Annotated in this window: 95 protein-coding genes and 6 pseudogenes (2 of these 101 running past the window's edge); 45 read left to right on the plus strand and 56 right to left on the minus strand. The window is 70.0% G+C overall.

All coding sequences use genetic code 11. The annotated features are described in order from the left end of the window. The 10 genes from OG520_RS04365 to OG520_RS04410 all read right to left on the minus strand — a co-directional run. Positions 1–717, minus strand: the 5' portion of a protein-coding gene (locus OG520_RS04365) for a sensor histidine kinase (RefSeq protein ID WP_406012235.1). 513 nt of this gene lie to the left of the window's left edge; 717 of the gene's 1230 nt are visible here — the first part of the coding sequence; it begins with the start codon at positions 715–717; its stop codon lies beyond the left edge, outside the window. Between the two features lie 40 nt (positions 718–757). Then, positions 758–2221: a cation acetate symporter gene (locus tag OG520_RS04370; protein WP_399335024.1), complete on the minus strand. Its 1464-nt coding sequence runs from the start codon at positions 2219–2221 to the stop codon at positions 758–760. Then, positions 2218–2580: a hypothetical protein gene (locus OG520_RS04375; RefSeq protein ID WP_399335026.1), complete on the minus strand. Its 363-nt coding sequence runs from the start codon at positions 2578–2580 to the stop codon at positions 2218–2220. Before OG520_RS04375 ends, OG520_RS04370 begins: the two co-directional genes overlap by 4 nt. A gap of 61 nt (positions 2581–2641) precedes the next feature. Beyond that, on the minus strand, positions 2642–3394 hold the full coding sequence (locus OG520_RS04380) for a LytTR family DNA-binding domain-containing protein (protein WP_266430171.1): 753 nt from the start codon (positions 3392–3394) through the stop codon (positions 2642–2644). An 88-nt stretch (positions 3395–3482) separates the two neighbouring features. Then, positions 3483–4343, minus strand: coding sequence for an Fpg/Nei family DNA glycosylase (locus tag OG520_RS04385; RefSeq protein ID WP_399335028.1), 861 nt, complete (start codon positions 4341–4343; stop codon positions 3483–3485). Positions 4344–4379: 36 nt separating this feature from the next. Beyond that, positions 4380–5234, minus strand: coding sequence for an amidohydrolase family protein (locus tag OG520_RS04390; protein ID WP_406012236.1), 855 nt, complete (start codon positions 5232–5234; stop codon positions 4380–4382). A gap of 1 nt (position 5235) precedes the next feature. After that, on the minus strand, positions 5236–5547 hold the full coding sequence (locus OG520_RS04395) for an L-rhamnose mutarotase (protein ID WP_093546627.1): 312 nt from the start codon (positions 5545–5547) through the stop codon (positions 5236–5238). A 1-nt stretch (position 5548) separates the two neighbouring features. Next, positions 5549–6532 carry an aldo/keto reductase gene (locus OG520_RS04400; RefSeq protein WP_406012237.1) on the minus strand — a complete coding sequence of 328 codons (984 nt, stop codon included), beginning with the start codon at positions 6530–6532 and terminating at the stop codon, positions 5549–5551. Positions 6533–6678: 146 nt separating this feature from the next. Next, positions 6679–8067, minus strand: a complete 1389-nt coding sequence (locus tag OG520_RS04405) for a wax ester/triacylglycerol synthase family O-acyltransferase (protein ID WP_399335032.1) — start codon at positions 8065–8067, stop codon at positions 6679–6681. A gap of 121 nt (positions 8068–8188) precedes the next feature. After that, a complete protein-coding gene (locus OG520_RS04410) occupies positions 8189–10255 on the minus strand; it encodes a SpoIIE family protein phosphatase (protein WP_399335034.1) in 2067 nt (688 codons plus the stop codon). 257 nt (positions 10256–10512) lie between these two features. On the opposite strand from OG520_RS04410, the gene OG520_RS04415 reads away from it, so the two are divergent. Further along, positions 10513–11880, plus strand: a complete 1368-nt coding sequence (locus tag OG520_RS04415; protein WP_399335036.1) for an FAD-dependent oxidoreductase — start codon at positions 10513–10515, stop codon at positions 11878–11880. A 100-nt stretch (positions 11881–11980) separates the two neighbouring features. On the opposite strand, the gene OG520_RS04420 is transcribed toward OG520_RS04415, so the two are convergent. Next, positions 11981–13033, minus strand: coding sequence for a chitinase (locus OG520_RS04420; RefSeq protein ID WP_406012238.1), 1053 nt, complete (start codon positions 13031–13033; stop codon positions 11981–11983). Between the two features lie 416 nt (positions 13034–13449). Between OG520_RS04420 and OG520_RS04425 the strand changes: the two genes are divergently transcribed. From OG520_RS04425 to OG520_RS04450, 6 genes are all read left to right on the plus strand, one after another. Further along, on the plus strand, positions 13450–14499 hold the full coding sequence (locus OG520_RS04425; protein ID WP_406012239.1) for an iron-siderophore ABC transporter substrate-binding protein: 1050 nt from the start codon (positions 13450–13452) through the stop codon (positions 14497–14499). 17 nt (positions 14500–14516) lie between these two features. Next, complete coding sequence (locus tag OG520_RS04430) at positions 14517–15554, plus strand: FecCD family ABC transporter permease (protein ID WP_399335040.1); 1038 nt, start codon at positions 14517–14519, stop codon at positions 15552–15554. Continuing rightward, positions 15551–16615: a FecCD family ABC transporter permease gene (locus OG520_RS04435; protein ID WP_406012240.1), complete on the plus strand. Its 1065-nt coding sequence runs from the start codon at positions 15551–15553 to the stop codon at positions 16613–16615. The genes OG520_RS04430 and OG520_RS04435 overlap by 4 nt, the downstream gene beginning before the upstream one ends. A 227-nt stretch (positions 16616–16842) precedes the next feature. Beyond that, entirely contained in the window at positions 16843–17697 is an 855-nt protein-coding gene (locus tag OG520_RS04440) for a YndJ family protein (protein WP_406012241.1), read from the plus strand. Continuing rightward, the gene (locus OG520_RS04445; protein WP_385330331.1) at positions 17694–18218 is read left to right on the plus strand and encodes a DUF1990 family protein; all 525 of its coding nucleotides are present in this window, start codon (positions 17694–17696) and stop codon (positions 18216–18218) included. Before OG520_RS04440 ends, OG520_RS04445 begins: the two co-directional genes overlap by 4 nt. Before the next feature lie 37 nt (positions 18219–18255). Further along, entirely contained in the window at positions 18256–19692 is a 1437-nt protein-coding gene (locus OG520_RS04450; RefSeq protein WP_399335046.1) for a lipase maturation factor family protein, read from the plus strand. Here OG520_RS04450 and OG520_RS04455 read toward each other — a convergent pair. The 10 genes from OG520_RS04455 to OG520_RS04500 form a co-directional block, all read right to left on the minus strand. Further along, entirely contained in the window at positions 19670–22033 is a 2364-nt protein-coding gene (locus OG520_RS04455; RefSeq protein ID WP_406012242.1) for an alpha-L-fucosidase, read from the minus strand. The genes OG520_RS04450 and OG520_RS04455 overlap by 23 nt on opposite strands. Before the next feature lie 142 nt (positions 22034–22175). Further along, a complete protein-coding gene (locus OG520_RS04460) occupies positions 22176–23525 on the minus strand; it encodes an ammonium transporter (protein ID WP_406012243.1) in 1350 nt (449 codons plus the stop codon). Positions 23526–23581: 56 nt separating this feature from the next. Continuing rightward, a complete protein-coding gene (locus OG520_RS04465) occupies positions 23582–24547 on the minus strand; it encodes an urease accessory protein UreD (protein ID WP_406012244.1) in 966 nt (321 codons plus the stop codon). 1 nt (position 24548) lies between these two features. Next, positions 24549–25169, minus strand: a complete 621-nt coding sequence (gene ureG / locus OG520_RS04470) for an urease accessory protein UreG (protein ID WP_406012245.1) — start codon at positions 25167–25169, stop codon at positions 24549–24551. A 29-nt stretch (positions 25170–25198) separates the two neighbouring features. Next, on the minus strand, positions 25199–25966 hold the full coding sequence (locus OG520_RS04475; protein ID WP_406012246.1) for an urease accessory protein UreF: 768 nt from the start codon (positions 25964–25966) through the stop codon (positions 25199–25201). A gap of 4 nt (positions 25967–25970) precedes the next feature. Beyond that, complete coding sequence (gene ureC / locus OG520_RS04480; protein WP_406012247.1) at positions 25971–27695, minus strand: urease subunit alpha; 1725 nt, start codon at positions 27693–27695, stop codon at positions 25971–25973. Then, positions 27695–28189 (minus strand): urease subunit beta, encoded by a 495-nt coding sequence (locus OG520_RS04485; protein WP_406012248.1) that lies wholly within the window; start codon positions 28187–28189, stop codon positions 27695–27697. The genes ureC and OG520_RS04485 overlap by 1 nt, the downstream gene beginning before the upstream one ends. Continuing rightward, entirely contained in the window at positions 28186–29007 is an 822-nt protein-coding gene (locus OG520_RS04490; RefSeq protein WP_406012249.1) for a cobalamin biosynthesis protein CbiX, read from the minus strand. Before OG520_RS04490 ends, OG520_RS04485 begins: the two co-directional genes overlap by 4 nt. Positions 29008–29011: 4 nt before the next feature. Then, complete coding sequence (locus OG520_RS04495; protein ID WP_266430117.1) at positions 29012–29317, minus strand: urease subunit gamma; 306 nt, start codon at positions 29315–29317, stop codon at positions 29012–29014. Between the two features lie 61 nt (positions 29318–29378). Beyond that, positions 29379–30341: an urea transporter gene (locus OG520_RS04500; protein ID WP_406012250.1), complete on the minus strand. Its 963-nt coding sequence runs from the start codon at positions 30339–30341 to the stop codon at positions 29379–29381. A 196-nt stretch (positions 30342–30537) separates the two neighbouring features. Here OG520_RS04500 and OG520_RS04505 point away from each other — a divergent pair, with 196 nt between their 5' ends. Both OG520_RS04505 and OG520_RS04510 read left to right on the plus strand, forming a co-directional pair. Then, positions 30538–31008 carry a fluoride efflux transporter FluC gene (locus OG520_RS04505; protein ID WP_406012251.1) on the plus strand — a complete coding sequence of 157 codons (471 nt, stop codon included), beginning with the start codon at positions 30538–30540 and terminating at the stop codon, positions 31006–31008. Then, on the plus strand, positions 31005–31379 hold the full coding sequence (locus OG520_RS04510; protein WP_406012252.1) for a fluoride efflux transporter FluC: 375 nt from the start codon (positions 31005–31007) through the stop codon (positions 31377–31379). The genes OG520_RS04505 and OG520_RS04510 overlap by 4 nt, the downstream gene beginning before the upstream one ends. 84 nt (positions 31380–31463) lie before the next feature. Here OG520_RS04510 and OG520_RS04515 read toward each other — a convergent pair whose 3' ends face one another. Together OG520_RS04515 and OG520_RS04520 are read right to left on the minus strand one after the other, a co-directional pair. Beyond that, complete coding sequence (locus OG520_RS04515) at positions 31464–31640, minus strand: hypothetical protein (RefSeq protein ID WP_389980455.1); 177 nt, start codon at positions 31638–31640, stop codon at positions 31464–31466. A 347-nt stretch (positions 31641–31987) separates the two neighbouring features. Beyond that, positions 31988–33472: an SDR family NAD(P)-dependent oxidoreductase gene (locus OG520_RS04520; protein WP_406012253.1), complete on the minus strand. Its 1485-nt coding sequence runs from the start codon at positions 33470–33472 to the stop codon at positions 31988–31990. Between the two features lie 265 nt (positions 33473–33737). Between OG520_RS04520 and OG520_RS04525 the strand changes: the two genes are divergently transcribed. The 3 genes from OG520_RS04525 (at position 33738) to OG520_RS04535 (ending at position 37189) form a co-directional block, all read left to right on the plus strand. Beyond that, entirely contained in the window at positions 33738–35012 is a 1275-nt protein-coding gene (locus OG520_RS04525) for a PP2C family protein-serine/threonine phosphatase (protein WP_406012254.1), read from the plus strand. Further along, a complete protein-coding gene (locus OG520_RS04530; protein ID WP_406012255.1) occupies positions 35009–36634 on the plus strand; it encodes an ATP-binding protein in 1626 nt (541 codons plus the stop codon). Before OG520_RS04525 ends, OG520_RS04530 begins: the two co-directional genes overlap by 4 nt. A gap of 99 nt (positions 36635–36733) precedes the next feature. Further along, positions 36734–37189 (plus strand): ATP-binding protein, encoded by a 456-nt coding sequence (locus tag OG520_RS04535; protein ID WP_266430109.1) that lies wholly within the window; start codon positions 36734–36736, stop codon positions 37187–37189. Here OG520_RS04535 and OG520_RS04540 read toward each other — a convergent pair. Both OG520_RS04540 and OG520_RS04545 read right to left on the minus strand, forming a co-directional pair. Next, positions 37128–37334 (minus strand): annotated as a pseudogene (locus tag OG520_RS04540) (hypothetical protein); the annotation flags it as partial. The gene OG520_RS04535 and the pseudogene OG520_RS04540 sit on opposite strands and share 62 nt — an antisense overlap. A gap of 191 nt (positions 37335–37525) precedes the next feature. After that, positions 37526–38206 carry a (2Fe-2S)-binding protein gene (locus OG520_RS04545; RefSeq protein WP_406012256.1) on the minus strand — a complete coding sequence of 227 codons (681 nt, stop codon included), beginning with the start codon at positions 38204–38206 and terminating at the stop codon, positions 37526–37528. A gap of 225 nt (positions 38207–38431) precedes the next feature. Here OG520_RS04545 and OG520_RS04550 point away from each other — a divergent pair, with 225 nt between their 5' ends. Then, positions 38432–39718 (plus strand): DMT family transporter, encoded by a 1287-nt coding sequence (locus OG520_RS04550; RefSeq protein WP_406012257.1) that lies wholly within the window; start codon positions 38432–38434, stop codon positions 39716–39718. Here OG520_RS04550 and OG520_RS04555 read toward each other — a convergent pair. The 3 genes from OG520_RS04555 to eat all read right to left on the minus strand — a co-directional run bounded on the left by OG520_RS04555 (position 39688) and on the right by eat (position 43441). After that, positions 39688–41004 carry a transglycosylase family protein gene (locus OG520_RS04555; RefSeq protein ID WP_406012258.1) on the minus strand — a complete coding sequence of 439 codons (1317 nt, stop codon included), beginning with the start codon at positions 41002–41004 and terminating at the stop codon, positions 39688–39690. The genes OG520_RS04550 and OG520_RS04555 overlap by 31 nt on opposite strands. Positions 41005–41141: 137 nt before the next feature. Continuing rightward, a complete protein-coding gene (locus OG520_RS04560) occupies positions 41142–41864 on the minus strand; it encodes a gamma-glutamyl-gamma-aminobutyrate hydrolase family protein (RefSeq protein ID WP_406012259.1) in 723 nt (240 codons plus the stop codon). Positions 41865–41971: 107 nt separating this feature from the next. Continuing rightward, positions 41972–43441: an ethanolamine permease gene (gene eat / locus OG520_RS04565; protein ID WP_406012260.1), complete on the minus strand. Its 1470-nt coding sequence runs from the start codon at positions 43439–43441 to the stop codon at positions 41972–41974. A gap of 271 nt (positions 43442–43712) precedes the next feature. Between eat and OG520_RS04570 the strand changes: the two genes are divergently transcribed. From OG520_RS04570 to OG520_RS04580, 3 genes are read left to right on the plus strand one after another with little or no spacing between them, the layout of a single operon-like run. Further along, positions 43713–45077 carry a glutamine synthetase family protein gene (locus OG520_RS04570; RefSeq protein WP_399334285.1) on the plus strand — a complete coding sequence of 455 codons (1365 nt, stop codon included), beginning with the start codon at positions 43713–43715 and terminating at the stop codon, positions 45075–45077. Between the two features lie 38 nt (positions 45078–45115). After that, entirely contained in the window at positions 45116–46504 is a 1389-nt protein-coding gene (locus OG520_RS04575; RefSeq protein WP_406012261.1) for an aldehyde dehydrogenase family protein, read from the plus strand. A 5-nt stretch (positions 46505–46509) separates the two neighbouring features. Beyond that, on the plus strand, positions 46510–47295 hold the full coding sequence (locus OG520_RS04580) for a 3-oxoacyl-ACP reductase (RefSeq protein WP_406012262.1): 786 nt from the start codon (positions 46510–46512) through the stop codon (positions 47293–47295). A 706-nt stretch (positions 47296–48001) separates the two neighbouring features. On the opposite strand, the gene OG520_RS04585 is transcribed toward OG520_RS04580, so the two are convergent. The 3 genes from OG520_RS04585 to OG520_RS04595 form a co-directional block, all read right to left on the minus strand. After that, a complete protein-coding gene (locus tag OG520_RS04585) occupies positions 48002–48361 on the minus strand; it encodes a phospholipase domain-containing protein (RefSeq protein ID WP_406012263.1) in 360 nt (119 codons plus the stop codon). 366 nt (positions 48362–48727) lie between these two features. Then, the gene (locus OG520_RS04590; protein WP_406012264.1) at positions 48728–49615 is read right to left on the minus strand and encodes an alpha/beta fold hydrolase; all 888 of its coding nucleotides are present in this window, start codon (positions 49613–49615) and stop codon (positions 48728–48730) included. Then, on the minus strand, positions 49608–50204 hold the full coding sequence (locus OG520_RS04595; protein ID WP_399334293.1) for a TetR/AcrR family transcriptional regulator: 597 nt from the start codon (positions 50202–50204) through the stop codon (positions 49608–49610). Before OG520_RS04595 ends, OG520_RS04590 begins: the two co-directional genes overlap by 8 nt. Positions 50205–50375: 171 nt before the next feature. Between OG520_RS04595 and gndA the strand changes: the two genes are divergently transcribed. The 3 genes from gndA (at position 50376) to OG520_RS04610 (ending at position 53929) form a co-directional block, all read left to right on the plus strand. Further along, positions 50376–51818 carry an NADP-dependent phosphogluconate dehydrogenase gene (gndA, locus tag OG520_RS04600; protein ID WP_406012265.1) on the plus strand — a complete coding sequence of 481 codons (1443 nt, stop codon included), beginning with the start codon at positions 50376–50378 and terminating at the stop codon, positions 51816–51818. Between the two features lie 213 nt (positions 51819–52031). Then, positions 52032–53132 (plus strand): Dyp-type peroxidase, encoded by a 1101-nt coding sequence (locus OG520_RS04605; protein ID WP_406012266.1) that lies wholly within the window; start codon positions 52032–52034, stop codon positions 53130–53132. Further along, positions 53132–53929, plus strand: a complete 798-nt coding sequence (locus OG520_RS04610; RefSeq protein ID WP_406012267.1) for a family 1 encapsulin nanocompartment shell protein — start codon at positions 53132–53134, stop codon at positions 53927–53929. The genes OG520_RS04605 and OG520_RS04610 overlap by 1 nt, the downstream gene beginning before the upstream one ends. A gap of 13 nt (positions 53930–53942) precedes the next feature. On the opposite strand, the gene OG520_RS04615 is transcribed toward OG520_RS04610, so the two are convergent. Next, complete coding sequence (locus tag OG520_RS04615; protein WP_406012268.1) at positions 53943–55355, minus strand: M64 family metallopeptidase; 1413 nt, start codon at positions 55353–55355, stop codon at positions 53943–53945. A gap of 216 nt (positions 55356–55571) precedes the next feature. Between OG520_RS04615 and OG520_RS04620 the strand changes: the two genes are divergently transcribed. From OG520_RS04620 to OG520_RS04630, 3 genes are read left to right on the plus strand one after another with little or no spacing between them, the layout of a single operon-like run. Then, positions 55572–56948 carry a tetratricopeptide repeat protein gene (locus OG520_RS04620; protein ID WP_406012269.1) on the plus strand — a complete coding sequence of 459 codons (1377 nt, stop codon included), beginning with the start codon at positions 55572–55574 and terminating at the stop codon, positions 56946–56948. 31 nt (positions 56949–56979) lie between these two features. Continuing rightward, a complete protein-coding gene (locus tag OG520_RS04625; RefSeq protein WP_406016420.1) occupies positions 56980–57456 on the plus strand; it encodes a MarR family winged helix-turn-helix transcriptional regulator in 477 nt (158 codons plus the stop codon). 2 nt (positions 57457–57458) lie between these two features. Then, positions 57459–57902 (plus strand): hypothetical protein, encoded by a 444-nt coding sequence (locus OG520_RS04630; RefSeq protein WP_406012270.1) that lies wholly within the window; start codon positions 57459–57461, stop codon positions 57900–57902. Positions 57903–58254: 352 nt separating this feature from the next. Here the strand turns inward: OG520_RS04630 and OG520_RS04635 are convergent, their stop codons facing one another. The 3 genes from OG520_RS04635 to panD are packed head-to-tail and all read right to left on the minus strand — an operon-like array spanning position 58255 to position 59732. Further along, on the minus strand, positions 58255–58881 hold the full coding sequence (locus tag OG520_RS04635; protein WP_406012271.1) for an aspartate/glutamate racemase family protein: 627 nt from the start codon (positions 58879–58881) through the stop codon (positions 58255–58257). Positions 58882–58913: 32 nt separating this feature from the next. Further along, the gene (locus tag OG520_RS04640) at positions 58914–59276 is read right to left on the minus strand and encodes a GNAT family N-acetyltransferase (protein ID WP_406012272.1); all 363 of its coding nucleotides are present in this window, start codon (positions 59274–59276) and stop codon (positions 58914–58916) included. A 30-nt stretch (positions 59277–59306) separates the two neighbouring features. Beyond that, the gene (gene panD / locus OG520_RS04645; protein WP_406012273.1) at positions 59307–59732 is read right to left on the minus strand and encodes an aspartate 1-decarboxylase; all 426 of its coding nucleotides are present in this window, start codon (positions 59730–59732) and stop codon (positions 59307–59309) included. Between the two features lie 825 nt (positions 59733–60557). On the opposite strand from panD, the gene OG520_RS04650 reads away from it, so the two are divergent. Both OG520_RS04650 and OG520_RS04655 read left to right on the plus strand, forming a co-directional pair. Beyond that, a complete protein-coding gene (locus OG520_RS04650; protein WP_406012274.1) occupies positions 60558–60833 on the plus strand; it encodes a transposase in 276 nt (91 codons plus the stop codon). A 94-nt stretch (positions 60834–60927) separates the two neighbouring features. Continuing rightward, on the plus strand, positions 60928–61140 hold the full coding sequence (locus tag OG520_RS04655; protein WP_406012275.1) for an integrase core domain-containing protein: 213 nt from the start codon (positions 60928–60930) through the stop codon (positions 61138–61140). A 35-nt stretch (positions 61141–61175) separates the two neighbouring features. Here OG520_RS04655 and OG520_RS04660 read toward each other — a convergent pair whose 3' ends face one another. Then, positions 61176–61667 (minus strand): transposase, encoded by a 492-nt coding sequence (locus OG520_RS04660; protein WP_406012276.1) that lies wholly within the window; start codon positions 61665–61667, stop codon positions 61176–61178. Between the two features lie 97 nt (positions 61668–61764). Here OG520_RS04660 and OG520_RS04665 point away from each other — a divergent pair, with 97 nt between their 5' ends. After that, positions 61765–62253 (plus strand): WD40 repeat domain-containing protein, encoded by a 489-nt coding sequence (locus OG520_RS04665; protein WP_406012277.1) that lies wholly within the window; start codon positions 61765–61767, stop codon positions 62251–62253. Positions 62254–62521: 268 nt separating this feature from the next. Here the strand turns inward: OG520_RS04665 and OG520_RS04670 are convergent, their stop codons facing one another. Genes OG520_RS04670 through OG520_RS04680 form a run of 3 tightly spaced genes read right to left on the minus strand, consistent with a single transcriptional unit; the run spans position 62522 to position 66008 of the window. After that, a complete protein-coding gene (locus OG520_RS04670) occupies positions 62522–62875 on the minus strand; it encodes a UBP-type zinc finger domain-containing protein (protein WP_406012278.1) in 354 nt (117 codons plus the stop codon). Next, complete coding sequence (locus OG520_RS04675; protein ID WP_399338134.1) at positions 62872–64335, minus strand: ATP-binding protein; 1464 nt, start codon at positions 64333–64335, stop codon at positions 62872–62874. Before OG520_RS04675 ends, OG520_RS04670 begins: the two co-directional genes overlap by 4 nt. Continuing rightward, positions 64332–66008, minus strand: coding sequence for an FAD-dependent oxidoreductase (locus OG520_RS04680; RefSeq protein WP_406012279.1), 1677 nt, complete (start codon positions 66006–66008; stop codon positions 64332–64334). The genes OG520_RS04675 and OG520_RS04680 overlap by 4 nt, the downstream gene beginning before the upstream one ends. 298 nt (positions 66009–66306) lie before the next feature. Between OG520_RS04680 and OG520_RS04685 the strand changes: the two are divergent. Then, positions 66307–66717, plus strand: a pseudogene (locus OG520_RS04685) (hypothetical protein). A 101-nt stretch (positions 66718–66818) separates the two neighbouring features. On the opposite strand, the gene OG520_RS04690 reads toward OG520_RS04685, so the two are convergent. Beyond that, entirely contained in the window at positions 66819–67073 is a 255-nt protein-coding gene (locus OG520_RS04690) for a hypothetical protein (RefSeq protein ID WP_406012280.1), read from the minus strand. Between the two features lie 332 nt (positions 67074–67405). Between OG520_RS04690 and OG520_RS04695 the strand changes: the two genes are divergently transcribed. The 3 genes from OG520_RS04695 (at position 67406) to OG520_RS04705 (ending at position 69820) form a co-directional block, all read left to right on the plus strand. After that, a complete protein-coding gene (locus tag OG520_RS04695) occupies positions 67406–68014 on the plus strand; it encodes a group II intron maturase-specific domain-containing protein (RefSeq protein WP_406012281.1) in 609 nt (202 codons plus the stop codon). A 138-nt stretch (positions 68015–68152) separates the two neighbouring features. Then, positions 68153–69333 (plus strand): IS3 family transposase gene (locus tag OG520_RS04700; protein ID WP_406012282.1). Its coding sequence is split into 2 segments (ribosomal slippage): positions 68153–68420 and positions 68420–69333, totalling 1182 coding nucleotides; the frame shifts between segments, so codons are not numbered across the junction. 175 nt (positions 69334–69508) lie between these two features. Beyond that, positions 69509–69820 (plus strand): hypothetical protein, encoded by a 312-nt coding sequence (locus OG520_RS04705; protein WP_406012283.1) that lies wholly within the window; start codon positions 69509–69511, stop codon positions 69818–69820. Positions 69821–69992: 172 nt separating this feature from the next. Here OG520_RS04705 and OG520_RS04710 read toward each other — a convergent pair whose 3' ends face one another. Further along, on the minus strand, positions 69993–73097 hold the full coding sequence (locus tag OG520_RS04710; protein ID WP_406012284.1) for an AfsR/SARP family transcriptional regulator: 3105 nt from the start codon (positions 73095–73097) through the stop codon (positions 69993–69995). A 283-nt stretch (positions 73098–73380) separates the two neighbouring features. Further along, a complete protein-coding gene (gene ltrA, locus OG520_RS04715) occupies positions 73381–74640 on the minus strand; it encodes a group II intron reverse transcriptase/maturase (RefSeq protein WP_406012285.1) in 1260 nt (419 codons plus the stop codon). Between the two features lie 423 nt (positions 74641–75063). Between ltrA and OG520_RS04720 the strand changes: the two genes are divergently transcribed. Together OG520_RS04720 and OG520_RS04725 are read left to right on the plus strand one after the other, a co-directional pair. Then, positions 75064–76221: an IS256 family transposase gene (locus OG520_RS04720; RefSeq protein ID WP_406012286.1), complete on the plus strand. Its 1158-nt coding sequence runs from the start codon at positions 75064–75066 to the stop codon at positions 76219–76221. Then, positions 76218–76697, plus strand: coding sequence for a hypothetical protein (locus tag OG520_RS04725; protein ID WP_266501566.1), 480 nt, complete (start codon positions 76218–76220; stop codon positions 76695–76697). Before OG520_RS04720 ends, OG520_RS04725 begins: the two co-directional genes overlap by 4 nt. Positions 76698–76716: 19 nt before the next feature. On the opposite strand, the gene OG520_RS04730 is transcribed toward OG520_RS04725, so the two are convergent. Beyond that, positions 76717–77568, minus strand: coding sequence for a transposase family protein (locus OG520_RS04730; protein ID WP_406012287.1), 852 nt, complete (start codon positions 77566–77568; stop codon positions 76717–76719). Between the two features lie 58 nt (positions 77569–77626). Next, positions 77627–78160 (minus strand): GrpB family protein, encoded by a 534-nt coding sequence (locus OG520_RS04735; RefSeq protein WP_406012288.1) that lies wholly within the window; start codon positions 78158–78160, stop codon positions 77627–77629. A 423-nt stretch (positions 78161–78583) separates the two neighbouring features. Between OG520_RS04735 and OG520_RS04740 the strand changes: the two genes are divergently transcribed. Next, complete coding sequence (locus OG520_RS04740) at positions 78584–79822, plus strand: IS110 family transposase (protein ID WP_406012289.1); 1239 nt, start codon at positions 78584–78586, stop codon at positions 79820–79822. 21 nt (positions 79823–79843) lie between these two features. On the opposite strand, the pseudogene OG520_RS04745 reads toward OG520_RS04740, so the two are convergent. From OG520_RS04745 to OG520_RS04755, 3 genes and pseudogenes are all read right to left on the minus strand, one after another. Beyond that, positions 79844–79999, minus strand: a pseudogene (locus OG520_RS04745) (transporter); the annotation flags it as partial. Between the two features lie 177 nt (positions 80000–80176). Beyond that, the gene (locus tag OG520_RS04750; RefSeq protein WP_406012290.1) at positions 80177–80998 is read right to left on the minus strand and encodes an SDR family NAD(P)-dependent oxidoreductase; all 822 of its coding nucleotides are present in this window, start codon (positions 80996–80998) and stop codon (positions 80177–80179) included. 17 nt (positions 80999–81015) lie between these two features. Beyond that, a complete protein-coding gene (locus tag OG520_RS04755; RefSeq protein ID WP_406012291.1) occupies positions 81016–81429 on the minus strand; it encodes a PPOX class F420-dependent oxidoreductase in 414 nt (137 codons plus the stop codon). A 156-nt stretch (positions 81430–81585) separates the two neighbouring features. Here OG520_RS04755 and OG520_RS04760 point away from each other — a divergent pair, with 156 nt between their 5' ends. Further along, positions 81586–82125, plus strand: a complete 540-nt coding sequence (locus tag OG520_RS04760; RefSeq protein ID WP_406012292.1) for a TetR/AcrR family transcriptional regulator — start codon at positions 81586–81588, stop codon at positions 82123–82125. Positions 82126–82365: 240 nt separating this feature from the next. Here the strand turns inward: OG520_RS04760 and OG520_RS04765 are convergent, their stop codons facing one another. Further along, a complete protein-coding gene (locus OG520_RS04765; protein ID WP_406012293.1) occupies positions 82366–82941 on the minus strand; it encodes a DUF6262 family protein in 576 nt (191 codons plus the stop codon). After that, complete coding sequence (locus tag OG520_RS04770; RefSeq protein WP_406012294.1) at positions 82938–84806, minus strand: tyrosine-type recombinase/integrase; 1869 nt, start codon at positions 84804–84806, stop codon at positions 82938–82940. Before OG520_RS04770 ends, OG520_RS04765 begins: the two co-directional genes overlap by 4 nt. Between OG520_RS04770 and OG520_RS04775 the strand changes: the two genes are divergently transcribed. The 5 genes from OG520_RS04775 to OG520_RS04795 all read left to right on the plus strand — a co-directional run bounded on the left by OG520_RS04775 (position 84795) and on the right by OG520_RS04795 (position 91187). Next, positions 84795–85475 carry a class I SAM-dependent methyltransferase gene (locus tag OG520_RS04775; RefSeq protein ID WP_406012295.1) on the plus strand — a complete coding sequence of 227 codons (681 nt, stop codon included), beginning with the start codon at positions 84795–84797 and terminating at the stop codon, positions 85473–85475. The two genes, OG520_RS04770 and OG520_RS04775, sit on opposite strands and share 12 nt — an antisense overlap. 243 nt (positions 85476–85718) lie before the next feature. After that, on the plus strand, positions 85719–87077 hold the full coding sequence (locus OG520_RS04780; RefSeq protein WP_406012296.1) for a tyrosine-type recombinase/integrase: 1359 nt from the start codon (positions 85719–85721) through the stop codon (positions 87075–87077). Next, on the plus strand, positions 87074–87865 hold the full coding sequence (locus tag OG520_RS04785; RefSeq protein WP_406012297.1) for a carbon-nitrogen hydrolase family protein: 792 nt from the start codon (positions 87074–87076) through the stop codon (positions 87863–87865). Before OG520_RS04780 ends, OG520_RS04785 begins: the two co-directional genes overlap by 4 nt. 567 nt (positions 87866–88432) lie before the next feature. Further along, positions 88433–90367 (plus strand): tyrosine-type recombinase/integrase, encoded by a 1935-nt coding sequence (locus OG520_RS04790; protein WP_406012298.1) that lies wholly within the window; start codon positions 88433–88435, stop codon positions 90365–90367. Beyond that, positions 90360–91187, plus strand: coding sequence for a methyltransferase domain-containing protein (locus tag OG520_RS04795; RefSeq protein ID WP_365694701.1), 828 nt, complete (start codon positions 90360–90362; stop codon positions 91185–91187). Before OG520_RS04790 ends, OG520_RS04795 begins: the two co-directional genes overlap by 8 nt. A 35-nt stretch (positions 91188–91222) precedes the next feature. On the opposite strand, the gene OG520_RS04800 is transcribed toward OG520_RS04795, so the two are convergent. Together OG520_RS04800 and OG520_RS04805 are read right to left on the minus strand one after the other, a co-directional pair. Continuing rightward, complete coding sequence (locus OG520_RS04800; RefSeq protein ID WP_406011728.1) at positions 91223–93730, minus strand: tyrosine-type recombinase/integrase; 2508 nt, start codon at positions 93728–93730, stop codon at positions 91223–91225. After that, positions 93727–94908: a tyrosine-type recombinase/integrase gene (locus OG520_RS04805; protein WP_406011727.1), complete on the minus strand. Its 1182-nt coding sequence runs from the start codon at positions 94906–94908 to the stop codon at positions 93727–93729. Before OG520_RS04805 ends, OG520_RS04800 begins: the two co-directional genes overlap by 4 nt. Positions 94909–94976: 68 nt before the next feature. Between OG520_RS04805 and OG520_RS04810 the strand changes: the two genes are divergently transcribed. Further along, entirely contained in the window at positions 94977–95324 is a 348-nt protein-coding gene (locus OG520_RS04810; RefSeq protein ID WP_406012299.1) for a hypothetical protein, read from the plus strand. A 65-nt stretch (positions 95325–95389) separates the two neighbouring features. Here the strand turns inward: OG520_RS04810 and OG520_RS04815 are convergent, their stop codons facing one another. The 3 genes and pseudogenes from OG520_RS04815 to OG520_RS04825 all read right to left on the minus strand — a co-directional run bounded on the left by OG520_RS04815 (position 95390) and on the right by OG520_RS04825 (position 97056). Beyond that, the gene (locus tag OG520_RS04815) at positions 95390–95767 is read right to left on the minus strand and encodes a VOC family protein (RefSeq protein WP_406012300.1); all 378 of its coding nucleotides are present in this window, start codon (positions 95765–95767) and stop codon (positions 95390–95392) included. A gap of 338 nt (positions 95768–96105) precedes the next feature. Next, positions 96106–96279, minus strand: a pseudogene (locus tag OG520_RS04820) (transporter); the annotation flags it as partial. A gap of 183 nt (positions 96280–96462) precedes the next feature. Further along, on the minus strand, positions 96463–97056 hold the full coding sequence (locus OG520_RS04825; RefSeq protein WP_406012301.1) for a hypothetical protein: 594 nt from the start codon (positions 97054–97056) through the stop codon (positions 96463–96465). Between OG520_RS04825 and OG520_RS04830 the strand changes: the two genes are divergently transcribed. From OG520_RS04830 to OG520_RS04840, 3 genes and pseudogenes are all read left to right on the plus strand, one after another. Next, on the plus strand, positions 97044–98138 hold the full coding sequence (locus OG520_RS04830; RefSeq protein WP_406012302.1) for a DUF2397 family protein: 1095 nt from the start codon (positions 97044–97046) through the stop codon (positions 98136–98138). The two genes, OG520_RS04825 and OG520_RS04830, sit on opposite strands and share 13 nt — an antisense overlap. After that, complete coding sequence (locus tag OG520_RS04835; RefSeq protein WP_406012303.1) at positions 98138–98674, plus strand: DUF2398 family protein; 537 nt, start codon at positions 98138–98140, stop codon at positions 98672–98674. The genes OG520_RS04830 and OG520_RS04835 overlap by 1 nt, the downstream gene beginning before the upstream one ends. Positions 98675–99077: 403 nt before the next feature. Beyond that, a pseudogene (locus OG520_RS04840) lies at positions 99078–99344 on the plus strand (transposase family protein); the annotation flags it as partial. Positions 99345–99462: 118 nt separating this feature from the next. Here OG520_RS04840 and OG520_RS04845 read toward each other — a convergent pair. Continuing rightward, a pseudogene (locus OG520_RS04845) lies at positions 99463–99837 on the minus strand (transposase family protein); the annotation flags it as partial. 1100 nt (positions 99838–100937) lie between these two features. Here OG520_RS04845 and OG520_RS04850 point away from each other — a divergent pair. The 3 genes from OG520_RS04850 (at position 100938) to OG520_RS04860 (ending at position 105750) form a co-directional block, all read left to right on the plus strand. Next, positions 100938–101282, plus strand: a complete 345-nt coding sequence (locus tag OG520_RS04850) for a hypothetical protein (protein ID WP_406012304.1) — start codon at positions 100938–100940, stop codon at positions 101280–101282. 1225 nt (positions 101283–102507) lie between these two features. Further along, complete coding sequence (locus OG520_RS04855; RefSeq protein WP_406012305.1) at positions 102508–104556, plus strand: hypothetical protein; 2049 nt, start codon at positions 102508–102510, stop codon at positions 104554–104556. A 294-nt stretch (positions 104557–104850) separates the two neighbouring features. Further along, the gene (locus OG520_RS04860) at positions 104851–105750 is read left to right on the plus strand and encodes an RICIN domain-containing protein (protein WP_406012306.1); all 900 of its coding nucleotides are present in this window, start codon (positions 104851–104853) and stop codon (positions 105748–105750) included. 174 nt (positions 105751–105924) lie between these two features. Here OG520_RS04860 and OG520_RS04865 read toward each other — a convergent pair whose 3' ends face one another. Further along, positions 105925–113992, minus strand: the final stretch of a protein-coding gene (locus OG520_RS04865; RefSeq protein WP_406012307.1) for a hypothetical protein. Its footprint extends 9248 nt past the window's final position; only the last 8068 of its 17316 coding nucleotides appear in the window; the start codon falls outside the window, past its right edge — the gene reads right to left on this strand; its stop codon occupies positions 105925–105927.

Genomic DNA, 113992 nt, shown 5'->3' on the forward strand with positions numbered 1-113992 from the left:
GCGGAACGAGTAGCGGGTGAAGTCGGCGAATTCCAGGAGGAGTTCGCGGGCCCGTTCCGGGTCGGTGCGGACGAACGAGGCGATGGCGGCCAGCGAGTTGAAGATGAAGTGCGGGGAGATCTGGGCCCGCAGCGCTCTGATCTCGGCCTCGATGAGCTGGGTGCGGGAGCGGTCGAGCTCGGCGAGTTCCAGCTGTACGCAGACCCAGCGGGCCACCTCTCCGGCGGCTCTCGCCAGCACCGCGGACTCTCGTGGCGCGTAGGCGATCAGGGTGCCCAGTACCCGGTTGTCGACGGTGAGCGGCACGGCGACGGCCCAGCGCAGCGGGCAGTCGAGGTCGTCGCAGTCGCTGCGGAAGGCGGTGTCCCGGCCGCTGGCGAGGAGGCCTTGCACCTGGTCCATGACGTGGTGGCCGTGGTGTTCGCCCGCGCCGTCCCAGACGAGCACCCGGTCGCGGTCGGTGAGGCAGAGCGCGTCGGTGCCGAGCAGGGAGCGCAGCCTGCGGGCGGCTCTGCGGGCGCTCTCCGCGGTGAGCCCGGCGCGCAGCGGGGGCGCGGCGAGCGAGGCTGTGTGCAGCGTCTCGAAGGTGGCGTGCTCGACGGGGGTCCCGACGTCGCTGGGGCGGACGGGGCGGGCGGTGCGGCGGCCGAGCAGGAAGCCCGCGCCGAGCAGCAGGAGGGCGAGCAGGACGACCATCGCGTATCCGGCTCCGGTCATCGGTCTCTCCCCGGGGTCGGGAGGGCCCGCCGCCGGGCCTTCACAGCGCTTCCGGCAGGTGGAAGCGGGTCATGGCGGCGTTGGTGCCGGCGGGTATCCGGCCGGGAGTGGCGAGGGACACCAGGATCATCGCGAGGAAGCCGACCGGCACCGACCAGACGGCGGGCCAGGCGAGCAGGGCGTGCGGCCAGCCCGGCGGGCGTACCGCGCCGCTGACCGTGATGGCGACGGACAGGAACGCGGAGCCGCCGCCGAGCAGCAGTCCGGCGATGGCACCGGGCGGGGTGAGCCGCCGCCACCAGATGCCGAGGACCAGCAGCGGGCAGAAGGAGGACGCGGAGACGGCGAACGCCATCCCCACGGAGTCGGCCACCGGTACCCGGCTGACCATCAGCGAACCGGCCAGCGGTACGCACATGGCGAGGACGGTCGCCAGCCGGAAGTGCCGGACCCCGCGAGAGGGGAGCACGTCCTGGGTGATGACTCCGGCGACGGCCATGGTGAGCCCGGAGGCGGTCGACAGGAACGCGGCGAAGGCGCCGCCCGCGACGAGAGCGCCGAGCAGATCCCCGCCGAGCCCGCCGATGACCCGGCCGGGCAGCAGCAGCACGGCGGCGTCCGCGTCCTCGCCGTGGATCAGCTCGGGGGCGTACAGCCTGCCCAGTGCGCCGTAGACCGGTGGCAGCAGGTAGAACACGCCGATGAGGGCGAGGACGGCGACCGTGGTGCGGCGGGCGTCGCGGCCGTTGGGGCTGGTGTAGAAGCGGACGACGACGTGCGGCAGGCCCATGGTGCCGAGGAAGGTCGCGACGATCAGCCCGTAGGTGGCGTACAGCGGATGGTCGGCGCGGAAGACAGAGAGCTGTTCGTCGAAGGTGACCCGGGGACGCCCGTCGCCCTGCCAGGCGAGCACCAGGAAGATCACGGGGACCAGGAGCGCGGTCAGTTTCAGCCAGTACTGGAAGACCTGTACGAAGGTGATGGAGCGCATGCCGCCCGCGGCGACGGCGATGACGACGACGGACGCCACGAGTACGTCGCCGAGCCAGCCGGGCGCCCCGGTGAGGATCTTGAGCGTCAGCCCCGCGCCCTGGAGCTGCGGTACGAGATAGAGCCAGCCCGCCGCGACCACGAAGACGCTGACCAGTCTGCGCGCCTGTCGTGATTCCAGCCGCCCCTCGGCGAAGTCGGGCAGCGTGTACGCCCCCGAGCGGCGCAGCGGTGCGGCGACGAAGACCAGCAGCACCAGATAGCCCGCGGTGTAGCCGACCGGGTACCAGAGCATGTCCGGGCCGTGCACGAGCACCAGACCCGCGATGCCGAGGAAGGAGGCGGCGGAGAGGTATTCGCCGCTGATGGCCGCGGCGTTGAGCCGGGGCCGTACGGTGCGCGAGGCGACGTAGAAGTCGGAGGTGGTGCGGGAGATGCGCAGTCCGAAACCGCCGACGAGGACGGTGGCGAGAACGACGGCGGCGACCGCCGCCACCGCGTACGTACGGCTCACTGTGCGGGGCGGCCTTCCACGAGCCGGGCGAAGTCGCGTTCGTTGCGCTCGGCCCGTCGCACGTACCACCAGGCGATCAGGGTGAGCGGCGGGTAGGCGGCGAATCCGAGGACCGCCCAGACGAGGGCGGCGCTGTGCAGGGCCTCGAAGACCAGCGGCAGCGTCCCGACGACCACGGCGAGAACGGTGAACGCGGTGAGTCCGGCCCGCAGTTGGCTGCGCATCAGCGAACGGACGTACGCGCCGCCGAGTGCGGTCTGCTCGTCGATCTCCGACTGGGTGCGGTAGCGCGGCAGCGGGCGCACCCGCCGGGGCTCCCCCGTCACCACTTCGCGCCGGGGCATTGGCTCTGCGGACATGGGCCCGGAGTGTACGCAGCACCGGACCGCCGTGGGAAGGCCGGAGCCTGGTAGGCGCTGGTCAGCGGCCGGTCTGGCGCATCAGCAGATCACGCAGCGCGCGGGTGTGGCGGCGGCTCACGGCGAGCTCCGCGGTGCCGATGCGGACGCTCATGCTGCCCGCGTCGAGGCGGAGTTCGTCGATCCGGCCCAGGGCGACGAGGTGGCGTCGGTGGATGCGTACGAAGCCGCGGGTGCGCCAGCGCTCCTCCAGGGTGGTGAGGGGGACGCGGACGAGGTGGCTGCCGGTGGCGGTGTGCAGCCGGGCGTAGTCGCCCTGGGCCTCGGCGTAGGCGATGTCGTCGATCGGGATGAACCGGATGACTCCGCCGAGCTCCACCGGGATCTGGTCGCCCGCGGTGTCGAGCACGGGTGCGGAGCGGTCGCCGACCTGTTCGGCGACGCGGCGCACCGCTTCGGCCAGGCGCTCGCGGCGTACCGGTTTGAGGACGTAGTCGACGGCCTTCAGGTCGAAGGCCTGGACGGCGAAGCCCTCGTGCGCGGTGACGAAGACGATGAGCGGCGGCGCGGCGAAGCCGGCCAGCAGCTGGGCCACGTCGAGACCGGTGAGGCCCGCCATGTGGATGTCCAGGAACACGACGTCGATGGCGGCCGGGTCGTCCGGGCCCGCGTCGACGGCGCCGCCGATGCGGCGCAGCGCCTCGGTGGCGCCGGTGGCCCCTTCGGCGCTGCGGATCCGGGGATCGGCGCGCAGGAGGTAGAGGAGTTCCTCCAGGGCGGGTTCTTCGTCGTCGACGGCGAGTACGCGCAGCATGGGCCGGAGTGTAGAGCGCGCACGGGGGTGCGGGGCCGGGTGATTCACCGGTTCTTCGCGTACCGGCCGGCCGGCGCACCCCGGCGGGTCATTTGAGCAGCCTGGAGAGGCGGCGGTCGGCCAGCGGCCTGCCGCCGGTCTGGCAGGTCGGGCAGTACTGGAGCGAGGAGTCGCTGAACGACACCTCGCGGATGGTGTCCCCGCAGACGGGGCATGCCTCGCCGGTACGTCCGTGGACCCGCATCCCGCTCTTCTTCTCGGCCTTGAGCTTTCCGGCCGCGAGTCCGCCGGAGCGCGCGACCGCGTCGTGCAGCGTGGTGCGCATCGCCGTGTGGAGCCGGGTGATCTGGTCGTCGGTGAGGTTCGCGGTGAGCAGATACGGCGACATCTTCGCGACGTGCAGGATCTCGTCGCTGTAGGCGTTGCCGATGCCGGCGATCAGGGACTGGTCGCGCAGGGCGCCCTTGATCCGGCGGCGCTCCCCGGCGAGCAGCGCGGCGAACGCGTCGCGGTCGAAGGAGTCGTCGAGGGGGTCGGGGCCCAGGCGGGCGATGCCCGGCACCTCGGCCGGGTCGTGCACCAGGTACACGGCGAGGCGTTTGGCGGTGCCCGCTTCGGTGAGGTCGAAGCCGTCGCCGCCGGTGAGCACGGTACGCAGCGCCAGGGGCCCCTTGCCGGGGCGCGGCGGCACGGCGGGGAATTCGTCCTTCCAGCGCAGCCAGCCGGCTCGGGCGAGATGGGTGATCAGGTGCAGCGGGCCGGCCCCGATGTCCAGGAACTTGCCGTGCCGGGCGATGCCGGTGACCGTGGCGCCGTGCAGGGCGGTCGGCGGTGGGTCGTACGTCTTGAGGACGCTGACGTTGAGCGGCAGGACGCGGTCGATCTCCTTGCCGACCAGGTGGTCGTCGAGGAAGACCCGCAGGGCTTCGACTTCCGGCAGTTCGGGCATGGTTCCAGACTGCCAAAAGGCCCGGCGGTACGCCTGTCAGAGACCGTAGACCCGCTCGGCCGTGGTGGCGAGGACGCGGGCGCGCTCGTCCGCGGTGAGGGCGTCGGTGAGGCTGCGTGCCGCGTCGACGACCTCTTCGTACGTCGCCGCGAGCCGGCACACGGGCCAGTCCGAGCCGAACATCAGCCGGTCGGGTCCGAAGGCGTCGAGGACGGTGTCGGCGTACGGGCGCAGGTCGCGCACGGTCCAGGAGCGCACATCGGCCTCGGTGACCAGGCCGGAGAGCTTGCAGACGGTGTTGGGGCGGGCGGCCAGGGCCCTGACGTCGTCGGCCCAGGGACGCAGTCCACCGGCGGCGACGGGTGGCTTGCCGGCGTGGTCGAGCACGAAGGTCAGCTCGGGCAGCAGTGCCGCGGCCTGGACGGTGGCGGGCAGTTGGCGGGCCTGGACGACGAGGTCGTAGACGAGCCCGGCGTCGGCGACGGCGCGCAGTCCGCGCCGGACATCGGGGCGCAGCAGCCAGGCGGGGTCGGCTTCGCCCTGGACCTGGTGGCGGATGCCGACGAGCCGGTCGCCGCCGGGGAGTTCACGCAGCGCGGCCAGCGTGTCGGCGACGTCGGGAGCCGTGAGGTCGCACCAGCCGACGACACCCGCGACGAGGTCGCTGTCCCGGGCGAGGGCCAGGAACTCGGGGGTCTCCTCCGCGACGGTGACGGTCTGGACGAGGACGGTGGCGTCCACCCCGACGGCGCGCGCCTCGGGCTCCAGGTCGGGCAGGGTGAAGTCGCGCCGGAGCGGGGCGAGTTCGTCGCCGGTGATCCAGTCCTGGTCGCGCACCGACAGGTCCCACACGTGGTGGTGGGCGTCGACGATCCGTTCCTGACCGGTCATGTCACAGCTCCCAGGCGACCGGGAGTCCGGCCTCGGCGCCGTCGGCCGAGTAGTCGTGCGCCACGTCGAGCAGTTCGTCCATCCTGGCCTGCCAGGCGACGTTGACGGGAAGCTGCTCCAGCTCGGCGAGGAGTGCGGCGTAGTCCTCGCAGTCGATGACGTGGAAGAGGTCGGTGCCGCTGCGCCAGATCGTCCAGGACGTGGCGCCCGCAGCGCGGATCGCGGCGGTCAGCTCCGCCGGGACTTCGCGGTGTGCGGCCTCGTACTCCTCGATGCGGTCGGCGCGGACCTTGGTGTGCAGGGCGATTCTCATGTCAGTGTCCGTTCTCGGTCAGCAGGCCCTCGGCGCGCAGCTCGTCCCAGAGCTCGTCCGGGATCTCGCGGCGGAGCAGTGCGGCGGCGTCGCGCACCTCGTCCGGGGAGCGGGTGCCCACGAGCACTCCGGCGACGGCCGGGTGGGCGAGCGGGTAGTGGAGGGCGGCGGCCCGCAGCGGCACGCCGTGGCCCTCCGTGACGGCCTTGATCCGCAGGGACCGGTCCAGGAGGGAGAGGGGCGCGGCCGTGTAGTCGTACGTGGCACCGGGGCGCGGGTCGGCGAGCAGCCCGGAGTTGAAGACCCCTCCGACGACCACGCTGCGGCCTCGGGCAGCCGCCTCGGGCAGCAGTTCGGTCAGTGCGGACTGGTCGAGGAGGGTGTAGCGCCCGGCGCAGAGCACCACGTCGACATCGGTGTCGCGCAGGAACCGGGTCAGCATCGCGGTCTGGTTCATCCCGGCGCCGATGGCTCCGACGACGCCCTGCGCGCGCAGCTTCTCCAGCTCCGGGTAGGCCTCGTGGAACGCGGTCTCCGCGTGGTCGTCCGGGTCGTGCAGATAGGCGATGTCGATGCGGTCGAGACCGAGCCGTTCCAGGCTGTCCTCGATGCTGCGGCGTACGCCGTCGGCGCTGAAGTCCCAGCGCCGGCGGTGGGTGGCGGGTACGGCGAAGCCCTCGGAGAGTCCGTCGGGGCCGGCCCCGGAGCCGGCGGGCAGCGGGTCGAGCACCCGCCCCACCTTCGTGGACAGCGTGTACGAGTCGCGGGGCCGGCCACGCAGGGCCTCGCCCAGCCGCCGTTCGGAGAGGCCGAGTCCATAGTGCGGCGCGGTGTCGAAGTAGCGGACGCCCTCGTCCCAGGCGGCGTCCACGGCGGCGGCGGCCCGCGCCGGTTCGACGGCGGTGAAGAGATTGCCGATGGCGGCCGCCCCGAAGGACAGCTCGGTGACCTCGACCGCGCTGCTTCCCAGCCTGTTGCGCCGCATGCTTCCGCCGCCCTCCCCGATGATCGCTTCTTGCACACAGCGAATATTCATCGGATCACTCGGGCGCGTCAACACCTCAGGCGTCACCAACCATGGCGCTTTCCCGGAAATCTGTCCGATCTATGACCGGTCGGGGCGTCGGCCGCTCAGTGCGTCGGCAGCACTGCGAGCAGCTCCGCCACCTCTTCGTCGGCGCAGCGCGCCAGCCGCTCCAGATCGGGCAGCGCCTTGCCGTCGGCCACCAGCCCGACCCGCACCCGGCCGCCGTACGTGGACAGCGCGACGGCGAGGGCCTGGCCGCGGGCCAGCGGCGCCATCGGGTAGACCGCCCGCAGCGGGCAGCCGCCGAGCGAGAGCGCCGAGCGCGGCAGGGGCACACTGGTGACCAGGACATCGAAGAGCATCCTGGCCGCGTTCCCGGCGATCGGCGCGCCGAAGCGGTGAGCCAGCGACGGCAGTTGATCGGCGAGCACGGCGACCGCGCCGGCGCCGCGGAAGGGGCCCGCGGTCTTGTTGCGGTCCATTGCGGTCCGGACGGCGCCCAGCCGCTTCCACGGATCGGGTTCGCCGACCGGGAGCCCGAGCAGATAGGCGGAGAGCCTGTTCCCGGTCGCCCCGGCCTGGCCGGGCCTGCGGCGCGAGACCGGAACCAGGGCGCGCGGGTCCTCGGTGGGCAGCGTTTCACCCCGCTCCCGCATCCAGCGGCGCAGCGCTCCGGCGACGATCGCGAGCAGGACGTCGTTGGTCGTGCCGCCCGCGGCGCGGCGGATCCGCCGGACGGCTTCGAGGTCCAGGTCCGCGGTGGCCAGCCGCCGGGTGCCGCTGGAGCTCGCGGTGAGTGCGGGCGCGCCGCGCGGATCGAGGCGGCTGGCCCGCACCATGGAGGCGCCGACGCCGAACGCCCGCCCGAGATCCTCGATCCGGCCGAGCGCGAGGCCCGCCACCTGGCGCGGGCCCGGCATCCATGAGCGGGGCGGGACGGCGCGCGCCCGGCGGACCGGCACACCGCTGCGGGCGCGGCCGGCGGCGGCGATCTCGTCGAAGATCCCGGCTCCGATGGCGACCGCGCGCATCCCGTCGGCCAGCGCGTGGTGGAGTTTGACGAGCACCGCGAACGGACCGCCGTCGGCGCCGCCGATGACGTACATCTGCCAGGGCGGCAACCCCCGCTCGAGGGGCCGTTCCATCAGTTCACCGGCGAGCCGGGTGGCGCCCGCCATGAATCCGCCGTCCTGGTCCCGCGACTCCGCCCCGGTCAGCCGCACCCGCCGGATGTGCCGGTGGACGTCGAAGTCCTTGTCCACGAACCAGGCCGCACCGCCGACGGGCAGCAGTACGTCCCTGACCCGCATCCGCAGCCGGGGAATGGCGGCGGCACGGGTTCCCAGCAGTTCGAGCACGGTCCCCGCGTCGGCGCCGCGCGTCGGGCCGGGGGCCGGGGAGAAGACGGCGAGCGCGCCGAGATGCATCGGGTGGGCATCGGATTCGAGATGCCAGAAGGCGAGATCGAGGGGTGCCAGCAGCTCAGTTCCCAACGGGTCCTCATGTCATCGAAGACAAAGACTGACGGAGTCGCAGTCAATCGCTCGCGGTCGGTTACGGTCAAGTACAGACATGTTACGTTCTGTTACTGTCGGGTAGGTAAGCATGTTTCTGTCACTCGTGTGCCGGGATGACGAATTCGCACCACACACACTTGCCACTGCCCCGGGATTCCACACCCCACAGGTCCGCCAGCCGGTCCACCAGCATCAGCCCTCGCCCGGACACTCCGGCCTCCCCCGCGTCCCGGCGCCTGGGCAGCGCGCTGGAGCGGTCCTCGACATCGACCCGCAGGCGCCGCTCGGGTCCGGTGAGCACCCGGATCGTAACGATGGCCCCGCCGTCGGTGTGCATGAGCGCGTTGGTGATCAGCTCGTCGGCGGCCAGCTCGACCTCGTCGGCCCGCACCTTGGCACCCCAGGCCCGCACCGCCGCCCGGATCATGTGGCGCGCGGAGCTGAGCGCCTCCGGGTCGCTCTGTGCGACGTGCTGCTGGAGACGGCCGCCCGGCTGGGGTGCGTGAGCCGCCTTGCGGCGCAGCAGCAGGACCGCGACATCGTCCTCGCCGCCGCGCTCGTCGACCTCCTCGCAGAGCCGGTCGGCCAGCCGCTGGAGGTCCTGCGGGCCGCTGCGCACCATGGCCGTCAGCAGCTGTATGCCCTCGTCGAGATCGGCGCCCGGCAGCTCCACGAGACCGTCGGTGAACAGCACCAGGGTCTGGCCGGGGTCCAGCTCCACGGTGCTGACCGGGTATTCGAGCCGCCCGAACTCGGCCGAGAGCCCCAGCGGCAGCCCGCCCTCCGCGGGCAGCCTGCGGCAGTTGCCGTCACTCTCCCGCACCAGCGGATCGACGTGGCCGGCCCGGACCAGCTGCACCACGCCGGTCGTCAGATCGACCTCGGCGTAGGTGCAGGTCGCGAAGCGGTCCGTGTCCAGTTCGTGCAGGAAGACGGAGGCCCGCGCCATCACCGTGGCGGGGCTGTGCCCCTCGGCCGCGTAGGCCCGCAGGACGATGCGCAGCTGCCCCATGACGGCCGCGGCGTGGGTGTCGTGGCCCTGTACGTCCCCGATGACGGCCCCGACCCGGCCGCCGGGCAGCGGAATGACGTCGTACCAGTCGCCCCCGATGTCCCGGCCCAGCCGGGCCGAGCGGTACCTGACGGCGATCTGCGCCCCCGGCACGTCCGGGATCCTGCGCGGCAGCATGGCCTGCTGGAGGCCCTCGGCGAGGTCGTGCTCCTGCTCGTAGAGCATGGCCCGCTGCAGGCTCTGCGCGATGGAGCTGCCGAGCGCGACCAGCAGATTGCGCTCGTCGCCGGTGAAGCCGTCCTTGTCGCTGTAGAGCAGGCCGAGCGCGCCGATGGGCCGGGCCTGGGCGATCAGCGGCAGATAGGCGGCCGAGGTGATGCCGAGGTGGCTGATGTGGGGCCACAGGATCGGGTACGAGGTGGCGAAGTCCGTGGCGGACTCGATGAAGCGGGGCGTGAGCGTGCGTACGACCTCACTCATCGGGTACTGCTCGTCCGTCCGGGTGTACCGGGTGCCGGGCACGAACGAGTCCTCCGGGCCGTCGGCCACCAGATGGATGCGTCCCGCCTCTATCAGCCCCATGACCAGGCTGGTCGCCCCGAGATGTGCCAGGCCCTGGGAGTTCTTCAGCACCTCGATGACGTCCCCGACGGTGCGGGCGTGGGCCAGTGCGGCCGTGGTGCCGTCCACCAGACTGGTGCGGCGGCGGCGCTCGTGGTCCAGCTCGCGGCGGGCGGTGGAGTCGGCCAGTTCCTGGGTCGCGTCGCGGACGATGCCGATGATGCGGTGCGGGCGGCCGGTCCCGTCCCGCCGGATGAAGCCCTGGGTGTGGGTCCAGCGGAGGCCGCCGTCGCGCCGCCTGATCCTGAAGTACGCCCCGTAATTGCTCTGCCCGCTCTTGAGCGCCTCCGCGACCATGGCGTCGAGCCGTACGCCCTCGTCCGGCGGCACCCGCCGCCCGAGCGACTCCGGCCGGTTGTCGTACTCGTCCGCCCGCAGGTCGAACACGTCGAGCGCGGGCCGGTCCATGTGCATGAGGCCGCTGTCGAGGTCCCAGTCGAAGCTGCCCATACGGTTCAGGGCGAGGCTGAGATCCGGGTGGGCGGGCCAGTCGTCCGGGAGTGACAGGGCACCCGCTACCCGATCATCCATGTGGGTCACTCTGCCATCATTTGTCCGATTCTTCGAGCGAGCCTCGCGCGGTTGGGCGAATCCTCCCCCTCGCCACCCGAGTGCACTTCACACCCTTGCGGGCGCCGGACGACGGGGCCGGACGTCTCGTAGGGCGAACCGCCCCGAGGCCACGATCCGGCAACGGATACCGTGTCCCATGGAGCACGGTAAGCCCAGCCTTACCTTTACCCTGAGCTGCACTGCCCGCATCAGCCCGTTCTAAGGACCAGCACCTGATGACCCGCCCCGTCCGCGTCGCCATAGTCGGAGCCGGCCCCGCCGGCATCTACGCAGCGGACGCGCTGCTGAAATCCGAGGCCGCCCAGGAACCGGGTGTTTCGATCGACCTGTTCGAGCGGATGCCTGCCCCCTTCGGCCTCATCCGTTACGGAGTGGCCCCGGACCACCCGCGGATCAAGGGCATCGTCCAGGCACTCCACCAGGTTCTCGACAAGCCGCAGCTGCGGCTGTTCGGCAACGTCGACTACCCCAACGACATCGACCTGGACGATCTGCGGTCCTTCTACGACGCCGTGATCTTCTCCACCGGCGCCGACGCGGACCGCGCGCTCGACATCCCCGGCAGCGAGCTCGACGGCTCCCACGGTGCCGCGGACTTCGTCTCCTGGTACGACGGCCACCCCGACGTGGCCCGCACCTGGCCGCTGGAGGCGGAGAAGGTCGCCGTGCTCGGCGTGGGCAATGTGGCCCTGGACGTGGCGCGCATCCTCGCCAAGACGGCGGACGAGCTGCTGCCGACCGAGATCCCCGCCAACGTCTACGAGGGCCTCAAGGCCAACAAGGCCCTGGAGGTGCACGTCTTCGGGCGCCGCGGTCCCGCGCAGGCCAAGTTCAGCCCGATGGAGCTGCGGGAGCTGGACCACTCGCCGAACATCGAGGTCATCGTCAACCCCGAGGACATCGAGTACGACGCGGGTTCGATCGAGACCCGGCGCGGCAACAAGCAGGCCAACATGGTCGCCTCCACGCTGGAGAACTGGGCCATCCGCGATGTCGGTGACCGGCCGCACAAGCTGTTCCTGCACTTCTTCGAGTCCCCGGTGGAGATCCTCGGCGAGGACGGCCGGGTCGTCGGCCTGCGCACCGAGCGGACCGAGCTGGACGGCACCGGCAACGTCAAGGGCACTGGGAACTTCACCGACTGGGACGTGCAAAGCGTCTACCGCGCGGTCGGCTACTACTCGCAGGAGCTCCCGAAGCTCCCGTTCGACGTGGTCTCCGGCACGGTCCCGCACACTGCGGGACGCGTCGTCGACGGCGGCGAGCACATGCCCTCGGTGTACGTCACGGGCTGGATCAAGCGCGGTCCGGTCGGCCTGATCGGCCACACCAAGGGCGACGCCAACGAGACCGTGGCCTGCCTGCTGGAGGACCGGGCCGAGGGCCGGCTGCCCGCCCCGGTCCGGCCCGAGCCGGAGGCCGTCACCGCCTTCCTGGAGGAGCGCGGCGTCCGCTACACCACCCGCGAGGGCTGGTACCGCCTGGACGCGCACGAGAAGGCCCTGGGCGCGGAACAGGGTCGCGAGCGGATCAAGGTGGTGGAGCGCGAGGGCATGCTGGACGCCTCCGAGCCCCGTTCCTGACCGTACGGCGTACCGACCGGCCGGCCGCCCTCGCGGCCGGCCGGAAGGGCGGCTCCGTCCACCTCGGCGGAGCTGCCCGGTCCTCGGTCCCCCCGGCGCCTCAGCGGCCCTGCAGCGCCTTGACGTTGTCCCCGAAGGTCCACCCCTTCGAGCCGTCCCAGTTGAGCGACCAGGTCATCAGACCCTTGAGCGCGTTGCCGTAGTGGTTCCAGGCCTGCGACACCTGACCCGTCGACATGTGACCGCCACCCGCGCCCGGCTGGGCCGGCAGTCCCGGAACCTGCTTGTCGTACGGCACCTTGATCGTGGCGCCCTGGACGACGAGCCCCTTGTCCAGACAGTCCGTCTGGGCGGTGAATCCCTCGACCGTGCCCGCGGAGTACGAGTCGCCGGCGCACCCGTACATGCTGCCGTTGTAGTACTGCATGTTCAGCCACCACAGACGCCCGTTGTCCGCGTACTTCTTCACAATGGGCAGGTACGCGCCCCAGATCGAGCCGTAGGTGATGCTCCCGCCGGTGACATAGGCCGTCTCCGGCGCCATCGTCAGTCCGAAGTTGGACGGCATCTGCGCGAGTACGCCGTCGATGATGCGGATGAGGTTGGACTGCGAGGCCGACAGCTGGTTGATGTCACCGCTGCCGGTCAGACCGGTCTCGATGTCGATGTCGATGCCGTCGAAGTTGTACTTCTTGAGAATCAGCACCACCGTCTCGACGAACCGGTCGGCGACCGCGCTGGAGCTGAGGTCGATACCGGCGGCCGCGCCCCCGATGGACATCAGGGTGGTGAGCCCGGACTCCTTCGCCTGGCACATCTCGGCCGGGGTCGGGACCTTCACGGTCGAGTCCATCCCGTCCTCCCACAGGACGGTGCCGTCCGAGAGGATGACCGGGAAGGCCGCGTTGATCACGTTGTAGCCGTGCTGCGCGATGCGGCTGTCGGTGACCGGGATCCAGCCGAGCGGCGGGTGCACACCGTTCGACGCGCCGTCCCAGTTCTCCCAGTACCCCTGGAGCACCTTTCCGGCGGGCTTCGACTTGACCGCGCAGGTCCCGTCCTGCGCGGCGCTCGGTGTTGCGCCCACCAGCATCTGTACGACACATGCCGCCGCGAGGCCGACCCCCAGCAGACGCGATGTCCGACCGAACATGCTCACTTCCCTTCCTGTCGCGGCCGGGCGCCACCGAGGCGGTGCGGATGCCCGAGGCGGCCCGGCGCAGGGCGAGTTGGCGCGTGAATGGCATGACTCTGACAACATGGGCGGAATGCGGTCTCGCATTTCACGGCTCGCCACACGCTAGGGAGGCCCGAACCTTCCGTCAATAGGTCTGGACCAGAGAAGCCGCCGGGCCGCGAAGCCGGAACCGGTACCGGACCGGCACAACGGGGGCCGAAAGCGTTTTCCAGGGGGGCCGGTTGTCGCCACACAAAGGCTTAGCTTAGGCTTGCCTAACTCCTTGCGATCTGCATTGAGGCCGCCCGTCGTATTCCGTACGACGATCTTCGGCGTGCCCTCCTCCAGCTGCAGGGTCCTGTCGCTCCATCCGCCAAACATGAGGAACATCCATGTCCCGGTTCACCCGTGCGCGTCGCCGGACGCTCGCCGCAACTGCCGCCGCCGCAGCCCTCGTTCTCGCCCTCGGCGGCTGCTCGTCGAGCGACGACGGCAAGGAGACCTCCGGCGCATCCGGGAAGAGCGGCGGAGCGTTCCCCGTCTCCATCAAGAGCGCGCTCGGCACCGCGGAGATCAAGGAGCAGCCCGAACGGGTCGTCACCCTCGGCCAGGGCTCGGCCGAGACCGCCATCGCGCTCGGCCACACCCCGGTGGGCATCGAGAAGTACGAGTGGGGAAGCGACAAGACGGGCTATCTGCCCTGGATCCACGAGGCGGTGAAGAAGTCCGGCGACAAGCTGCCGACCCAGTTCACGGGCGGCGAGGACATCGACTTCGAGGCCATCACCGAGCTGGAGCCGGATGTCATCCTGGCGCCGTGGTCCGGGATCACGCAGAAGGATTACGACATCCTCAAGGACATCGCCCCCACCGTCGCCTACCCCGATCTGGCGTGGAGCACGGACTGGGACCAGCAGATCGACATCATCGGCCAGGCGCTGGGACAGACGGACGAGGCGAAGGGCCTCGTCTCGAAGATCGAGAAGCAGCTGTCCGACGCGGCGGCGACCCGGCCGGACTACAAGAAGTACAAGTTCTCGTACATCTACAACACCGGCCCCGGCACCCTGGGCGTGTTCAAGCCCGAGGAGCAGCGCGTCAAGATGCTCACCTCGCTCGGTCTCACCGTCGACCCGGTGGTGAACTCCTTCAAGGAGACCAAGGGCACCGACTCGGCGCTCATCGGCCTGGAGAACGCCGAGAAGCTGAAGAACAGCGATCTGCTCTTCACCTTCTACATGGATGACAAGTCCCGCAAGGAGATCGAGGCCCAGCCGCTGTACGCGGCGATGCCCGCGGTCAGGAGCGGCGCCATGGTGTACAGCAACGACAACTCCTTCGTCACGGCCTCCTCCATCATCAACCCGCTCACCGTGCCGTGGGTGATCGACCGTTACCTGCCGCTGATCGACAAGGCCATCAAGGCCGCCGACAACGGCTGAGGCCGGCCACCACCCACATGGCCACCACCACGCACGCACCGCCGAGCGGTGCCGGCACCTCACGGGCCGGCACCGCTCGGCGGGTGTCCTCCCTCGTCGTCGCACTCGTCGTTCTCGTGCTCGCCGTGTTCGCGAGCATCATGTTCGGCAGCCGGACCACCTCGTTCGGCGATGTGCTGCACGTGCTGTCCGGCACCGCCGATCCGAATGTCACCACCATCGTCGAGAGCCGCTGTCCGCGGACCGCGCTCGGTGTGCTCGCCGGTCTCTGCCTGGCCGTCGCGGGCACCCTCATGCAGGGCGTGACCCGCAATCCGCTGGCCGATCCCGGCCTTCTCGGGATCAACGCGGGCGCCTCCGCGAGCATCGTCGCCGCGACGGCGTTCCTCGGGGCGTCGGGCAGCACGGAGACCATGTGGTGGGCGCTGCCCGGTGCCCTGATCGCCGGTCTGCTCGTCCATGCGATCGGATCGGCGGGTTCGGGCAGCGGGCTGGTGCGGCTGGTGCTCGCCGGTGCGGTGCTCTCCGCCGTGCTGATGGCATTCATCCAGGCGGTGACCCTGAGCCGCCCGAAGGTGTTCGACAGCTACCGCTACTGGGTCGTCGGCGCGCTCGGCGGACGGGACTTCGACGTCTTCTGGTCGGTGCTGCCGTTCGCCGTGGCCGGTCTGGTGCTGGCCGCGATGCTCGGCCCCGGCCTCAACACGCTCGCCCTCGGTGACTCGACCGCGGCGTCCCTGGGGGCCCGTCCGGCGCTGGTGCGGGCGGGCGGGCTGCTCTCGGCCACGCTGCTGAGCGCGGCGGCCACGGCGGCGGTCGGCCCGATCGCCTTCGTCGGACTGGCCGTTCCGCATGTGGTGCGGGCGCTGGTCGGGGTCGACTTCCGGGTGCAGATCCTCTTCTCGGCACTGGTCGGCCCGGCGCTGCTGCTCCTGGCGGATGTCGTGGGGCGGGTGGTGATGCGCCCGCAGGAGCTGATGGTCGGTGTCGTGACCGCGTTCATCGGGGCACCCGCTCTGCTCATTGCCGTACGCAGGATGAGGGGCAACTCATGACATCTCATCAGGCCGGAATCCGCACCGCCTCGCCGAGGAAGGTCCTCACGGCCGGCGGGCGGGTGGCCCTGCCGGTCCGGCGGGTGTCCGTGCTGACGGCGCTCGTCCTGTTCCTGCTGCTGGTGGCGGGTGCCGTCGCCACGCTGTCGCTCGGGCGGCTGGGCATTCCGCTCTCCGAACTCGCCGGGGCGGTGACCGGCGGGGCCGAGGGCAAGAACGCGTTCGTCATGGAGCGGCTGCGAGGGCCGCGGCTGGTGGTCGCCGTGGGTACCGGCGGTGCGCTCGGGCTCTCCGGGGCACTGTTCCAGTCCGTCACCCGCAATCCGCTCGGCAGCCCCGATGTGATCGGGCTGGCGTCCGGCGCCGGGGCGGGCGCGGCGATCGCCGCGCTGCTGTTCCCGGACACCGTGCCGGTGGCGCTCGGAGCGCTGCTCGGCGCCGTCCTCGCCATGGCGCTGGTCCATGTGTCGACCGGGACCGGATTCCGCAACCCGGCCCGGCTCGTCATCGCCGGCATCGGGGTCGCCGCGATCGGCACCGCGATCACCCAGTACGTCGTCTACGCCATGGAGCGGGACCGGGCCGCCGTGCTCACCGCCTATGTCAACGGCAGCCTGTCGGCACGGTCCTGGGACGACGCCACCACGATCTGGCTGGTGCTGCTGGTCGTCGCCCCGCTCACGGCACTGATCGCGCGGCGGCTGGACATCGGGGAGATGGGCGACGACATCGCGGGCGCGCTCGGATCGGAGCCCCGCAACACGAAGACCCTCGCGGTGGTCCTCGCGATCGTACTCTCCGCCGGTGCCGTCGGCGTCGCCGGACCCATCGCGTTCATCTCGCTCACGGCTCCGCAGATCGCCAAGCGGATCACCCGGGTATCCGGCCCGCATCTGGCGCTGTCGGCGCTGACCGGCTCGTTGCTGCTGGTGCTCGCGGATCTCTGCGCCCAGCAATTGCCACTCTTCGACAACCTGCCCGTCGGCATCTACACGATGGCCATCGGGGGCGTGTACCTCGGATATCTGCTGATACGGGAGTGGCGCCGGGGAGCCCTGTGAGGCGCCCGGCGCCGGACGCCTCTGCTCGCCACTGAAGCAGCTGTACGACGCCCCGGACACGTCCTCGTCGACGCGTCCGGGGATGATCTCCGTGCCGGGCATGCTCCCAGCGGTGCCGGACCCCGCACCGTCCGCCCTCCCCGCACCTCCTTCTTGAACGCGTTCAAGAAGCGCCGTAGAGTCACCACCGAACGCACTTGAACACGTTCAAGTCGAGGGGGGTCGTGATGTCGTTGCTGGTCGGTCCGATCGTGATGCTGGGCATGCTGGTGGTGGTCCCGGTGGGGCTGCGGCTGGCCGGTGCCCCCGAGCTGGACCGGATACGCCGTCTCTGGCCGCTCTTCGCCGTGCCCGGCGCCGTCGCCCTCTGGCTGCCGCGCGGCGGCCCGGCCACCGCCCTGGCGGCCTGCTACGCGCTCGGGGCCTTGCTCCTCGCCCTGCACGCACCGCCGTGGCTGCTCCGCAACCACCGGACGCCCGGGACGCCCACGGTGACACCCGCCGAGATCGCGCTGCTGACCGCCCTGGTCACACCCTCCGTCGCCGCCACGGCCCTGGTCGCCGAACGCTCGGGGCACCCGCTCTTCGGCTTCGGGCTCGGCATCCTCGCACTGACCGTGCCGCACTTCCACTTCGCCGGATTCGCCGCCGCGCTGGTCTCGGGGCTCGTCTGCCGGATCACCGACAGCCCGGCGGGGAGGTTCGCCGCGCTGAGCGTGCCGCTGGGCACCCTGCTCGTCCTGATCGGCTACTTCATCGGGGACTGGGCCGAACTGGCCGGCGCGGTCGTGCTGACCTCGGGAATGTGGACCGTCGCCCTGCTCACCTGGCGATCGATCCGCGACCGGAACCGGGACGGGATCACCCGGCTGCTGCTCGCCGTCTCGTCCGCCGTGCTCGCGGTCACCATGGTGCTGGCGCTGAGCTGGGCACTCGGCGAAGCAACCGGGCTCCCCCACCCCACACTGACCTGGATGGCCGCCACCCACGGCCTCGGCAACGCACTGGGCTTCGCGCTCTGCTCGCTGCTCGCCTGGCGAAGGCTCCAGAACCGCACCGACCACGAAGGCAGGACGGCATGACCGCACTCACCTACCCCGAGGTCGGAGCGACCCGGCTGGGCCCGCTCCCCGACGGATACCACCACCTCCACCACCGGACCCGGGTCGGCCGCGGCCGGGCCGACTTCGAAGCGGCGGGCGCCGCCGTCACCCGCTGGCGCATGCACCGGGTCTCCGGGGCCGGGGTCCACGCGTCGGCGGACCGCGCCGAGGCCGGGGTCACCGTCCGGGTGTCGCTCGGCGCCGGACCGTTCCGGTTCACTGCTCCCTGCCGCGTCGTCTGGGCGGCGTACGAGAAGGACCTCGTCGGATTCGCCTACGGAACACTGGCCGAGCACCCCGAGTGCGGTGAGGAGTCCTTCGTGGTGGAATCGGCGGACGACGGGACGGTGTGGTTCACCGTCATGGCGTTCAGCCGCCCGGCCGCCTGGTACACCCGGCTCGCGGGACCGCTCGTACCGCTGACCCAGCGGTGGTACGCCCGCCGGCTCGGATCCACCCTGCGCCGGATCGTCGCCGAGGGCCGCGCCGAGCGGGGCTGAAGGGCTGAGCGGAGCCGGTGGGCCGATACTGGAAGCGATGGAGTGGTTCACCGCAGACGGGTACTGGCTCAGCCGGCTGGTCTTCCAGCGGGCTCTGGCCGGCATCTATCTGGTCGCGTTTCTCACCGCCGCGCTCCAGTTCCGGGCGCTGATCGGCGAACGCGGCATGCTGCCCGTACCGGATTTCCTGCGGCGTACGGACTGGCGCAGCGCGCCCGGCCTCTTCCGGCTCCACTACTCCGACCGCTTCTTCGCCCTCGTCTGCTGGACCGGCTGCGCAATCTCCGTCGCCCTGCTCGCGGGCGCGGACTCGTACCTTCCGCTCTGGGCCGCGATGGTGCTCTGGGCGCTGCCCTGGGCGCTCTATCTGTCGATCGTCCAGGTCGGCCAGACCTGGTACGGCTTCGGCTGGGAGTCCCTGCTGCTGGAGACCGGCTTCCTCGCCGTCTTTCTCGGCAACGCGCACACGGCGCCACCGGTCCTGGTGCTGTGGCTGCTGCGCTGGGTGCTGTTCCGGGTGGAGTTCGGCGCCGGGCTGATCAAGATCCGCGGCGACGAGTGCTGGCGCAAGCTGACGTGCCTGTACTTCCACCACGAGACCCAGCCGATGCCGGGACCGCTGAGCTGGTTCTTCCACCGGCTGCCGAGGCCCGTCCACCGGGCCGAGGTGGCGGCCAACCACGTCACCCAACTCCTGGTGCCGGTGCTCCTTTTCACTCCGCAGCCGGTGGCGAGCGCGGCCGCGGGGCTGATGATCGTCACCCAGCTGTGGCTGGTCGTGTCGGGGAACTTCGCCTGGCTGAACTGGGTGACGATCACCCTGGCCCTGTCCGCCGTCGACTGGTCCCTGTTCACCGAGCCGCCCGCACAGTCCGCGCCGCCGCTCTGGTACGAGATCGTCGTCATCGCGGTGACCGCGCTGGTCGTATTCCTCAGCTACCGCCCGGCGCGCAATCTGATCTCCCGGCGCCAGGTGATGAACCGCTCGTTCGACCCGCTGCACCTGGTCAACACCTACGGCGCGTTCGGCAGCATCAGCCGGGTCCGGCTGGAGGTGGTGGTCGAGGGCACCGACGAGCAGGAGCTCCACGACGGCACGGTCTGGCGGGAGTACGGCTTCCGCGGCAAGCCGGGCGATCCGCACCGGATGCCCCGCCAGTTCGCCCCGTACCATCTGCGGCTGGACTGGCTGATGTGGTTCGCGGCGCTCTCCCCCGCGTACGCGGGCCCCTGGTTCGGCCAGTTCGTGGAGCGGCTGCTGGAGAACGACCGGGACACGCTGCGGCTGCTGCGTCACAACCCGTTCCCGGATACCCCGCCCACGCATGTCCGCGCCAGGCTGTACCACTACCGGTACACGACCTGGCGCGAACTGCGGGCCACGGGACGCTGGTGGCACCGCACCTACGTGCGGGACTTCATGCCCCCCGTCTCGCTCGGTCCCTCCTGGCTCAGCCCGACCAGGCGATCTTGAACACCCAGGCGTGCTTCCCGGTCCCGCGGGCCGCCGCCGGTACGTCGATCACCAGTGAACCGCCCCGGACGCGCCAGTTGAGCGGCCGGTCGTGACCGAGCAGGGTGATCCGGTCACCGCTGCGGACCGGCACCGGTGCCTCGACCGTGAGGGTCGCGCCCGGCCGCGCCAGGGAGTGGATGTAGAACGCCCGGTTCGGCCGCAGGGTGAACCGCAGATCCTCACCGAGCTGCGGCATCCGTGACCAGTACGTGGTGTCGTAGATCGCCTCCCCGTTCGTCTTCAGCCACTCCCCCGTCTCGCGCAGCCTGCGCTGCATGATGTCGGGGATCGTGCCGTCGGCCCTGGGCCCGATGTCCAGCAGGAAGTTGCCGTTCTTGGAGACGATGTCGACGAGCGAGTGCACGACCTCCTCGGCCGTCATGTACTTCTCGTCCGGCGTCTGGGCGTTGTAGCCGTAGCTGTACGGGTCGAGGCCGCGGCTGGACTCCCACTTGGCGGTGACGATCTGGTCGTACGTCGTGTACTCGGGTGTGGTGAAGTCGTACGGGCCGATCCCGGAGCGGTTGTTGACGGTGACCTCGATAGGGCGGGCCCGGTTCTTGGCGTGGTTGAAGTACTCGGCCAGCACCCGGTGGCTGTCGTTGTCGCCGCCGATGTCGCACCAGAGGATCTCGGGGTCGTAGCCGTGGATCAGCTCCAGCATCTGCGGTCCCTGGAACTCGGTGACGTAGTCCTTGCCGGCCGTGTGCCCGGTGTACGGGACGGGCTCCAGGGTGTACGGATTGCGCGGGGCGTGGCCCATCCACGGGTGGTCGGGGTTGAACCATTCGGGCATCGAGAAGTACAGCCCGGGGTGGAGTTCGGGGGTGTAGCGGCGCGAGGCGTCGAAGAGCTCCTTGACCAGGTCGCGCCCGGGGCCCATCTTCACCGAGTTGCGGTCCGAGAGCTTGGTGTCCCAGAGCGCGAAGCCCTCGTGGTGCTTCGAGGTGAGGACGTGGTATTGGGCGCCGGCGTCCCGGAACAGCTCCACCCAGGAACGCGGGTCGAAGCGTTCGGCGCGGAACCTCGGGATGAAGTCGTCGTAGGCGAAGGACTCGCCGTAGGTGTCGCGGTGGTGGGCATGGGTGGGGTTGTTGGGGTCCTGCATCTGGTTCCAGTACCACTCCGCGTACTGCGTGCCGACCGGTGCCCAGGCCGGTACGGAGTAGACCCCCCAGTGGATGAAGATCCCGAACTTCGCCTGCTGGAACCAGTACGGCGCCTGGTGGGTGGAGAGCGAGGCGTCCGTCGGTGCGTAGTCGGGGACGCCGAGGGCGAGCGAGCGCCGGACCGTGGCCGCCGCCGCTCCGCGTCCGCGCGCGACAACGTTGCCTTCCTGGGTGGTGCCGGGTGCGGTGCCGGGTCTGCTGCGGATGCCGATGCGGACGCGGGCCTGCTCGCCGGGGGCGAGGCGGGAGACACGGGCGGGCGCGACGGTACGGGCTCCGGGCACGTCCACGGAGAGGGTGAGGCCGTCGGCGGCGAGGATGCCGACCGTGCCCGCGTTGACGACGGTGGCCTCGACGCTCTGGGCGCCGGAGTCCAGCAGCGAGGTGGTGGAGTGGGCGTCGCGCAGCGCCAACGCCCTCCCCCGGGCCGCCGGTTGGAGCGAGAGGGCGAAGATGTGCAGGGAGGACTTGTTCGGCTCGGCGGGCTGGGTGGTGGGCAGGGTGAGCGCGACGGCTTCCCTGGCCGGGTCGAGCGCGATCTCGCTGACGGCGATGGACACCTGGTGCGGGTCCTTGGCGCCGTCGGCGGTGTAGCGGTACGCGGCGGTGAGGGCGCCGCTGCCGCCGTACCAGTCGGGCCCGCCGAGCACGGGGGTCGTCGTGGTGCCGTCGGCGTAGTGGACCGTGGCCCTGCCGGACGCGGCGCCGTAGCTGCACGAGGTGAGGAAGAGGCCGGAGAGATAGCGGCCGGGCGGCAGGTCGATGCGCTGGCCGAGGGCGACGACGTTGTTCCCGGCACCCGCCGCGGAGCCGGGGAAGAGGAAGGTGGTGCCGCCGATCTCCCGCTCCCCGGCGGGGAGTTCCTCACCAGGGAAGGTGTAGCCGGAACCGTCGAAGTCGCCGCCACGGGCGTCGGCGGTGTCGATGCCGTCGTTGTCGAACCACTTGTCGAGAGGCACGGGCACGGCGGCGGGAACGGTGCCCCACCCGCCGTCATCGGTGCCTGCTCCGGTGCGCGGGGCGGCCGCGGGGTGCGGGGCCGCATCGGCGGTGGCGGGGGTGAGCAGGGCGGCGCCGACTGCCGCCCCTGCCGTCATTCCGAGTACATGGCGCCTGGGAAGTTCGGTCATGACATCCGATGATTGGAGCGCGACTCGAACCTGTCAATGCAATCTTCCAGACAGAACGAAACACGTTCCCCAGACTCATCCGATGACTGGGCGAAGCCGCGATGAGGGCCGCCCCCTCAGGGCCCGGCCCCGACAGGGCCCGTCACTTGGACTCCTCCCGGGCCCGCAGCAGCCTGGTGATCTGCCTGACGAGTTCGTCGTCGCTGGTCACGGCCTTTCCGGAGACCAGGGCGCCGAGGCGCTCGGCGGTCTGGAAGTCGTAGGCGCGCTCCCGCTCCGTACCGGGAACGCTGTCGTACTCGTCCTTCGCGCGGAAGCCGACGGCCAGATCGACCACCTTCGCGATGATCCAGGTGAGGATGAAGGAGAACGCGATCACGGAGACGATGGCGATGAGCTGCTTGCCCAGCAGCCCCCAGCCGCCTCCGTGGAAGAGCCCCTTCTTGCCGCTGATCCGCGCGGTGGCGAACAGGCCGACCATGATCAGGCCGATCAGACCGCCGACGCCGTGCACACCCACCACATCGAGTGTGTCGTCCACGTCGAAGCGGTACTTGAGCGTGATGGCGAAGGCGCAGACCGCCCCGACGACCAGGCCGGTGATGACGGCGCCGAGTGTGTTGATCTCGCCACAGGCGGGAGTGATGGCGACCATGCCCGCGACGGCGGAGGAGACGACGCCCATGGTGGTGACCGTCCCGGTGCGCCATTTCTCGACCAGCGGCCAGGTGACCATGGCGCCCGCGGCGCCGAGCTGGGTGTTGATGAACGCCGCGGCCGCGGTGCCCTGGTCGCTGAGCGCCGAACCGGAGTTGAAGCCGAACCAGCCGAACCAGAGCAGCCCGACACCGATCACCACGAGCGGAACGTTGTTGGGTCGCTCCTCGCGGCGGGCGAAGTCGCGCGGTGCCCGCAGCACCAGTGCGACGGCGAGCCCGGCGACCCCGGAGTTGAGTTCCACCGGCAGACCGCCGGCGAAGTCCAGGGCACCGAGGTGCTTGACGATCCACCCGTCCTGATCAAACACCCAGTGCGCGAGCGGGATGTAGACGATGAGCAGCCACAGGACGACGAAGACGAGCCAGCCCTTCATCGTGGCGCGGTCGGCGATCGATCCGCTGATCAGCGCGACCGTGATGATCGCGAAGCCCATCTGGAACGTGCTGTAGACGTAGGTGGGGATGTGACCGGTGAGGGTGGTCGGCCCGATGTCGTGCATGAACACGTGATCGAGGTTGCCGATGAGTCCGGCGCCGCCGACATCCGGTCCGAATGCCAGCGAGTAGCCGATCACCCACCAGACGAGCGTGCCGAAGGCGAGCGCGGCGAAGCTCATCTTGATCATCATCAGGATGTGCTGGGTGCGCACCATGCCGCCGTAGAAGAACGCCAGTCCCGGCGTCATCAGCAGCACCATGGCGGTGGAGGCGAGCAGCCAGGCGGTGTCGCCGGAGTCGTATGCGGGTGGCATCGGCGCGGGAGCGGTGTTCATCTGCGGATACCTCGTCGTGGGGGGCGGGAGGGGCACGGGGGCTGGTCGGTGATGTGTTACGGCTTGCGCAGATCGGGGGCCGGGTGACCGGTGAGCAGCCGGCGCACGGCGTCCCAGGCGGCGGTGTGCGCCGCGGCGACCCTGACGGGGCTGTCGCCCAGGAGCCGGACCCAGGCGCCGCAGTCGCGGGGCAGCACGCTGACTCCGTACAGGACGCCGAGCCCGGCCAGCGCCTCGTGGAGGGTGTCGGCCAGCTCGGTGGCCGGGGTGCGGTCGGTGACGACGAAGAGCGAGGCGACATGGTCGTGCCCGGCGAACACGCCGGGGCCGACGACGCCGTTGCCGCCCGGCCCCGCACCCGGTGCCAGGCGCAGGGTGTCGATGGCGAGGAGGGTGCCGTCGGGCCGGGCGATGTGCAGATCGGTGGCGAGGACCCGGTAGTCGTGACGCTCGCCGCGGGCGAGCCGCCCGGCGGTCAGGGTGTCGCCGACGACCACGGTCGCGCCCGGTGCGACCGTGACCTCGGTGCGCTGATAGAACCGCGAGTCCTTGAACGGGATCAGCGGGTCCGGCAGATACTCCACGTAGGCGCCCTCGTCCGCCGTGAGGTGCACGCGCTGGCTCGCGTAGTCGTGCTCCATGCGGAAGACCTTGGTGGCCGCCTGGGTGGTCAGGTGCACCTCGGTGCCGGGTCCGCAGCGGAAGTCCATCCGATAGCGGTCGGCCTGGGCGATGCCGCCGCCGGTCGCCATCAGATAGACGTAACTCATGCCGGGCATCGCCGGGTCGATCCACAACGGCCGCATGATCTGCAGCGGGGTCTTCTGGTAGCGCTCCACGAGTTCGGTGCGACCGCCCCGTACGGCGAAGGCCAGATCGAGGATGCCGACCTTGGCCGGCGAGCCCGGCCCGAGCGTGTCGGGCACGGACGCCAGGGCCGCCACGTCCGGGGGGACGCGGGCCGCGGTGTAGTAGTCCGGGGCCAGCCGGTCCGGCCGGGGCGGCGACGGGGTGGGGTGCATGTCAGATCAGCGCCTTGCGGCGGGATTCGAGGAATCCCACGACATCCTCGACACCGACGCCGGTGAGGCAGTCGGTGAGGACGACCGGGCGGTTCTCGCGGACCCGGTGGGCGTCGGACTCCATGACGTCGATGTCGGTGCGCACGTATTTGGCGATGTCGATCTTGTTGATGACGAGCAGATCGGAATCGGTGATGCCCGGACCGCGCTTGCGGGGCATCTTCTCGCCCTCGGCGGTGTCCAGTACGAAGATGAACAGGTCGACCAGGGCCGGGCTGAACGTGAGCGTGAGGTTGTCGCCGCCGGACTCGTAGAGCAGCGTGTCGGTGTCGGGGAAGCGCTCCAGCATCTCGGCACCGGCCGCCAGATTCATCGTGGGGTCGTCGCGCACGGCGGTGTGCGGACAGGCTCCCGTCTCGACGCCGACGACTCGCTCCGGTTCGAGGACCCCGTCGAGGGTGCGGCGGATGTGCTGGGCGTCCTCCTGTGTGTAGATGTCGTTGGTGATGACGGAGGGGCGGTGGCCGCGCTCGATCAGTACCGGTACCAGCGCCTCGATGAGCGCGGTCTTGCCGGACCCGACCGGTCCGCCGATGCCGACCCGCAGTACGTTGTCGTCCATGGTGCTCCCTGGCTCGTGGGGTGGATGGATCAGCTCGCGAACAGCCGGGCCTCGGCGCGTTCATGACGGCCCGACATGATGTCCGAGGCGAAGACGGTGGCGCCGACATCGGCGAGTTCGCGCCGCAGCGCCGCCTCCGCCGTCGCCTCGATGACGGGTGCGGCGTCCCGGAGCAGCCGCTGCGCTCTTCGGTGATCGGTGAGCCGCAGCCTGAGGGCGGCTCCCGCGAAGCTCGCGCAGAACGCGAACAGGTCCGCGGTGACCGCCTGGCGGACCGGGACACCGGTGGCCGCGTAGATGACGCCCGCGGCCACCGCCTGGGTACCGGGTGCCGCTCGGCGTACGACACGGTCGAAGTGGTCGGTGATCTCCGGGCGGTCGAACACCTCGGCGGCGAGGTCGAGGAGTTGCCGGCCGGTCCGGGTGGCCGCCTGGCGCATCTCGCGGCCCAGCTTGGTGGCGAACAGGTGCTCGTCGACACGGACGACGGCCGCCGCGTCGCCCGCCCGGGTCGCCCGGTGGGCGAGCGCGAGTGCGGTGGCGTCGGCCGGGCCGACGCCGTGCAGCAGCAGATCCTCCAGCAGCAGCGGGAGGCTCTCCCGGTCGACCGCCCCGGCGTGGGCGAAGCCCTCCAGGCTGTGCGACAGCGTGTAGAAGCCGCTCGGGAACGCCGAGTCGGTCAGCTGGAGGCTGACCAGCAGCGGCCCGAGCGCGGGCTCGGCGGCCGGTGTCCCGGCGACGGCCGCGCCCGACGCCCGGCCGGGTTCGCCCAGGAGGTCGCTCTCGTCGCGGTACATCGGCCTAGGCCAGGAAGAACAGGTGGTTGAGGGGCAGTTCCTGGGCCGGGTCGATGGTGGCGACCTTGCCGTTGAGCGTGACCTTGAACGTCTCCGGGTCGACCTTGATGTCCGGAAGCGCGTTGTTGCGGACCATGTTGTGCTTGCCGATGGTCCGGGTGCGACTGACCGGCAACACCTTGCGATCCAGGCCCAGTTCGGCCGGGACCCCGGCGGCGATGCCGGCCTGGGACATGAAGGTGACATGGGTCGCCTGCAGGGCCTTGCCGTACTGCCCGAACATCGGCCGGTAGATCACCGGCTGCGGGGTCGGCAGCGAGGCGTTGGGGTCGCCCATCTGCGCCCAGGAGATGATGCCGCCCTTGATCACCATCTTCGGCTTGGCACCGAAGGAATGGATGGGCCAGAGCACGATGTCGGCGATCTTGCCCCTCTCGATCGAGCCCACGTGGTCGGAGATCCCGGTGGCGATGGCCGGGTTGATGGTGACCTTCGCGAGGTAGCGCAGCACCCGCTGGTTGTCGTTGCGGGCGGAGTCGCCCTCCATCGTGCCCAGCTTGTCCTTGCAGTGGTGGGCGATCTGGAAGGTCCGGGTGACGGACTCGCCGACCCGGCCCATGGCCTGCGAGTCGGAGGAGACCATGCTGATCACGCCGAGGTCGTGCAGGACCGACTCGGCGGCGATCGTCTCGGCGCGGACGCGACTGTCGGCGAAGGAGACGTCCTCGGGGATGTCATGGCTGAGGTGGTGGCAGACCATGACCATGTCGAGCAGTTCGTCCACCGAGTTCTTGGTGTACGGCAGCGTCGGGTTGGTGGAGGAAGGCAGTACGTTCGGCTCGCCGGCCACCCGCAGGATGTCCGGGGCGTGGCCGCCGCCCGCGCCCTCGCTGTGGAAGGTGTGGATGGTGCGGCCGTCGAACGCGGATCGGGTGTCCTCGAAGAAGCCGCTCTCGTTGAGGCTGTCGGTGTGGATGGCCACCTGGACGTCGTACCGGTCCGCGACGCTCAGCGAGTTGTCGATCACGGCGGGGGTGGCGCCCCAGTCCTCGTGGACCTTCAGGGCACAGGCCCCGGCCTCGATCTGCTCATTGAGCGCCTCCGGCAGACTGCCGTTCCCCTTGCCCATGATGCCGAGGTTGACCGGAAAAGTCTCGGCCGCCTGGAGGAAGCGGGCAATGTTGTACGGGCCGGGTGTGCAGGTGGTGCCGTTCGTGCCGTCCGAGGGACCGGTGCCACCACCGATGAGTGTGGTGATGCCGTTGGTGAGCGCCTGCTCGGCCTGTTGCGGAGCGATCAGGTGGACATGGGAGTCGATGGCGCCCGCGGTGGCGATGAGGTGCTCACCGGCGATGGCCTCGGTGCCCGGCCCGATGACCAGGTTCGGGTGGACGTTGTTCTGGGTCTGCGGGTTGCCCGACTTGCCGATGCCGGCGATGAAGCCGTCCTTGATGCCGATGTCGCACTTGACGACGCCGACGACGGGGTCGATGACGACGACGTTGGTGATGACGGTGTCGAGGGCGCCCTGGGTGGAGGTGGCCTGCGGGTCGGAGGCCATGCCGTCACGCATGGTCTTGCCGCCGCCGTAGAGGACCTCGTCCCCGTACAGGCCCTCACTGAAGTCCTTCTCGACCTCGACGACGAGGTTGGTGTCGGCGAGATGGAAGCGGTCGCCGACCGTCGGGCCGAACATGTCGGTGTACTGCTTGCGCGGCAGGATGGGCATCAGCGCGAACCCTTCTTCTTTGCCTTGGAGTCCTTGGCGTCCTTGGAGTCCTTCGAACCCTTGGTGGTCCTGCTGTTCCCGGGGCCCTTCCGCGGTGCCCCGGAGTCGTCGCCGTCACCGTCCCGCGTGCCCTGGAAGCCCAGCTCGATCGCCTTGCGGACGGCCTCGACCTTGGCCGGGTGCGAGGCGAGGCTGCCATTGAGCAGCCCGCTGAACCCGACGAGCCGGCCGGTTCCGGCGTACGCGCACAGCTCCACGTCGCGCGTGCCGCCGGGCTCGATGCGTACCGACGTGCCGGCGGGGATGTTGAGGTGCATGCCGAGCGCCTTCTGGCGGTCGAACGACAGCGCCGAGTTGACCTCGAAGAAGTGGTAGTGCGAGCCGACCTGGACCGCACGGTCGCCGGTGTTGCTCACGGTGAGCTTGACCGTTCGGCGACCGGCGTTGATCTCGATCGGTTCCTTGCCGTAGAGGTACTTCTGACGGAACGTCATGCGATGCTCCTGATGACTTGGCCCGCACCATGGACGTGCGGGTGCCGATGCGGGTGCGGATGTCCGTGACCGTGGTCGTGTCCACCGCCCGGTGGGTGGCTGTGGGAGTGGCCGTGGTTGTCGGCGGCGGTCAGTCCGGCCGCGATGCCGTCGTCGCCGTGCTCGCCCCGGTGCCGCCGGGCATCGGCCACGCGCTCGGCCAGCACCCGGGCCAGCGCCGCGGGAGCGATCAGCGGACCGGCGGATTCGACCCGCACACCGGGTACGTCGGGCACCTCGGGCCGCGCGAACGCCGCCGGGAGCAGCACCACGTGCCGCGCGCCCAGCAGCCGGCAGCGCCGGACCCCCTCGGCGGGATCGGGGTCGCCCCCGGTGAACGCGACCTCGACCAGGTCGTGGCTGCCGTAGCGGCGGACCAGGCTCGCGACCCGGTACAGCTCGGCGTCCTCGAACGGGTCACCGGCCGGGGCCGTGACCAGCAACGCGGAGTTGTCCGGGGCACGGCCCGCCGCCGCGCGCAGCCAGGCGGTCAGATGCTGGGAGGTGCCGAACGGCTCGGCCAGCACGGTCGCGGCGCGTTCGGCGGCGGGCAGTGCGCGCAGTGTGCGGGCGGCGTCCGCGACGAGTTCCGGGTCGCGGCCGAGCGTCATCGGGACGACGCAGCTCTGCTCGCCCCGGCGGCTCAGCGCGGCGACGGTCCGGTACAGTGCGCGCCCGTTGGGTACGACGGTCACCTCGGGGTCCAGCAGGCCGTGCAACGCCTCTCCGTACGCGGCCTCGTGGCCGCACACGGCGATCACCCGGCGGTGGTCGGACACCGGTTCAGCCGCCGATGGGGTCGTGGCAGGACACCAGTTTGGTGCCGTCCACGAAGGATGCTTCGATCTGGAGCAGTCCGAGCATGTCCCGTACGCCCGGCATGGTGTCGTCCTCGCCGATGACGTGACGGCCGAGTTCCATGCAGTCGGCGACGCTCTTTCCGTCGCGCGCGGCTTCCAGGATCGCCTCGCTGATCAGCGCCACGGACTCGCTGTAGTTGAGCTTGAGGCCACGGCCCTGGCGCTTGCGGGCCAGGTCGGCCACGACGTACACCAGCAGTTTGTCGATCTCGCGAGGTGCGAGGTTCATCGTCAGTACCTTCCTCTGGGATGCGGGGAGGGGCGGGGTGGGGTGGGTACGGGCCGGGCGGTCAGCCGCTCCTGCGGAAGCGGGGCAGCAACGGGACGGCCGCCATGAGCACCCAGGTCACGAGGATGAACGGCCAGGTGAAGGTGTGGCCGCCGAACGGTTTGAAGAACGAGGTCAGTGAGGCGGTCAGGCCGGTGGAGGCCGCGGCGCCGAAGAGCGCGTACGCCCCGTTCCACACCGTGGCGGTGAGGAAGACCGCACCGACGGCGATGGAGACGAGCACGGCGTTGTATCCGTAGATCCCGCCGGCGATCAGCGCGGTGGGGGCGCCGAGCACCCAGGCGGCGACGATCCCGACGACGCTGCCGGCCGCCGCGTACAGCACCACGCGCACTCCGGCGAAGGCCAGGCCGACGAGCATGATGAGCCCGACGTACCACGCGTCAACCAGGAAGACCTGCGAGACATTGGTGAAGAAGGCGTGCCACAGGTCGTCCCAGGAGATCGCGGTGTCCCCGCTGGTGGTGCTGGACACGGGCTTCGGCGCTCCGTGCCAGATCCGTCCGAAGGACGGCGCCCCGAGCACCATGACGCCGGAGACCAGGCAGAACGGTGCGGTGAGCGCGGTCAGTCCGTACGGCTTGAGCAGGGTCGTCAGCGTCATGGTCAGTACGGTGCACATGATCGAGCCGATGACCGCGAGCACATAGGTCGCGGGGTGGTTCCCGAGCGAGGTGACCAGCGCGATGCCGGTGAGGCAGCCGGAGTACCCGTGGAGGCCGAGGGCGATGCCGGACCGGTCGACGAGGAGCACGTAGGCGGTCAGCGTCGAGACGACGGTGCCCAGGGTGGCGAAGAGCCCGATCCGCCAGCCCGCCGCCCACAGCCCGGCGAGGATGAACGCGCCCGTCCAGATGCACGGTTGGAGGTCCACCTGCCCGACTCCGCGGACCGAGGCCAGGAGGAAGGCGGTCGGTTGCCGGTTTTCGAGTTTCCGGACGACAGCCGGCTCGGCGATGGGCAAGGGAGCTCCAACAGCTCGACGGAGAAGGGCCGCTCCCCTCACGGGACGAAGAGGGCGGGAATTGACCTACCGCCATCCATGCATATGCCGGGCTGCTCCTCTCGCCGTGCGGTGTTCCGCTACTCCGTTCGAGTCCGCAAGTGCGCTGCTCCGCGTGCTGCGCGTGTGCGTCCGGGACAGCCCTTAGGTTCGCCGGATGTTCCCGAGGATGCGACTGCACCACCACACCCACCCCGATCACCATCCGGGGGCGCAGCCGGCCGTCGTGATGGCCGTCGCGATCGGGGGCGCCGCGGGGGCCGTGGCCCGCTACGGTGCCGAGTGGCTCTGGCCGGCCGGCGCTCCGGCGTTCCCCTGGACGACTGTGCTGATCAACGCCGTGGGCTGCTTTCTCATGGGTGTCCTGATGGTCACCTTGAAGCTGCGCTTCCCCGGATCGCCCCGGCTGATCAGTCCGCTGCTGGGCACCGGTGTGCTCGGCGGGTTCACCACGTTCTCCCATTACACGAACAATGTGCGGCAGCTCTTCGAGAACGGCCGGCCCGGCTATGCGGTCGGCTATCTGCTGCTGACGGTCGTCGTGGCCCTGGCCGCCGTGACGGCGGGCGCCTTCGCCGCGCATTTCGCGCTCGGACGCGGCTACGCGGACCGGGACGGCGTCCTGTGACCGACTGGCTGCTGGTGCTCGTCGGCGGACTGGTGGGGGCTCCGGTTCGTTATCTGCTCGGTGTGGATGCCAAATTCCGCCTCCACACCGCCTTTCCGTGGGGCACCTTCGCGGCCAACGCGGCGGCGGCGCTGCTCCTCGGCTTCCTCTCCGAGGCGGTGACCGACGGGGATCTCGGGCCCCGGGCCCAACTGCTGCTCGCCATCGGCTTCTGCGGCGCGCTGTCGACCTGGTCGACGTTCTCGTACGAGCTGCTGACCCTCACTTCGGCCCGCCGGCTGGCCATGGCGGCCGGATATCTGGTGCTCACCGTCGGTGCGGGCGTCGGTCTTTCGTTCGCCGGGGCGGCCGTGGCGCATGCGGTCCTGTGAACGGCGCATGCCCCGACCGGCGGAACTCCGGCCCGCGCGATGCGGGCCGGAGCTCGGGTGTTGGTGCCGGGGTGCGAAGCGGAGTCAGTCGATGCTCGGCAGGATGTGCGGCTCGGCGAGGTCGTCCTCGTAGCCGGCCAGCCGGATCGGTGCGGACCTGGCCCAGACCTCGATGTTCCGGAGCTTCTCGGGCCTGCGGGCCCGGTCTCCGTGCCGTTCGGCCGGTCGCTTCTCGTGCTTCGTCAGTTCCGGTGTCGTCACCGCGCACTCCTTTGTGTCGCGTAGCCCCGGGCGTCGCCGATGCTCCGGCCTCATTACCGGGAATCAGCCACCCGTGTGGGGCAGGGGCAAGAACAGTTCGGTCGCGGTGGCGCCGGGTACGGGGCGGGACGGCGACTTGGTTGACAAGCCTGTCCCGGGACGGTCGAGGAAGGTTTGTGGACTCCTCGATTACGTCCGTTCACATCAGGGTAACCAAATGAGCGCTTCCGCGCTCGATGGAACGTGTGCTCTAGGTCACTTTCAGCCACCGCATACGGAAAAGACCCGACCGGGATCGACTCCCGGCCGGGTCCACGGCGGCTCACTCGCGCCGCCTCACCGAACGACTACCAGTTGGCCGGCGCGTAGTCCTTGAGGAAGCAGCCGTACAGATCCTCGCCGTCCTCGCCGCGCACGATCGGGTCGTAGACGCGGGCCGCGCCGTCGACCAGGTCGAGCGGGGCGTGGAAACCCTCCTCGGCGAGGCGGATCTTGTCGGGGTGCGGGCGCTCGTCGGTGATCCAGCCGGTGTCGACGGCGGTCATCAGGATGCCGTCCTTCTCGAACATCTCCTGGGCGCTGGTCCGGGTGAGCATGTTCAGGGCGGCCTTGGCCATGTTCGTGTGCGGGTGGCCCGCGCCCTTGTAGCCGCGGCTGAACACGCCCTCCATCGCGGAGACGTTGACCACGTAGGCGCGCTTGGCGGCCGTCGCCGCCATGGCCGGACGGAGCCGGCTGATCAGGATGAACGGGGCGGTGGAGTTGCAGAGCTGGACTTCCAGCAGCTCCATCGGCTCGACCTCCTCGACCGTCTGGATCCAGCTGTTGGTGTCGTGCAGGTCGGGCACCAGTCCGCCCGCGTCGATCGCCGTCCCGGCGGCGATCCGCTCCAGGGAGGCGGAGCCGGTGACCAGGGCGAGCTCGGTGACGTCCTGCGCGCTCAGGCCTTCCTTGCGGGCGGCCGGCAGGGCCGCGACCCGGTCGACGGTGCCGCTGCCGAAGGTGCCGATGACCTCGGCGGAGGGCAGCTCGCCCGCCGGGAGCGGCGCGGACTCGGCGTTGACCAGCTCGCTGTACGCGTTCGCGGAGCGGCGCACCGTCTGGGCCGCGTTGTTGATCAGGATGTCCAGCGGGCCCTCGGCGGCGACCGAGTCGGCGAGCGCGACGACCTGGGCGGGGTCGCGCAGGTCGATGCCGACGATCTTCAGCCGGTGGATCCACTCGTCGCTGTCCGGCATCGCCTTGAAGCGGCGGATCGCGTCGTTGGGGAAGCGGGTGGTGATGGTGGTGCGGGCCCCGTCGCGCAGCAGCCGCAGCGCGATGTACATGCCGATCTTCGCCCGGCCGCCGGTCAGGAGCGCGCGCCGGCCGGTGAGGTCGGTCCGTGCGTCGCGGCGCGAGCGGTTCTCCTTCGCGCACTGCTGGCAGAGCTGGTGGTAGAACGCGTCCACCTCCACGTACCTGGTCTTGCAGATGTAGCAGGACCGGGGCCGCTGGAGCACGCCCGCGATCTCGGCGCGGGCGGACGACGAGGGCAGGACACCCTGGGTCTCGTCGTCGATCCGCTCGGCCGAGCCGGTCGCGGTGGCCTCGGTGACCGCCTTGTCGTGCGCGGTCTTGGCGGCGCGGCGCTCCTGGCGGCGGCGCTGCTTCACCGTCCGGTAGATCCCGGCCGTGGCACGGCGCACGACGATGGCGTCGGGGTGGTCGACGTCGATGGTGTCGAGTTCGTCGAGCACGCTCAGGCAGACGGCCAGCCGCTCCGGGTCGATACCGGGACCGAACTCCTCAGTACCGGGAGCGAGCTCCGGGTAGTCCTCTGTCACCGTCATTGCCGTTCCTCTGTCATCCGTCTCTCGTGGCGCCGACCGCCGTACCTGCTCCTGCCGGGCCGAACGCCCCGATCAAGTCTGCCATGCAACGGATGCTGCTCCGTTCGCGTGACTTCACGGCCGTTCGGCACGGTTCCCGGGCACGGGTGGTGGACGAGCGCGCCGCCCGTGCCCCGCCGCCCCCTTCACGGGTCGGTCACATATGCTTCGCTGCCATACGGCCGGGGTCGGGCCGTGTCGTGCCGTACGTACAAGGGGGTGCAGAGTGGCCGGGCTCCCCGCGGGCGGTCCTCCGGCGAAACCGGTGCGCTCGGACGCCTTCCCCGCGCAGCAGGGGCCTCCCCCGCCCGGCGACGGTTCGGTGTGGGACGTCGACGCCGTGATCCTGCTGGTCGAGGACGACGCCGGTGATGCGCTCCTCGTCGAGGAAATGCTCGCGGACAGCGAGCTGGACTCCGCTCTGACCTGGTGCAAGACGCTGACGGAGGCACGCCGGTTCCTGGCCGGGAGCCGGACCCCGTGCTGCGTACTGCTCGATCTGCATCTGCCCGATGTGTTCGGTCTCGACGCCGTCACCCAGATCGTCGAGTCGGCGCCGGACGCGGCCATCGTGGTGCTGACCGGCCGGGCCGAGGCCGATACGGGCCTGTCGGCCGTGGCGACCGGGGCCCAGGACTATCTCGTCAAGGGGCGGCTCGATCCGGAGGCGCTGGGCCGCTCGGTCCGGTACGCCCTCCAGCGCAAGCAGGTCGAACGGGCGTCGGCGGCGCTGCGTGCCAACCGGCTGATGGCGCAGGAGAACGCCCGCCTCGAACGCGGTCTGCTGCCCGTGCCCCTGCTGCTCGACGACTCCTTCGAAGCGGTGGCGCGATACGAGCCGGGCCGGGCGCACGCCCTGCTCAGCGGGGACTTCTACGACGTGGTGCAGACGTCCGACGGGACGGTGCACGCGGTGATCGGCGATGTGTCGGGGCACGGGGCGGCGGAGGCGGCGCTGGGGGTCTGTCTGCGGGTGGCGTGGCGTACGGCGGTGCTGTGCGCGACCGGCCAGCTCGAACAGGTCCGGCTGCTGGAGGAGATCCTGGTCGCCGAGCGCTCCGACCCGCAGGTCTTCGCCACCGTCACCTCGCTCGCCTTCGCCCCGGACCGGCGCCGGGTGCGGGTGGTGCGGGCCGGACACCCCGGACTGCTGCTGCGCGGCGGTGCCCGGGTGAGCTGGGAGGAGCCCGAGCCCGGGATGGCGCTGGGTCTGGTGCCGAGGAGGGGGACGGGGCGGTGGAGCCCCTCGGAGCTGTCGCTGCCCGAGGACGGCAGGGTCGTCCTGTTCACCGACGGTCTCTTCGAGGGGCGGTCGGGCCCGGGGTCCCGGCTGGGCGAGGAGGGGCTGCTCGCCATGGCCCGTCGGCACGGGGCACTGGCGGCCCGTGACTTCGTCGACACCCTGGTCGACGAGGCCGCGGACGCGGCGTCCCCGTACGGCGGTCTGGCGGACGACGTCGCCGTGCTCCACCTGGGCTGGGGACGGAGCGGCGCGCGATGAGCCGCCGCTCCGTGGCGCCGGACACCCGGCGCGGCCCGGCCGCGCGCCTGTCGGTCCAGCACCGGGTGCATCTGATCCTTGCCGTCCTCGTGCTGATCGTCTGCGCCGGATCGATCGTCGGCGGCCTCGTGCTGTCCCGGATATCCGACCGCACCACCGAACTGGTGGACCGTATCCAGCCCGCCCGCTCGTCGTCCTTCCAACTGCAGAACGCCTTGCTGGACCAGGAGACCGGGGTGCGCGGATTCGCGCTCACCGGTGATGCGACCTTCCTGCGCCCCTACGAGCAGGGGATGCGGGACGAGAGCCTCCGGCTGGCCCGGGTGCGGGCGCTCGTCGGGGACGAACAGCCCTTCGCCGGCGATCTCGACCGGATCGCCGAAGCCGCGCGGGAGTGGCGGGGCCAGCACGCCGAGCCGCTGGTCACCGCGGTCCGCCGGGACGGCCCGGCCTCCGAGTCCTCGGTCCCGATCCGGCAGAGCAAGGACGAATTCGACACGCTGCGGCGGCTGTACACCACCCAGCAGGCCCATCTCGACGTGGCGCGCGACCGGGCCCGTGCCGATCTGAGCGCCGCCCGCACCACCCGGGACCGGGTGTTCATCGCGCTGGTCGCGGGTTTTCTGCTGGCCGTGATCTCGCTGAGTCTGCTGCTGCACCGGATGGTGGGACGGCCGCTGAACCGGCTGACCGCCGCCTCCGACACGGTCCGTTCGGGGGCGTTCCGCAACCGGATCGAGGTCGGCGGACCCTCGGACGTGCGCGCGGTGGCGGCGGCCGTCGAGGACATGCGCCGCCGTATCGTCGAGGAGCTCGCCGATTCCCAGGAACGCGAGAAACTGCTGGCGGAGCAGGCCCAGGAGCTGCGCCGCTCCAACGCGGAGCTGGAGCAGTTCGCCTATGTCGCCTCGCACGATCTGCAGGAGCCCCTGCGCAAGGTCGCCTCGTTCTGCCGGCTCCTGGAGAAGCGGACCGCTCCATCGCTCGACGACCGGGCCCGGCAGTACATCGACTACGCGGTGGACGGCGCGGACCGGATGCAGGTGCTGATCGACGATCTGCTCGCCTTCTCCCGCGTGGGACGGGTGCACGACAAGTGGAAGCCGGTCGGCCTCGACCGGACCCTCGACCGCGCGCTGGCCGATCTCGCACTGGTCGTCGAGGAGTCCGGTGCCGCGGTCGTACGGGAGGGCCCGCTGCCCGAGGTGACCGGGGACGCCACGGCGCTCTCCATGGTCTGGCAGAACCTGATCGGCAACGCGGTGAAGTTCCGCCGGCCGGACGTACCGTGCCGGATCACCGTCGGCTGCGTACGGGAGGGCGAGGACTGGCACTTCCTGGTTGCGGACAACGGCATCGGCATCCCGCCGGAGTCCGCGCAGAAGGTGTTCGTCATCTTCCAGCGTCTGCACGGCAGGGACGAGTACGAGGGAACGGGCATCGGCCTGGCCCTGTGCCGGAAGATCGTGGAGTTCCACGGGGGCCGGATCTGGCTGGAAGAGGGGGTCTCCGAAGGCACCCGCGTCCGTTTCACGCTGCCGGTCGCCCCCGAGGCGCCCGCGCGCGCCGTGGCGGAACCCCTCGTCACGGAGACCGCGGCCGGGCGGACCGGCCATGGCTGAGATCTGCCGGGTTCTTCCCGGAGTGGGACCGTTCGTCGCGGGTAGGCGGACGTCGAGAAGCTGTCACCGAACACCCCTGCGTCGCCCTGGCTGGAGCACATGAACGAACAGGTCACCTCGCGACCGGCCGGCTGCCCCTGCCCGGACCGGTCCACGGAGGTTCTGCACAGCGCCGAGGTGTTCGACGGCGAGCCCGGCTGCATCGCGCAGGCACGGGCGCTGGCCGACCGCTTCCTGGTCCGGCTGGCCGCCGAATGGCTCGCGGTCTTCGGTGAGCACACCCGCAGCGATCTGCTGCTGGCGGTGAGCGAGCTGGTCACCAACGCGGACCGCTACAGCCAGGGCCCGTATCTGCTGGAGCTGGAGGGCACCGCGGAGCGCGTCAGCGTCACGGTGTACGACTCCAGCACCGCCCTGCCGCTGTTCTACTCGCCCGATCCGACGCGCCCCGGCGGCCATGGCATGGAGATCGTGGTGGCGCTGTGCGACCGGCTCACCGCCGAGCGCGTGCCGGTGGGCAAGCGCATCCGGGCCGAGTTCGAACTGAGCAGCTGAGCTGTGGGGCGGGCGGGACGCCGCCCGCCCCACGACCACCGTCAGCGTCGGTGGTCAGGTAGGTGCGCGACCGTGCCGCGCCGTCGAGGCGGGCCGACTGGATGTACCGGTCGGTGGCCGAGGTACCGGGTGCGCGGACGGGCAAGAAGCAGCACCAGGTTCTTTCCGATGCGCACGGATCCTCCTGGCCGAGGAAGGGTGGCGGCTCGTTGCAACAGGATGTACAACGTTGGAAGGAACGGCAGTTGGCATGACAGCACGACACCCGAGCCGGTGTCCAGGTGCATGACAAACCACGGGGGGATGCAAGCCTGGTGCCCGGAGGACGGGGGTGTGTCAGGCGCTCTCGAAGACGCAGTCACCGCACAGGCCGCCGGCCGGTGTGCGGTAGTACAGACAGCAGCTGCGCCGGCGGAACGCCGCGTCGTGCGGGGCGCCGGTGTTCCGGAGGTCGGGGTGGTCGAAGAGTTCGGCGGACAGTGCGCGGGCCCGCGCGGCCACGTCGGGGCGGCGGTGCGTACGTGCCCAGGCGAGGAGTTGGCGCAGGGCTCCGGCCAGTGCGGACCCCGCGTTGCCCCACAGCAGCCGGTCGGACAGCGGGCCGTCCCGGTGGATCGCCTCGGCAAGGGGCACGAGGTGGCCGTACTGGACGACTTCCCGGATCCGGCAGGCGGTGCCGGGCAGCGATTCGGCACCGTCGAGCCACAGATCGTCGGGGGCCGGGTGCTGCGGGTCCCAGTGGAGGGCGCCGGGCGGAAGACCGGGAAAGCGGCCGGTCAGTGCCGCCGGTCCGAGTGCGACCGACCAGAGACGGGAGGCCAGTCCCAAGTGCGCGACAGAGGCGGCCACTCTGCGCTCGGAGGTGCCCAACCGGGCGGCGACGGTGTCGATACGAGCCGTGAGCGGGGCCGACTCCCCCTCGTACAACCGCGCCAGCGGGCGGTGCGCCCCGTCGGGTGGCGCGGTGGTGCGCAGCGCGAAGAATCCGCCCACCGAGGCCGTAGCGGACTCGTCCATCGCACGTGCTCCTTCCCGGCATCCGGCCGTCGGCCCCGCCTGCGCGGGCATTCCGGCCTGCCACGGCCCGCGGTCCACCGTAACCCCGCGGGGTGAGAGCTCTTGAGTCCTCCGGAGGGAGGACTACCGTCCGGAGGAGGACACTGGGACTACGGCCGTACTACCAGAGCAGTACGCCGAATCGCCGCCTCAAGGACGACGACGCAGCCGCGTCGACGGGACATCGTGGTGTACATGAGTTCCCTTGCGCTGTCCGTGCTGCTGTCACTGGTCTCCGCGGTCGCGTACGCGGCCGGGGCGATCGTCCAGGAGCGCGTGGCGACGACCGGCGACGGCAGCTCGCTCGCACCGCTGCGCAACCGTGTCTGGTGGGCCGCCGTGGCGCTGAACGGCGGGGGCGCGGTGCTCCATGTCGTGGCGTTGGCCTTCGGTCCGCTCAGTCTTGTCCAGCCGCTCGGCGCGCTGACCATCGTCTTCGCCCTGCCGATGGCGGCGCTCTTCGTACGCCGGCAGGCGGGGGCCACCGCATGGCGGGGCGCGATCATGGCCACCGTCGGTCTGGCGGGTCTGCTGACGCTCACGGGGAACGCCGAGTCCCACTCCCTGAACGGCTCGGATCAGCTGGTGGTCGCCGGTGTGGCGCTCGGTGCGGTCGCGCTGCTCGCCCTGATCTCCACGGGCGTGCGCCGGCCGGTGGTACGGAGCGTGATCCTGGCCGGGGCGGCGGGCATCGCGTTCGGCATCGCCTCGGTGTTCGTGAAGACGGTGGCGGTGGGGTGGGCCTCCGGCGCGCTGGCGGCAGAGCTGCCGGCGCTGCTGGCGATCACCGGTTTCGCGGCCGCCGGGCTGCTGCTCTCCCAGGCCGCGTACCGGGGTGCCGGACTGACCGCGCCGCTGGCGACGGTAACCGTGGTGAACCCGCTGATAGCCGCGATCGTCGGCATCACGATGTTCGGCGAACAGTTCCGGCAGGGCACGGCCGGGACGATGCTCGCGCTGGCCTGCGCGGTGGTCACCGCGGGCGGTCTGATACTGCTCACGACGGAGCGTCTGGGCGCGGAGCACCGCGCCGCGCAGGCAACGGGCAGCGGGCTGCCGGGTGCTCCGGTGGGCGGGACGGACGCCGAGGGCGAGGAGAGCGCGGGCGCGGAACCCGGCGCCGAGGGCGCCGCCGAGCCTGCTCGGGCACCCGGGGTCGCCGGGCTTCCCGGCCCCGTCCCGTCGGTGCCCACCGCCTCGGCGGCCACCCCTTCGGCACCCGCCTCTTCGGCACCTGCGGCCCCGATGCCTGCCGGGGCCGTCGAAGCGGTCCCCGGAACGTTCTCCGTCGCGCGTCCGCTGCCCGTGCTGATGCCGCTGGAGCGCCTGGGCCGGGTGGCGTTCGGGCCGGGTCCGTCGTCCTCCAGCGGCACGGAGCGGCGGGGCCGCCCGTCCGCGGGGCCCGCCGATCCCGATGACGCGGCCGAACGCCAGGGAGCGGTTCAGACGCTGACGCCGCCCGCCCTGAGGTAGGCCAGCGGGTCGACATCCGATCCGTAGCCGGGGCCGGTACGGATCTCGAAGTGCAGGTGCGGGCCCGTGACGTTCCCGGTGGCGCCCGAGCGCGCGATCCGCTGGCCCGCGGAGACATGCCGGCCCTCACGCACGTGCAGGGCGGACAGATGCGCGTACTGGCTGTACTTGCCGTCGCTGTGCCGGATGACGACCTGGTAGCCGTACGCCCCGCCCCAGCCCGCCGAGACGACCGTGCCGGAGGCCACCGACCTGATCGACGTGCCGGTCGGGACGGGGAAGTCGACCCCGGTGTGATATCCGCTGGCCCAGGAACCGGCCTGGTGGTACGGGGTGCCGATGCCGGCCGCCACGGGTGCGACGAGACCGGAGCGCTTCCCCGTCCGCTCCTTCGGCCGGTGGCTCTCGGTCTTCTCGGAGTGCGGCTTCGGCTCCGGCTTCGCGGTGTCGTGGTGGGGCTTCGCCGCCTGGTGCTGCGCCGCGGCCGGTCGCTGCTTCGGTTCGGCGGCCTTCCGGGGCTTCGGTTCGGCCTTCGGCTTCGCCTGCGCGGGCGTGCCCGTGCGGGGCGCCGTCCTCGGCGACCGGGCCGTGTCCAGGCTCAGGCGCTGCCCGGGAAGGATGAGGTCGGGATCGTCCCCCACGACCTCGCGGTTCTGTGCGTAGAGGTGCTGCCAGCCGCCGCGGAGGCGCTCGGTCGCCGCGATCGCGGAGAGCGAGTCGCCGCGTGCCACGGTGTACGACTCACGCTTGCCGGGCACGGCGGTCGGGGTGGCGGGGGTGGACGTCCGCTCCGTCGTCGGGTTGCCGGAGGGGGGCCTGTCGGAGGCGGCTTTGCCGGAGGCGGCTTTGCCAGGGGCCTGCACATGGCTGGTCCGCTGCGACTGCGGGGCGATGTCGGCGGCGCCCCCGCCACTGGTCAGCCCCGCCCTCGTCGAGCAGCCCGGCCACGCGCCCGGCCCCTGCGCGTCGAGCACCTTCTCGGCGATGGAGATCTGCTCGTCCCTGGTGGCCAGGTCGGCGCGCGGGGCGTAGACCGTGCCTCCGTAGGCCGCCCAGGTCGACCGGGTGAACTGCAGCCCGCCGAAGTAGCCGTTGCCGCTGTTGATGTGCCAGTTGCCGGTGGACTCGCAGGCGGCGACCTTCTCCCAGACATCCGCCGACGCGGCGCCCGCCGAGGCCGCTGCGATGAGCGGGAGCGCGATGCCCGCACCGCCCGCGGTGACCGTGAGCGAGGCACGGTTGATCCGGCTGGGCTGATATCTGCGGTGCCGTCCGTTCGCGGCCATGACTTGGCTCCCCCACTGGCAGTAGGACACGTCGCAAGCGCCCAACTTATGTGCAGGCAAAGGCCGATGACAAGAGAGTGGCCGGGCCCACCCGTCCCGGCCGGCCCGGTGGCCCCACCCTGTCCGATGTCCGGCGGCTACGGTACGGGCGCGCCCGTCCGGGTGGCGGAGCGGCGCCGGGCCGCCGCGTCCACGAGAGCGGTCATGACCCGGATGTCGTCACCCATTTCGGGGTGCCACTGGACCCCCAGCACCAGGCTCTCGTGGTCGGTGAGTTCCACGGCCTCCACGGTGCCGTCGGACGCGTGCGCGCTTGCCGTGAGGCCGGAGCCCAGGCGGTCCACGGCCTGGTGGTGGTAGGTGGGCACGAGGCCCGGCCCGGCGACGGCCGCCGCGTACACCGTGCCCGGAACGGGAGTGACGGTGTGTTCGCCGAAGACGCCGGTGCCTCCGGTGTGCCCGTCCAGGTGCTGGTGCAGGGTGCCGCCGAGAGCGACGTTGAGCAGTTGCATGCCCCGGCAGATGCCCAGCAGCGGGACGTGCCGGTCGATCGCCGCCTCGATCAGGGCGAGTTCCCACGCGTCACGGGCGCGTGCGGGCGCACCGGTGCGGGGATCGGGCGACTCGCCGTAGCGTGCCGGTTCGACGTCGGCGCCGCCCGCGATCACCACACCGTCCAGCGCCGCCACGGCCTCCCGGGCCGCGTCGGCGGTGTCGTCCGGCGGCAGCATCACCGCCAGGCCGCCGGCCGCCCGCACCAGGCGCGGGTAGGAGGCGGGCAACAGGGCGGCCGGCATTTCCCACACGCCCCACCGGGCCGGTTCCTGGTAGGTGCTGATGCCGATGACGGGCCGGGTCATGGCCCCCTCCTCCGGTTCGTTCGCTGCTCGGTCGTGGTGCGGCCCCTGTCGCCTACGGGTGCGGCAGGGGCGGGTGTACGTACAACGCCCGTACGTCGCGGTCCCGTTCAGTCCCGCGACAGTTCGGCCTCGGCCGCCGCCAGGGCGGCGAACTCCTCCTCCGGGGCGCTCGCGACGAGGCGGTGACGGCTGTAGAAGGCGAAGTAGGCCAGCGCCACCACGTACACGCCGAGAGCGATGAACGCCGCGTCGCGGTCCACCAGGAAGGTCGCCACCAGTGCCGAGCATGCCAGTACGAATGCCACGGACGAGGTGAGCGCGCCGCCGGGCGTGCGGTAGGGACGTTCGAGGTGCGGTTCGCGGCGGCGCAGCACGATGTGGGAGAGCGCCATCAGCGCGTAGCTGATGGTGGCGCCGAAGACGGCGACGTTCAGCATCCGGCCGCCGTTGCCGATCAAGGCGGCCAGCACGAAGCCGATCACGCCGGGAATCAGCAGGCCGAGGTAGGGGGACTTGCGGCGGTTGGTCAGCGAGAGGAAGCGCGGCAGATAGCCCGCCCGGGAGAGTGCGAACAACTGGCGGGATCCGGCGAAGATCAGCGAGAAGAACGAGGCCACCAGGCCTGCCAGGCCCGCGTAGTTGACGAAGCGACTCAGGCCGGTGGGACCGCCCTTGCCCTCCAGTGCGACCACGAGGGGGTTGCCCGCTTCCTGGATGGCCTTCGCGCCCTGGGCGCCGGTGGCGGAGAGGAAGGTGAGCACCGCCAGCCCCACCAGCACGGTCAGCGAAATGGCGAGCGCCCTCGGCATCGACCTGACCGGGTCCTTGGCCTCCTCGGCGGCGAGCGGCACGCCTTCGACGCCCAGGAAGAACCACATGCCGAAGGGGAAGGCGGCCCAGATGCCGAGCAGCCCGAAGGGCAGCCAGGACGAGGAGCCGAACGCGCCGGTGTCCACCGGGATGTCGTCGAGACGGGCCGCGTCGAAGTCGGTGAACGCGCCGATGGCGAAGACGAGCAGAGCGGTCACGGCGACGGCGGTCACGATCAGGCTGAACCGCAGCGCCTCGCCGACGCCCCAGAGGTGGATGCCGATGAAGACGGCGAAGCAGACGAGGTATACGGGCCGTCCGGAGGTGAGCCCGAACAGGCCGAGGGATTCGACGTAGTCACCGATGAACAGCGAGATGGCGGCGGGGGCCAGGATGTACTCGATGAGGATGGCCGTACCGGTCAGGAAGCCGCCCCAGGTGCCGAGGGCACGGCGCGCGAAGCCGTAGCCGCCGCCGGCGGTGGGCAGGATGGCGGAGAGTTCCGCCAGCGCGAAGACCAGGCACGCGTACATCAGCCCCATCAGCACGGTGGCCGTGGCGAGCCCTCCGAAGCCGCCCTTGGACAGGCCGATGTTCCAGCCGGAGTAGTCGCCGGAGACGACGTACGCGACGCCGAGTCCGGTCAGCAGGAGCCAGCCCGCGCTGCCCCGGCGCAGGGTGCGACGGTGCAGGTACTCGTCCGTACCGGTGACCGCGCCGGCCGTGCCGCCGGGTGGGCTGGTGGGGGTGTCGGTTCCCTGGGCCATGGGGCGCTCCAGATGTGGGTCGACGGCGCTGCGTCGAGGCGTGGGAGGCGAAGAGGGCTTTCATCAAAGGTTCACCGGCACACCTTTGTGGAACGCCAGGGGAAACACAAGAGGCACGCGTTAAACAGTGGTTACGGATGTGCGCCGCGCTTGTGACATGTACGCCGGGCACTTCACCGAAGCCGATTCGCCGCCACCGAGCGGTCCCTCTTCCCAAGCAATGGTCCCCTGCCATACCTTATGGATCTCGGTGCACCCAAGGAGGAATCCCGTGGCAGACCGCACACCCCCGCTCGCCGTCGAGGAGCTGCGCTCACTCGTCGCGAGCGGGTCCATCGACACCGTCGTCCTGGCCTTTCCCGATATGCAGGGCCGGCTCCAGGGCAAGCGGTTCGCCGCCGGGTTCTTCCTCGACGAGGTTCTGGAGCACGGTACCGAGGGCTGCAACTACCTGCTGGCCGTGGACACCGACATGAACACCGTCGACGGCTACGCGATGTCCTCCTGGGAGCGCGGCTACGGCGACTTCGCCATGCTCCCGGACCTCGCCACCCTGCGCCTGCTGCCCTGGCACGAGGGCACCGCGCTGCTCGTCGCGGATCTCGCCTGGAACGACGGCAGCCCGGTCGTCGCCGCACCGCGCCAGGTCCTGCGCCGGCAGCTGGACAGGCTGGCCGGCCTCGGCTACCGGGCCCAGGTGGGCACGGAGCTGGAGTTCATCGTCTTCAAGGACAGCTACGAAGAGGCCTGGGAGCGCGACTACCGCGGACTGACCCCGGCCAATCAGTACAACATCGACTACTCCATCCTCGGCACCGGCCGCGTCGAGCCGCTGCTGCGCCGCATCCGCAACGAGATGCAGGCGGCCGGGCTGACCGTCGAGTCGGCCAAGGGCGAGTGCAATCTCGGCCAGCACGAGATCGCGTTCCGCTACGACGAGGCGCTGGTCACCTGCGACCAGCACGCCGTCTACAAGACGGGCGCCAAGGAGATCGCCGCGCAGGAGGGCGTCTCGCTCACCTTCATGGCCAAGTACGACGAGCGCGAAGGCAACTCCTGTCACATCCACCTCTCGCTCACCGACGACAACGGTGACAACGCGATGGCGGGTGACGGCCCGGACGGCATGTCGGATCTGATGCGGCACTTCCTCGCCGGACAGCTCGCCGCCCTGCGCGACTTCTCCCTGCTGTACGCGCCGAACATCAACTCCTACAAGCGGTTCCAGCCCGGCTCCTTCGCGCCGACCGCCGTCGCCTGGGGGCACGACAACCGCACCTGCTCGCTGCGCGTGGTCGGCCACGGCCGCTCCCGGCGCTTCGAGAACCGGCTGCCCGGCGGCGACGTCAATCCGTATCTCGCCACCGCCGGACTGGTCGCCGCGGGGCTGTACGGCGTGGAGCACGAGCTGGCTCTGCCAGAGGCCTGCACGGGCAACGCCTATACCTCCGAGTACGAGCAGGTGCCGACCACCCTGCGCGAGGCCGCCGACCTGTGGGAGGCGAGCCCCATCGCCAAGGAGGCGTTCGGCGAGGAGGTCGTCGCCCACTATCTGAACATGGCGCGTGTCGAACTCGCCGCCTACGACGCCGCCGTGACCGACTGGGAGCTGCGCCGCTCCTTCGAGCGCCTGTGACCTCCGTCCCGTCCCTCACTCCCGATCGAGGCCCGTACGTGTCCCACCAGCCCGCACCACACAGTCTGGACGTCCTGAACCCGGCCACCGCCGAGGTCATCGCCACCGTCCCGGCCGCCACCGCCGCAGACATCGACGCGGCCGTCGCCCGCGCCGCCACCGCCCAGCGCGTCTGGGCCGCGGCGGCACCCGCCGACCGCGCCCGGCTGCTCCGCCGGTTCGCCGCCACCGTCGACGAACACATCGAGGAACTGGCCCTGCTGGAGGTCCGCGAGGCCGGTCACACCATCGGCAACGCCCGCTGGGAGGCGGGCAATGTGCGCGACCTCCTCGACTACTGCGCGGGCGGTGTCGAACGCCTGCTGGGCCGCCAGATCCCGGTCGCCGGCGGCATCGACTTCACCGTCCTGGAACCCCTCGGTGTCATCGGTGTCATCGCCCCCTGGAACTTCCCGATGCCGATCGCCGCCTGGGGTGCGGCTCCGGCACTCGCCGCCGGCAACGCCGTCCTGCTCAAGCCCGCCGAGACCACACCGCTGACCGCACTGCGCCTGGCGGAACTGGCCCTGGAGGCCGGGCTGCCCGGCGGACTGTTCCAGGTGCTGCCGGGCGAGGGGCCGGTGGCCGGCAGTGCCCTGGTGGAGCACCCCGGCGTGGCCAAGATCGTCTTCACCGGCTCCACCCGGACCGGCAAGCACATCATGACCCGCTGCGCCGAACGCGTGAAGCGCCTCACCCTGGAACTCGGCGGCAAGAGCCCGAACGTGGTCTTCGCCGACGCCGATCTGGAGGCCGCGGCGGCCGCTGCCCCGATGTCCTTCCTGGACAACGCCGGCCAGGACTGCTGCGCCCGGACCCGCATCCTGGTCGAGCGCCCGGCCTACGACCGCTTCCTCGACCTGCTGGCACCGGCCGTCGCCGCCGTGGTGGTCGGCGACCCGTCGGACGAGAAGACCCAGATGGGTCCGCTGATCTCGGCCGTCCAGCGGGAGCGCGTGAGCGCGTTCGTGGACGACCTGCCCGACGGCGTACGGACGATCCTCGGCTCGGCGCCGGACGGCCCGGGGTTCTGGTACCCGCCAACCGTCCTCGCCGGGGTGTCGCCGGACGCCCCGGTGGCCGTCGACGAGGTCTTCGGCCCGGTCGCCGTGGTGCTGCCCTTCGACGACGAGGCGGACGCCGTACGGCTGGCGAACGCGACCGACTACGGTCTGGCCGGATCGATCTGGACGCGTGACGTGGCCCGTGCCCTGCGGGTCGGCCAGGGCCTGCGGGCCGGAAACCTCTCGGTCAACTCGCACTCCAGCGTCCGCTACGCCACACCCTTCGGCGGCTACAAACAGTCCGGACTGGGCCGCGAACTCGGCCCCGACGCACTCGCCGCCTTCACCGAAACCAAAAACGTCTTCATCAGCACGGAGGCCTGAGCACCATGACCGACACCACCGCTGTCTGCCGCCGCCTGGTCGGCCGCACCGCCGTAGTCACCGGAGCCGGAAGCGGCATCGGACTGGCCACCGTCCGGCGCCTGGCCGCCGAGGGCGCGCACGTCGTCTGCGCCGATGTGGACGAGGCAAGCGGCAAGGCCGCCGCCGAGGAGGTCGACGGCCTCTTCGTACGTACCGACGTCACGGACGCCGAACAGGTGGTGGCCTTGTTCAAGGCGGCGTTCGACACATACGGCTCGGTCGACATCGCCTTCAACAACGCGGGGATCTCGCCGCCCGAGGACGACTCCATCCTGGAGACCGGCCTCGACGCCTGGCGCCGGGTGCAGGAGGTCAACCTCACCTCCGTCTACCTGTGCTGCAAGGCCGCCATCCCGTACATGCGCCGCCAGGGCAAGGGCTCCATCATCAACACGGCCTCGTTCGTGGCCCGGATGGGCGCCGCCACCTCGCAGATCTCGTACACCGCGTCCAAGGGCGGCGTGCTGGCCATGTCGCGCGAACTGGGCGTGCAGTTCGCACGGGAGGGCATCCGGGTCAACGCGCTGTGCCCGGGACCGGTCAACACCCCGCTGCTCCAGGAGCTGTTCGCCAAGGATCCGGAGCGGGCCGCGCGCAGGCTGGTGCACATCCCGGTCGGCCGGTTCGCCGAGCCCACCGAGATGGCCGCCGCCGTGGCCTTCCTGGCCAGCGACGACTCCTCCTTCGTCAACGCCACCGACTTCCTGGTGGACGGCGGGCTCACCGGCGCCTACGTCACACCGCTCTAGACCGTGTGCGGACGTGGGGCGGGGCGCCCGGCCGCCCCGCCCCACGTCCGCGACGACCGCTGTGCCCGTGCTCCATGCCGCACCCCGGCCCACCCGGCGCTCCGCCGCCCGGCTCGCCGTCACCGCACTCGCGGCGGGCCGGGTTCGACGTGTGGATCGTCTCCGCGTCGCCTCAGCCCGTGGTCGACGTCTGGGCCAGGGGTGTCGACGTCGCGCCCGGGAACGTCATCGGCATCCGGTCCACCACCGAACGGGGCCGCTACACCTCGCATCTGAGCGGCTGCGGTACCGAACGCCCCGGCGACGACTCGCAGATCACCTACATCGTCGGCAAGCGCTGCTGGATCAACAAGGAGATCTTCGGCCTACGCGGTGCTGCCGCGTCCCGGGTGCAGGCTCCCGCGAAGCGGCCGGTGTTCGCCGCCGGTGACTCCGACACGGATGTGTCGATGCTCCGCGACGCGACCGGTCCGCGGCTGGCCCTCAACCGCAACAAGGCCGAGCCGATGTGCCGTTCCTACGACGACGCGGACGGCAAGTGGCTGGTCAACCCCATGTTCATCGGGCCGAAGGGCCGGGTGGACGGCACCTATCCGTATGCCACCACCGGATACACCAGGTCGGACGGGACCTCGCGGCCCGTACGCCGTGGCGACGGCAGTGTGATCCCCGATCAGAACGACGCCGTCTTCGCGCGCCTTCCGTATCAGCCGCTGACGCTCGCCGCGCCGGTCTCGATGTGTCCGCTGTACCTCCGCGACCAGGAGGCGTCGCCGCCGGCCTTCACCGTGAAGTCGTACCAGCCGTCGGCCAGCGCCACCGCGTTGAAGTAGTCCTGCTCGCTGCCGCCGGCCGCGACGGTGTACGTCCAGGGGCCGTCGCCGCGGTACTGGCCGGAGGTCACGGTGAACGTGACGGCGCTCGTCGATGTGTTGGTGAAGGTGAACCACAGGGCGGGCCTGCCGGTGTCCGGTGCGTTCGCGTAACGGGCGGCCACCTCGCAGGACTTGCCCGTGGCAGTGGCGTCTCCGGTGAACCGGCGCAGGAATCTGTTGGGTCCGGCCATGGCCTCTTTTGCATCAGCACCACCACGTGCCGGACGTCCTTGATGGTGCCGGTCGCGGTGGCCCCGGCCGCCGTTTTCGTCCGGACCGCCGCGCCCGCGACCTCTGCGGGCATGGCGGCTCCCGCCGCCACGCCCGCGCCGAGCGCCACAGAACCCCTTCGGGTGATCGGTGTCATCTGCCTGCCTTCGCCGGGTTCGGACGCGTCGTTGTGAGCTCGAAGCCAGCGTGCCGCGCCGCATGGTCTGACACCAGACCTTTGACAGGAGGACTACGTGAATAGTTGCCGATCCATCAGTGATGTGGGCAGACCCAAAGGTGCCATAGGGGATGTTTGCGGGATGAGAGTCATCGGCTGCCCTCCGGGGTCACCCCTGTGCCCCACGGGGCGTCCGGTCGAGCAGTACCGCCCGCAGCCGCTCGGCGAACGCTTCGGGGTCCTCGGCGCAACCGGTGTGCCCACCGGGGAACTCCACGAGCCTGCCGCCCACTTCGTCGGCCAGCCGGGCGCCCGGAATCGCCGTGAGCAGGGTGCGGGAGTCCTGTCCGACACCGATCACCAGCTGCTCCGCGTCGCGACGCAGGGCCGCCAGGTCCGGTACGTGGCCGCTGAACGAACACAGCACATGCTCCAGGAACACCGGAAGGTTGGCCCGCATCCGCCGGAACGCCTCGGCCTCCCGCGCGGACGGTTCGGGCGCCGCCCGGCGCTCTCCCTCGGCCGGCGGCCCCGCATCCGGGTCCGTCAGGCCCTCGGTCATCGTGGCCAGTGCCGCGGCCACCCCGTCCCGGCGGAAGGATTCGCGCACCGCGGCGAAGAGCTTCCGCCCTCGGTCCGGATCGGGCATCAGCTCCACCAACGGCGGTTCGTGCGCGACCACTCGGTGCAACCGTTCGGGGTGGCGGGCGAGCAGGTCCAGGGCGACGATCGCGCTCGAACTGGAACCGAAGACGGCCACCGGTCCGCCGTCCGGCGACAGCAGCTCGATCAGCCGGTGGGCGTCCTCGCTCTGCACCGCCACCTGCTGGTCCGCCGCCGCGCCGTCGAGCAGGCTGCGCGAGTAGCCGCGCGGGTCGAAGGCCACGACGGTCCAGCCGTCGGCCAGCCGCGCCGCCATCCGGTCGTAGAGCCCCGCGTCGGCGCTCCCGCCCGGCAACATCAGCAGCAGCGGGCCTTGGCCGCGCACCTCGTAGTACAGCGTCGCCCCGGGCACCTTCAGATGTCCGGTGCGCTCCGGCACCGTGCGGTCAGCCATGATCGGTCTCCCTCTCGCCCGTCGCGGACGGCCAGTGCTCCAACAGGAAGTGCAGGGCCTCGACGGACCGCTCCCAGGACGTCTGCACGTCGCGGGGCGCGCCGAAGCCTCCGCTCGCCTCCAGGGCGCAGTAGCCGTGGAAGGTGCTGCGCAACAGCCGTACCGCGTCCGTCAGATCGGGCTCGGCCAGGCCGTAGGCCCGCAGCATCGCGCCCGTGGTCTCGATGGTGCGGTGGTACGCGGACGACTGGGCGACGATGTCGGGGTCGACCCGCATCTGCGTCGCCTCGTACCGTCCGGGCCGCTCCAGCGCGAAGGCCCGGTAGGCATCGGCGAACGCGACCAGGGCGTCCCTCCCGGCCCGGCCCGCCACGGCGGCGCCGATCCGGTCGATGAACTCCCCGGCGGCCAGCAGCGCGACCCGGGTCCGCAGGTCGTGCAGATTCCTGACGTGCGAATACAGGCTGGCGTCCTTGACGCCGAAGCCGCGGGCCAGCGCGGAGATCGTGACCTTGTCGAAGCCGATGGAGTCGGCCAGATCGGCCGCCGCCTCCACCACGCGTTCGGTCGTGAGACCCGCGCGAACCATCTGCCACCTCCATCGAAGCATGCCTAGACTCCCTAGGCATTTTCCTAATATACACAGGAGAGTCCATCCGGGCGATGCCGAACAGGCCGTTCCCGCACCCCGTATCCATACTGAAGATCCCGGCATTGCTGAAGATCCAGGCATCCCCGAAACAGATTGCAGAGCACACAGATGAGCGGCACTGCACAGATCGGCGTCACAGGGCTCGCGGTCATGGGCCGCAACCTCGCGCGCAACTTCGCCCGCAACGGATTCACGGTCGCGGTGCACAACCGGACCACCGCCAGGACGGACGCCCTGGTCGAGGAGTTCGGCGACGAGGGCTCCTTCGTCCCCGCGCACACTCCGGAGGAGTTCGTCGCGGCGCTGGAACGTCCGCGCAGACTCGTCATCATGGTGAAGGCGGGTGATCCCACCGATGCCGTGATCCAGGAGTTCGCGCCGCTCCTCGAAGAGGGCGATGTCATCATCGACGGCGGCAACGCGCACTTCGAGGACACCCGCCGGAGGGAGAAGGAGCTGCGCGGGCGCGGGATCCACTTCGTCGGCGTCGGCATCTCGGGCGGCGAGGAAGGCGCGCTGAACGGGCCGAGCATCATGCCGGGCGGATCGGCCGAGTCGTACGCATCACTGGGGCCACTGCTGGAGAAGATCGCCGCCAAGGCGAAGGACGGCACCCCGTGCACCACGCATATCGGTCCCGACGGGGCCGGGCACTTCGTGAAGATGGTCCACAACGGCATCGAGTACGCGGACATGCAGCTGATCGCGGAGGCGTACGACCTGCTGCGTGCCGTGGCGGGCTACTCCCCCGCGAAGATCGCCGAGACGTTCCGCAGCTGGAACACCGGCCGCCTCGACTCGTATCTGATCGAGATCACGGCGGAGGTCCTCGCCCACACCGACGCGGCCACCGGGAAACCCTTCGTCGACATCGTGCAGGACCGGGCCGAGCAGAAGGGCACGGGCCGCTGGACGGTGCAGATCGCGCTGGATCTGGGGGTGCCCGTCTCGGGTATCGCGGAGGCCGTCTTCGCCCGTTCGCTGTCCGGACACGCGGATCTGCGCGAGGCCGCGCGGGACCTGCCGGGCCCGTCGGCGTCCCCGCTCGGCGAGGAGGCCGCCGCGGCCTTCGCCGACCGGGTGGAGCAGGCGCTGTACGCGTCCAAGATCGTTTCGTACACCCAGGGATTCCACCAGATCCGGGCGGGCAGCGAGGCGTACGACTGGAACATCGACCTCGGCGCGGTGGCGTCGATCTGGCGGGCCGGATGCATCATCCGGGCCGCGTTCCTGGACCGGATCCGGGCTGCCTACGACGCCCGTCCGGATCTGCCGAGCCTGCTGTCCGACCAGCAGTTCGCCGAGGAGATCGGCGCGGCTCAGGACGACTGGCGAGCGGTGGTCGCCGAAGCGGTGCGGCAGGGGGTGCCGACACCGGGATTCGCCGCCGCGCTCGCGTACTACGACGGCCTGCGCGCCGACCGGCTGCCCGCGGCGCTCACCCAGGGCCAGCGCGACTACTTCGGCGCGCACACCTACCGCCGCACCGACCGCGAGGGCTCCTTCCACACCCTCTGGGGCGGCGACCGTACGGAGGTCGTCGCGGGCTGACACGGAGAGGCCGGTGCGGGCCGTCCCGCCGGGGCCGGTGCGCTCGCCCGTCCCCGGTGGGCCGGGCGCGGTACCGCCGTCGTGGTCGCCCGGCCGGATGACCCGGGGTGCGGCAGTGTCCTGTCTGTGCGTAAGTAGCAGCAAGCCCCTTCTTGTTGCCCCGCCGCGAGCCTGTCGCCGCAGCCCGCCCTTGCCGCCCCAGGGAGCCCACGCATGCCCGACGCCACCCCGGAACCCGTCGCAGCCGGGCCGGACACCTCCCCGGAGCCGGCCGCGGTCCAGCCCGTCGTCGCGCCGCTGACCAGCGCCGCACTGATCCTGGTCGCCACGATCGAGCCCGGTGGCGAGGCCGCCGTACGTGAGGTGCTGCCGGATCTGGCGGCCTTCGCCCGTTCCATCGGATTCCGGTACCCCGAGGCCGGCCTGGTCTGTGTGACCGGCTTCGGTTCCGGTGCCTGGGACCGGCTGTTCGCCGGGCCGCGGCCCGCCCGGCTCCACCCGTTCCAGGAATTGCACGGCGCCCGGCACCACGCTCCCGCCACCCCGGGGGATCTGCTGTTCCACATCCGGGGCGAGCGGATGGACGTGTGTTTCGCGTGGGCGACCCGCCTGCTCGACCGGCTCGGCAGTGCGGTGACGGTCGTCGACGAGACGCAGGGGTTCCGCTACTTCGACCACCGGGATCTGCTCGGCTTCGTCGACGGCACGGAGAACCCCCTGGGGGCGGACGCGCGGTCGGCGGCCCTGGTCGGCGCCGAGGATCCCCCGTTCGCGGGCGGCAGTTACGTCATCGTCCAGAAGTATCTGCACGACCTCGCGTCCTGGAACGCGCTGAGCACCGAGGAGCAGGAGCGGGTCATCGGCCGCACCAAGCTCGACGACATCGAGTTCGCCGACGACGTCAAGCCCGCCGACTCGCACATCGCCCTCAACACGATCACCGACCCGGACGGCACGGAGCGCGACATCCTGCGCGCCAACATGCCGTTCGGCAGCTTCGGACAGGGCGAGTTCGGCACGTACTTCATCGGTTACGCCGCCGATCCGGAGGTGACCGAGCAGATGCTCCGCAACATGTTCCTCGGCAGTCCGCCCGCCACGCACGACCGCATTCTCGACTTCTCGACCGCGGTCACCGGCACGCTCTTCCACGCCCCCAGCGCCGACTTCCTCGACGCCCCGCCGCCCTCGCCCTCATCGGCCGGGACCGACGCCCTGCCGGAGCCCGCGTCCGCGCCGGTGACGGCGAAGGCCCCGGCCCGTCCGGCCGACGGTTCGCTGCACATCGGCAGCCTGCAAGAAAGCGTCCAGTGATGAACAATCTCCACCGCGAACTCGCCCCTGTCACGGAAGCCGCCTGGGACCAGATCGAAGAAGAGGCCCGGCGCACCTTCAGCCGCCATGTGGCGGGCCGCCGGGTCGTCGATGTCACCGACCCGGACGGCCCCGGACTGGCAGCCATCGGCGACGGTCATCTGCGCGGCATCGATCCGCCCGCCCCGGACGTCATCGCCCGCGCCCGCACATCGGTACCGGTCATCGAGTGGCGGGTGCCGTTCACGGTGACCCGGTCGGCCGTGGACGACGTCGAGCGCGGCTCGGACGACAGCGACTGGCAACCCGTCAAGGACGCCGCCCGCACCTGTGCGTTCGCGGAGGACATGGCGATCATCGACGGGTACGCCTCGGCCGGGATCACCGGGCTGCGGGACGGCTCCTCGCACTCGCCGCTGACACTGCCCGCGGATGCCCGCGACTACCCGACCACCGTCAGCCAGGCACTCACCCAGCTGCGGCTGGCCGGCGTCGACGGCCCGTACCGGCTGCTGCTCGGCGCCGACGCCTTCACCGAGGCCACCGAGACCTCCGACCACGGATACCCGGTGGCCACCCATCTGGCCCGGCTGCTCGACGACCAGATCCTGTGGGCACCCGCCGTCAGGGGCGGTGTGCTGCTGTCCACCCGTGGCGGCGACTTCGAGCTGTGCCTCGGCCAGGACCTCTCCATCGGCTATCAGGACCACGACGCGACCAGCATCCGGCTCTACTTCCATCAGGCCTTCACCTTCCGGATGCTGACGCCCGAGGCCGTGGTCCCGATCATCGCCTGAGGCGTTCCGGGCCCTACCGCCGGTGCCCGGTCGCCCTGACGTTCCAGGTCAGGGTGTCGGTGGCCAGGGCGCGGACGGCGGGGTCACGGATGGCGTCCGTACGGTCGACGGCCTCGGCGGTCACCTTGTGCCCGCGACCGTCCGCACGGACTCCGAGCGATGCGGGGGTGACGGAGGTACGTCCCCGGGCAAAGACCCTCTCGACGCCGTCCACGTACCAGCGCAGATCCGTCCTGGCGAGGCCGGTGGCGGCGCCCGGCCGATGGGTGCGGGTCCCGGTACCGGCGGCATCGAGGTCCGCCAGGCTCACGGCGATGCGCCGGCCCGGCCCGACCGCGGTGCCGGTGTCGACGGCACTGCTCAGTGCGTTGCCCGCGCGGTAGAACCCGGCGATCATCGCCTCGCGCCCCGGCAGGTTGAACTCGGTGTTGCTCAGCTCCCGCATGATCGACGACTCGGTGGGACGGTAGAGCCCGAGCGGGTAGTAGGCGCTGCCCTCGTACGCACCGACCGTGCCGCCCGCCGGATCGGTCCGGCCGAGCCAGCGGTACCACTTGGCCCGCTTCTCGGTGAGCTGCGCGGGTGTGTAGGTGGTGGAGTTGATCCCGCCCGGCTCGCCGCCGGTCCAGGTCCCGTACTCGGCATAGGTGTACTCGTCGTCCAGCAGGCCCACCGAGTGCCCTATCTCATGGGCGGCGATCAGGCTGGACGAGGGGTGGTCGGACGAGAGGGTGGAGACTCCGTTGAAGGGCCGGCCCTCGGCCTGGAGTCCGGAGTAGCCCGCGCCCCCGTACTTGGTGGAGTTGGCGATGACGACCACGAGGTCGGCGGCCGGGGCCTTGGCGGCGTACGCGGCCACCTTGTCGATGTCGGCGCAGATCAGCCGCTCGATGTCGGAGCACCAGAAGTAGCTGCCGAGCGCGGTGTCCTTGACGGTGTCCGCGCCGGGATCGCCGCTGATGCCGGACTCGTTGGAGACCGCGTCGACGGTCCACACGTTGAACAGGCCCTGGTAGCTCTTGTAGGGCTCCAGAGCGGTGATGTCGGCCCACTTGGCGGTGGCGTCCGCGTGGAAGTCGGCCTGCTGGCCTGCCGTGTAGCCGTCTCCGATGATCACGACGTCCAGGCGGTCGTCGGACGGGCCGGTCACCGCCTGTTCGCCCACCGTGCCGTCGACGGCGGCCTCGGCCGCGCTCAGCGGGGCGGCGGCTCCGCCCTTCCGGACGGGGGCGGCGGCCGGGACCTCGACGGTCCTGCCCGAGCCGCCGGGATCGGGGAAGTACTCGGCCGCGATGCGACGGCCGCCGTCGGAGCCGGTGGGGGCGGCCGACGCCGGTGCGGTGGCAGCGGTCGCCGCCAGGAGGCCGACGAGAGCGAGCCCCGCCGTGGCTCCTGCCGTTCGGCGCGTGCGGAGGCGTATGCGCATGGACAACTCCTTCAGGTCCGGGGGGACTTCGCCGGGAAATCCCAGGGCACGACCATCACGTAACTCATGAGTTAAGTCGAGTTAATGCGATGCTTAACCTAGAGGTGCGCGGACCGCCGAACAAGGCCCGGAATCGTGGTGGTTGAGGTTCGTATCCGGGCATTTACGATGCATGGACCGCATTTCGAGACGGGGCGAAGCAGAAAGGGCGGCGCGATGAACGCGAGGCGCACAGCGGGACGGGACGCGGGGCCGGACGAGGATCCCGGAGCCGTCGGCCGCCGCGTCCAACAGCTGCGCACCGAATGCGGTCTGACGCAACGCCAGCTGGCGGAACCCGCCTACACCCCCGCCTACATCTCCACGCTGGAGGCGGGCCGGGTACGCCCGTCGGAGGCGGCCGTACGCCACCTCGCGGACCGGCTCGGCGTCACGTACGAGGAACTGGCCACCGGACGCCCCGCCCACCTCGCGACCGCTCTGCGGCTGAAACTCGTCGAGGCCCAGCGGACACTGGCCACCGGTGCCGCCGAGGACGCCGCCGCCGACTACACCCGGCTGCTCGCCGAGGCCGACCGGCACGGGCTCGACGACGAACGCGCCACGGCCACGCTCGGCCTCGGTCACTGCGCGCTGGAGACGGGCGATCTGCCCACGGCCCGCGAGCACTTCGAGGCCGCGGAGCAACTCCTCGCCGACGCTCCGCTCCCCCGGCGCGCCCCGGCCGTCCGGGGCAGGGCGGTCGCCCACCTGCTGGCCGGCGAACTCCGGTACGCCTGCTACCTGCTGGAGAGCGCCATCGACGAGCTCAACACCTCGGGCCTCCAGGATCCCGGCGCGCTCCTGCTGCTGTACACGGCCGCCATCGCCCCGTACATGGACATGGGCGCCCACGCCCGCGCCGCCCAGGCGGGCGAGCTGGCGCTGGCCCTGGCACCGCAGGTGTCCGATCCGGAACTGGTCGCCGGACTGCACCGCAGCGTCGCCCGTACGCTCATCGCGGCGGGCCGTACCGCGGAGGCGGACGCCTCACTCGCCAAGGCGGCCGAGATCTACCAGCAGCTCCAGATCCGCACGGAGCTGGCGCACTGCCACTGGATGCGCGGCTATGTACACGCGCAGGACGGCGATCTGTCCGGCGCCGAGACCGAACTGCGCGCCGCCCGCGACATGCTGGCATCGAAGCGGGCCGCCCTGTACACGGCCCAGGTCGAGGTGGAGCTCGCCGATGTGCTGCGTCGGCGCGGCAAGGCCGACCAGGCCAGGGAGCTGCTGCACAGGCTCCTCGGCGAACTGCACCCGGACCGGGGCTCGGTCCATGCGGGCGGCGCGCACCGGCTGCTCGGCCTGATCCACGAGGACCAGGGCGATCCGGAGTCCGCCGAGGAGCACTACGTCACCGCGCTGGCCCTGCTGGAACGGGCGGGCGCCGCCGGTGATCTCGCGGACATCTGCCGGCTGCTGGGCGATCTGCTGCGGCGCACGGGCCGGACCGAGGCAGCCATGGACGCCTACCGGACCGGGCTCGGCCACCGGGCCTCCCCCGGCACCACCACCCTGGGGCCGTCCCCGGTCCGTCCGCCCACCGCCTGATCCCGGCCCGCCGGGAATCGGTCGACGGCTCATCGGGACCGGGCGCGATCCTCATCGTCGGCCGGCCACCGCGGCAAGCCGGCCGCTCGGTCCGACACACGCGCAGTACTCACTGCTGGGATCGCTGCTCGGGTTGCAGCAGTCGGGGCTGCGGCCGAGCCGGCGCAGGCCGGCGGATCACACGGGACTGGAGCCGCTGTGCGTGTCGAAGCCAGCCCGTGCCCTGGAGAGCGCGGGCCTCGTGGAGCGTACGACCGATCCGGACGACACCAGGGCGGTCCAGCTCTCGCTCACGGAGGAGGGGCGCACGGTCGCTCTTCGCGCGGTCGACGTCGTGCGGGAGCTCCTGGACCAGCAGTTGGCTCCGCTGGGCGGCCTGGACGGTGCGGACACCGAGGCGTTCGTGCGCACGGTGGCGGCGCTTCTCGACGTACCGATCCCCGGAACCCCCGCTCCACCGAAGGAATCGCAGAAACCCAAGGCACCCGATCAACCGACCAAGGAGTAGCCATGTCTGCCACACCGACCGTCAACGGCCAGGTCATAGGCCGGGCCCACTACGCCACGCGCGCCGTCCTCGAACGGCTGCTCGCGGCCACCGGAACCACGTTTCATCAGTCGTTGGCGCTGAACGCCGTCGCGGGCAACGGCGGGGCGATCGAGCGCGGCCGGCTCGTCGACCGCATGACCGACGCGCTGAAGACCGACGCGGCCGTCGTCGAGGCGACCCTGGCCGAACTGACCGCCGCAGAACTACTGGCGGAGGTCGACGGCACCGTTCCCCGGATCGGCCTCACGACTGCGGGCCGGGACCGTCAGCAGGCGAACGGGGCCCACGTCGCCGACCTCACGACCCAGCTGTACGCGGACCTGCCGGCCGAGGACCTGGAAGCGGCGGGTCGCGTGCTCATCGAGGCCACCGCGCGGGCGAACGCCGTCCTGGCAGCGGCCTGAGGCCTACCGCCCGGGAACACCGGTCATCCGGCCCGCCGGGGTGACGGCTGCGGTTCCGGCACCGGGTCGGGGCGCGGGGTGGGCGGCTGCGGGATCGGATCCGGCGACGGGCCGGGCGGAACGGGGCCGGGCGGCGGAGGCGGCGGCTCCGGCAGCGGCGACGGCGGTCCGGGCATCGGCCCGGGGGTGGGCGCCGGCGGCACCGGGTCGGGGTACGGATTCGTCATCGAAGGCCTCCGAACGGTTCGGGGTGGATCTCCTTCCACCGTCTCCCGGAGCGGCTGCCCGCGCCTGGTGAGTCCATACGCGCGGGTTCCGGATGATCGCCCGGATTCCGGGAGCCGTGCCGAGGTCAGCGCGCGGCGACAGCCGCGGCGGCGAGACCCGGCCGAGGGCTGGAGAGCACCGGGATGCGGGTGACCGTACGGGTGACCGCGTCGGCCATGGACGCCTGCGCCAGCACGATCACATCACTGTCCGTGACCGCGTCGGCCGCGGTCGCGACGAGGTCCAGATAGCCGTCGCGGTCACCGGCCTCGAAGCGCGCCCAGGCGCCGTCCACCACGACGGTCCGTACATCGACGGACCGGTCCCCCGCCTCGTCGGCGAGCAGCGCGAGGGTCGGCGCCAGAGTGCCGGTGATCGACGCGAGAACGACCACGCGGTCCTGTGCCGCGGCGGCGGCCGCCATCGGGCGGTCGACGCGCAGCACGGGCACACCGAGCGTCGCCGACTGCGACTCGGCGACGGCGCCGATCGTCGAGCAGGTGCAGAGAATGGCGCGGGCACCGTCCGCGACGGCGCCCGCGAGCAGGTCCCGGATCTCGCCCGACACCGCTTCGGGGCCCGCTTCCCTGGCCTTGGCGAGCAGGTCCTCGTGCACGAGATGGCGCAGGGCGAGCCCGGGATGGTCGGCGTCCCGGAGCGCGTCGAAGACCGGTACGTGGGCCGGGGAGGTGTGCAGCAGGGCGAGTGTCATCGCCAAACGGTACAGTCCCCGGCCGACGTGGGTCAGTACAGCTCTGGGTGCGCCTTGAGCTGCGTCTTCGCCTGTTCCACCAGTGCGGCCGGCACCTCGGGAGCCCGGTCGGGGTGGCGCGTCGCCCACTTCGCTGCGTACGGGCAGAGCGGAACGACGGGGACACCCTCGCGTCCCGCCATGGCGTAGAACTCCTGGACGAGGGCACCGGCGATGCCCCTGCCCTCGTGGCCGGGTTCGACGACGGTGTGCACGGCGACGAGCGCGGCAGGGTCACCGTCCATCACGAAGTACGCGACGACCCCGACCGCCTTGCCGTTCTCGTACGCGAGCAGATTGCCGCTCGCGCGGTCGTCGCGGATGTCGGGTTCGATCCGCTCGGTCCGTTCTGCCATGACGGGTGCTCCCTCGCCGGTCGGACCGGGTCAGCGCGCCGCGGGAACGGCGTGCGGGCTCCGTTCGGTGCCGGTGCCGGGCACGGGCGCGGAGGCATCGGCCCCGAGCGCGACGATACGGTTGCCGGCGTCGACGTGCACGATGCGCGGGACCAGGCCGCGTGCCTCGGCGTCGTCGACCTGGGCGTAACTGATCAGGATGACCAGGTCACCGGGGTGGACGAGGTGGGCGGCGGCGCCATTGATGCCGATGACACCGGAGCCGCGCTCGCCCTCGATGACGTACGTCTCCAGACGGGCGCCGTTGTCGATGTCGACGATGTGCACCAGCTCGCCGGGCAGCAGATCCGCCGCATCCATCAGCTCGGCGTCGACGGTGACGGAACCGACGTAGTGCAGGTCGGCCTGGGTCACCGTGCCACGGTGGATCTTGGACTTGAACATGGTGCGCAACATCGAGGCACTCCCACAAGTAGGCTCCCTGCCTGCGTTTTTGCAGGTCAAGGGCTGTTCTGACACCCTACAACGAGTCGCATGTTCGGACAGTATTCCCCAGGTTTTTCAGGACTCATGCTGACCACTTGCCGACTTTCCTGATGCATCGTCATACGACTGCAGGAGGGCTTCACCCACTCTCCCGGACACCGCCGGGACAACGGCACCAGCCTACGCAGCACCCTCTCAAGGGCGTCCGCGACCACCGTCACTCTGACGGTCTGGGCGGCAGCCAGGAACGAAGGCGATCGACCGGGAGTCGAGCCGCGCACCACCATGGCTCAGCTGACCCGAGCCCCTTCCGCTCCGCCCTACGGAGGCGGCACCCGTGGTCGAAAAAAGGATCTGAGTGGCCGAAGTAGCGCGGCAACATAGCCGCGGATCGCCGGTTGGCCAAACCGGCGATCCTCATAACCATGACTACAGCTCGTCCGGTGACTCTTGGCGGTGGCACAGGGCGGGTCTCAACAATGTTTGGAATCCGGCCAGAGCGGAGCGCCAGCCGCAATCTGGCTCAGGTCAGCCACAAGGAGCCATTTTGCCCATAGAACCGCAGTCACACCCCGACCCACGCCACACCGAAATCAGCTCCTCGCAAAGACGCCGTAGCGCCGAGCCTGTCCTTATGGACACTTCTGAGGTCGCTGCGATGCTCAACATGTCCACGAGTTGGGTCTATCGGGAAGCATCGAAACTGGGATTGAAGGGCTACAAGCTCGGCCGAGGCAGAAACGCCAAGGTCCTCTACAAGAGGACCGAAATCAGCTCCGCCGCCGTGCGGTGCGCATGGTCGCCGAGGTGCGCGACGACCACGCGAACGAGACTGCCGCTTTGCAGGCAGTGACCGAGAAGCTCGGCATCGGGTCCCGCGAGACGCTGCGAAACTGGCTGAAGCAGCACGAGATCGATGCGGGCACGCGGCCGGGGACGACGACGGAGGGGTCCGCCCAGCTCAAAGCGTTGAAGAAGGAGAACGCCGAACTCAAGCGGGCCAACGAGATCCTGAAGGCCGCGGCGAGTTTCTTCGCGGCCGAGCTCGACCGGCCACACACACGCTCGTAGCGTTCATCGACGAGCACCGGGACCGCTTCGGCGGCGTCGAGCCGATCTGCAGGACGCTCACCGAGCACGGCTGCAAGATCGCCCCTTCCACGTGATGGAATCGACGATCGGCCTGTTCAAGACCGAGCTGATCAAACCCGGCCGGCCCTGGAAGACGCTCTCCCAGGTCGAGCTCGCCACCGCCGAGTGGATCGACTGGTACTGCCACCGCCGACTCCACGGTGAGATCGGCCACGTCCCACCCGTCGAGTACGAAGCCAACCACTACATGAAATACACGAAACCCCAGGTCACAACCACAATCTGAGATCTCTACCGAACCCGGGGTGCCTCTGTTTCTTGTCAAGTCCCATGGTTAGGGAGCGACTTGGCTTTTCGCTCATCGGCGATCATGACGCGCCACACGTGGTCGGCCAGGCGGCGTTTCAGGCACCGCTTCGCTTCCTTCGGCGTCTTACCCTCGGAGAGTTTGCGCTGGTAGTAGGCGTGTCCGGGTGATTTCGGCATCCGTATCTGCACGACCGCGATGGTGTGGAGGACGGAGTTGAGCTGACGGTCGCCGGAGCGGGAGAGCCGGTGGCGGGCTTTGTCCGCGCTGGCGATCTCCACCGGGGCGGCACCGGCATAGTTCGCGAATGCCGCCGAGGTGGAGAAGCGGTGAGCCCGTCCGGTGCGGCCGATCAGCCGAGCGGCCATGACTGGCCCGATGCCCGGGGTGTCCATCAGCGTGCTGCTCGATGCCTCTACCAGGCTCTGCATCCGGGCAGCGTTGTCCGTGAGCTGCTTGATATAAGTCGGCGGTTCATTCAGCCCCGACAGCCGCCTCCTCGCCACCGGGGGTCTCAATGGCGTAAGGCTGTGGAACGCGGACAGCGGCAAGAACCAGGGCAGACAATTCGCCGTCCTCGACAACGAATTGAATGCCCGGCAGGTGGCGTTCAGCCCCGACGGCAAGACGCTGGCCACTGCGGGCTACCGCAACGACAAGTACAGCCACACCGACGGGTACGAGGCACAACGGTGGAATGTGGCCAAGCGCACGGCACGCGAGCGCTTCGACCTTTGCGAGGACGGTTTGGCCGTGGCTTTCAGCCCCTCCGGCAAGAGCCTCGCCACCTCATGCGACGACGACACCGCGCCCATACAACTGTGGCAAGCACCCAGCGGCCGCTCCGAAACCTCCCTCGGCGAGACGACGACCGGGAAGGTCGGAGTCACCTACAGCCCCCGTGGTGCGACACTCGCTGTTTTCGGCGGCGAGGTGGTGCAACTGTGGGACACAACCGAGCACGACCTGCAGGCCCAGCTGGTCGGAAACACATCGAACGTATCGGACGTGGCATTCAGCCCCGACGGTCGGCTCGTCGCAACCGCCACCTTCGACGGTGCCATACGACTGTGGAAGGCCCCACCCCCCTGACCGGATCGAGCAGTTCGAGGGGCAGCGGCTCTGCGCGCGAGCACGGGATGTGCCGCGTCCCGGACTACCATCGGTTCCAGCGGAGCTGGGCTGACGCTCTGAGAGACGGCCTTCCCGGCTCGCCGGAGATGGACCGCAGGCTGCAGGCGGATCGGCGGGAGAGTGTTGCACTGCGGTCGGGCTGTTGGGTGACCGGTAGGGCCTGCACCCTTGTTCAAGCCATAGATGGGCGTATATATGCCTATCTTGGTCATCCCGCCGCTGGTTCTCAGGGATGCAGCAGGTCCGGCCAGTTCTGCGGGACACGGTCGGCCGGTCCCGGGGTCGGCTGGGCGGCCGGGTGGCTGGTCGGCGGGGCCAGTTCGGGTCCGGACTCGTACAGGACATCGGTGGCGTAGTTCCAGTACCACTCCTCACCCGGCTCGAAGCTCTGTACCACGGGGTGCCCAGAGGACTTCCAGTGGGCGGTGGCGTGCTGCGCCGGTGACGAGTCGCAGCAGCCGATGTGGCCGCACCGCGCGCAGCGCCGGAGGTGGAACCACCAGCCGCCCACTGCGTCGCAGTCCGCGCAGCCGGTAGTGCTGGGCGGGACGTTCGCCGCGATGCCGTCGATGTCGGTCATACGGACTCCTCGGTGGTTGTGGTTTCGGTCTCGGGGGCGGTCAGCGGCAGCAGCACCTGGAATCGCGTGTCGCCCGGTACGGACTCGACCTGGAGGCTGCCGTGGTGTTTGTTGACGACGATCCGCCAGCAGATGTCGAGGCCGAGGCCGGTGCCCTCCCCGACGGACTTGGTGGTGAAGAAGGGGTCGAAGATGCGGCTGCGGATGTCCTCGGGGACGCCGGGGCCGGTGTCGCGGAACTCCACGAGCAGTCGGTCGCCCTCCCTGGCCGTGCGGACCGTCAGGGTGCCGTCGTGGCCCGTGCTGCCGATGGCGGCCACCGCGTTGTCGATGAGGTTGGTCCACACTTGGTTGAGTTCCGCCGGGTAGGCGGGTATTTCGGGGAGGGAGCGGTCGTAGTCCTTGACCACCCTCACCCGAGGGCCGATCTTGCCGGACAGCATCAGCAGCGTGCTGTCGAGGAGTGTGTGGACGTCGACGTCCTGGTGAGGGGCGCGGTCGAGCTGCGCGTACTGCTTGGCCGCGTCCACCAGGCGGGAGATGCGGGTGGTGGAGTCGTCGATCTCGTCCATCAGCAGCTCGGTCTCGACCGTGTAGTTGAGCCAGCCGATCGCCCCCGGCAGGATTCCTTCGCCCACCGTCGCCGCGACCTGGTCCAGCCAATCAGTGTCCAGCCCTGCTTGGACGAAGGCCGGCGCGATCCGCCAGCCCTCCGGGATGCCGTGATCCTCCAGCCAGCCGGCGAGCTCGTCCTCCCGGTCGGACACCTCCAGAGGGGTCAGCATTGGTGCCTTGGCGACGCGTTCGGCGGTGCGTTCCTGGATCTCGATGAGCTCGGCGAGGGCCACTCGGGAGTAGCGGCCCTGGGCGATGACCGCCAGTTTGTTCCGCATCCTGCCGACCCGCTCACGCAGTGCCGCGGTGGCGCGGACGGCGGCCGCGGCCGGATTGTTGAGCTCGTGGGTGAGTCCGGCGGACAACGTTCCGAGCGCCAGCAGGTGTTCCCGCTGGCCAATGGCCCGCTGGGTGTTCTTGGAGCCGAAGAAGAGCCCCTCCAGCAGGTGCGTCGGCATCGGGAACCATTCCCTCATGACGTCTGCGAACGACTGTGCGGGCAGTACGAAGAACCGGGTGGGTTCGGTCACCCGCATGGAGTTGATGTACGTCTGCGGGACCTGGTCGCCCAGATATGCCTGCATGGCCCCCGCGTACACGCCGCGCTGCGAGGTCCGGCTGACCTCCACATCGTCGCCGCCGACCCGGCGGGACAGTACGACGGTTCCCTCGACCATCACGTAGAAGCAGGTCGCCGGGTCGCCCTCGGTGTACACCGGGCCGGGTTCGAACCGTTCCATCCGTCCCTCGGAGCACAGCCGTCCGAGCTGCTCCGGGGAGAGCTTCTCGAAGAGGAACAGCGAGCCGATCTCGTGCGGGTCGCAGGCCATGACCTGTGCGCTCATGACTGCTCCAGGAAGCGGTGGACGAGCATCACGGCCATGGCTCCCTCTCCTACGGCGGACGCGACGCGCTTCGCGGACCGGGCGCGCGCGTCGCCCGCCACGAACACACCCGGGATGCTGGTCTCCAGGTAGTAAGGCGGCCGGTCCAGTGCCCATTCGGCAGGGGGGCGCCCGTCCGGCGTCAAATCCGGTCCGGCGAGGATGAAGCCGTTCCCGTCGCGCAGCACAGTCCCTCCGAGCCAGTCGGTCAGCGGGGCGGCACCGATGAAGACGAACATCCACTGGGCATCGACGACTTCGGTGGCGCCGGTCACGGTATCCCGCAAAATCAGCCGTTCCAGGTGCTCCTCGCCGTGCGCCTCCTTGACGACGGTCCGGAGCCGCACGGTGATGTTCGGGGCCTCGTCGACCTGCTGGATCAGGTAGTACGACATCGACGCTGTCAGGGACTCCCCGCGCACCAGCATGGTCACCGACTTCGCGCCCCGAGCCAGGAACACCGCCGCCTGCCCGGCGGAATTCGCGCCGCCGACGACGAACACGTCCTGGCCCTCACAGGACGACGCCTCGGTGAGTGACGAGCCGTAGTACACCCCGCAGCCGGTCAGCTCGTCGCATCCCGGCGCCCCCAGCTGCCGGTACGACACGCCCGTCGCCAGGATGACGCTGTGCGCGGCGACCGCTGAGCCGTCGGAGAAGCGTACGACGCGCGCCGAACCGTTCACCTCCAGCCCCGTGACCTCGCGAGCGGTGAGGATCTCGGCACCGAAGCGGCTCGCCTGGCGGCGGGCACGATCGGTCAGCTGCGCACCGGACACGCCGTCCGGGAAGCCGAGGTAGTTCTCGATGCGGGAACTCTGGCCGGCCTGTCCGCCGGTCGCCGACCGCTCGACCAGTACGGTCCGCAGTCCCTCGGAGGCCCCGTACACCGCCGAGCCGAGTCCGGCCGGGCCGCCGCCGATGATGACGAGGTCGTAGAACGCGGCGGTCGGCGTGGTCGCGAGCCCCACGTGGGCGGCCAGTTCGGTCGGCTCCGGCTCGATCAGCGCGGTACCGTCCGACGTGATAACCAGGGGGAGCCGTCGGCCGTCGGCCCCGGCCGCCGCCAGAAGCCTCTGTCCCTCCGGTTCGTCGGAGGAGTACCAGCGGTACGGCACCTGGTTGCGGGCGAGGAATTCGCGCGTCCGCGAGGAGGGGGCGGACCAGCGGTGCCCGACCACCTTGGTGGTGGGTACCGGCCGGTAGTCGCTGGACCGCCAGGCCGTGAGGAGATCGTCCAGGACCGGGTAGAGCTTCTCCTCGGGCGGGTCCCAAGGCTTGAGGAGATAGTGGTCGAGGTCGACGACGTTGATCGCGTCGATGGCAGCGTCGGTGTCGGCGTAGGCGGTCAGCAGCACGCGCCGCGCCCCCGGGTACACACCGAGTGCCTGTTCGAGGAACTCGATGCCGTTCATCTGCGGCATCCGGTAGTCGGCGAGGATCACGGCCACCAGGTCGCCGCGCAGCTTCAGCTCGCGCAGCGCCTCCAGCGCGGATTCGCCGGACTCGGCGCGTACGATCCGGTAGCCGCCGCCGTAGTGGCGCCGCAGGTCGCGGGCGATGGCGCGGGAGACTCCCGGGTCGTCGTCCACTGTCAGGATGACGGTCCGCGTTGCGTCGGTGGCCTGTGCCATACTCCTCCGCCCTACGCGCTTCAGACGGCCAGCACGACGAGCTGCCCGAGCACGCTCACGACTATCGTATGTTCGATCGAGCCGGACTGCATCGGCTGCTACGGCCCGTGCGGCCTGGGTGACCTGACGGTGGCAGAGCGCTGCCGAGCCAGAGCACCACCTGGTGTGCCGCCTCAGAGCTCAGCAGCACGGGTACGTCACGGGGGCGCCGACTGGCCGGGCACGGCCCGCGTGCGCCGCGCAACAAGCCGTCGCAGGCTGAGGGCAGGACCCAGCAGTATGTGATGGAAGGCAACCGATGAAGTTCTCAGTGGTCGGCGGTACGGGCCTGATCGGATCGCAGGTCGTGAAGAAGCTGAACGCGGCAGGGCACGAGGCCGTGCCGCTGGAGTTCGTCGCCGCGGTCCTGTTCGTAGACCACTGAGGGTGACGTCGTCCATCTGCCCGCCCCGATCCTGCCGATCGCCGCCCAGGACGTCTCCGACGCCGTCGCCGAAGTCTCCGCGGGTACCCCCTGAACGGCACTCTCAACGTCGGCGGGCCCGACGTCTTCCTCCTCGACGACCTCGGACGGATCACCCTTAACGCCCGTCCCGACGGTCGCAGCGTCGTCACCGCCGGCATGCTCGCCGCTCTCAGCGGCGACGTTCTCACCACCATGGGCGACGCCTGTATCGCCCCCACGCACTACACGGACTGGCTCTCCTGACCCAGCCCGCCTACCGGAGGAGGCCTCACCCATGGCGAACAATGAACCGACGGCGGGCGGCGCCGGGAGCCGGCCACGCTCGGAAGCGTGGAAGACGGGGCTCACCGTGCTGCAGTCGGCGAAACCATCGCTCGCTCGTAGAGGTTGCAGGCGTCGATGGTTACCTGTCCGGCCAGCCCGGACACCTGGGCCAGCGCATCGGCGACCTCCGGGCCCGGTACCGCGATCACCAGGACGTCGGCACCGGCCGCGTCGCCGCCATCGCGGCCAAGACCCGTCACCTCGTGGCCGGCCTTCTCCCACAGACTGGCCAGGCCGCCTCCGACGCGTCCTCGTCCCACAACGGTGATCTTCATCCCGACTCCCCACGTAGGAACTCGGCCTCTTTAGTACTGCAACGGAGTTTATGCTGATGGGTGGCCAGTTCTATGGGCTGTGTCCGCGTCGTTTGTAGTGACTGACGCGGGCTTGGTGTTGTCGTCGTCGGCGCCAGTGTGACCAGTGCAGGATGTGATCGATCGGGGTGGGAGCGCGGTCGTTGATGCGGGTGATCAGGCGTCTGATTTCGGCGAGGCTGAGGTGGGGCGTTTCCCCTTGATCTTGGAAGCTCGTGCCTGTCCTGCGTCCGGGCCACCGCCGGCAGACATCGGGAAAACCCACTCAAGCCGCGACTACGCCGAAGCCCTGGATGGCGCGGGAGTTCCCGACCATCTGGTTCGAACGCTACGCGGACGACGCGGTGCTGCACTGCGTCACCGAGCGCCAGGCCCGCCAAGTGCTGGCCGCGCTCAGGGACAGGCTGGTCGAAGTCGGGTTGCAGCTGCACCCAGACAAGACTCGGATCGTCTACTGCAAGGACTCGTACCGGCGAGGCTCCTACGAGCACACGTCGTTCACGTTTCTTGGGTACACGTTCCGGCCCAGGAAGAACCGGAATCGGCACGGCAAGCAATTCCTGTCGTTCGAGCCGGCCATCAGCAGGCAGGCCCTGACCCGGATCGGTCGCGAGGTGCGTTCCTGGCAACTGCACTACCGCACCGACATCTCCTTCGCGGACCTCGCCCGCAGGATCAACCCTGTGGTTCGGGGCTGGATCAGCTACTACGGCCGCCTCCGGCCGTGGGAGTTGCTGCCTTTCTTGATGCGCATCAACGCCTACTTGGTGCGCTGGATCCGCCGGAAGTACAAGCGGCTCGACGGCACGAAGAGGGCCCACGCGAAGCTCGTGGAGATCGCCAAGCGGTACCCACGGATGTTCGCTCACTGGCGCCTTTCCACCGACGCCTGCACGCTCTGAAGATCAGGACGACAAGAGCCGTGTAACGGGAGACTTTTACGCACGGTTCCGTGAGAGCCGAGGGGTGAGATCCCCCTCGGCTACTCGATCGTGGACACCCTGATTGGATCGTGAAGATCCATAGGACAGGAGTTCCCGTTGGGGACATCGAAGTACTCGCCTGAGTTCCGGGCCGATGCCATCGCGCTGTACCACTCGAGCCCGGGTGGGACGTACGCGTCGGTGGCCAAGGACCTGGGCATCAACCACGAGACGCTGCGCACGTGGGTGCGGGATGCCGAGCAGGCAGCCCGTCCCGGGGCGGTGGAGGCCACCGCGATGGAGAAGGAGAACCGGCAGCTGCGGGCCCGGGTCAAAGAACTCGAGCTCGAGCGGGAGATCCTGCGGAGGGCCGCGAAGTACTTTGCGGCCGAGACCAGCTGGTGAGCAGCCGCTTCCAGTTCGTCGACGATCATCGTGGCGCCTTCGGCGTCAAGCGGCTGTGCCGGATACTCACGGTCTCGCGGTCCGGCTTCTACCGGTGGCTGGCCGGCGCGGACGCGCGGGCCAGCCGGGCCCAGGCGGACGTCGAGCTCGCCGAGCACATCAACCGGATCCATCAGGAATCGGACGGCACCTACGGGGTCCCGCGCGTCACCGCCGAGCTGAAGGACTCCGGTTGGCGGGTCAATCACAAGCGGGTCGAGCGCGTCATGCGCAAGTTCCACATCGTCGGGCTGCACCTGCGCAAGAAGGTCCGCACGACCATTCCCGAGCCGTCGGCCACGCCGGTTCCGGACCTGCTCCAGCGGGACTTCACCGCCCAGGTGCCGAACACCAAGTACGTGGGCGACATAACCTATCTCTCCGTCGACAACGGCCAATTCCTTTATCTGACAACGGTGTTGGACCTGTGCCCGAAACGCCTGACGGGCTGGTCGATCGCCGACCACATGCGGACCTCGCTGGTCACCGACGCGCTTAGGGCCGCAGCGAGGGCCCGCGGCGGGGACGGTCTACGCAGGGCGATATTTCACAGCGACAACGGGGCGCAATATGTGTCGAAGGAGTTCGCCCAGGTCTACTCGGAGCTGGGTGTGACCAGATCGCGCGGCGCGGTCGGCGCAAGTGCGGACAACGCCGCCGCGGAGAGTCTGAACGCGACCATGAAGCGCGAGACGCTCCAGGGCCGCAAGCGGTGGAACGGGGCCCGTGAGGCCCGCCTCGCGGTCTTCCGCTGGGCGACCCGCTACAACACCCGCCGACGGCACTCCCGCCTCGGCCAGATCAGCCCGATCACCTACGAACAGCGATCAACTACGCTGGCCACCGCCGCATGACAACCGGTGTCCACGATCACGGGGAAGGCCCCGTCCAAGAACTGTGCAAGATCTACGCAAAGCCTTACGTGCAGAGTTTGCGTCAAGCCGGTGGAAGCGAACCGAGCAGCGCTGGAAGACCGCGCCCGCAGGCTCGCTGACCACCTTCACACAAACGCACGGAAGGATTCGCGTCATGCTGAAGATCTCCAAGGCCAGGGTGGCCACCCTCGCCGCGGTAGCACTGCTGGGGACAGGCGCTCCCCTCGTGTTCGCCGGTACGGCGTCGGCTGCCGGGGGGACGGCACCCGCCTGTATCCAGAGGGACGTTAAGCCGAATCCCTGGGGTGGCCTCATCGACTTGTACAACGGCTGCGGCAAGACCATGCGCGTACAGGTCGTCTATCAGGGCAATGACGTGGGCACGTGCTGGACCCTGCCAGCAGGGGCGCGGAAGGGAATCAGCTACGAGGCACCGCGGGTGTACGCCCGCACCGCCGTCTGCTAACGGAGGGGGCGCCCTCAGCCCATCCGAATCGGACAAGGGCGTCCGGACCCAGCCACCGCAACGGGGGCGGTGAGGCCCGCACACCATCGCGCGGACCTCACCGAGCATAGTGAACAGGCCGTGTGGGTCCGCTACGCCCAGGCAGGCAACACACCTGGCGGGCCCGCACGGCCTATTCGACGGGGCGTGCTGGTCCGCCACGCTTGAGGTTGATTTCGGCCAGCAAGGCAAGCGCCCGACTTTGCAGCGGTCGATAGGCGGCTTCCGCAGCCAGATTATGAGCCCGGCGCGCATGCTGCTCGGCGGCATCCAGATGACCGGCCTCGCAGTCCAGTTCAGCGATTCCGATCAGGGCCGTGATAGCTGGCTGCCGACTACCGCATGAGTCGGCTAGCCGGAGTACACGCCCATGATGGAGCCGGGCGACTGTGCGGTTCCCGAACTGGTGCTGGGCCGTCGCTAGCGCATTGAGCGCGACGGCCTCGGCGTATGGGTCGCTAGCCCGGCGGATCATGGCAGCTGCCGTCCGAGCGAGTTCGAGGACCCGGTCGGTGTGCCCGGCGTCCAGTTCCACGCAGGCGAGGTGTGCCAGTGCGGCGCTCTCGCCGTCGACATGGCCCAGCTTTCGGTCGAGTCGGCCTGCCTCGACAAGGCAGGCTCGGGCTGCGTCGAGCTCCCCAAGCTGGTGGTGGGCGATGCCAAGGTTTATGAGTGCGGCGGCCTGTCCCCGCTCGCCACCAGCCGCCCGGTGCAGGTCCAGGCTCTCCCGCAGGTATGCGATCGCTGTATCGATCCGCCCGGTCAAGGTGTTGAGAGTACCGAGGTTGTTGAGGTTGATCGCCGCGCTCACGCTGCGGCCCAGTGCACGGTTGATCGCCAGCGACCTGGCGAGGTGTTCAGCGGCCTCACCCGAGAGCCCCTGGATCGAGTATGCGATCCCGAGATTGGCCAGGACGGTCGCCTGGCCTTCCGGCCAGTCCGCGGTATCGGCTAGGCGCAGCGCTCGCCGGTTGTGGTCGATGGCCGCGTCCAAGTCGCCGGTGCAGTTGTGCATGACGGCCAGGTTCAGAAGGGAAGACGCTTGGGCGCGCGCGTCCCCTGCGAAGGTCGCTGCGTCAAGGCCGGCCCCCGCAACGGTCGTCCACTCCGCGATGTTCCGATGAGCCATGTGGTGGCCGCGCAGGGCGTCGGCGAGCAGCCACGCCGCCTCGGGGAAGCCTAGCTCGGTGGCTGTGACGGTGGCCGTGACGAGGTTCTGTCCCTCACTGGCGATCCAGACAGCCGCGGCGTCGCCGTCGGGAAACAGAACACCATCAGCCGGTGCCGCACACAGCGTCAAGAGTTGGGGAAACAGTACGCGAGCTGCTGCATAGGCGTGTTGGATGTACCACTCGTACGCCTGCCGTATCGCTGCTGCCCGTTCGCCCTTAGGCTCCTTCGCTAGTGCCAGATCGTGGGCGTACTGACGGAGTAGGTCGTGGAGGAAGTAACGGTTGTCGGCGGATCGGTTGACGAGGTGGGCATCGGCGAGTCGCTGGAGCAGCGGCTCCGCCCGGGACAGGATGCGGCTGGAGAAATCGGGGTTGGCGTCGGCGACGAGCGCATCGGCCAGCTGAGCCGGGAAGTCAGCGAACGGCAGGAGGCCCAGCAGTCGAAACAGCCGTTGCAGCTCGAGGTCGAGTGCGGCGTAGGAGTGGTCGAAGGCTGCACGTACGGCCATCTGTTCGTCGCCGCGGACCGCCAGTTTCGCGAGCCGGTCGCCATCGGCCAGCCTGGCGACGTGGAAGTCCAGGCTGATCGCCGGGGTGGAGGCCGCCTGGGCCGCCGCGATGCGTACCGCCAGGGGCAGCCGGCCACATAGGCGCGCCAACTCGGCTGCCGCTGTCGTCCCGGCCTGCCCCGCGCGGGGCGCCTGCTTTTCGCCGACGACCCGCTGGATGAGTTCCACTGCCTCGGCTTCGCTGAATACGCCTAGCTGCAGCTCGTTCGCGCCCTCTCTGGCGCCCAGGCCGATCAGCCGGTTCCGGCTTGTGACCAACACTGACACCCCGGACGAACCGGGCAGCAGCGGTCGGACCTGCTCCGTGGAGTGCGCGTTGTCGAGAACTACGAGCAGCCGCTGGTCGACGACGGCCGAGCGGAACAGGGCGGCGGCCTGCTCCTCCTCGGTGGGCACCCGATCCGGCGGGACGCCGAGGGAGACAAGGAAGCGCGCCAGCACCTCCAGGGGGCGCAGCGGTCGTCCGGGACCGTAACCTCGCAGGTCGACGAACAGCTGCCCGTCGGGGAAGTGCCGGCGCGCCTGGTGGGCCCAGTGCACGGCAAGTGTCGTCTTTCCGATCCCGGCCATGCCCGAGATCCTGGTAAGCATCGGCTCGACCGCCTTTAACTCCGCACCAAGCGCCGCTAATTCTTGGTCCCGGCCCACGAACCCGGCGGCTGCGCGCGGCAGGTGCCCGGGCTGGGGCAGATTCCACTGGTCTGCGTGATCAGGCGGTGTGGCACCGCGTGGCGCGGCACTGGTGGGAGGCGCCGAGGTCGAGCTGAGCATCTGCTGATGAAGTTGCTGCAATACCGGGCCAGGGTCGGCGCCAAGTTCGTCGTTCAGGTGCCGCCGCGTGCGGCGGTAGTGGGCCAACGCCTCGTTTGTCCGGCCGCTCCGGTGTAATGCCAGGATAAACCGGGCGGCCAGGGGCTCGTCCAATGGATGTTCGGCCACAAGGTTCGCGAGCTCATGAACAATCTCCTGGTGGCGTGCGAGCTGGAGCTCCGAGTCAAACAACTCACCTAGCAAGAGCAGGCGTTCTTGGTCGATGCCAAGCCGGACCCGGGCCGCCCAGTCGCCCGCCACACTACTCAGGGCCTCGCCGTTCCAGAGCCCGGCGGCCTCGCGGAATAGCCGCGCGGCCGCCGCGTGATCCTGCTGCCCCGCTGCCTTTCGGCCCTCGCTACGCAGGTGGCGCATCCGGTGGAGATCGACTGATCCGGGTTCGACCACGAGTGCGTACCCGGCTCCGGCACGCCGCAGTTCGATGGCGGGATCGCCGCTGTTCGCCAGCGTTCGGCGTAGGCGCGAGATGTATGCAAATAGGGCGCTGCGGACCGCGAGCGGCGCTTGATCGCCCCAGACCCGGTCGATCAGGGTCTCCGGCGTCAGGAGTTGCCCGGGATGGACGGCGAGTGCGGCGAACACACAACTCTGCTTGCCCGGGCCAGCTGTCACAAAGCCGCCCACTGTATCGATCCCCACCATGCCGAGCAGCTTTACGGTGAGCACTATTCTCCCCAGACAGTACGGACACCGATGGCAAGCCCATCACAGACAGATTGGCGCGGCAAGGCGGTCGCGTGAAGCCTGCCCCTGGTTGTTGCTTTACCAGGGGGCATTGCGTGATTGGAATTGATCCAGTTCGCCGGTCTCATGAGTGACGTGGCGTCATGTCAGTTGTGCGGTGTCGGCGTACAGGTGAACGTGGTCGGGTGGCCCCGGGCATCGCAACCCGGGGCTCCCACAGATCCGTACGTGACAGTCTCCCGTCATACGGCTCTTGTCGCTCTGGTCACTTGACGGCCGGTTTCACCCAGATCCAGTGTGCGAAGTACCGGGGGCTCCGGGCGGCGGCCTGCGCCATCGCCTGGCGGGCCTTGCGCAAGGTCCCCGATCTCTTGTACTTCTTCGTGATCCACCGCAACAGATAGGTGTTGATGCGGTCGAGTACGGGCGTCAGCTCGGTATGGAAGAAGGCCCCGTAGTAGGCCATCCATCCCCGCACGATCGGATTGACCATCCGTGCGAGGTCCGCCTCCGTGCTGTTGACGCGGCGGTGCAGTCGCCAGGACCGCACTACCGCGCTCATCTTCTTCAGGACGTCCCTGCTGACCGCGGGGAGGAACGCCGTGAACACCACGCCGTCCTTCCGCTGGGCCGACCTCGGCCGGAAGGTGTACCCCAGGAACGTGAACGACACCTGCTCGAACGAGCCGCGCCGGTTGCTGTCCTTGCAGTACACAATCTTCGTCTTGTCCGGGTGCAGCTCCAGCCCGCCCTCGGCCATCCGTCCGTGCAGTGCGGCCAGGACCCTGCGGGCCTGGGACTCAGTGGTGCAGTGCACCACCGCGTCGTCCGCGTAGCGTTCAAAGGTGACTCCAGGGAACTCCCGGGCCAGCCAGGTGTCGAACGCGTAGTGCATGAACAGGTTGGCCAGGACGGGTGAGACCGATGATCCCTGTGGGGTTCCCCGGTCTCTGGTCAGCAAGGTCCCGTCGGGCAGCTGTAGTTCGGCGGCCAGCCACCGCTTCACATACAGCACCACCCAACGAGCATCGGTGTGCGCTTCAACGGCCTTGATCACGAGGTCCCACCGCACGCTGTCGAAGAACTTCCGGATGTCGAGATCGATCACCCAGTCGTACTTCCAGCAACGCCTGCGGCACCGCCCGACCGCGTCCAGGGCCGGACGATTCGGGCGGTAACCGTAGGAGTCGGGATGAAACACGGGCTCCACCCGCTCCCCCAGATGCACGGCCACCACCGTCTGCGCGATCCGATCCGCGACAGTGGGCACCCCGAGCACACGCGTACCAGCGGCACCATGTGGCTTGGGGATCTCCACCGCCATCACCGGAGGCGGGAAGTAGGTGCCCGAGGACATCCGGTTCCAGATCTTGTACAGATTGCCCCGCAGATCCTTCTCGAACTCCTCGATGGACACCCCGTCCACCCCCGGCGCTCCCTGATTGCCCTTCACCTTGATCCAGGCGTCCCACACCTCCTGCTTGGAGATGTCGAACGGCTTGCCAGATGCTTTCAGCTGGTCCATCAGGCTCCTCCCAGAGCTCTGGTTGACGCGCCGAAACAGCCACGAACGACCCGGCCCCTTCGCTCCACCCCCGTTACAGGGGCTTCGGCACCACTACGAGCCGGTCCGCCGGCGCACTCGGCCCGGTACTCGAAGTCCCTACGGGGAACTCCCGACTTGGGCACTCCCGGGTGACCGCGCTACTGCACGCGGCCATGCCGAACACGCCTTCCCACGTTCCGTACGAGAGCGGCAGACAGGTCTCACGTCACCTCTACGCCGGACGCCGCCCGGCCAGTCGACGGGCTCCCGCCGGGCCTATCCCGGGATCAAGAGCTTCATCCCGGTTCTGACGCCATCTGACTATTTTTTCGGAGCAATGCTCAAGACCTGTGGATCGGCCTCGGGTTGGGACGTGAAAGGGCGTACCTTCCCGAGTGATCGATGGAGGCGGAGGTTGATCAGTACATAGCCGAGCTCGCCGGGCAGCGTGACAAGGCCGGCCGTCGACTGGTGGTCCGCAACGGCCGCCACCGGCCGCGAACGGTGACGACGGCCGCCGGGCCGGTCGAGGTCGCTGTCCCACGCGTGAACGACAAGCGGGTCGACGAGGAGACCGGCGGGCGCAAGCGGTTCTCCTCGAAGATCCTCGCGCCGTGGTGCCGGAAGGCCCCGAAGATCAGCGAGGTGCTGCCACTGCTCTATCTGCACGGCCTTTCCTCGGGTGACTTCGTGCCCGCGATGGAGCAGTTCTTGGGCTCGGCGGCCGGGCTGTCGCCGGCCACGGTGACCCGGCTGACGAAGCAGTGGACCGCCGACCACGCGGAGTTCCAGCGCCGTGACCTGGCTGAATCCGACTACGTCTATGTATGGGCCGACGGCGTCCACCCCAAGATCCGCCTCTCGCAGACCCACTCCTGCCACCTGGTCCTGATGGGCGTCCGCGTCGACGGGACCAAGGAGCTGATCGCGATCGCTGAGGGCCTGCGCGAGTCGACGGAGTCCTGGGCCGACCTGCTGCGGGACTGCCGTCGTCGCGGGATGACGGATCCGATGCTCGTCGTCGGGGACGGCGCGATGGGATTGTGGCGGGCCCTGGCAGAGGTGTTTCCGCAGGCCAGGCACCAGAGGTGCTGGGTTCACAAGACGCGGAATGACATGAACGCGCTACCGAAGTCCGCGCAGCCCGGAGCACGAGCGGTCCTGCAGGAGATCTACAACGCCGAGGACCGCGCGCACGCGGAGAAGGCGGTCACCACGTTCGAGAAGACGTACGGCGCGAAGTGGCCCAAGGCCACCAAGAAGATCACCGGTGAGGTCGACGAGCTGCTGGCCTTTTACGACTTCCCCGCCGAACATTGGGTCCACCTGCGCACGACAAATCCGATCGAGTCGACGTTCAGCACGGTGAAGCTTCGGACCAAGGTCACCCGCGGTGCCGGCAGTCCGGCCGCCGCCCTCGCGATGGTCTTCAAGCTCGTGGAATCCGCCCAGGCCCGCTGGCGAGCGGTCACCGCACCCCACCTCGTCGCCCTCGTCCGGGCCGGCGCCCGCTTCGAGAACGGCCACCTCATGGAACGACCGGAAGGCAAGGCGGCATGAACAGCCGGCGCCAGAGCGACGAGCCCGCCGAACACCGGCGATTCGCTCACTACCTCCAGGCCCTGCAGTCCGTCGCCGCGGCCGACGAAGCCGATCTGCTGGCTGCTGTTCTGCGCGATGAGGACACCAGCATGGCCGTCAGCGCGGTGAGCCGACACCTGGACCGCCGGGCCACCGAACTGATCACCGACCCGGCATTCACGGCATGGGCCCAGGCCATGTCCAGGGTGATCGACCAGCACGACTTTCTCACCACCCGACTCCACGAATGGCGCCTGCTCAGGACCCTCGCTCTGAGAGAGCCGTGGGCCGCCGAGGAGCTCACCGATGCCTCCGACTGGCTCCAGCGCACAGCCGTGACCACACAGATCGTCACCGCACCCGACGTCCTGCGACTACTCGCAGAACGCGGGCGGACCCGCCGAGTCCGCAATGCGGCACACCACCGACTCCATCACCTCAAGAAACCAGGCTGACTTAATCCACAAGTCTTGACTATTGCTCGGCGTAGGAATCGCGCCGGCCGAGGTACCGCTGGAGCGGCCGCCACTTCTTCTCCTCGCCGATTGTGTGCTCCACGCAGATCCGCGCGGAGGACTGCCGTCGGCGCGCCTCGCGCCAGGCGTAGTTCTCGCCCAGCGGCACTTTGTCCTTCGGCTTGCGTGGCGGTGCCTGGACCTGGTTGGGGAAGTCGTTGGCCAGGCCCCGGTAACCCTCGTCGACCTTCGCCTTGACCTGCGGATACAGACACGGCTGCTCGGCGATGCCTTCGGTGCGCATCGCGGTCCGGTCGTGCATTCTGCCGGGCCGGTCGGCCCCGGACCACAGCAGGCGTCCCGAGCCGTCGCTGATGGTGGTGGTCTTGGCGGTGTTCTGCTTCTTCTTGCCGGATACGAACGCCTTGCGGCCGGGGCGGCCGGCCTGGGGGCGGCGGACCTGGGTCTCGGTGCCGTCGATGCGCAGCTCGACACCCTCGGCCTTGGCGTAGGCGAAGACATCGGCCAGGGTGCGCAGGCGGATGCCGGGCCGGTCGGGGACGGCGAAGCCGCGGACAGCCAGCAGCGGGCGGATCTCGTGGATGGCGCGGGTGACGGTTGGGCGGGAGACGCCGTAGAGCTCGGCCAGTGCCGCGTGCGGCAACTGCAGACGCAGGTGGACCACGGTGACCAGGACCCTGTCGGTGAAGACCAGCTTGTGATCCGGCCCGGCTCCGGCGGCCCGCTTGCGCTCTCCGCCACGACGCTCACGCAACTCGGACTCGCACCGCCCCAGCCAGGGGTCGGCCAACTCCTGGATCAGAACGCCGAGATGTGCACGCTCAAGGCCGCAGAAGGCAGGATGAGACAAGGCCGCACGGGCTCGGTAATGCGTCACAACATCACCAACCCGTGCGGCCACCGTCACGTCACGGTTCTCCGGCGGCCCGAGCGAGGTAGGACTTCGCGACCAGTTCCTCCACCAGAGCGCTCTTCGCCCTCGAGTAGTCCCGTCTGCCCTGACTGTCGGCGCGGAACCGCTGTGCGAGGGCCACCTTCAACGCGCTGTAGCGCCGGACTTCATCGGGCCGCTGACGTAGGTAGTCACGGAGCAAGACGTGATCAAGGTGGGGTCTGGAGCCTGTGACCACGCTATACAGGTGATGTTCGGGGGCCGCAGGAGGGGCTTGAAAGGCCTCCCGCCCCGGAATCCCCAGATCGCCTTCGTGCCGGTAGCCCTGCTCGGTAAGCCGGGAGATCAGCTCGGGCATGGTGGCGTCCTCGGCCACCACAATGTCGAGGTCGATGATCGGCTTGGCGGCACATCCGGGCACGGCTGTGCTTCCGACATGCTCAATGGATACAGCCAGGTCCGCGACGTGAGGTGCAAGCCGCTCCCGCAGGTCCTCAAACCGCTCGGGCCATCGGGGGTCATAGTCGCCGACCACGATCACGCCAGTCATGCCAGCAGTCTCGCAGGATCGCCAGGGCCCATCGAATCGCTCTGACGGCCCCGGCTATCGCGTACCAAGTCGTAAGAGCTGTGCTCGCTGTGGTGGCGGTCGGTGCCGGGGAAGTCGCAAGGCGCCCCCGGGACTTCAAGTTCTCGGACAAGAGCCGGCCTCCCGGTCCCGTCCACTGCCACCGCAGCGTACCCAGTCTGACGATCAGATCGTTGAAACCCGTGGTTCGAGCCGTTCGCAGGAACCACCTCTCACTGAACCCGGAGCCGCCGAGCTCTTCCACAGACCGAGGGCCCTGCGGATAGCTGGGGTCACGAACGGCTAATCGGATGCAGGGCCATCGAGCCCTTCCATTAGGGAGACGCGTGCCCCCGCGCGGCTGCGACCAGCAGTAACCCCGACCGAGAGGAACCGAACAGCACAATGAGAGTGTTCTGCGGCATCGGCTGGGCCAGCGACCATCACGACGTCGCCCTGGTCGACCACGACGGAGCCATGGTGGCCCGAGCTCGGATCGGAGACGACGTCGCTGGTTTGCAACAGTTGCTGGACCTCCTGACCGAGCACGGCGACACCGAGAACTCCCCGATCCCCGTGGCCATCGAGACGTCCCGCGGGCTCCTTTTCGCCTGCCTGCGCGCCACCAAACGCCCCGTCTATGCCATCAACCCGATGGCCGCCTCCCGCTACCGCGATCGCCACGCAGTCGCCCGCAAGAAGTCCGACCACCTCGACGCCATGGTCCTAGCGAACGTCCTCCGCACGGACCGGACCGCCCACCGGTCACTGCCCGGCGACAGCGAACTCGCCCAGGCCATCGCCGTCCTCGCCCGCGCCCAACAGGACGCGGTCTGGAACCGCACCCAGGCCGGTAACAAACTCCGCTCACACCTGCGCGAGTACTTCCCCGGCTTCCTCGCCGCATTCCAGCACACCCGCGAAGGACTGTGCTTACCCATCGCACGCGTCGTCCTGGCCACCGCTCCCACCCCGGCCCACGCCGCCAAGCTCACCCGCACCCAGCTACGGTCGCTGCTGAAGAAAGCCGGCCGCCAGCTCGGCATCGAGGCCGAGGCAGACCGGCTTCGCGAGGCATTCCGGCTTCCCCAGATGCGGCAATTACCCCAGGTCGAACAGGCCATGGGATGCCAGACCCTCGCGCTGCTGCGGCAGTTCGAAGCCGCCTGCACCAGCGCCGACGACCTCACTGCCGCGGCAGTGGCGTCCTTTGATACACACCCGGACGCCGAGATCACCACCAGTTTGCCAGGGCTCGGCTCACTCACCGGCGCCCGGGTGCTCGCCGAGATCGGAGACGACCGATCCCGCTTCACCGACGCAAAAGGACTCAAAGCCTTCGCCGGGGCCGCGCCGGTCACCCGGGCGTCCGGCAAAAGCCTCGCCGTCATGGCCCGCCGGGTCAAGAACCAGCGACTCGCCGCCGTCGGCTACGTCTGGGCCTTCTCCACGCTGTCGTCACCCGGGGCCCGCGCCCACTACGACCGTCGGCGAGAAGCCGGAGACCGCCACACAGCCGCCCAACGCCACCTCTTCAGCCGACTGCTCGGCTGCCTCCACCACTACCTCACCAAGCGCATGCGCTATGACGAAACCATCGCGTTCCCACCACTCGAGACAGCCGCCCTACCTACAGCCGCTTGACAGATCAACCGCATCGGATGTCTGGGATGCGGCCATAGCCCCGAGCTGGTCACGGACCAGCTGCTCGAACTCGGCCCGGTGATCCGTCAGCCACGAGAGGTAGAACAGGCCCTGGTTGACGACACCGGGATCGACGCCCCGCTTGTACTCGATTTTACCGACCGCGGGAGCTCGGATACCGGCTCTGAACTGCGACGGTTCATAGGTTACATGTCCGTGACGCCGAGTTGGGGCCGTTGACGCCTTCGGCGTCGCAGGCGATGGACAGCCCAACCCTGGCCGACGGGTACGGGGAAGGCTGACCGGCTCTCTTCGGCAGAGGGGCTGAGGTCCACCACCTCAGCCCCTCAAGGGTTAATCAGGCAGCAGCCTCTCCGTGTGCTCGCGTAGCCGCCGCGCTTCTTCGACCGCGAACCAAGGGCCGTGTGGGCTGAGCGGCTCACCCCGCACGAAGGCGCTGAGCAACGCAGCGGGCGGGTCATCCAACACCTTGAGGATCGGCACTATGGCCTCGTCGACTGACTGGGCAGACTGGCGCATGGCGTCGATCTGCGCCATGACGCTCGGGGTGTACTGCCCGGAGAAACTGGTGCTGACCATTCCCGGGTTGAGCAGTACATACCGCACGTTCGTCCCCGGCCGTCCAGCCGCGAAGCCGACGCCGAGCAAGTCGTTGAGCCGCCCGCCTTGTGCGAGCGCCCGTTGCCCGTCGTACTCCAGCGCCAACTCCAGGTCCTCCCAGCGGATCTCTCCTCCGCCGCCGGGACCGGCGACGTTGAGAATGACCGGGGTGCCAGCGGCTTCAAGCAGGTCAACCAGCTCGTAGCTCAGTACGAAGCGGCTCAGGTAGAAGTGCGCGAAGGTGTTCTCGAAACCCTCGGCCGTGACCAGACGGGTGCTCCGGAAGTGCCGGGCGCACAGCACCAGAGCGTCGACCTTTGCGAAGGAAGACCTGATTCTGTCGGTCACTGCTCTGGTCTCGGCCATCAGGCTCAGGTCGGCGCGCATGAAGTGCGCCCGTCCGGCCGCATCACGCTGTCGCGCAGCGTCGAGCCATGCTTCGCCCTTCTCCGCACTGCGCCCGACGACCACCACCTCCTGCCCCCTTTCCAGGTACTCGAGTGCGAGCGCCTTGCCAATGCCGTCCGTGCCACCAGTGATGACGTAGGTCTTCATACCCGCTCTCCTTCGGCTCACAGGAACCGCGCCGCAATCTTTTCGGGGGTGACGTGGACGGTGACCAGTTCCGGGAGGGCGGCATACGACTCCGGGTGGTGTTCGGCGTATGTCTTGCCGGTGTACTTGACGGCCAGTTCGTCCATCCGCTCCCGGCTGCCCGCGCCCTCCAACCGCGCGGTACCGCTGATCACCGCGTACCCGTACGGCTCGGCCGGCGGATTGACCGCCACGCTCAGCCGCGGATCGCGCCGCAGATTGCGCACTTTGAGCTTGTCGATTCCGGTCACGAAGAACAGGTCGTCGCCATCCCGCCCCACCCAGACCACTGACTGGTGCGGGCTGCCGTCGGGTTGGAGAGTCGCCACGGTGACGAAGACTCTGGAATCGAGGGCGTCTTGCAACTTCTCGGACATGTGGACCGGGCTCACGCATGACTCCTGGGATGAGGAATGAGGACTGATGCGACGGCGGATACATCAGACGAATCAAGGGCCACAACTATGCGACACTTAGTCGGTTACTTGCAATAGGAGTGTGGCATATATTGGCCCATCAGCCCCGCACCTGTGTATGCTCCGGTCACGATGAGAGCTGACGCAGCACGCAACCTGGACGCGGTCCTGCAGACCGGAGCACGTCTGTTGGCGCAGGACCCCGGCACGAGCATCGCGGCGATCGCAGCGGCGGCAGGCGTTGACCGACGCACCGTCTACCGGCGCTTCAGGACCCGCGAGGCGCTGATGGCCGCCGTCCATACGGCCAAGCTCGACGCCTGCGAGCAGGTCCTCGCCCAGGCGCGGCTGACAGAGGCGCCCGTGGCGGTGGCGCTACACCGATACGCGGAGGGCATCATCACCGTCAGCAGACGGTGGCCGGTGGACTTGCAGCAGGTAGAGGACGAAGCGGCGGCTGCCCGTCTCCACTGGCTGATCGAGCAACTCGACGCCTTCTTGGCCCGCGCGGTGCGCGAGGGATTCATCCGCCCCGGTCTTCCGGACCGCTGGGCCCGCTCCCTGCTCGTTCATCTCACCAACATCGCCTCGCACGAGATGTCGGAGCTGGCTCCTGCCCAGGGAGCCGACATGGTGGCCCAGTCCCTGTTCACCGGACTCGGCCCCACTTGACGCAACTGCGCCACCCGCTTCCTACCGTCGCGCACCCGTGAAAGGGGATAAGGGCAGAAACACGCGGGTCAGCAGTCCGTGGCCGGAGAATCAGGCCGAGCAGGTCGGGGATCACCCCGAGTACCAGGCGGCCGATTTCAGGGAGCCCATCACCGTTGCTGTCGCTCGTCCGGGTGGTCTCGTGGGACGGCCCGTCCACCGGGACGGTGGACGGGCCGTGAGTTGGTCAGCCGGACAGGATCAGGTCGCTGATCCCGGGTCGGTGATGCGGGCTTCGAGGTCGGCGACGCGGCGGTCTTGGAAGCGGAGGTTGGAGCGCGCGGCCTTGAGTCGCTCGTCGAGGGTGCGGTTGTCGGTGGTGAGCTGGCGGATGCGCTGCTTGAGGGCGGTGTTCTCGGTGGTGACCCGCTGGATGGCCTTCTCGGTCCATTCGGCTTCCAAGTCGCGGATCTGTCCGAGAAGTTCGCCGATGCGGGTGCGCTGGGCGAGGATCTCGGCGTGGGCGGTCTGGAGGGCGTCCTCGGCGTTCAGCCAGGTCGCCTCGTGCTCGTCGTCCTGTTCGGCGTGCATCCGGACGCGGCGTTCACCGGCCTCGGCTATCGCCGAGGCGATGACAGCTCGGGCCTCGGGGTTGTCGTAGAGGAAGGTGCGCGAGACGTCCGCTCGGCGGGCGACGGCGGCGACACTGACCTGGGCCTTCTCTCGTTGGAGCCGGGCGATGGCCTGGTGGACGCGCTCAAAGGCGGCTTCGGTCTTGCGGCGGCGGGCGGCCAGAGCCGCCGCGGTGCGGGGTTCGGGAACAGTGACGGTGTTCATGCGGCTTCCTGTTCGGGGTCGTCACCGTCGGCTGTGCACGTATCGCTGTACTTGTCCGGCTCGTCGCCGCCCGCGTCGGCGAGGTCGGCGGCACGGAAAGCGGTGGACCACACGCGATGGAAGTAGTCCTGGGGTTTGCGCAGATCCAGAGCGAGGGCGTCGTCGAGAAGGCCGAGTCCGGCCAGGGCCTTCTCCAGGCCGTCGATGGCACGGGCGGTGGGCTCGAAAAAGCGGTGCAGGTAGTCGGCGGTGGCGTCGTCGGGGGCACCCTCGGCCAGCAACCGCCACTGCTCGCGCTTGCGCCGCCAGTAAAGGAGGTCGGCGCCGGACAGGGCGAACTTGTCGCAGTTGTGGCAGTCGAGGTTCCAGGGGCAGGCGCCGCCGTCGACGACGGGCTGGAAGGTGCAGAATCCGCCCTCGGCGGGTGTGCTGCGGCGGGACAGGTCGATGGCCTGGGCCTGGGCCTGTTCGCGGGTGAGCGGGGTGGTGTCGCTGGTGAGGAGTTCGCCGGGGTGGGCGGTGCCGGGTCCGGCGACCCAGACGTGCTGGAGGACGTTCTCCAGGTCGGCGCTGGTCAGGTTGACGTAGTGCTCAGCCATGCGGTCGGAGACCTGGCCGAGGTAGCGGCGGATGTGCGTCAGGCTCGCACCGTGCCGCAGCAGCCGGGTGGCCAGCGTGTGCCGGGCCTGGTGGGCGACGTAGTGACCGCCGAGGTCAAGCTCGGCGATCCAGCTGCGGAAGCCGGTGTGGAACCAGGTGTAGGACAAAGCGCGGCGGCCATCGGGGTTGAGGATGCCTGTGGGGAACAAGGCCAGATGGGCGCGCTCGGCAGCAGTGGGCGGGCGGCCGGCGTGCCGGTCGGCAAACCGGGACAGGGTCTTGCGGCGGCGTTCTTCGAGCCGATCCAGAAGTGGGTCGGGGATGCGGACGGCCGCATTCAGGTTGCCGACCTTGGTCTGGTCGTGCCAGAGCAGGGGCAGCCCGCCGTAGCGGCCGACGCAGTCCAGGCGGAGCTGGATGACCTCGCTGGCGCGCCGGCCGGTGACGATGATGGTCTCCCACATATCCCGCAGGCCCCAGTCGTGAGGGTCGTAGCCGTCGGCGAGCTGCTGCAGGTTGGCCTCGTCCGCAAGCGCCCGGGCGACCTCGTCGGGGAAGGGGTTGCGGCTGCGGGGCGTGCCTGGGCCGCCGACCGGCATGGCGGCGATGAAGCCGCGGTCCAGGCCGATCTGCTCGGCGCTGCCGCTGTCCAGCGCGCCGCGCAGCAGGGCCCGGCCGTAGTTGAACACCATCCGGCGCGAGTTCTCGGTGACCTTCGCCCTTTTGCCGTCCAGGCGGGCCTGGCCGCGGAAGGCCAGGCCGAGGCGTTCACGGTTGCGCAGGTCCGCGACGAAGCGGTGGACGTGCTCGCCGCGCAGAACGGACGGGTCGTGGCCGCCACCCGGCGCCTCAGCCTCCAAAAACGCGGACAGTTCGGCGCCGGCGCGGCGCACGAAGTCCACCGGCTGGGCGCTGCGCGGACAGGTAGGCGAGCGCGGCACGTCGGCGACGTGATCCCACAACAGGTCGCGCAGCCACCGCTGGGTGATGCAGGTCGGGTCGACGTAGCTGGAGCGGTGCAGGAAGCGCACCCCGAAGTGCTCGGTCTCGATGTAGCCGGCATCCCGGGTCTCGGAGGGGATGAAGTAGACCTTCCGCAGGGCCTGTTGCATCTCCTGGACCATGCGCTGGTGGTAGGCGCGGCGGAAGACGGACGCCTCCAGGCCAGCCAGGGACGCCACGTCGCGGCGCTGGCACTCGTCCGCGAGCGACTGCACCCACGTCAGATGCCACACGGCGACGGGCTGCAGGCCGTGGACATACATGCCCCACTGCACCTCCGCCCGCAGCAAGGGCCGCAGCCCCCGCAGGTTATCGAACTCCACCGCTACCACCACGCCAGCCGAAGCGCCTGGCCCAGTGGTTGCATCGACGACAAGCCCGCCAAGGTACAGATCGGCGGCGGAGCTCATCGCATCGACGGCTTCTTCAACATCGACGCCGTTCCGCCGGCCGACCTCCTCTGGGACATCCGCGAAGGCATCCCCCTCCAGGACAACAGCGTCGCCGAGATCTTCTCCGAGCACTTCCTGGAACACATCGACTACCCGCGCTCCGCCAAGCACTACGTCCGAGAGACGTACCGGGTCCTCGAACCGGATGGCCGGATCATCACCGGCGTCCCTGACGCCGCCTTGGCCCTGAGCCAGTATCCCGGCCCGCTGGACAGCTCCGACGAAATGATCGAGCGCTGGTATGCCAAGCGCGACTGCCTCGGCGACATCAACACCCGCCTCGACCTCGTCAACCTCGTCTTCCGGGACCAGGACGACAACCCCAAGTACACCCCGCACCTGTGGGCCTACGCCCACGAGAAGCTCGTACGACTCTTCACCAAGGCCGGCTTCACTACCGTCGAGGCCTGGACGTTCGACCCCGCCATGGCCAACCCGAAGCGCCAGTGGGGCAGCGTCTACGTCATCGCGACGAAGTAGCGCCTCCACGCAACAGCCGGTGCAGACGCGGGACCTTCGGCTGCCACCCCGCACTAGCCAGCCCAACACGCGCCACGAGAACTCTCCGACGCTGAGCCATTCGCCCAGCGGGCCATGTCGCTCAGCGCATCGCGTGGCCATGGGGCCATGGGGCCAGCGCGAACATAGCGCGGGATCGTCGTGTTGACTGAACTACCGCTGAAGTATTCGCAGTTCAGGGGGTGTGGTGCTAGCTTCCCGACCATGCTTGAGACGGGCGGTATTGCCCGGGATCTGGTGAACTTCGTGCTGCCAGAGACTGGGGCGTTGGTCGAGTCGTCGGATCCGCTGCAGCCTTACGTGCTGCTCGATGCCCAAGGTGCTGCGGCAGCTCCGGTGGCTGCGTTCTTCGCCGAGCTCCAGGCGTGCTCGCGTTCGAGGTCCACGATCCGTTCATACGGGATGGACTTGCTGCGGTGGTGGCGGTTTCTGGCCGGCTGGAATGTGCCCTGGGATCGTGCGCTGCGTGGTGACGCGCGGGACTTTACGCGCTGGATGCGGATGGCACCGAAAGCCTCCGGCAGGCCCGGACGGCATCGGGTCTCCAAGGATGCAGAAGTCGTGCGGTCCGTAGCGGCCATGCCGAATTCAGTCACTGGGCGGGCCGGGCCTGGCCCGTTGTACTCCGCGTCGACTCAGGCGCACTGCGAGACCGTCCTACGGTCGTTCTATGCCTTCCACCTGGAGGAGGGCACCGGCCCGATCATCAACCCGTTTCCTCCAGCCAGAGAATCTCGTCGCTTGCCGGCATTGGCCGGTCGGGCATCGCGGCAGTCGTCGGGAGGCCGGTATCGGCCATCGGTCCCACAGCGTCTCCCCAGGAGAGTTCCCGACGAGCGCTTCAATGAGCTGTTCGCCGCGTTGCGGCACCACCGGGACCGGGCTCTGCTCGCGTTCTGGGTATCCAACGGGGCTCGCGCGAGCGAACTACTCACCAGCCGTCAGAGCGACGCACTACCTGGTGAGCAACTGCTCGGTGTGATCCGGAAGGGAACCAGAGCCTTTCAGCAGTTACCTTCCTCGCCCGATGCGTTCGTGTGGTTGCGGCTGTACCAGGAGGAGGCATGGCGTGCAGGGGTGCCCCGAGCGGGGAGTCAGACGTTGTGGTGGACTTTGCGGCGCCCGTTTCGGCCGCTGAACTACCACGCGGCACGGGCGATGTTGAATCGGGCCAACGCGTCGCTCGGTGCGAACTGGACGCTCCACGATCTGCGGCACACCGCGGCCTACCGAATGGCTCGCGATCCCTCATTGGCGTTGACGGATGTGCAGTGGGTCCTTGACCATGCCCATCTGACCACCACCCAGATCTACCTGAACCCTCGGGAATTACATCAAACGGGCGAGAAACCGCAGGTCACCAGGTCACGGCGAGGTGTTGAAGGACTCCGGCGCAGAGACCCGCTCAACTGCCCTGTTCCAACTCGCCCCGAGCTGCCTGCGGCAGTCCTCGCCCGCACCCTCGGTATCGACATCACCGTCGCCGTCAAATGGCAGCGAGCCGCCGCCGGAGACTGGGGCGCCTACGCGGCCGAGATCAGCCGCCGAAAGAAGGACCGATGAAAGCTTCCATAGCGATCGCGCAATTTCCCATCACGTGGGACATCCAGCAAAACCTCGCGGCCATCACCTCGCTCCTGGCAAACGTCCAGCCAGACGAGATCGTCGTCCTCCCCGAAGGCGCCCTGTCCGGATACGGCACCGACCTCTCAGCCCTCAGACGTCTCCAACCCCTGGCCCTCGCACACGCCATGGACCGCCTCGCAGAGCTAGCTCAGCGCAGAGCCATCCACCTGTTCTGCGGCACGTTGCTATTCGAACACGGCGCTTGGAGTAATGCCGCCCTCTACTTCTCCCCGGACGGCACCCGCTGGACTTACCGAAAGATCAACCTGGCAATGAACGAGCGAGGCCAACTCGATGCCGGCTCTGAGCTCTCGACACTCCCGATCCATCTGGCGAGCGGGCCCATCACGCTCGGCGTCCAGATTTGCCGGGAGATCCGCTTCCCCGAGCAATGGCAGCATCTAGCCGACCGCGGAGCACAAGCTTTCATCTACCTCACCCATGCGGCCAACCCCTCCGAGCCTGCAGGGGTCTGGCGGAGCCACCTCATCAGCCGCGCAGCGGAGAACCAACGGTTCGTCCTGGCAGCCAACGTGGCAGATCCTCACCAGCACTGCCCCAGCATGGTCATCTCACCGAGAGGAGAGGTCCTCGCGGAAGTGCGCTCCGGCCAGACCACCGTAATCAGAACCATCATCGACCTCGACGAGTCGGCCAATTGGTACCTCGGCCAGCGCCGACGGGACCTACTGAAGTCGAGCTATCAAGCATGGACAAACAGATAGCAACTGGACGGTTGGAGAACCCCTGCGGCCAGGCATTCCGAGAGTTCCAATACCCGACTCCACCATTATCGGCTGGCCGGGAGGAGATCGTCGAAGCGGTCCGCGCACACCACCGGCGCCAGACGACGGCTGCCCAACTTCCATCTGCCCCTGCGGCCGGGTATCAGGCCGAGTCACTCCACGACCTGTTCGGAGGCTCTTGGTGAATGTCCGGGTTCGAGACATGAGCAGCGTTGCGCCTCCCCGCCTCGAGGGCCGCCGGGCGGACGGGGGCGGCAGCTGGCAGTGTGATGCGCAAGGCCCAAGAACAGTTTCCACCGCGGGCGGTGGGAAAGCGGTGGGCGATGACGTGCGCCGACGTCGATGAGGTTCTGGCGGTTCTGGATCGCCGACCGTTTCGGGCAGAGAAGGCTCACACCCGGTGGGCGCGCAGAAAGGGTGCGCGTGCTGTGCTGACCTGGCTATCCGGGGTTTCCTGGTGAGACCTGGCAGCAGCGGTGGGACGCGTCGCCGACCTCGGCTGCCCCGGAGAGCTGGTCCGAGCTGGGACATGCCTGGGTGAGTACCGTGGCCGAGGTCCCACGGGACTTCGTGCAGACCGGCCTGCTGATGCTGGTCAGTGCCGATGTGCTGCGTCTGCCGCTGCCCTGGCTGTTCGGCTACCGCACCACTCACCTGCGGCCGTTCGTCGAAAGAACCCGAGATCCACAAGGCACCGTCCGGCTGCAGGAACTGGTCGGTGCCAGGCGCTGGACCTCGATCGGTGGCGGCAGGGCCCGCCTGGCTCTGGTCCGGATCATGCTCGCCAAGGGCGGGAGTCTCGCCGACATCACCCCCGGGGACACCTTTGAGTACTACACGACACTGCGGAGTCTGGACGGTGCCCGAGCCAGCGGCACCCTTTTCTACTCCTGGTTGCGGGAGCTCGGCTACCTGCCCGGTGATGCGCCGGCAACGCTGCGTTTCCTGCACCGGGTCACCGGACAGCTCACCTGCGCTCAACTGGTCGACCGTCACGGTGTGGCCAACGCGCCGGTTCGCGAGTTGCTGATCGACTACCTGGAGGAGCGCCGCCCGCGTCTCGACTATGGCACGCTCGACAACCTCGCCCGCCATCTGACCCGCAACTTCTGGTCCGATCTTGAAGCCCACCACCCGGGTATCGATTCCCTCGACCTGCCGCCCAGCGTCGCCGCCGCGTGGAAGGAGCGCTTCCGCACGCGTCTCCAGCGGGACAGGCGCCCGGACGGGAGTGTGCAAGAGACCCGGGTCGAGCGCGCCGACTACGTGCAACTGCTTGTGGCAGTACGGGCGTTCTACCTGGCTATCGCCCGTTGGGCAGCCGAGGAACCGACTCGGTGGGGTCCGTGGGCGGCGCCCTGTCCTATCAAGGAAGCCGAGGCTTCCGACCGCAAACGCCTCAAGCGGACCAAGGCGCGCATGGATCAGTGCACCCGCGAGCGGCTCCCCACGCTGGAGTCGTTCGTGCAGGCCGCTCGCGACCACCTCCGTCGCCAGGAGACCCGCCTGCAGGTCCTGCTAGCCACTGCGCCGGGCGCCACATTCACAATCGACGGTGAGATCTTCGTCCGCACCCACAACGCGACGACCGCAGCCGCCCGCAATGCGCACGGCACCTTGCAGCACTTCGGGCAAGCCGAGCACCGGGCATTCTGGGCCTGGGCGGCCGTGGAGGTTCTGCGCCACACCGGTGCCCGCATCGAGGAGATGCTGGAGATCACTCACCACTCCATGCTTCAGTACCGGCTGCCCACCACCGGCGAGACTGTCCCTCTGCTGCAGATCGCCCCGTCCAAGACGGACCAGGAGCGCATCCTGCTCATCAGCCCGGAACTGGCCGACGTCCTGGCCGCTATCATCCGGCGCGTCCGCGACCCACAAACCGGAGCCGTCCCCCTGCTGTCCGCCTACGACTACGAAGAACGCATCTGGCACCCACCAGCCCCACTGCTCTTCCAGCGGGACCGCGGCGGCGAGCGATCGCGCATGTCCGGCGAATTCATCCGCCGGACCCTGACCGAGGTCCTCGCGGTCTCCGGACTCACCGATACCGCCGGTCAGCCACTGGACTTCGCCCCGCACGACTTCCGCCGTCTGTTCATCACCGACGCCATCCGCTCCGGCCTCCCGCCACACATCGCACAGGTCATCGCCGGTCACGCCAACATCAACACCACGATCGGCTACAACGCGATCTACCCGAGCGAGACCATCGAGGCACACCGCGCCTTCCTCACACGCCGCCGCGCGCTACGCCCTTCCGAGGAATACCGAACCCCCACCGAAACCGAATGGGAAGACTTCCTCGGCCACTTCGAGCGCCGCAAACTGTCTGTAGGCACCTGCGCCCGCGCCTACGGCACAGCGTGTGTACACGAGCATGCTTGCTTCTCTGAACTACCGGCGGCAGCGGGTCAGCGGCCGCCGGTAAACCAGTGGCTCTGCGTGGACGAGCCTCGTAGCTTGTGCGTTCGTGACTGATGATCCGCAGATGCGCCCGAACCGACACGATCTCGGCCGAGTATTCAACGAGGTGCCGGAACTCTACGACCGGGTCCGGCCGGGATACCCCGACGAACTGTTCGCGGACCTTGGCGCCATCACCGGCATGGACGAAAGGTCGTCGGTGCTGGAGGTGGGCTGCGGTACCGGTCAGGCGACGCGCACGCTGGCAGCGCTCGGATGCTCAGTGACCGCCGTTGAGCCGGGCACGGACATGGCCGCACTCGCTCGCCAGCGGATCGCCTCCTTTCACAACGTCGAAGTCGAGACGTCGACCTTTGAGGAGTGGGACGACCGCGGTCGACGCTTCGATGTTCTCGTGGCTGCATCGTCTTGGCACTGGGTCGACCCGTCGATTGGCTGGCAGCGGGCGCACGCCGTGCTCTCTCCCGGGGGTTGGATGGCGCTGCTCGGCCACGTCGTTGTCCGTCGGCCGGGAGAACCGGAGGTGTATGCCGAGACCGCCGATCTGCACGAGCGGTTCTGTCCCGGCAACCCCGGCTGGGGTCATCCGCCGCTGGAGGACGACGTGCGCACCACCGACGAGGGTTGGGGCCTGGTCGACGATCCCGGGGGATTGTTCGGCCCAACGATCGTGCGCTGGTATCCAACCGTTCAGTGGTTCAACGGGGACGGCTTTGCCGATCACCTTCGCTCGTTGTCGCTGTACCGGAGGCTCGACCGCGACGTCCGTGAGCCCCTTCTCGACGCCATCGCCGAGCGCATCCGCACGCGGATGGGCGATCGAGCATCACGCCGTTATCTGAGCGTCCTGCGGGTCGGACGCCGCGCCGAGTGAGGCCAGGGACCGATCTCTGAACTACCGGCCGCGGCCTAATCAGCAGTTGGAGAGGACTCTTTCGTCTCCCGCCTGCCGAGGGCGATCTGGCCGAGGGCCGGCATGCCGAGGCTGACCGTATTGGATCGGCGGGTCACCTCGGCGTCGAGCTGCGCGAGCTTGTCCTGGGCGCCGGCGAGGCTGACCTGCAGGCCCTCCACCTCGCCGAGCCAGCCTTCGAGCTCGGCCTCGGCGATGCGGGCGATCAGGTTGTCACGGATGTCGGCGAGCCGTGCCCGTTGGGCCGTGTCGGGTCGAAGGAGTGAGCATCTGACACAGGCGTGTTCATGGACACAAGGAGACCCGAAGGCGCGTGCGCAGGTGCCGATGGACACCTTCCGTTTCTCGAAGTGGGCCAGGAAGGAGTCCCACTCCTCCGCGGTTGGGGTTCGGTATTCTTCGCCTGGGCGAGAGGCTCGGCGGCAGGCGATGAACGCTCGGTGGGCCTCGATCGTCTCGGCAGGGTAGACCGCTTTGTACCCCATCGTGGTCTCGATGCTTCTGTGCCCGCAGATCACCTGGGCGATGTGCGGCGGCAGGCCGTTCATGATGGCGTCGGTGACGAAGATCCTCCGGAAGTCATGGGGCGAGAAGGTAAGCGCCTCGCCGTCGGCGCTGGTCAGGCCGGTGGTGGACAGGGCGTTGATCAGCAGTTTTCGGATCGCGGTTGGCGTGAATGCGCGGTGTTCGGAGCCGACATCGCGCTGGAACAGCAGCGGCATCGGCGGGTTCCAGACCTTCTCGCGGACGTCGTAGGAGGCCACCAGCGGTATCGCCCCGTCGGGGCCGCGCAAGCGGCTGATGATGGCGCTGAGGACGTCTGCGAGTTCCGGGCTGACCAAGAGGAGTCGTTCGGTGTCGGTCTTGGACGGGGCGATCTGCAGCAGCGGTACGACTTCGCCGGTGGACGGGAGCCGGTACTGGGTGACGCTGTGGTGCGTCAGCTCCAGGAGTTCCTCGTTGCGGATGCCGGTCAGACGGAGGACCTCGATCGTGGCGAATGCCCAGAATGCCTCCTCTTCTTCGTAGGTCAGGTTCCGTCGCCGTCCGCCGGATGCCGTCTCTTCGGCCCAGGTGAGGTGGCCCGCCGCCGTGGGGGCGATGGCTCTGCGCAGCGACCCGTCGGTGCCGGGGATCAGCGCCCCGGGCTCGGTGTTCCTCGCCACCTGGAGCAGGTCGGCGGCCGCGCGTCGCCGACGGTCGGCGGTGCTGGTCAGAACGGGCAGGACGGGTAGTCGCTCGCGCGTGCGCTGGTCCATCCGGGCTTTGCGTCGTCTGCGTTCCTTCGCCTTGCGGATCTCGTCGTCGCTGATGGGACAGGGCACGGCCCATGGCGCCCAGCGGCCTGGTTCCTCGGCCGCCCACTGCGCGATGTCGAGGTAGAAGGCCCGCACTCGCATGAGCTCGTCCTTGGCATTGAGCCGCGGACTGGAGACCTCGATGCTGCTACCGTCGGGGCCGGTGACGGTGCGCTTCTTGACCTTCAAGTCCTCCTTCCAGGCGCGGGCCACGGTTGGTGGCAGCCGCAGCGAGTCAATCCCCGGCGCCAGGGCTTCTACCCGGGCCCAGAACAGTCCCGCGAGCGTGCGCGAGACCGCGTCGAGGCTGGCGAAGTCCAGCGCAGGCTGCCGCTCCCTCAGGTAGTCCACGATCAGATCGCGAACCGGCCGGCACTGGATCCGGTAGCGATCCACCAGCTCTTCGATGCTCAACTGGCCGAGGGCAAGACCGAATGCCCGGATCGTTGCCGGGGAGTCCTCGGGGAAGATGCCCAGGGCGCGCAGCCGCAGATAGAAGTCGACCTTCTTCTGCCCGCCACGGGCATGCACCCGGCGCTGGGCGTCGACCAGTTCCACGCAGTCGCCGACCGCGATGTCGCGGATCTGTCCGCCCTTGCAGGCCAGCAGGGTGGCGATGCGTGTCGCGGCGATCTGGGCGTCCTTGCGCGAGCTCGCCGGCCCGGACTCGGCCAGATGGTGCAGGCGCGCGAACCCGTCGGGGTCCCGGACCTTGGCCATGACGGAGGCGAGATACCGATGGGTGCGGGTAAGCATCCAGGGCAGACCAGGTCGGATGACGTCCCCGCAGATCAGCATGAGCAGCCCCGAGGACAAGTCATCGCGGTCATGTGACGGCGAGTGACCGCGCTCGCGCAGCCACCGCAGCGGAAGATCCACCCAGGCAGCACCGGGGAGATCCTCCGCGCCGCTGGCCCTCCACCGTTGCTGCCAGGTATCTCCCGGCAAGCTCGACAGCCAGCGCAGCAGCTTGGCCACCCCGCGTCGACGACCGGCTCGGGTCCCATTGGCCGCCGAGTCGAATGGCGGCGCGGTCAGCCGCCGCAGCGTCTCCTCCAAAGGCTGTGCCGTGTACGGCCACCACAGCTCTTCCGCCCGGGCCGGAAAACGCGCCCGCAGATAGCTGTTCCTCGCCTGCGCCTGCTCCGCCGTCGCATTCGTGGCCTCCAACGGCTTGCGCGTCACGTGTTTGACAACCGCGGTCATGACATCCGGCCGAACAAGACGTCCAGCGACGCTGGGTTGTAGCCCGGCGCCGGAGGCGGCGGCACCGGCTGGCTGCGCTCACGGGCCTGACGCTCGTGATGGGCCAGCACCCCCGCCACGACTTCGTCCTTGCGCGGCGTCAGATACACCTCCGTGGCGGACAAATGCGCATGTCCGAGCACCCATTGCACATCAGCCAACGTCAACTTCGGGTCGCGCACCATGCGGACGGCCGCACTGTGTCGTAGATCGTGAAGGGTCCAATCGGCGCCGAGCGAGGCGTTGACCCGCTCGAACATTCGGTGTGCACCGTGATAGGTCAGCGGCCGAAACGGGCGCCGCCGTGTCCACCACACCGGCTGGGTGCGACCGCGTGGCACCTCGCCGTGTACCTCCTGCTGATAGAGGCGCAGCCACACGAACGCGTCCGCCGACGCCGGCACCTGCTGCACCGCCCGCGAGCCCTTTCGCACCACACTGATCAACTGCTGGCCGGGGTCGATGTCGCGCTGGCGGATGCCGATCAGCTCCGATGCGCGTACTCCGGTGGAGATCCAGATCGCGACCAGGGCCCGGTCGCGGTGGGAGGGCAGCGCAGCGAACAGCTCGTTGAACCACTCGTCGGGAATCGAGCGCGGGATCCGCTGCGGAAGGCTGGGCCGGTAGCGCCCCACCCGCTCGGGCTTCCAGCCGTCCATCGGGTTGTGGTGCGCGTGCGCCCGGCCGGAGCGACGTGACAGATCGAGTGGGAACGGGTTGAGCAGCGGGCCGGACCCCGCGTCGCGGTGGATGTCGTAGAACCGTCGCAACACCGTCTCGCTGTGCGCGACGGTAGTCGGCGCGTAGCCAGGCCCGGCCGACGGCTTCCCAGTCACCGGGTTCGGGGAGCCACTGACCTGGGCCGAACGTCGAGCCGCCGTCTTGCCCCGTCTCGGCTTGACCACCAGCTGAATCCAGCGACTGAAATCCCTGGCCTCCGCTCGGGTCGCACCGTCCCAGGGAATGTCCAGTGCCTGCAGGAAACGCCACCACCGAAGCAGATCCATCCCATAGGAGCGGACCGTCGACGGAGCTTTCCCTGCGGCCAACAACTCCTGGAAGTAGACGGCGACCGCCTCCACGGTCACACCGTCGGGATCGAGGAGCCGATAGGGCTCGTACCGGTTGCCGGTTTCCATCAGCCGGCCCCACCGAGGAACCACCAGTGCCGCCAGGTCCCGTCCGGGAGCATCGTTCATCACGACCGGTGACCGTAGCGACCGAAGACCCCATCTGCCCCCTGAACTGCACAATCCCCGTAGTTCGTTCAGTCAACGGGGCGTCCGCTGCTCTCTTCTGCGTCCGGACCCCCGCCCAGCGCGAGCGCCTCGTCGAGATCCGCGACAACCTCATCGCCCGCATCACGGAGGCAGAACAACAAGGCTGGCTCGGCGAGATCGAGGGGCTCCAGGTGAGCCTCACCGGGGCGGAGTCCAAGATCCGGCAGATCGACGACTCCTCGCCCGTACCTGGGCCGCCCGTGCACCTGGGACTCCCCCACCTCGCGGAAGTCGTAAGTGAGTGTCTGGAAAAGCGTTCAGGACGCAAGGGCTGATGAGGACGCAGACGTGCCACCTGCGGCGGGACGGACTCGGCCGACGAGGTAGCCCGATGCTGCGACTACGCCTCTGAGGCAGCAATGGTTGGGGGGACGAATACGCAGAACTCGTTGCCTTCCGGGTCGGCAACGACAACCCAGCGAAAGCCGTGTTCGCTCTGTTCTCGAGAGATCCTCTGGGCGCCGAGTTGTTGGAGGCGCTCGACCTCGGTGTCCAGGTCCTCGGTGTCGAAGTCGAGGTCAAGGTGCATCCGGTTCTTGACCTGCTTTGATTCCGGGACCTGCTGTAGGAGAAGGGTGGGTGCGGGAGCCGGACCGACCAAGCTCAGGTATGGCGATCCCTCGAAGCCGCGCCGGTATTCCAGCGGGGCGAGCGCAGCGAGCCAGAATCCCGCCTGCGCTTCGATGTCAACACAGTCCAGTGTCACGACGATCTGCATGACGGAACGGTAGGAGACTGCGACAGCCTTGGCGATCCGATTTTGGTAGCGCCAGCTCTCGCTCCCTGATCCGCGTCTCGTCTGGGGGCTGTTGCGGCGATCAGTCCTTCTTCGACTAGTTCATGCGGGGGCCTGGGCAAGGAACCACACCAGCACCTCTCTGGCAACGCATTCGTCAGGAATCACCGGTAGTTCAGAGAAGCCGGTTAGCCAAACCGGCGATCCCGCGCATCCTTGTTAGTCCACCGCCACTACCTGCCCATACGTCGAGAGGCACCATCCAGGCGACCACGATCCAAACGCGAAGCGCTACTCACGGCTGAGGCGCCGCCGACCGTTCACGCCGCTGCGTAGCTCGCACAGAACAGATCCTGGGCACGCTCCACGTCCCTCGGGGTGCATAGCTTCACCTCCAGGTCGCCCGTGCCGTGGTGGCCGAGCCCCGTCACGTCCCGGGTGAAGCCGGGAACGAGATCGACCTCCTTCGGGTCGGCCTTGAGATAGACGAGGAGCGCATTGTCGGCTCAAATTCACCCACCACTCCTTGCGCACACAGGGTGGATTTTCGCCACTTCCACGGAGATTCCCACCATCCGCCAAACAAGTGATCGAGTGGCGAGCCTGGCTTTTCGGCCGGGATTATCACAACTCACGGCACCGGAAATCGTCCACCCTTTCGAATTCTTGATGGATTGTCAGTGCCGCCTCCTATGGTGGTCAACACCTTCGAGTGGCGGCGAATTCGCAAGCAGCGCACGGAGGCGAGAGATCGACATCTCTGGGAATTCGTCAGAACGGATGGCTCCCAGAAATCGAGCCGAGCGGGACTCGCGGATCAACAGGAAGGGGAGAAAGTGGCGGAGGACTGGTGGAGGCGGCTTGAGCCCGACCTGTGGGAGCCCCTGACGGAGCGGGTGCCTGTGGTTCGTGAACTTCTTGCCGCGGTCCTGGGGGCTCTGTTGCTTGCGAGTACACGGACACCGATGTCGACCCTTGCCGACGTACGCAACCTCCTTGCGGAGGCGGGCTACCACGACCCGATCAGCAACGAAGATCTCGATGCCGCGCTGAAGTCCCTCATCGACTCCGGTCATGTCGAGCCGCTCGAGGACTACACGGCGGCGGTCTCCAGCTACGCCGATGCCAAACGGAGGCGGGACGCGTGGGCGCTGACCAAGCAGGCCCGGATCATGGTTACCGCCGTACGCGATGTCATCGACAGCCTGGATCGTTCCCTTCAGCTCCCCCCGCGGCTCCTGGATGCCGTGGGGCGACTGTGCGCCGGACACTCTCTCACTTTCACCAGGATGCGGATCTGCTGGCCACCGATCTGGCGCAGATCAAGGCGCACTTGGAGCAACTCCAGGAGGCGAGTGGCGACTTCTACGGTGCCGTAGCGGCCCTTGTTCAGCACGACGTGACTGATGATGCCGTGTTCACCACCAGTCGCGAACGTATTCTCCTGGCTTTGCGTCACTTCGCCTACCAGACACAGCGCGCCCTGGACCGTGTCCGTGCCGCTCTGGCCGAACTCAAAGCTGTCGGCGCGAGCTCGATCGTCGAGCGTGCACTGCCCGGAGCGGGTGTCCTGGATGCGCGCGCCCAGCACTCCTGGCTGACGGAGAAGCGGCAACAACTGGGCGGCCTTGACGCTTGGTTCGCGCCTCGCGGGTCGATCGAGCGGCTGATCGAGGCGTCAGCGGGCGCGATCCACACGCTGCTCGGGGCCATCGAGCGGCGCTTCTACGCCAATTCCCGGGGCAGTGATCTGGGAGCGGATTTCCGCCAGCTCGCTCGCCTGATCCACGCGCAGCCAGCCGAGGATGCGGCGTACCAGGTCTTTGCCGCAGGCTTCGGTATCTGGACAGCGCATCATCCTCGGCGTCCGGAGTTCGAGGACATCGCGCCGGGATTCAGCGCGTCTGAAGGGGCCATGCACACCGCCGAGGCCGTACTGCGCACGAGCGAACGTGGCGCCCGGTCTGCGGGCCGGCCGCCGAAGATTCCGGACCTGGCCAAGAAGCGGGCACATGCCGAGTTCGTGTCGCAAGTAGATCTGGAGCGGCGGTCAGCGCTCGCACAAGATCTCATCACTCCCGGGAGGGTTCCCTTGACCCACTTCTCCGGCCTCGATGCCGACCACACGTCGGTCTTTGTCACCTTGCTGGAGGAGGCGCTCGACGCCTTCGACCACGGTGCGGGCTGCGGAACGGCGGAGACCGTGGGGGCTCGTCTGCACTTGTGGTTGGGCGAGTTCGGGCGGATGGTCACGGTAGAGCTGGAGGAAGGCCACCTATGCTCACCGGACCTGCGCGTCGAGATCGTCGCTCTGGGCGCGGTCTCAGCAGCCGGATCGACGGAGGTTGCGTGATGTCCGGCGCCGACGATCTGCCCGATGCCTACACGGACGATGAAATGGCGGAGCATGCGAATCCGGAGGTTCGTTCCGTCATCGCGTCCTTCCTGCGTAGTCAGTTCCTGACCGTCGAATCCGACCCGGATCTCTTCCTTCTCGCGGTCCACCACAAGGATGAGGTGCGGGCGTGGTTCGCTGGCACGCTCGGATGGCTGTTTGAGGCGTACCCCGCCGACGGCATGTGCCGCCTGTACAAGCGACGGTGGGATCCTCCCGCGGACCGGCCTCCGCGTATCAACCTGCCGGGCGCGACCAGGGGCCGCACGGCGTCGCCCTTCGTGCTCACCCTGATGTGCCTGGTGTGTGAACAGCTGTGGCGTCACCCCGAGACCAGCTTCAACGACCTGCAGCGTGCGCTCGTCCAGACCTGCGTCACGGAGTCCGAGTCTGGTCGCCTGCCCCGCTTCCAGCCCGTGACCCACGGCTGGCGAGGGGCGGGCACGGGTCAACGCGCATCGGCTCGCACTGGTGGATGCGCTGCGCCTTCTTGAGGGATGGCACGTCATCGCTGTCGATCAGCCGCTGGACGTCGCGGAACAAGACCATCGCGCCGATCTCGTCGTCATAGCTCGCCGGGACCATCTCGCCGCTCTTCCCGCCACCTTGTCCCCGTCCTTGATGGACATCGACCTTGACCGTCCACAAACGCATGTGCCAGCGCTGCGCGGGGACCAGGCTGAGCTTCCCGACCATGCCTCCGCGCGCCAGCAGGACCTGAGACGGCGGCACACCGCCCCTGCGCGCCGTCCTCGACGACCCGGGTGTGGCACCGCATTCCGGCTCTGGTACGGGCCGCTACCTGGCGTCGACCGGCGGGCAACGCCAGGCCGGCGATGCCGCCGCTGCCCTGAGGTTGTCCCGGAACCGGTGGTCCGGTTGGTGTGTTGGCTGGGCATGGGTGGGGTGATCTCAGCGGATGATCCGAAGTGGATCGAGCCGATCTCCGGAACGAGCGAGGTGCAGTTCGTCAGGCTGGTGGCGTTGGTGCGGCGTCGCGGCGGTGGCGTTCAGCGTGGCTGGCCGTGGCGGCTGCCGCTGGAGGACCAAGTGTTGCTGGTAGCAACGTACTGGCGCACGAACCTGACGTTACGGCAGGTGGCGCCGCTGTTCGGGATCTCGAAGTCTGCAGCTGACCGCATCCTCGATCACCTGCGCCCTGTCTCGCCTTAAGAACTGGAAGATCCTGCGGGACTGCCGCCTGAAGGGCAATGGTGTTCACCAGGCCATGCTCGGCATCGCCCGACTCCACAACCTGGCCCTCACCGAGCCTTTTCCAACCTCACGCTGAGGCGTGATGAAGGACGAGGACAGCCTGGACGATCGCTGTGATGCGGTTGGTGCTGTAGCGGAGTTTCCGTAGGAGACGCCAGCTCTTCAGGGTGGCCATGGCCTGCTCGCCGAGGCAGCGGATCTTGGCGTGTGTGCTGTTGTGGCGGCGCTTCCACCGCTTGAGGTGACGGCCGCGGAAGGGCACCCGGATGGAGTTGCCGACGCCCTGGTATGTCTTGTCGGCCCAGTACTTGAGGCCGACGTCGATGAGTGCTTCGACGATGCCGTGGGTGCGGGCGGCGGTCAGGTCGTGGGTGGAGCCGGGCAGTGCGGGCGAGGCCCACAGCAGGCGGCCGAACGGGTCGGTGAGGACTTGGACGTTCATGGCGGCAGCCCTCGCGGTCGGGGGCGGAGCGAGTCCGGCCCTCGCGAAGCCTCCACACCCCGACGCCACCACGCATACCGAGATCATCCCGCACCAATGATCACGAACCGCAGGCAGGTTGCCGGTTACTGAGACACGCTCCTAGGTAACCACCCGACTCTCCGCACTATCGATGGCCCCTGCACACCAAGCCCGAGCGGAGGCCCACAGGCAGCAGCAGCCGGGGCACCCCGCACCGTTACTCCCCCCGCTTCTCCTGTCCGCACCCATCGCCCCGGCAGCTCTTCGCCCGCTGGCGGGAGCAAGCACCGGGCACGTCCGAGGCCGCCGCCGGGTTTCCGGAGCGGCAGCAGGCCCTCGAGTTGTCGCCATCGGTGCTGGCGGAGGCGGCGTGCTCGGCGAACTGCCAGGCCCCCCTTTGTCAGCACCGTGGGACAGAATCCCACCACAACAGTGGCCACGATGCGGTGCTCAAGGGGAAGGGGAAGTTGATGGGGGACGACATCACCTACCGAGGACCACTGGGGAGCTTAGCGCTGGCTGAAGCCGGGGCAGCGGGTTTCGATCCGGCAGATCTGTACCTCGCAGCAGTCAGCTGGTGGTCGGCAGCTGTCGCTCCTGCAGTGTCGCTCTCGGCCTGGCCGGGCCTCACAACAGTCTGGACCGCACTCGTTCATCGCAACACTCCCGAGGCTGACCCGCTCCTTCCCCTCCTGCAACGTCTCCTCGACGGCATCAGCCCACTCGCGGTGCACGCAGACGTGACAACCGAGAGGCAGTTCGACGCTGCCACTCACGCGACCCAACGAGCAGTCAATGCCGGCAAAGGCACCTCCAGCATGCTCCTGACGGGGTCCCCCTTCACCACAAACCGCGGCAGACCAAACCTCAGCTGGACTCTGCAAGGCCCCCTCCGCCTCGCATGGGAACGCGAACACATGCCGCCCACACGTGGGAAGGCTCGATTTCGGGGACCATCCGAAAGGCTCGCGCCTCCGGATGTCGCTTCACTCTGGACTCCGTCCATCGCCGAGTGGCAGGGATTCCAGGCCACAGACGCCGCCACGTACTCCCGCGTCCTGCATTTCTCCACCCGCCCGGTGGACATCCCGCCTATCTCACCGGAATCGGATACCTGGCAGGAAGAACTGGCCTTGGCATACGCATGGGCCTTCAACACCCGCCCTTTCCTGCGTTTCAGCAAGCAAGCCTTACGTCTTCGCAACGTGATCCGCAGAGTTGATGGCCGATGGGACGAGCCGGCGGACCCGCACGCCGACTTCTTTGTCCGCATCGACGACCATGTCGTCCGCATAGCCGGAACTCTCGCAGCATCCGAACGCACCACGGTAGCCAGCGCGCACGTAGAGGCAGCCTGGAACCTGGCACGTCGCGCTGTCCGAGACACGTCGCACCTCATAGACATGGACACCGATATGTGGTGAACAGCTCGGGGAAGGCGCACAGTTGGGCGCGGTAGCGAGCGGCGAGGGCGAGCGCCTCGTCCATGCGGCGCTGATTGGCGCGGACCGCCTCGGGGGTGCCGAGGGGGCCTTGCCCCTGCTAGAGCGCGAGGCGCAGCCCGCGTCCCGGGCCGGGCGGGGTCTCGGCGGCGAGGGCGGTGAGTACGCGGAGGGGAACGGTGTGCGGGGTCGGGGCCATGGCGGTCTTCGCTCTTCCGGTCGCGCGAGGGGAGCGGATCCCGTGCGGGCCCGGTCGACCGGGCCGGGTGGATACGGGTCCGTTCTTCTCGGATACCCCCGCGCCCGGGACAGTTGCCCCGCGACGGCCCTTCTCGTGTGTCCGAATCCCCGGCACGACGCAGGCCGCCCGGGCCTCTCGCCCCGCCTCACCCAGCAGACGACTCAGTGAGGACGTGACGAGCAAGTCGCGACAAGCACCGTCAACCGGGACGGGCGGAGGACCACATGCGGCCCGCCGCCCTCCAGGTCATCGACACCTGGCGGTAGCAGTGGGAGCCGAGTCCACGCTCTGCGTTCCGGCGGCCGGGCAGGGCGGGATTCCGATCATGGCCGGACGCCGTAGCCTCCCCTCGGCGCGATCCGTGCCCCGTGCACCAGCGTGACGAGGGCACGGCGTCCGCTTCCCGGAGGGCTCGCCTCACGCCGTGCCCAGGGGACGTCCGGCGCGGAACGATGTCGTGGTGAACGTCAGGGGGCTGACAGGGGTGTGCGCGGTGGGTGGAGGGTGAAACGGGAGGGGTACGGTCCCTTTCGCGTGTTTCGAATGCGATCCACACACGCGAGGGGGCTCCGCGGGTGCAACCGGCGGGACGCCTGCGTCGTCTGTTACTGCGGGCGGCGAGCCGTTCGCCGCTCGGCGGAGCGGGTCGGCGCGGGCGGGGGAAGTGTGTGTCCGGGGCCGCGCGCGGGGTGGCGGAGACGGGAGAGAGATCCCGTCCGGTGAGGTCGGAGGCGGTTACCCATGCAGTTCCTTGCGCGGCCCGTGGTGCGGCGGGGGACCGCGTCGCGTCCACGTCCGGAGCGCGCGGCTCCCCCGGGGTGGCGGGGGGTACGCGCGGAGGGGGCCGGGCGACCGGCCCTCCGCCGCCCGCCCCGCACCCCCTCCGGGCGTCCCTTCCCCCCTCCCCGTCCCTCCCGCGCCGCCACGCCTCCCGACGGCGACCCTGAGCAGTCCGACAGGTAGACCATGCACATTCCCCCCCTCACCCAGGCGCAGGGCGCCGCTTCCCCCGCGGGGGTGGCGACGGCCCGGCGGCGTCGGCTCTTCACCGGCCGGGTCGCCGAACTGCGGTTACTGCGGGAGTCGCTGCTCGGTGAGCAGCCCGGCTGTCAGGTGCTGTGGCTGCACGGCATGGCGGGCGTCGGCAAGAGCACGCTCCTGCGCCGCTTCGTGGCCGAGGCGAAGGAGGAGGGCAGGACAGTCCGCGTGATCGACATGCGCAGCACCGCGCCGACACCGGAAGGTTTCCTCGGCGCGCTGGAGGCGCAGGGGGCACCGGCGGGGACGGAACTGCTCGTCATCGACTCCGGGGAGTTGCTGGGCCCGCTGGAGGCGTGGCTGCGGGACGTGTTCCTGCCCGGCCTGCCCGCCGACCGGCCGGTCCTCGTGGGCGCGCGGCGGCCCCCCTCGGCCGAGTGGCGCACCGATCCGCAGTGGTGGGACCTGCTGCACACGGCCGTGCTCGGCGCGATGAGTGACGCCGAGTCGGCCCGGCTGCTGCGCGACCGGGACGTCCCCGAGACGGCCGTACCGGCCCTGACACGGGCCGCACACGGGCTGCCGCTGGCCCTGGCGCTCTTCGCGGAGGCGCGCCAGCGCTCGGAGACCGGGGGGGCCGGCCCTGGCGCCGCGCTGGAGGACGCGCCGGAACTCGTGGGCGAACTGCTTCGGCTGCTGCTGCGCGAGAACCCCTCCCCCACCAGGCGCGACGCCCTCGCGGTGCTCGCGCTGGCCCGGGTCACGACGGAGGAGCTGGTACGGCACACGCTGGGCGTGCCGGTGGCGGAGGCGCACGCGCTGGGCGACTGGCTGCGCGGGCTGTCGTTCGTGCGCAGCACCGCCGAGGGCCTGGTGCCGCACCCGCTCGTACGGAAGGCGCTCGTGGTGGACCTGCGCTGGCGCGGCCTGGAGAAGTACGAGCGCCTGCACCGCAGGCTGCACGCCCACCTGACGGAGCGACTGGCCCAGCGCACCGGGGGGCGCTGGGCGCTCGGGGCGGGGCTCGCGCACCTGGGGCGGGTCAACCGGGCGGTGCGGGAGGCGGTGGACTGGGAGGGGACGGACCGTCTGCACGTGCGCACGGCCCGCCCGGAGGACCTGGACGCGGTGCTGGCCGCGCTCGCGAAGGAGCACGGGCAGGTCGCCGCCGCGACGGCCCGCGCGTGGTGGGAGCGGCAGCCGTCCGCCTTCTCCCTCGCGGAGGACGGCGGCGGGCTCGTGGCCGTGCTCGTCGCCCCCTGGCTGGAGGCGGGCATGACGGGCCTGCCCGATGACCCGGTGGCGCGGGCCGCGCTGGCCCGTACCCGCGAGCGGGCCCCGCTGCGGCGCGGCGAGCGCCTGCTCCTCGCGCGGTGGAGCACGGGGCCCCCGGCGGCGGCGGCGTTCGCGCTGACGACGCTGTGGGCGACGGTGCCGAGGCTCGCGGTGAGCTGGACCTGCACGGTCCAGGACCTGCCCGGTCTCGCCCCGCTGCTCGGCCTCTACGGGCAGTTGCGCGAGGCCCCCGTACCGGGAGCGGAGGGCGAGGCGGTGCTCCCGTACGTACAGGACTGGCGGGGCACAGGTTTCGACGCGTGGGCGGCGGCGCTGTGCGAGCGGCTGCTGACGGACGATCCCTCGGCGCTGCCCGCCCCGGCGAGCGGCCCGCCGGGGGCGGAGCTGCCGTGGCCCGCGTTCGCGGAGGCCGTCAAGCACGCCTACCGCGACGCGCAGGACCTCCGGCAGCTCGCCGAGAACCCGCTCCTCGGCACCCGGCTGGTGGCGCCGGGCGGGGACGCGGCGGCGCTGCGCGACGTGCTCGCGCAGACGGTGGAGCAGTTGCGCGCGCACGCGGGGCAGCGGCAGCTCGGCGAGGTCCTGGAGATCACGTATCTGAGCGGGCCGCGCAGCCAGCAGGCGGCGGCGAGCCGGGCGCGACTGTCCTTCAGCACCTACCGGCGGCGGCTCTCGGCGGCGCTGACGAAGGCGGCCGAACTGCTGCGGGACCGGGAGCTGTACGGGACGGCGGCGCGGTGAACGCGGGGTGGCCGTACCGGGCACCGCCCGGCCGCGCAGGGGACGCGGTCCGTGAAAGACTCGCGCCGTGCGGATTCGCGCGAAAGGACGCGCGCCCCGCCCCCGGGGTGGGCGTGCCGCGCGGGCCCTGTCCAGTTCGTGCCCATCCCGTGCCCACCGCGTCCGGCGTGCCGCCCGGGGTTGCGGGCGCGCTGGTTGACTGGCGCACGGACCGGACGGGGGCGGGGCGGCAGTGGCGGAAGCGGGAGCGACCGGCTGCCAACAGTTGGACCATTGTTGACTTGGGGACGAGCGTTGAGTGACACCGAGCAGGACGACGCGAAACGACGACAGCGGGCCCGGTTCGTCGAGGCGCTGACGAAGACCGCCCAGCAACCGGGCGAACGCTCCCGCGTGGGCACCAGGATCGCCGGGGCCACGGCCCTGCTCGCGCTCGCCGCGGGCGCCACCCTGGGCCTCGGCGCGTGGCGCAGCTACCAGTCCGACGAGGACAGCAAGCAGCAGCACCTGGCCGCCCAGCAGCGGCGGATCAGCCCCTCGGCCTCCTCCTCGCCGACCGGCGGCCGGGAGACCGGGAAGAAGGCGCCGGCGAAGCACCCCGTCGCCGCCGGAGCGGGGGCGGGCGCCGCCCTCCCGCCCGTGGACACCGTCACCTCCCCCTCCCCGGAGGCGGAGAAGAAGAAGGAGGAAGCGCCGAAGGAGAAGAAGCAGACCACGCTCGCGGACGCGAGCCGTTCCCGCGTGCTGCTGAAGAACGCGCACAGCGGCATGTGTGCCGACGTCTCCGGCTACGGCAAGGGCGCCGTGAACCAGCCGATCATGCAGTACTACTGCGACGGCACCGACAAGGACAACCAGCTCTGGAGCATGTCGGCGCGCGGCGCGGGTCAGGGGCCCGGCGGCGCCGACCTCGTGCTGTTCGCCAACGTCAAGGACGGCCTGTGCCTGGACGTCCCGATGTTCGGGGCGCAGCCGCCCGCGACGAAGCTCATCGAGGCGCGCTGCGACGGCTCGACGCGGGACAACCAGCTGTGGTGGCTGGACCCGGTGGGGGACGGCACGGTGCGCGTGCGCAACTACGCGAGCAACCACCTGTGCATGGAGGTCAAGGACGACTCCATGGCCCGCGCCACGCAGCTCCAGCTCGACGACTGCGGTACGGACGCCGACAGCCGCTGGACCGTGGTCGGCTGACCCGGCAGCACCGGTCCGGGGCAACGACCCGGGCAGTCGCGAAGGCCCCGGCGGGGATCTCCCGCCGGGGCCTTCGCGTACGACGCCCCGGGTGCCGACCGCGCGGCGGCGCACCCGGTGCCGACCGCGCGGCGCACCGGCCCCGGGGGTGACCCCCGGGGCCGCCCCCGGGGGTCACCGCCCGCGCGGTCCCGGGGTGAGCGTGTCGAGCGGGAAGCCGGAGCCTCCGGTCCGCTCGGCGCAGCGGTCGGCGCTGAGCCGCCCGGCCGGGCCCGGCATGTTCGCCCAGGCGTCGCGTGCCTGCTGGGCGTGGGCCTGCTGGTCCCCGCGCAGGGCCTCCAAGCGCTCCTCCAGCCGCGCGCGTTCGCCGTCCAGGGTCTCGTACCGCGCGACGGCGTCCCGGTGCCTGCCCCGGGCCCTGTCGCGTTCCTGCCGGTTGTCGTCCATGACGCGCTTGGCGTTCGCGATGGCGCGGTCCAGGCCGCCGACCTCAGTGGTGAGCCGGTCCACCTCGCGCCGCGCGGTCCGCTCCCCCTCCTCCCTGGCGCCGAGCGCGCGCACCGCGTCGCGCTGCCTGCCCTCGGCGCGTGGGAGGGCGTGCGCGGCCGACTCCGGGGCAGGCGTGCCGTCGGGTGCGGGGGCGACGGCCCGCGCCGCCGCGCGCACGTCCTCGTCGGCGGCCGCGAGGTCGCGCTCCGCGGCGGTCACCTCGGCCTGCCGCTCCGTGAGGTCGCGCCCGGCCTGCCCCAGTTCCTCCCGTCGCGTGTTCCGCTCGGTGACGAGGGCGGTGTGCGTGTCGTGGGCGGCCGTGTACAGCGCCTCCGCCTCCTCCATCCGGGACTGCCGCTGCCGACGGTTCCCGTCCGCCTCCGCGACCTGCCGGCGCTGGTCCGGCAGGCGTGCGTCCAGCGGCTGCTGGGCCGCCACGGCCGCGGCCTCCCGGTCCACCGCCCGGGTGTACGCGTCGACGGCCCGGCGCAGTTGCTCCCAGCCGCCACTCGTGGCCGGGGTGACGTCCGCGAGGGAACCGTCGGCTTCGATGGGCCAGAACCGCAGCCCCGTGGTGCCGCGTACGGCCAGCTCCACACGGCGGTGGGAGATCGCGGCGACGCGGGTCCCCACGTAGAGCGCGTGCGCGAGCGCGGAGGCGTCCGGGTCGGCGCCGAGGTCGAGCCAGAACTGCACGGCCTCCTGCTCGGGGTCGATCCCGGAGGCGAGCAGGGCGGGCAGCTCGGTGACCGGCTCGGTGCGCCAGGCGCCGGGGTCCGCCGGGGTCCGGGCGGGCGCGGGGGCCGTCCCCTCGTCCGGCGCGGCGCGCCGCGCCCGGTCCTCGGCGGCCCGGCGTTCGCGGACCACCGAGGGCAGGTCGTACGCCCAGGGCACGGACGGCGTGGTGACGACGCCGTAGCCGAGCAGGTCGCGCTCCCCGGCCCGCACGGTGGCGCTGCCGGTCACCCACCGGACCCCCTCGGGCCCGGTCACGGTGACGACGACGTCGGCGTGCGCCAGGTACGTGTACGTGTCGCCCGCCGAGGTCGTGCCGTTCTTGACCCGGTTCTGGCTCCCGGTGGTCACCGAGCTGTCGCTGCCCCGGGTGGCGGGCTGCGCGGAGAGCAACGGCTGCCCGGTACCGGCCACATGGTCGTTGCGCGGCGTGGCGCTCAGTGCGAAGCGCTGCCCCAGCTCCAGGCCCCGGCTGTTGGTGGCGGTGCTCACGGCGACGCGCGTACGGGTCCTGGCGCCGTCCGCCGCGATGTCCGCCGCCCCCGGTGCGAAGGGGCGCGGGTCGTGCACGGTCACCTGGAGGGTGACGGGCGATTCGGTGCCGCTGATCACGGGCCAGCCGCCGGGCATCCGGGGGTGGAGGCCGGCCGCCGTGGCCGGTCCGGTCAGCGCCGCCGGGCGCCCGGACTGGGCGAGTTCGGTCAGGCGCGCGTTGCCCGCGTCGGGGTGGGCGTCGGCCGTCAGGCCCCAGTGGCCCTCGATGCCCGGCGAGACCGCCCGGATCGCCTCGGCCAGCTCCGGGAAGGCGTTGAAGTGGCTCAGCGGCGTGGTGCTCGTGGGCACGAACCGGGGGTGCGCGCTCAGGGTGCGCGCCCCGGCCGGGGTGGTCTCCTCCTCGGCGGGGGTCAGCAGCGGGTCGCTCTCCGTGACCCGCGCGGGCAGCGGGGTCCACTCGCGGACGCCGTCCGCCGTGTGCCCCGTGTCGGTCCGGGCGACGCTGTCGGAGCCCGCGAAGCGCAGCGCCACGTCGGCCGGGACGACCACCTCCTGCGCGGGTGCCCCGTGGATGAACCCGCTCAGGAACGCCGGGAGCCAGTAGCTCTCTCCCCGGTCCGCCATCGACGCGAGCCCCCGGCCCAGGAGGCCGCCGACCAGGTCGAAGAGCGATTCGGGGATGAGGCTGGTGCGCGCCGAGACGGTGAAGCGGTAGCCGACGCGGTCGAAGTCCGCGACGTTGTCGGAGCGTTGCCAGAAGCGGTCGTCGGCGGTGCGGTCGGAGCGCCGGGTGAGGGCGCGCCCCTGGACGCCCGAGGGCAGCAGGGACCAGCGGTCCCTGTAGCGGGACGTGCCCGGACGCGGGTCGCGCAGCCCGAGGTCGAGGAGCCCCGTGACGGTACGGGAGACGGTGTCGCTCTCCATCCTGTTGTCCGGGGCGTGCGTGTTCTGCTGCTCCACGCCCGTCTTCTCCCCGGCGGGGCGGCCCTGGATCTCGCGCAGGCCCGGAGTTTGCGCCTCGGGCTCGGCGCGCAGCGTCACCTCGACGAGGTGGGCGTCGGCGCGGGCCCCGTACCGGAACCACAGGCTGACCGAACCGCGTGTCGGCAGCGTCCGCAGAAGCGTCGGCGAGGTTTGGTCGGCGACGAGGGCTGCGACGCCGGGGAGGTGGGCGATGTTCCCGGGCCGGGTGACGCCGGATGCCACGCGCTCCACGAGCCGGGTGACCTCGTGCCACATGCGGTTGCGGCGCGGGCGGCGGGTGACCGGGTCGTCGAGCTGGGTGACCGAGAGGACGGCGCCGAATCCCGGCTCGCGCGTGCGGACGAAGTCGTCCGGGAGCGACACCGTGTACTGCGGTGCCGTCGGCACGACGAGCCCTTCGATCCCGCTGAACCACCGCGCCTCGCGGATGAGCTGCCCCGGGTAGAGCCGGAACTGGACGGCGCGCGGCACGTCGATGGCGAGCGTGATGTCGTTCCCGCTGCCGAGTCCCACCGCGTTGCCGACGACGTTGGCCGTGCCGTGCCGGATGGTGAGCAGCAGGGTGAGGTCGGCCGTGATGGGGTGCTGGGCCGCGCCCTCGGTGCCGCCGCGCACGGTTGCGCTGCTGGAGGACGTGTCCTCGACGTGCTCGCCGCGGTGCGTACGGGAGCCCGTACCGCCGATGTTGCCCCGGACGATGCGGGCGACCGTATCCTCGGGCGTGGGGCGGGGCGCGCCCCGCAGGCCGGTCACCCCGAAGGCGCGGGTGGTGGAGCTGCTCGTCGTACGTCGCTCGGCGGCGATGTCCGTGGCGTTCACGTCGTTCTGGCCGTGGGTGGCGAACTCCTCGTCGAGCGTGGGGTGGTGGAGGTATCCCTCCACGTCCACGGCGAGGTGCTGGTCGGCGCCGAGTCCCGGCAGGACGATCCCCTCGACGGTGTAGACGCCGTTGAGGATCTGGTGCGCGCGGCCGAGGAGGCTGGAGACCCGCGTCTGCTGGTAGGCCGCCTCGTTCGCGAAGGTGCCCCTGTCCCGCGGGTCCTGGCCCACCAGACGCTCGCTCACCGGGCGCACGCCCGGCAGGGCGGCGGCCTGCCGGGCCCACTCGGACAGCTGGCCGAAGGTGCCGCGTTCCGGCCGGCCGGGGTAGTCGCCGGAGGCGAAGAGGCGCAGAGCGGCCTGGATCGCCTCCGTGGCCCGGAAGAGGTCCACGTTGGATTCGTCGAGGAGCTTGGTGACGCCGGGCAGCGGGTTCCCCTCCTCGTCCACGAGCCCGAGAAGCGTGCGGTCGTTGTCCGCTCCGGTCCCGGTGCGCGGTGCGCGGATCGTGTAGCCCGGGGCCTCGGGGACCTCGGCGGGCGCCGCGTCCGCCGGGCGGGGCAGGGTGCGGTGGTGCGCGACGGCGAGCCGGACGACGACGGGCGCCGTGGCAGGCTGCGCCTCCCCCTGCGGAGGCACGATCCCGCCCTCGGGATCGGCGTCCTCCGTACGGGGCTCGGCGTCGGTACGGGGCTCCGCGTCCGTACCGGGCTCGGTGTCCGTACGCGGTGCGGTCTCCGTACGCGGTGCGGTCTCCGTACGCGGTGCGGTCTCCGTACGCGGTGCGGTATCCGTACGCGGTGCGGTATCCGTACGCGGTGCGGTATCCGTTTCCGGGGCGAGGTCCCTGAGCGGGACGGTCTCGGTGCCGGGCGGGACGTCCCTGAGGCCCGGGACCTCGGTGTCGGTGTCCGTACCGGCGGTGGTCACCGGCCGGGGGGCGGCGTCCGTCGCGGGGCGCGGTGGCGCCGGGGGCTCGGCGAAGCGGGCCACCGGCACCTGCGAGGTGCCCTGGTAGAGGTCGAGCGCGAGCCGGGCGGGTACGGCGAAGATCTCCGTCCCCCCGCTCTTGCTCGTGTTGGCCTGCTCGCTCGCGACGGCGGAGCCCGCGGTGGCGGAGCGCGCCCACGTACGGGCGTAGGTGCCGTCGACGAGGTAGTCCACCGACCAGTTTCCGGCGGGCTGGCGCGGGCCTCCGCCGATGCTGAGGTCGAGACCGAGCGCGGTGGACCGTTCGCGGGTGCCGCGCGCCTCGTGGGAGCCGGTGGCGACGGTCTCGACGTCCGGCAGCCGCAGCTCGTGCGTCGCGGCGGGCGGTCCGGTCTCCCCGGTGCGCGGGGTGCGGTCCCGGGTGATGGTCATGCGCAGTTCGACACGCGTGCTGCCGCCCGTCAGGCCGGGCAGGTCCAACCAGACGGGCCTGCCGCCCTCGACGCCGTCCGGGAGCGCGGTCGCCCGGCCGATGCCGGAGCGCAGCTGCTCGAACCGTTGGAGGTTCACCAACTGGGCGCGGGCGCGCCGCCGCTGGATACGGCCCTCCCAGGGCTGGTGCTCCAGCGACGGCAGGTAGTGGAGGGCGCGCAGCCGCGCCTCGGCCCGGTCGAAGACCTCGTCGGCCCCTTCGAGCGAGAGGGGGACGGCGGTGTACCCGATGGCGGAGAGGCTGTCGAGGTGGGGCGGCAGCCCGCGCCGCTCCTCCTCCGTGGGCGCCGCCCCCGCGACGGTGTCGTGGGGCAGCAGCCGCAGTTGGACGCTCTCCTCGCCGCGCGCGATCCGGACCGGACCCTGCGTCCCGCCGCCCGCCCGGACGAACGTCACCTCGTACGTGAGGTCCGCGGGCGTCAGCAGCTGACCGCTGGAGGTGGTGAGGCCGTGCATCATGCCCGACTTGGCACCGGTGTTGAGCGCGTCGCCCGACTGCCAGGAGGGCGCGCTCCTGAACTGGAACCTTCCGCCCCAGTGGTCGGCGGCACCGGGGTGGCCCTGCTCCGTCCGGGAGGTGAACATCGGGGCGAAGGCGACGCCGATGCCCGCACCGCTGACGACACGGGCCGAGCGGTCGGTGCCGGAGCTGTGCGTGAAGCGGACCTCCAGCGCCTTGTCCCCGTCGGCCGTCCGGTGGTACGGCGTGCCGGGCGTGACGACGGCGCGGACGAGGACGAAGCCGATGACGGTGCCGTCGGCGTCAGTGAGGAGCGGGGACGTGACCCCCCGGTCGCGCTGGAGGTGCAGTGAGCCGCGTGTCAGCTGCTCGTCCAGGAAGTCCTCCAGAGCCGCCCGGGACTCCGCACCGAGGTCGCGCTGCGCGGGAAGGTCCTCATGGTCGAGCACCTGTCGTGTCAGGAGGCCCGCGTCGAGGATGTCCTCGACCCCCCACAGGGGGAAGGTGTCGAGCCCGGCGGCGCGCGGCAGTTCGGCGGCGTCCCCTTCCGCGCCGACCCGGTTCCCGGGGAACCAGACGTGCAGCGGGCCGTGGACCTGTTCGGTGTCCCAGCCGTCGGCGGCGGCCGGTTCGGCGTCCACGCGGACCTGCCAGGCCCCGTCGAACCGTACCGAACGGGCGTCGTCGCCCGCGCGCTGGAGGATCTTGACCGAAAGGCTCTCGCTGACGCCGATGTTGAGCGAGCGCTGCCGGAGCGTCAGGCTGGGCGCCACCGTGACGGAGACCCAGCGCAGCGGTCCCGAGGCGACCTCGGGGAGCGCGAGGTAGGGCAGGGACACGGTGCGCGCGGTACCGGAGTTCTGCGCCGACGTGAGGGTCTGGACGCCCTCGCTCTGCCGCTCAAGGCGCCGCGTACGGGGCAGGGACCGGCTGACACCGGTACGCGCGTCGGGGCCGGGCCCGGTCAGACGCAGGCGCACGTCCACCGTGCGTTCCACGTCACCGACGGGCACCGTGACGCGGTGGCCCCGGGGGCCGCGGACCGCCGGGAGGTTCCCGGCGGTCTCGGTGGAGTCGAGCACGCGGTCGAGATGGGCGCGCACCGCCTCCTCGTGCGGGCTTCCCGCCTCGACACCGAGCGCGGCCATGACCTGCTCGCGCAGGCCGTGCAGGACCTCGTCGGAGGGCACCTCGTAGGCCACGAAACCGACCGAGCCGTCGTGCCGCGCACCGTAGGTCTGGATGTACGGCGAGAAGGCGGGCACCGTCTCCGTTGCGACGGGCGGCGCGACCGTCGTGGTCTCGTCCTCGACGGGCGGTACGACAGTCGTGGTCTCGTCCTCGACCGGCGGCACCACCGTCCTGGTCTCGTCCTCGACCGGCGGCACCACCGTCCTGGTCTCGTCCTCGACCACCGTCTCCGTCGTGGTGCCGGTCTCCACGGGCGGGACCGCTTCGGTACGGGGCTCGGGCAGCGTCGTGCGGGCGGGCGGCGGGGTGGGGACGGTCTCGGCCGGGCGCGGGTCCTCGCGGACCGGGCGGGTCTCGACGCCGAAGAAGACCTCGGGCGCCGTACGGCCGGGCGGGGGCGCCGCCGCCGTACGCACGGGGGGCGTGGCTGCGACCGCGCGCGCGGGCTCCCGGGCGGCGGCGTCGGCGGGCTCCGTCGCGAGCCAGGGCGAGGTGTGAGGAGGGGGGTTCTCCTGGTGGAGCAGCACTGCCGCGCGGCCCTCGCGCGGACCGGCGGTCCATGTCCTGCCGTCCGGCAGCAGCACGGTGAGGCGCAGGTTCAGTACGGGGGCGGCGACCGCGAGGGTCAGCCACTCGGACGCGCCGGGTCCCTGGCCGGTCCGCACGCCCTGGACGAGGGCGTCCGGCTCACCGGCCGGGAGGAGCGGGGTGCCGGGCCGGGGGCCCTCCGCGGGCAGCCCGAGCGTGCGTTCCGCCGGGGGCACGGCGAACTCGGTGGCGAGCGCGCTCGCGAACCCTTCGCGCAACTCACCGGATGTGGCGGGTCGTTCGCCCCGCGAGAGCCGGCCGCTCTCGACGGGGGCGACGGCGGTCAGCACGTCCACGAGCGTGTCGCCGCCCGCCAGGATGTGCACCGGCGTCAGCCCGTGCTCCTCCAGGTAGGCGTCCGGGGAAACGGGGACATCCGCCACGGGAGCGGGCACCTCCTCCACCGGAACGAGGACCGGAGCACGCACCTCCTCCACCGGAGCCGGAGCGCGGTGCTCGTCCAGGGGGGCGGGGGCGGGGGTCTCCGTCTCCTGCTCCTGCTCCTGCTCCTGCTCCTGTCCGGGCAGTGTGCCCCGCCGCTCGTGGTCGTCGAACGCCCGCACCATCTCCTCGTACCTGCTGACGAGCTCGGCGACGCGGGAGCGACCGGGCGCCGCCTCCCGTCCCGGGGCCGGGGCCGTGGGGGTGGGCGTCGGCGGAGCGAGCAGGACGCGGGAGGAGGGGTCTGGGGCCGCGCGGCCCGGGGCCGGGGGCGCCTGGCGCACCGCGTCGCTTTCGCGGTGTGCGGGGAGCCGCAGCGTGCCGTTGCCCACCGCGCTGAGCATTCCGTGCAGCGTCCCGGCGGTCAGCGGGCCCGCCGCGCGGCCCGACTGCTGGGCGTGGGCCTGCGTAAGGTCCTCCAGGACCCGCCATGTGAGCGGCTCGGCCCCCTCCGCGCCGCCCTGCCACAGGCGTTGCTGCTCCAGCGCGCCGAAGTCCGAGACGAGAGCGAGAAATTCTCCCTGGCGATCGGGGCGCGTGTCGATGTCGAAGCCGAAGGTCAGGCGCAGAGCGCGCACCCAGCGCAGGACCCGGGTCGTGCGCCGCGCCACGTCATCG

The organism is Streptomyces sp. NBC_00984 (genome assembly GCF_045162475.1).
In the GTDB taxonomy this organism is placed as follows: Bacteria; Actinomycetota; Actinomycetes; order Streptomycetales; family Streptomycetaceae; genus Streptomyces.

What these genes read in the sequence shown, in the direction of transcription:
- OG520_RS04375 (WP_399335026.1), bottom strand. Translation starts at nt 2,580, where the DNA reads ATGTCCGCAGAGCCAATGCCCCGGCGCGAAGTGGTGACGGGGGAGCCC.
- OG520_RS04380 (WP_266430171.1), bottom strand. Translation starts at nt 3,394, where the DNA reads ATGCTGCGCGTACTCGCCGTCGACGACGAAGAACCCGCCCTGGAGGAA.
- OG520_RS04385 (WP_399335028.1), bottom strand. Translation starts at nt 4,343, where the DNA reads ATGCCCGAACTGCCGGAAGTCGAAGCCCTGCGGGTCTTCCTCGACGAC.
- OG520_RS04390 (WP_406012236.1), bottom strand. Translation starts at nt 5,234, where the DNA reads ATGACCGGTCAGGAACGGATCGTCGACGCCCACCACCACGTGTGGGAC.
- OG520_RS04395 (WP_093546627.1), bottom strand. Translation starts at nt 5,547, where the DNA reads ATGAGAATCGCCCTGCACACCAAGGTCCGCGCCGACCGCATCGAGGAG.
- OG520_RS04400 (WP_406012237.1), bottom strand. Translation starts at nt 6,532, where the DNA reads ATGCGGCGCAACAGGCTGGGAAGCAGCGCGGTCGAGGTCACCGAGCTG.
- OG520_RS04410 (WP_399335034.1), bottom strand. Translation starts at nt 10,255, where the DNA reads ATGGATGATCGGGTAGCGGGTGCCCTGTCACTCCCGGACGACTGGCCC.
- OG520_RS04415 (WP_399335036.1), top strand. Translation starts at nt 10,513, where the DNA reads ATGACCCGCCCCGTCCGCGTCGCCATAGTCGGAGCCGGCCCCGCCGGC.
- OG520_RS04420 (WP_406012238.1), bottom strand. Translation starts at nt 13,033, where the DNA reads ATGTTCGGTCGGACATCGCGTCTGCTGGGGGTCGGCCTCGCGGCGGCA.
- OG520_RS04425 (WP_406012239.1), top strand. Translation starts at nt 13,450, where the DNA reads ATGTCCCGGTTCACCCGTGCGCGTCGCCGGACGCTCGCCGCAACTGCC.
- OG520_RS04430 (WP_399335040.1), top strand. Translation starts at nt 14,517, where the DNA reads ATGGCCACCACCACGCACGCACCGCCGAGCGGTGCCGGCACCTCACGG.
- OG520_RS04435 (WP_406012240.1), top strand. Translation starts at nt 15,551, where the DNA reads ATGACATCTCATCAGGCCGGAATCCGCACCGCCTCGCCGAGGAAGGTC.
- OG520_RS04440 (WP_406012241.1), top strand. Translation starts at nt 16,843, where the DNA reads ATGTCGTTGCTGGTCGGTCCGATCGTGATGCTGGGCATGCTGGTGGTG.
- OG520_RS04445 (WP_385330331.1), top strand. Translation starts at nt 17,694, where the DNA reads ATGACCGCACTCACCTACCCCGAGGTCGGAGCGACCCGGCTGGGCCCG.
- OG520_RS04450 (WP_399335046.1), top strand. Translation starts at nt 18,256, where the DNA reads ATGGAGTGGTTCACCGCAGACGGGTACTGGCTCAGCCGGCTGGTCTTC.
- OG520_RS04455 (WP_406012242.1), bottom strand. Translation starts at nt 22,033, where the DNA reads ATGACCGAACTTCCCAGGCGCCATGTACTCGGAATGACGGCAGGGGCG.
- OG520_RS04460 (WP_406012243.1), bottom strand. Translation starts at nt 23,525, where the DNA reads ATGAACACCGCTCCCGCGCCGATGCCACCCGCATACGACTCCGGCGAC.
- OG520_RS04465 (WP_406012244.1), bottom strand. Translation starts at nt 24,547, where the DNA reads ATGCACCCCACCCCGTCGCCGCCCCGGCCGGACCGGCTGGCCCCGGAC.
- ureG (WP_406012245.1), bottom strand. Translation starts at nt 25,169, where the DNA reads ATGGACGACAACGTACTGCGGGTCGGCATCGGCGGACCGGTCGGGTCC.
- OG520_RS04475 (WP_406012246.1), bottom strand. Translation starts at nt 25,966, where the DNA reads ATGTACCGCGACGAGAGCGACCTCCTGGGCGAACCCGGCCGGGCGTCG.
- ureC (WP_406012247.1), bottom strand. Translation starts at nt 27,695, where the DNA reads ATGCCCATCCTGCCGCGCAAGCAGTACACCGACATGTTCGGCCCGACG.
- OG520_RS04485 (WP_406012248.1), bottom strand. Translation starts at nt 28,189, where the DNA reads ATGACGTTCCGTCAGAAGTACCTCTACGGCAAGGAACCGATCGAGATC.
- OG520_RS04495 (WP_266430117.1), bottom strand. Translation starts at nt 29,317, where the DNA reads ATGAACCTCGCACCTCGCGAGATCGACAAACTGCTGGTGTACGTCGTG.
- OG520_RS04505 (WP_406012251.1), top strand. Translation starts at nt 30,538, where the DNA reads ATGTTCCCGAGGATGCGACTGCACCACCACACCCACCCCGATCACCAT.
- OG520_RS04520 (WP_406012253.1), bottom strand. Translation starts at nt 33,472, where the DNA reads ATGACGGTGACAGAGGACTACCCGGAGCTCGCTCCCGGTACTGAGGAG.
- OG520_RS04530 (WP_406012255.1), top strand. Translation starts at nt 35,009, where the DNA reads ATGAGCCGCCGCTCCGTGGCGCCGGACACCCGGCGCGGCCCGGCCGCG.
- OG520_RS04535 (WP_266430109.1), top strand. Translation starts at nt 36,734, where the DNA reads ATGAACGAACAGGTCACCTCGCGACCGGCCGGCTGCCCCTGCCCGGAC.
- OG520_RS04545 (WP_406012256.1), bottom strand. Translation starts at nt 38,206, where the DNA reads ATGGACGAGTCCGCTACGGCCTCGGTGGGCGGATTCTTCGCGCTGCGC.
- OG520_RS04555 (WP_406012258.1), bottom strand. Translation starts at nt 41,004, where the DNA reads ATGGCCGCGAACGGACGGCACCGCAGATATCAGCCCAGCCGGATCAAC.
- OG520_RS04560 (WP_406012259.1), bottom strand. Translation starts at nt 41,864, where the DNA reads ATGACCCGGCCCGTCATCGGCATCAGCACCTACCAGGAACCGGCCCGG.
- eat (WP_406012260.1), bottom strand. Translation starts at nt 43,441, where the DNA reads ATGGCCCAGGGAACCGACACCCCCACCAGCCCACCCGGCGGCACGGCC.
- OG520_RS04580 (WP_406012262.1), top strand. Translation starts at nt 46,510, where the DNA reads ATGACCGACACCACCGCTGTCTGCCGCCGCCTGGTCGGCCGCACCGCC.
- OG520_RS04585 (WP_406012263.1), bottom strand. Translation starts at nt 48,361, where the DNA reads ATGGCCGGACCCAACAGATTCCTGCGCCGGTTCACCGGAGACGCCACT.
- OG520_RS04590 (WP_406012264.1), bottom strand. Translation starts at nt 49,615, where the DNA reads ATGGCTGACCGCACGGTGCCGGAGCGCACCGGACATCTGAAGGTGCCC.
- OG520_RS04595 (WP_399334293.1), bottom strand. Translation starts at nt 50,204, where the DNA reads ATGGTTCGCGCGGGTCTCACGACCGAACGCGTGGTGGAGGCGGCGGCC.
- gndA (WP_406012265.1), top strand. Translation starts at nt 50,376, where the DNA reads ATGAGCGGCACTGCACAGATCGGCGTCACAGGGCTCGCGGTCATGGGC.
- OG520_RS04605 (WP_406012266.1), top strand. Translation starts at nt 52,032, where the DNA reads ATGCCCGACGCCACCCCGGAACCCGTCGCAGCCGGGCCGGACACCTCC.
- OG520_RS04610 (WP_406012267.1), top strand. Translation starts at nt 53,132, where the DNA reads ATGAACAATCTCCACCGCGAACTCGCCCCTGTCACGGAAGCCGCCTGG.
- OG520_RS04615 (WP_406012268.1), bottom strand. Translation starts at nt 55,355, where the DNA reads ATGCGCATACGCCTCCGCACGCGCCGAACGGCAGGAGCCACGGCGGGG.
- OG520_RS04620 (WP_406012269.1), top strand. Translation starts at nt 55,572, where the DNA reads ATGAACGCGAGGCGCACAGCGGGACGGGACGCGGGGCCGGACGAGGAT.
- OG520_RS04630 (WP_406012270.1), top strand. Translation starts at nt 57,459, where the DNA reads ATGTCTGCCACACCGACCGTCAACGGCCAGGTCATAGGCCGGGCCCAC.
- OG520_RS04635 (WP_406012271.1), bottom strand. Translation starts at nt 58,881, where the DNA reads ATGACACTCGCCCTGCTGCACACCTCCCCGGCCCACGTACCGGTCTTC.
- OG520_RS04640 (WP_406012272.1), bottom strand. Translation starts at nt 59,276, where the DNA reads ATGGCAGAACGGACCGAGCGGATCGAACCCGACATCCGCGACGACCGC.
- panD (WP_406012273.1), bottom strand. Translation starts at nt 59,732, where the DNA reads ATGTTGCGCACCATGTTCAAGTCCAAGATCCACCGTGGCACGGTGACC.
- OG520_RS04650 (WP_406012274.1), top strand. Translation starts at nt 60,558, where the DNA reads ATGGTCGCCGAGGTGCGCGACGACCACGCGAACGAGACTGCCGCTTTG.
- OG520_RS04655 (WP_406012275.1), top strand. Translation starts at nt 60,928, where the DNA reads ATGGAATCGACGATCGGCCTGTTCAAGACCGAGCTGATCAAACCCGGC.
- OG520_RS04670 (WP_406012278.1), bottom strand. Translation starts at nt 62,875, where the DNA reads ATGACCGACATCGACGGCATCGCGGCGAACGTCCCGCCCAGCACTACC.
- OG520_RS04675 (WP_399338134.1), bottom strand. Translation starts at nt 64,335, where the DNA reads ATGAGCGCACAGGTCATGGCCTGCGACCCGCACGAGATCGGCTCGCTG.
- OG520_RS04680 (WP_406012279.1), bottom strand. Translation starts at nt 66,008, where the DNA reads ATGGCACAGGCCACCGACGCAACGCGGACCGTCATCCTGACAGTGGAC.
- OG520_RS04690 (WP_406012280.1), bottom strand. Translation starts at nt 67,073, where the DNA reads ATGAAGATCACCGTTGTGGGACGAGGACGCGTCGGAGGCGGCCTGGCC.
- OG520_RS04695 (WP_406012281.1), top strand. Translation starts at nt 67,406, where the DNA reads ATGGCGCGGGAGTTCCCGACCATCTGGTTCGAACGCTACGCGGACGAC.
- OG520_RS04705 (WP_406012283.1), top strand. Translation starts at nt 69,509, where the DNA reads ATGCTGAAGATCTCCAAGGCCAGGGTGGCCACCCTCGCCGCGGTAGCA.
- ltrA (WP_406012285.1), bottom strand. Translation starts at nt 74,640, where the DNA reads ATGGACCAGCTGAAAGCATCTGGCAAGCCGTTCGACATCTCCAAGCAG.
- OG520_RS04720 (WP_406012286.1), top strand. Translation starts at nt 75,064, where the DNA reads ATGGAGGCGGAGGTTGATCAGTACATAGCCGAGCTCGCCGGGCAGCGT.
- OG520_RS04725 (WP_266501566.1), top strand. Translation starts at nt 76,218, where the DNA reads ATGAACAGCCGGCGCCAGAGCGACGAGCCCGCCGAACACCGGCGATTC.
- OG520_RS04735 (WP_406012288.1), bottom strand. Translation starts at nt 78,160, where the DNA reads ATGACTGGCGTGATCGTGGTCGGCGACTATGACCCCCGATGGCCCGAG.
- OG520_RS04740 (WP_406012289.1), top strand. Translation starts at nt 78,584, where the DNA reads ATGAGAGTGTTCTGCGGCATCGGCTGGGCCAGCGACCATCACGACGTC.
- OG520_RS04750 (WP_406012290.1), bottom strand. Translation starts at nt 80,998, where the DNA reads ATGAAGACCTACGTCATCACTGGTGGCACGGACGGCATTGGCAAGGCG.
- OG520_RS04760 (WP_406012292.1), top strand. Translation starts at nt 81,586, where the DNA reads ATGAGAGCTGACGCAGCACGCAACCTGGACGCGGTCCTGCAGACCGGA.
- OG520_RS04765 (WP_406012293.1), bottom strand. Translation starts at nt 82,941, where the DNA reads ATGAACACCGTCACTGTTCCCGAACCCCGCACCGCGGCGGCTCTGGCC.
- OG520_RS04770 (WP_406012294.1), bottom strand. Translation starts at nt 84,806, where the DNA reads ATGTATGTCCACGGCCTGCAGCCCGTCGCCGTGTGGCATCTGACGTGG.
- OG520_RS04780 (WP_406012296.1), top strand. Translation starts at nt 85,719, where the DNA reads ATGCTTGAGACGGGCGGTATTGCCCGGGATCTGGTGAACTTCGTGCTG.
- OG520_RS04785 (WP_406012297.1), top strand. Translation starts at nt 87,074, where the DNA reads ATGAAAGCTTCCATAGCGATCGCGCAATTTCCCATCACGTGGGACATC.
- OG520_RS04800 (WP_406011728.1), bottom strand. Translation starts at nt 93,730, where the DNA reads ATGACCGCGGTTGTCAAACACGTGACGCGCAAGCCGTTGGAGGCCACG.
- OG520_RS04805 (WP_406011727.1), bottom strand. Translation starts at nt 94,908, where the DNA reads ATGGAAACCGGCAACCGGTACGAGCCCTATCGGCTCCTCGATCCCGAC.
- OG520_RS04815 (WP_406012300.1), bottom strand. Translation starts at nt 95,767, where the DNA reads ATGCAGATCGTCGTGACACTGGACTGTGTTGACATCGAAGCGCAGGCG.
- OG520_RS04835 (WP_406012303.1), top strand. Translation starts at nt 98,138, where the DNA reads ATGTCCGGCGCCGACGATCTGCCCGATGCCTACACGGACGATGAAATG.
- OG520_RS04855 (WP_406012305.1), top strand. Translation starts at nt 102,508, where the DNA reads ATGCACATTCCCCCCCTCACCCAGGCGCAGGGCGCCGCTTCCCCCGCG.